An 89361-nucleotide genomic window follows, 5' to 3' on the forward strand; every position below is an offset into this window, starting at 1 on the left:
GGAAACTTATCCGGTAGATGATATATATAATATTAATAATACTAAAGGGAGTTCTTCTGACGAAAAAGCTTCGCCTGAAGGCGACATACCTTTAGAAGATAATTCTTCTAAAAAAAATATTGTTACACCGGAATCTTTAGCTGCCGCTAAAGAGTTTTTTCATCTTATCAATAAGGATTCCACACAGAAAGCACAGATACTAACGCCACTCATCAATTGGTTCCAACTGCACGAAGGACTCACACGCAAACACGCATGTGAGAATCTCATTCATCTGGTCAATGAACTACTAATTCCTTATTTTGCTTCGCAAGCACGATTCATGAAATCCAATCACACCGGACGGCTCTGCTGGTTAAGCAATCTGTTGAAATCAGCCCACGGACAACATCTGTTAAACGACGCTGCAAGAACAAACAGAGAGAAACGAAAACAAGCAGTTCATGAAATAAGAAGTAATCAACGCAGCAATCACCCTCTCAACGAATTCGAATGGACAGATCCCGAATCCGAAATGCGATTCTACGACGATGAGATGGAAGGAACAGTGAATATACCCAAGGATGCACCACCAAGACCATCAGCAGAAGCGACATGGAATGTGTTAAGCAACAAATGGGTATAAAACTCTCCCATAAACCATAATTTATAATTCATAAATCCAATGAAACCATTTTATTATCTATGTGACTTTCCCGAACGTAAGAATGCAGGAAAGAATTTCGTAACAGAGTGCCCTAAATGCGGCAAAAAACATCTTTATATTTCCAAAACGACAGGAGCTTTTCACTGCTTCTCCAGCGGTTGCGACTTCAAAGGGAAGCTCAAAGACTTCTGGGAAGAAAGGCCGAGCTATAATTCGTCATTTACCGGAACAGCCGGTGATAAATTTATGGGTACACATTACCCTACCCACAATATCCGCCAGGAAAGAGAATCAGGAAACGGCAGTGGAAAAGCCACATCCGAAGTACCTATGATTCCCGAAGATTACAAAAAATTACCTCCCGAAGTATTCTCCAAAATCAAACCGCTGACAGATGATCCCGAGACTAAGGACCAGAATCAACTCGCTGCCCGACGCTATCTTGCAGATCAAGGCATCTCACTGAAAACGGCTATTGAAGCCCATATCGGCTGTCTCATGCATCGCTGCTACGGCAAGGATGAAGACAACAAGAGCACCGGAACCATGTATCATTGCATAGCCTACGTCAACTTTCTGAACGGACAGCCCATAAATGTCAAATATCGCTCGTGCGATCCCTCAACTATCAAGGCCACAGATGAAGGAGAAACAACCGGCAGGGAAAAAGCTGCCGGATATACCAAATTCTGGAGCCAGGATTCACCAACCACACCTTGCCCACCTTACCACATCGACTGCATCAATCCCCTGAAGGTAGCCGAAGAAACCATCCTCCGACTCATCATCACCGAAGGTGAAAAAGATGTGCTTACACTCAAAGAAGCAGGCTATCATTACGTTATTAGCGTACCCAACGGAGCGGCAAGCGATCTCTCTAAAAGTTTCGAAGCCTTCGAACCCTGGATAGACCAAGTGAGGGACATCGTGATCTGCGGAGACATCGACCTACCGGGAAGAACCCTGATGAAGCATCTCACCGACTACTTCGGAGAGCGTTGCCTACTCACCACACTACCCGGCGACTGCAAGGACATTTCCGACGTACTCGCCACATACGGCATCGAAGTCGTACACGAAATCATCGAATCCGCCCGACCGCAACACACAGCGGACATCGTCACCGTAAGCGAACGGGCAAACGGGATTTTGAACGTGCTGCACGGAGAATACGATCACGGATATGATGTAGGTTACGGCCCCTTGACCGACCATGTATTCCACCCCACCGACCAAGGCGGTCTGATTATCGAGACCGGAGTACCCAACAGCGGAAAGACCGATTTTCTGAACGACCTCACGTGCCGGCTCATGGCCAAGACCGGACGCTATGTATGTTACCTCTCTTTCGAAGTGCCCGACAAAGACAAGCATATCGCCCATCTCGTGCAGCTCATGCTGGGAAAAGTGAACACTGTAAATTATACCCAAGAACAGTTGAAACCTATTGTCAGTTTTCTGGATAGCCACATGGTGCACCTCGACTTGCATGAAGTATCCCCCACTCCCAACAATATCATCGCGAGAGCGGACATGGTGCGGCGCACCCTTCCACTGAAATATCTCATTATCGATCCATACCTCTTCATGGAGGTGGAAACCAACCGGTACAACACCGAAACCCAAGCCATAAAAGCTATGCTGACGCAGATGCAGGCATGGGGCAGAACCAACAATATATGGGTCATCATCGTAGCCCATCCGCGCAAACTCACCAAACTCAACGGGAAGAACGAGCTGGAAGAGATTGACATGTATACCATAGCAGGCAGTGCCAACTGGGCCAATCTGGCCGATTTCATATTTTCCATATCCCGCATCAACCGACAGGACAGCAACTATACCCGACTCGACATGCTGAAGGTGCGCGATCAGGACCTGTGCCAGACAGGAAGCGTCCTATATGTCCGACAAGCCTGCGGACGTTACGACGAACGGGAGTCCGAAGAGCAAGTAATAGCGGAAGCACAAGGCAAAGTCATGAGTAGGGATCATTCACCTTGGATCAGTCTCATCGAAAGTTGAAGGGAATAACACTTGCGGCTGCGTCGGGCTATGCTTGTGCAAGTGTATGCTTACACAGCCGCAAGCGTCAGGCTTCGCAGCCGCAAGTGTCAAACTTCACAAGTGCCACTTTCAAATCTTCCCTCTCAAGCCTTAAGGTCTCCCTATATACTCAAAAATCAGTTCCACCTGCTTGCTGGTAAAAATCTGTTGGGCGGAGCGGTAACCCGTATCCAGCAAAGCCTGATACAGAAGCACGTTCCCGCGCAACCAGCGCGAAAGGCGGTTAAGAGCCGAACGCTCCCCGATTTCAGGCGCGTATGCACGCGCTAACTCACTTTTGGAATAAGGACGGACAGGCCATTCTTCTACGGGCACATCCGTATCATGATTACATGCGATTGTCTTCATCTTACGATTACTTTTAGAGTACTGTTTATGCTATAAAGGTACAAAAAAGTCATCGGATATCACCCATTCCGTAACAATTTTATCAGGTGTCAATGTCACTCATTTTCATAGGTTCGGGAGATTGTATCTTTGTATTGTTCATCACGGAGGACGCAGCGTCTCACTGAGCCGATCCGAGCTTTTCCGTAAGAACTTAATTATTTAATTATTAATTCTTTAATTTATTAATCATGGGATTGAATTACAGTATCGCAATGCTCAAGAACCCGCAAAACCAGGATGAGAGCGCCAAGGCGTATGCCAAGTCACAAATCACAGGGGAACTGTCCCTGAAAGAACTGAGCCGCCGTGTAGCTGCGCAGACCACCGCCAGTCGTGCCGATGTCACCGCAGTTATCATCGCTACCGTAGAAAACATGATTGACGGCCTGCGTGCAGGCGAACAAGTAGACTTCGGAGATCTGGGAAAATTTCGTCTTCAAATTACCAGCCGGGGTGCAGAAACCGCGGAAAAATTTACGGCTACCAACATCACCGGAGTTAATATCCAGTTCATTCCGGGCGAAGATTTGAAAACCATATTCTCCGGTCTTGAGTTTTCACCCGTACCTACCCGTGCGGCTACACGTCTGCTGCTCAAAGCTCAAAAGGCGGGACAGACGACAGTGGACTTTTCAAAAACGCCCTCTTCCGGTGGAAATTCCGGCAGTAAACCGGATGACGGTGGTAACACCGGTGGCGGAGGACTGGATGAAAACCCGCTGGGATAGAATTTAAAAGCGTAGCCTTCAGAAATTAATAATGAAAAAATTAACCATGAAAGGCTGCGCAAATTCTTAAACGTCAACTAATATTTCAATTTTTATCTTTTAAATTTAATAGGTTTATGGAAAAGAAATCAAAATCAGTATGGGGCATTGTCCTCAAAGTTATCGTCACGGTGGTCACTGCCTTGGCCGGTGTATTCGGTATAACCTCCTGCATGCACTGATGAGAACCATCACACTCATTATCATTCACTGCTCAGCCACGCCTCAGGGCGTGCGCCGAAGTTTTGACGACTGTCGGCGGGATCACATCCGCCACCGTGGCTTCAATGACATTGGCTATCACTTCTACGTGACACGCGACGGTGAGATTCACCGTGGACGACCTTACGAACGCATTGGAGCACATTGCCGGAATCATAACCGCCATTCCTTAGGTATCTGCTACGAAGGTGGACTTACCGCTTCCGGACAACCGGCTGATACACGCACCTTACATCAGAAAGCTTCGTTAGTAGCTTTACTGCGCGAACTGAAACGGGTATTTCCACGGGCATTGATAGTAGGTCATCACGACCTCAACCCGATGAAAAACTGTCCTTGTTTTGATGCGGCAAAGGAATATAGGGAATTATAAAATTATACCGTAAAACATTTCCTTTTTATAAGGCATCTTATCAGATGCCTTATAAAAAAACTGTTATAAAATTCGCTATCATCTTCTAAATCTTCGTTTTACATATAACCAAACTTTTTGTTTGGTCAACATGTCAATCCCAATCCAATATATTGACAATATAATTATAATAACAGTTATAAAACCTATAAAAATGGAGTGTGGAATACTATCAACGCCTATTATATGATATAAAAAAACAGGTACAGGTAAAGCAGCCATAGTAACCAACAAACAGGGCTTAAAAACATTCCAGACATCTCTCCAATAATAATTTGCTATTTTCACTACTAATATAGGCTTTACTATTAACCCCAATACGGCATAAGTCAATAAACTAGCCCATGAAAGAGCGACAGGAGAATATCCCGCTTTAAATAAGAAATAGATTATAGGAAAACTAATAAAACCTAAGGTTGGTGATATTAGAGCATTTTCCCTCAACCGTCCTTTAGCATACAAAGCTGTATAAAAAGAAGTGTCAAAAACTTGAAACAGACTCTGAATAACTATAATCTGAAGAAATATAACCGTATAATCAGGCACAACATCCAGCCATATTTTTAATAAAGGATGCGCGAGAAGACAGACAGGAAAACAGATTATAAACATCATATAATAAGAATATTTGGTGGATGCCAACAATAGCCTTTTAGAACCCATCAAGTCGCCCACCGCCAGTTTCTTTACTATCTGCGGATTAGCTGCTGTACGAAAATTATTAACAAACTGACTAGCTGCCATATTTACTTGAATAGAAATAGATCGTGCCGCAACCACGGCAGGTTCAAAAAACATATTCAACAAAATCAGAATACCTTGACTATTAAGAGCTATTGAACTACTGGCAAATAAACTCCATCCCGAAAATCCCGCTATTTCTTTGAATATAGCCTTATCAAAAACAAAACGATAAACCGTTTCCTTAAAATGCCGACTACAATACAAACGATAGATACAAATGAGTCCTACCTGAACTATGAATAATAAAGTGGCATACAATTTTAATTTATCATAACTGCCAATGGATAAAAGATAGACTATTCCTAGTTTTGCCGAAACTTCTATAATGCTCATATATGCAAAAACCGACATTTTCTCATGCGCAATAATACTTGCATTATAAGGAACTTGTGTCAATGTAAACACAGCAGTTAATATGGATATATGAAAAGTATAAACTGCAGCGTCCATCCGCTCAGCCGGTATCACCAATTTATTATAAAGAAACCATACTCCGAGCGTTTCTGCAACTATAACAACAAAGAGAGCAATTGCTATATGAATAGTCAATGTTGTAGAGAAAGTTCTCTTCAACTTTTCAAGATTGCCTGTTCCCAGTTCGTAAGTTAAAAAACGAGACGAACCTGTGCTGAGCGCACTATTAATAAAAGACAAAAAGCCAACAATTCCACCTACGGACTGATAAATACCATAATTGTCAACTCCTAACGTTTGTAGTATCACACGTGAAGTATACAATGAAACTATCATTGTAAACATCATACGGAAATACAGGAATGCGGTATTCTTTGCGATGGTTCTATTGTTTGTTTTCTCCATCATCTTATTAAAGCCCTATCACTTGAGGAAATATTTTCTTTAAAAGAAGCACTAAGATTAAATAAGAGACTAAGATTACACTCCCTCCTACTAGCATATATTCATAATAAGGAATATGGGGATTTAAATACCGCACAATTGGGTCGTATATCCAGTTCAATATTATTCTATGAGAGGCAAACAACGTCAAAGAATATTCTCCTATCAAAACAAGATATTTGGCAGACCCTATTTTACAGCCTATATACCAAAGAATATAACAAGCACATAATGAGTATGGCAGATTGAGCAAGAAACTTCCCGTCCGTTGATATAGCAAAACGAACGACAAATCTTGTCTGTTAAAAAACAATATCAAAACAAAAACAACAATGGTTAATACCAGAATCTTAATATCAGGAAAATCTTTCTTTTCTTTAAGTAGTCTCTTAAAAAGATATCCAAAGTGATAGTAAACCAGTCCTAAAGCTATATTTCCATCAGAAAGAATCTGCATTCTATTATGAACCAAGCATGCAAACAGAAAACTTCCTAAGATTAAAACATGCTTGTAATATCCTTGCACATAGACATCTATAAAAAAATATATAATAGAAACGCTAAAAAGGCTAAAAAAGAACCATAATGGCGTATTTGACGCCAAGGCCCCTGTAGAAACAAGAGAATAAAAAGGTGCTAAGAAATCTATTGTCCCATATAAAATATATCTGTTTGCATAGTAAACAATCAAGGAAACTGCAGACCAAAAAACATAAGGAAACAACAACTTTCTCACTTTATTATAGACGAAATCAGAAGCAGATCTTTTCGAAGAAAACAGAAAACCGCTGAAAAAATAAAATGACGTCATAAAAAAAGACATTATACTGAATAGAAGAGGCCTATTTCCTGATTCATAGGATATAAGTCCAAATTGCATAGACATGTGATAAAAAACCACATAGAGAATAAGTCCTCCTCTGATCAAATCTAAATATTGTATTCTATTGTTTTGCATCATTTCCCCAATAATGTTCTTTTTACTTTTCTAATAACTCTAAAACCAAACATCATTACCACAACATCCCAACGACCTCTATGTAAAGCAAAAATATATTTTCGTTTGTCCGAAGAATCAGCATCCCCGAGATAATCAATAAAGTGCAGGTTTAACCCATCTGTATTAATTCTGTTTTTCTTACACCATTTCAGTATTATGCGATCTGTATCACCTTCAAAATCCCAATCTATTCCAAACTGATAATGATTGTCTCGATAAGCATTATAAGTCATCTCAATGCCTTTTCTCAATGAAATTGTGTGCCGAAACAAAGGAACAACAGCTTTTATCTTGTCGTTACTATTAAAACGATCAATGGAACGTCCTCCCAATATTTCACCAGCGCGGCTCGGAAGTTCTTTGGCATAGAAATCACTCGTTATATCTATTGTCTTTACTTTTTTTCCAGTAAATTCAGACAAAACATCAAGCACTTCATTAAAAGATGGAGTCTCATCACCACAAACATTAAAAGCTTCGTTATAGGCTTCATCTTTCCCTATTAATCCAACCACACCTACAGCAAAGTCTTCAACACGCATCATATTGCAACGATTTATTCCACCATTCCATCTTATGATAGGCTTACCGCTTAATATACGTGCAATCAATGTCCAGTGATAACCGTATTGAGGAGAAATACCATAAGGAATACGAGTGTCATCATACGTCACACATGGACGAATCACAGTATAATTACAATTGGAATTAGCAGCCAATTTCATCAGAAGTTCTTCACTTGCCCACTTATTTACACTATATCTCCACATAGGACGGACTTTTGGAGAATTTTCATTACACACAGTTGCTAACTCTGTATTATAGACGGCACATGAGGAAATAAAAAAATACTGTCTGGTATAATGCGAATAGAAATTAAAGCTTTCTGTTGTCTCTTTATCATTATAACAGAGAAAGTCCATTACTGCATCAAACTTTCGTTCCCCCAGCAAACCACGAATTCTATTAAAATCATTTTTATCGGATTTAATCAACTCCACATTATCAGGAATAAGTTTTTTTCGATGCCCTCTATTTATCATGACCACCTGTATTCCCTGTTTTAAAGCTTCATTGGTAACAGCTGTACTAAGAACCCCTGTACCACCAATCATTAATACATTCATAAAATGTTATCCATTATTTGGAGAGATAGAGTCGATATAAGTCACTTATAGTCTCTGCCCCTTTCATCTCAGATACCACAAAATTCTTATTATACTTATCAGCCATATCAGTCATAAAAGCTAAACCAGCAAGCGAACTCCACTCATCCATATAGCGGAACTCCGTACTCATATCAATAGATTCATTAAGCCCATCAAAAAGGCTTTTGAAAAACTCTAAAAATTCTTGTTCGTTCATATTCCTCATTTTTAATGCTTCCACACAATATCTGTATCAATAATCCGAGCCGGTGATCCGGTCACCAATACACGGGCAGGCAATGGAGCGATTACCACGGAATTGGAACCAACCACCGTACCGTCACCTACTTTTACACCCGGCATGATTTTACATTCGGAACAAAGCCAGCAAAAATCACCAATTATAACAGGGTTAGTATCCTTGAAACCTTGTTGGGCAATAATATGGCCACCATTAGTATCGCGGATAGAGACATCGCGGCCATAGAATGTATGGCTGCCAATATGTATCTTATCACCACAAATTAGCGTCAAGCCAATGTTTCCACCACCGGAGGCACCACATACAAGCTCCGCATTATCAAACACTTCCACATCACAACCATAACCAAAACGGAAATCACCCTGAAATTCAACCTTAGAATTCTTGCCAAACAGGAAACGACTTTCCAGTTTAGATTTACGAAACCTTTTATTGCCCAATAGAATTCTCCCACCTACTGTTACTTTAGCAGTTTTATCAATCTCGAAGACACAATAGGGAGTTGGAAAAAGTAATTTACCCTTTTTCCAATCGGTCTTTATAGCCGGATGAAAAAAATTCAGGTGAAAGAACTGCCAAACCGCTTTAGGACGTAATTGAGTCATCGTCATAAAAGTGCGTGTACAAGAAACCAATGTCCGTATCTTATCATATTTTCTTGTTGATATCGGGAAATATTTATCTCCCAATTGGTCGAAACGCATACTTTCCAAATCCAAAAAGAATTGTTTCCTGTCATAATCGGGACAAACTGCCGGCTTTACTAAAGCAGGATTGAAAGGCTGTATATTTTCAATTTTCACTTCTCTTTTCCGTAAACGCTTGCTTACTTGTTCAAAGAAAATTTTCCCTTTTTCTGAATTAATAAGGACAGCTGAAGTGCCTGTATTATTATCCAAATCCTTAGCTGCTTTCTCCACCCCCCAAAAATCAGCTAAAGTGATGTCAGCCATACGTGGATAGCCCTTGAATTGACATGAATAACAAGAAGGCCGATCTATCATGCCGCTATGATAGGCCCTGCTGTAAAGGTCTTTACCTCTCACACCATAGTATGACTTTCCATTGGCAAACGTAGATTTTTTGGTCAGACTACGCCAGCCCAACTCTTTATTCTTAGCCTTAAAATAAACAACCTTAGAGGCATTTATTTCTTCCAAATAATCAAAATATTTCCGGTGAGCTTTAGGTGATGCAATGCTCTTACATATAAAATCTACAATTATCAGATTCTCATAGTCTTTATCCAAATACCTGCGCAAGGCAGCCATTTGGCAAGGAGTTCCGCAAACTAATACCGGTTTTCCTGTTTTTACCGCTTTCTTGACTGCAGTATAGAAGCCCTCAGCATCGCTCTGCAAATATTTGGAACTACGGAGTCTTTTCAAATCCTCTTTGTTGTTTGAAATAAACTGGTGGGCAAAAAAATTAGTATCATAAACAGCTCCGCCAACATAACCGCCTTGTTTATATACACTTTCCGCCATTGCAGAAAAAGCTCCGCCGGATGTACTATCGAAGCGAATTTCCAAGTTCTTATGATAAGCTCCGTAACAAACCGGTGGATTATAATCATTGCGCTTCAATTCCTCAACGTGCAATATGGGACATACACGCTCGCATAACCCGCAATCAGTGCATTTATCCTTATCTACCTCCGGATACCAAAACCCTTCAATATCCGTTTTGAAAGTAATTGCATCATGAGCGCACACGTCGCCACAGGCGTTGCAACCGCAACACATTGCTTTATCTGAAATATCAATCATATAAATGGGAATACTTAATGAGAATATAAAATTCTGACCAACTCACTCTTCAGGTAAGCCGGCACATATATTCATACTGCAATAAAAAAATGCAGCGCCAAAAATAAAAGGGAATAGTTACAACTGATTTATCAATCTATCAAGCGTGACCAACAATTGACGCGTTGGCTCTAACAGAGGAAGTACATCTTCACTTGCAAAATCAAAAAAATCATTATAGTCACCCGTTATGCGATTTTGTAATAAACGGGGAATACAGACGGCCTTCTTCTTCCGTCAAAAGACCTTTAGATATGAAATTCAAGCCAAACTGACCTATCCACACCGTTATGACTATGAATACTTATGCCAAATAGAATCACGCCTCAGCCTCTTCCCATGGATAAGGATTTTCTTCAATATTCTTCAGTTCCTCTATTGCTTCCTCCTGCTCAGCAGTCAGTCGGAAACTGCCCCAGCTATCAATAATAGCATGAGCCTCTTTAGCCAACTCCTCTGCATAAACCTCACCATAGCAATAAGTCAGCAGACGAACTTTCAACAATGAAGCAGGGATCAGTGGAAGAACGTTAAGAGCACGCTCCAGAACTTTCTGAATATATTCCTGTTTATGCCCATTATCATACATTGTGGCATTGAAGGCTACTAAAAGACCTAAACACAGCTCAGCTTCAGCTTCAGGAGTTGAGCCATGTTTTCCATACGAGTTTAGGGCTGATTCATAAACATCACGATTCAGACGGGTGAAACTATCAACATAAATCGGACTGCCATCCTGACCTAGAGTGAGAAGACTGTGAGCCAGGGAAAATAAGGATGAAACTTGATCACTCATATATTTAATTATGATTTAGAATTTATGATTTATGACACTGAAATTAGTCAGTTATCGGTTCTACAAGCGAAGAGTGAATAAAAGTCGTTGCAACAGCCATGACACCTTCAATATTGACAACTACACGACGGTCGCGACGGATACGAACAAATTCTCCTACAGCACCCTCAAAAACACCGCCCATGACACGCACCTTCTGGCCTCTTACCAGTTGAAGTTCAGCGGGTTCTACATAAATAACCGATTCTTCGTAGGTACCAGCAACAAGAATGAAACTACGCATCTGATCGTCTGGAACGATAACAGGAAGATGATGCTCCCGATTCATTATATAGCGTATAGGGATGTTCATACCGGCTTTATCCTTCAATGTATCGATACGCTTACGAGTAGAGCGAATGAAAACAAGGTTATGCACGGCAGGAACAAACTTACAAATGCGACGACCATCTTTCACGACATAATCGCGACGCATCGGAATGAAATTCTCTATCTTCTCTTCATCCAGAAAAGCTTTCAGAGCCAGTTCACGGCCATATGTGACACGTACTGCGAACCAGTGGAGGCGAGGAGGGATGTTCACGTCAGAATATTCTTTGGGGACACCGGAGTAGTGAAATACTTACCGATTATTTTATGTAATGCAGTTGTTTTCAACAACTTATTTAGCATTCATCTTATTCCAAAGCGTTCCGTCATCTCGATCAAAAAGCAGTGAAATAGTTATGTAAAAAGGTTATTAACGAAGAGATAAAAGAAAACGAAGTGTCTTTTAATCGTTCGTTTAATGTGCGCCATTTTAAACGTAAAAAATGGATACCAAGAATTATAAAAATGAGAAGATATTAAATCCATTTAGATATAATATAGAATATTGATTATCAACAATATAATGTTTGAAATAAAATCTATTAGAAATATTTTTATTAAACACCTTGTACATTCGAAAAATACCCATTATCTTTGCGCACATTAAACGAACATTTTTTGCACACCCCTTATTTCAGGACGATATATAACTATATATCAATGCATTATCATTCCTCTAAATACTTTTTAGAAATGTCTCTTTTCATACTTTCTATCTATAATAAAAAAGGTCAAAGCCATTCTATTATTCGTCTATAAATCAGAGAAATAGTCATTACATCAAAAGAGAGAAAGATTATCTCCTAATACCTTCCTTCTATATTTAACACACATTAAGCCCTCCTCAATAGGGAAAATATCAAATCCTCCTGTCTTTACTACACAGAAAACGAATTAGACATTTACTATAAACTATAAAATCACGAACAGAATGGAAAAGGATCAAAAAGATATGATCAGTGAGATCATAGAGGCTTTTGAGAAGTATGCAGGACATCAGGCATTTGTTATTAACAACATCACCTATACCTATCGTCAACTGTCTGAAACTGTATATAAAATATCCGCTTTGATTAATAGCAGGGAAGATAAAATCATCGGCATTATAGCCGAAGATAAATTGGAGACTTATGCCTCCATACTGGCAGTATTAATCAGCGGGAAAACGTATGTCATTCTACACCCAGCCTATCCCAGACACAGGAATAGAAAGATTGCGGAACTCGCCGATATTCATTTAATTCTATATACAAAGGACATCCGTGTATTGAACCTGGATACCGAACACGTAGATTTTATATGCACTTCGGAGTTACAGGAAATAGTTCCGTCTTCTTCCGGCATACATCCGGAAAAGAATGAAAATGCTTATATCATTTTCACCTCCGGCAGTACGGGAGAGCCGAAAGGAGTTCCTATCTCCCGTAACAACCTAAACGCTTTCTATAACGCATACAGCCATCTGGACTGGCAGTTGGACGAGAATGACCGTATGCTGCAAATGTTCGAACTAACCTTTGACGTTTCTATCGTTTCTTTCTTATTTCCCCTGGCAATAGGTGCATGCATATATACAGTCTCTCCGGAAGGCGTAAAGTATATCAATGTCATTGAAACCCTGGAAAAATACAACCTCACATTTGCTGCCGTAGCCCCCTCCCTACTCCAGTTATTATTACCCTATTTCTCTGAGATACAACTTCCTGAACTCAAATACCTGATAGTTACCGCCGAAGCATCGGATGTTGAATTACTATCTGCCTTCAGAGCCTGTGCTCCCAACGCCTCTTTTGTGAACCTGTATGGTCCCACAGAAGGAACAATTTATTGCACAGCCTACCGGATACCGACCACCTCATGCAAACATCATAACGGTATGATTGCTATAGGCAAGCCATTCGAAGGAGTAGATGTTCTAATTATGGATAATAACGGTAGCCCCGTCGCCACAGGCGAAACCGGAAAACTCTGGATCAGTGGCAGACAAGTGATGAACGGCTATTGGAACGCTCCTGAAAAGACTAAAGAATGCCTCATCGAAGGGAAGGATTGTATGGAACATTTCCCACTGAACACCAGCAGCAAAACCGATAGAAAAAGAATACTGGAACTAATATAAAACTAAACTAACATGAATACGCAAATGATTTTAAATGAACTGAGCCTGATTTTTCAGGAGATATTGAAGAGAGACAACATCGTTCTTACCAGTGAAACCACCGCCCAGGATGTGGAAGGTTGGAATTCACTGACCAATATGTTACTGATAAGCAGAATAGAGAAAGATTTCAATGTTCACTTCACCTTCAGAGACATTGTCCGATTCAAGAATGTAGGAGATATTTGCAATGCCATTCTCACCAAAACCAAATAAGACATGTCATTCATATCTTTGAATTTTGTCACACTGTTTGTATGTACCTTTCTTTTGTACTACACACTTCCACCTAAATATAGAAAAGCTATACTCTTGTTGTCAAGCTGTGTTTTCATAGGCTATTACCACATAGCTTTCCTGATCATAGCCCTTCTCATTTCACTGGCAACTTTTTTTCTCGGTAAATGGGTGGGACAATCAAAACATGAGAAGGATGCGAAAAGAATCTATATTTCGGGCTTGTGTTTTCTAATTACAGGCTGGTTGGCATTCCGATATGCCAACCTCCTGCCAGGCGTACACTGGCTATTCCCCTTAGGCATCTCCTTTTATACCTTTCAGGCCCTTTCGTACCTGACGGAAATCTATTGGAAAGAAGAAGAACCGGAAGAGAACCTTGCAGACTTCATGATATATATGCTCTTTTTCATGAAATTCCTATCAGGACCTATAGAACGGGCAAGAGATATGCTTCCACAATTGAAATCGGGTAAACCGGTAGCATATCCATCCATTGTCTACGGAATGAAACTGATCGTAGTGGGACTGATAAAGAAGTTGATCCTTGCCGATTATATTTCCCCTTATATAGATGGTATTTTCAACTCTATACATACGGCATCCGGTATCCAATTACTCATGGCATGCCTTTTATATCCGGTAGAATTGTATGGTGACTTTTCCGGTTATACGGATATTGCACTTGGAGGTGCCTGTATGTTGGGATTCAAACTCAGCCCTAACTTCAACCGCCCATTCATAGCTCAAACCACTGCCGAATTCTGGAGAAGATGGCACATGTCTCTTTCATTTTGGGTTAGGGATTACTTATATCTGCCCCTATCTTCGGGCATGCGCCGTTGGGGACAGTGGGGAGTATTCCTGAGTCTGAGCCTGACATTTGCAGGATTAGGTGCCTGGCATGGTGCAGGATGTTTGCAACCCTGTCCATCCTCCGCACTTATCTGCTTTTCGCAGTTTCCTTGATTTTTTTCCGTTTAGAGTCGGTGAGCGATGCTCTCTATTACATCAGAAACATCTCGTTCAGTACTCATGCCAGCTGGAAAGAAGTAAGCATCGGAATTCCGGATCATAATTGTATTGTGGCCAGTAGTGCTCTTGTAGTGATTTTAGTTTACGAATATTTTATGTCGAAACGAGATCTTCTAGAAGCGTTGGAAAAACAACCCATGCTTGTCAGATGGGGCATTTATTATCTGCTGGCCATTATGTTCTTTACTTTGGGACAGTTCAATTCCGACAGTTTTATTTATTTGCAATTTTAATCTAAAAACAAAGATAGCAGAATGAAGAAAAACAGTGAGCGAAGTGCAGCTATGCGCTTCACGATGAAACTATTTATACTCCTGACGCCATTTATAACCTTACTAGTGGTGTATTTCCTCAATGATCCTTTTATGGTTTTAAGGCATTATAACCGTTATGACGACTCACCCGTCATGTTGAATGAAGGCTATATCGGTTGGCAAATGTATATGAACAACCGGGATTCCATTGCATTTGATTCTTTTATCATGGGAAATTCCTGCACCATGGCCTATCAATGTCATGAATGGGAAAAATATCTGGATGGTGGCAGGGCGGTACGCCTGTTCGAAAATGCAGAAAGCATAGCCGCCATCAGTAAGAAGTTGCAGGCTTTGGAAAGAAATGGTGCAGAAATAAAGAATCTGCTCCTGATTCTGGATAAAGAGTCATTGGGTAAAGACCAGCTCTCAAGCAACCATAACCATGTGTTGCCCCCGGCTATCTCAGGGATCAGCAACTTTAGTTTTCAGGAGAAATTCTGTCAGGCTTTCTTCTTCCCTAATTTCCTGTTTCCTTATCTCGATTATAAAATATTTCATCAATACCGTCCCTATATGCAAGGAGTGATAAACCCTTATGGCGCAATCAGAGATGCAGTGACAAATGATGCAATCAATCCCAGAGAGAAGATGATCCGGGATGAAGGAGAGGCATATTGGGAAAATCGCAAAAAAGAATTTGTGAAAGCCAGAGACTGCAATTACAGAAATGGTGAATACCGGGAAGGTGAGCAATTCCTATGGGAAACACAGACCGGATTATTGAAGAAAATAGATCAAATCTGCCGGAAACATAACACCTCGGTTAAAATCATCATCAGTCCCGACTATAACCAGATCAGCATAAATCCGACAGATGTGGAAATATTAAAAGGCATTTTTGGCTATGAAAACGTATTTGATTTCAGTGGTATCAATGAATATACGAACGATATTCATAACTACTACGAAAAAGGACATTACAGACCGATACTCGGAGCACACTTATTACAAAAAGTATATGCAAACCATAACTGATTTGAAATACATATTAAAAGTAACGGCTTATTATGCGAAACTATTTCTGTAGAGTAAGCGCCCGCAATTGTTCCAAAGATCCGTTGAATACATTCAAATCGACCTCTTCTCTGATACCGGGAACATTGCCCACATCAGTATGTTGCCAGAAGTGCCATGAACCTTCATATTTGACGGAGTCTACGTAATAGTGGGCAATCCAGTAGGGGTAAGTATTGAATACCGAATCACTAAGATAGCGGTTCTTGAATTTATAAGATGTATAAAGAATCGGTTTCACACCATAATGTGATTCTATACGATCGAGCCAGGTTTTGACAGCAATCCTTAAGTCATGGGGCGTGCTTTTACCAATAGTTTCGACATCAAGTACAGGTGGCAGATCTCCGGGAATAAGCTGGACCGTACGAATAAAGAAATCGGCTTGTTTTAGCGGATCTGTTTTAGGAGAGAAGAAATGGTAAGCTCCGCGAATAAAACCGTAACGATGCGCCTGATCAAAATTGAACGGGAAAGTATCATCAGCATGATCACCACCTTCGGTAGCTTTCATAAAGACAAAATGGATAGGAAATTTGGTTGTTTTGTTGGTTGTCAGTTGCACCCAGTCAATACTGCCTTGATAATGGGAGATATCAATGCCATGCACTTCATAGTCGCAGGGCATACAGACCCCATATCCTTTCTGACCATAACAAGGTTTCCAACGATAGGTATACGGACGAATGAAAAACCAATAAAACCCGGCAGAGAATACGGCAATGATACAAACAGCAAGTATTGTACGTAACCATGCAGGCATGATACGCGCTTCGCTTTTCTTTTTACCGCGACGTGCAGCAGATTTCCTTTTAGTTGCCATGTAATATTCAAAACAGAACGCAAATTACACAAATTACGCAAATAGATTATTCAAATTTGTGTAATTCGCATAATTTGCGTTCTTTTTATTAACTCTTCGTCAGTTTGCCGATTTATTTAGCTTGCTCTAACTGCAAAGTCTTCGTCGGCTGGTCACAAACTTCCGTAGGTCCGAAGTACTGGATCGGTCCCGGATATACATAATCTGTAGTGATAGCCCACTGGTCGCGCTGAGCAGCAAATGCCTTGAATGGAGCACCATCCAGTTTCACCAGAGCTTTCTGGATTACCGGTTTCATTTCACCGTGACGGCGTTCCATGTTCATCATCATCGTGATGGGCACACCACCTGCAATCCATTGGTCAGCAGGAGCCGTAGTGTTGCGTACAGAAGACATATAGCCTGTCTTGCCGTTAGCAATCAGAGAAGCAGCTGTATAACCCAGTGAATAGCAATAGTCAGCATCGTAGTTAGACGGAGCAGCGCAACGGCCTTCATAACCGAAGAAGTGGTGTTGAGAAGCGAACTTACCTACGAATTTACCTTCTTCTTTCCATGCAGCAAGCTTAGTAGCTACCATTTCCGACAACAGTTTTTCTGTTTCGATCAAAGATACCTGTACGTTTCCGTGTGGGTCGCGGTCCAGCGTCAGCTGACGTGCAACACCCTCAGGCAGGCTGGCATAGATAGCCGCATTTTCAGGAGACAGTTTACGGATGATATAATCACGTTGGTGAGACTTCTTAATTTGAGAGAATTCTTCAGCATTTTCAGCAAGGAAGTCGTTCAACTCAGCGATCAGACGTTTCATAGCCGGAATAAACTCAATCAAACCTTCAGGGATCAAAACCGTACCGAAGTTGTTGCCTTGAGCAGCGCGGTTAGCTACTATCTGAGCAATGTAAGTTACGACATCGTCCAGAGACATATCATTAGCTTCAACTTCTTCTGATACGATACAAACGTTAGGTTGTACCTGCAAAGCACATTCCAATGCAATGTGAGAAGCAGAACGTCCCATCAACTTGATGAAGTGCCAGTATTTACGAGCTGAGTTACAGTCACGTTGAATGTTACCGATAACTTCAGAGTAAACCTTGCAAGCAGTGTCGAAACCGAAAGAAGTTTCAATCATTTCGTTCTTCAAGTCACCGTCGATAGTCTTCGGACAACCAATTACCTGTACGCCGCACTTCTTAGCTGCATAGTACTCAGCCAGTACGCAGGCATTTGTGTTAGAGTCGTCACCACCGATGATAACCAATGCTTTGATATCAAGTTGCTTCAGGATTTCCAGACCTTTTTCAAACTGATCTTCTTTCTCCAATTTAGTACGACCTGAACCGATGATATCGAAACCGCCCGTGTTACGGTATTCGTCAATGATATCTGAAGTCAGTTCCATATAGTTATGGTCAACCAAACCGCCGGGGCCAAGAATGAAACCATATAACTTGCTGTCTTTATTCAAACTCTTGATACCGTCGAAGATACCGGAAATCACATTGTGACCACCGGGAGCCTGACCACCAGAAAGGATAACGCCCACGTTCATAGCTGGGAAGTTAACCACTTCGTCAGTAGCCTCAAACTTGATCAAAGGCATTCCGTACGTGTTAGGGAACAATTTTTGGATAGCTTCCTGATCGGCTACAGATTGAGTAGCTGCTCCAGCTACCGCCTTAACGGCACCCTTCAGCGCTTTCGGAAGTTTGGGCTGATAAGCAGCCCTTGCAATTTGCAATGCACTTTTTGTCATTTTATCTAATTATTTAAAGGTGTTAGTAAAGTTTCGTTCAAAAGCGTCGCAAATTTCGTGTTTTTTTCTGAATTATGAAAGGAAGCGCACATCAAAAAAAATATGAAATGTTGGTTTATACCGTGGAAAGTACTTATCTTTACCGGAAATATTTCAATTTATTCACTTAAAACGTAAAGATTATGGCAAGTAGAAGAGAACTTAAGAAAAACGTCAATTATATCGCAGGTGAACTGTTCATGGAGTGTTTGGTAAACAGCTTATACGTACCCGGAACCGATAAAACTAAAGCCGACGAGCTGATGGGCAGAATCCTGAGTGTGCAAGATGAATTTATCAGCCGAATCAGCCATACCGAACCTGGAAATGTAAAAGGTTTCTACAAGAAATTCCGCGAAGACTTTAATAAAGAAGTAGACGCAATTATTGACGCTATCGGTAACCTGAAGTAAGCACCGGGAATGAAAAAAGCAATATACAGCTTTATCTACTATCGCATTTTGGGATGGAAGACAAACGTGACGGTACCGGATTATGATAAATGCGTGATAACTGCAGCACCTCATACATCTAATTGGGATTTATTTATCGGCAAACTTTTTTACGGAGCTATCGGACGGAAAACATGCTTCATGATGAAAAAAGAATGGTTCTTCTTTCCGCTGGGATTAATTTTCAAAGCCGTAGGTGGCATACCGGTAGATCGGGGACGCAAAACATCATTGGTAGACCAGATGACGGAAAGATTCGCCAAAAGCAAGAAATTCCAACTCGCCATTACACCGGAAGGAACCCGTAAAGCGAATCCTAATTGGAAGAAAGGATTTTATTTTATTGCATTGAAAGCGCAGGTACCTATTGTAATGATAGGTATCGATTATACCACTAAAACGATTTCTGCGACAAAGGCGATTATGCCGTCGGGAGATATCGAAAAGGATATGCGCGAGGTAAAGCTCTATTATAAGAATTTCAAAGGGAAGAACCCGAAGAACTTTGCTTTAGGAAACATTTAAAGTTCTTAATTCCGTATCTTCCTTGTAGTTTCTCCGTATCAACTCCGTGTCTGTTCCGTAGTATCTCCGTATCCGGTCCGTATCATCTCCGTAGTATCTCCGTACTCTTAGATACGGAGTTGATACGGAGATGATACGGATCAGACACGAGCCGGATACGCTTCTGACTGACAATTGAACGTATAAAACCGATAATCATTTTCTTAACTAAGTATTATGCGTGTAACTCTATTACAGACAGACATCGTTTGGGAAGATAAACAAGAAAATCTCCGCTTGCTCCGGGAAAAGCTGATAAAGCTTCGCGGAGAAGCGGAGATTGTTGTCTTACCCGAAACCTTCTCTACCGGTTTCAGTATGGATAGCCGGAGACTGGCTGAGCCGGTATCGGGTGAAACCATTACCCTCCTGCGTCAATGGGCGGCAGAATTCCAATTCGCCATTACAGGCAGTTATATAGCTTGTAATGAAGAAGTAGATGCAAATAAAAATGCGGTTCCCATTCCTGATAAGTCTTATTATAACCGTGCTTTTTTCCTGACTCCCGAAGGGGAAGCTTATTACTACGATAAACGACATCTCTTTCGTATGGGCCAGGAAACGGAGCATTTTACAGCGGGTAGCCAGCGGCCTGTTACCTCCTACCGGGGGTGGAATATACTGCTGTTAGTCTGCTACGACCTTCGCTTCCCGGTATGGAGCCGGAACGTAAATAATGAATATGATCTTCTGATATACGTTGCCAACTGGCCTGTTCCCCGCCGCCGGGTATGGGACATTCTGTTACAAGCCCGTGCACTCGAAAATATCAGTTATGTTTGCGGTGTCAACCGTATCGGTACGGATGGAAATCAAATGCTATATAATGGCGGCAGCGTCATTTATTCACCAAAGGGCGATTTGCTTGCCAGCGTACCCGACCATGAAGAAGGAACCGCCACCGCAACTCTCGACCTCTCTGTCCTGAGAGAATTCAGACAAAAATTCCCTGCATGGAAAGATGCTGAATGTTTCCAAATTAAGAATTAATAATTAATAATTAAAGCACTATGGGACGAATGAAAGCTAAACACCGCATAGCTGACAGGTTATTCTTTCTGTTACTGACCATCTTAGTTTTTTCCTCTTGCGCAAACAGCAAAAAGGATATTGTTCCTTCTGCCGAGTATGCACCTTTTGTGAATGCATATACGGGAGGAGTTATCTCGCAAACTTCGAACATACGTATAGAACTGACGCAAGATCAGCCTATGGTAGATTTGAACAATGAACTGAAAGAAAATCCGTTTAGCTTCTCCCCGTCCTTGAAAGGTAAAGCGTATTGGATCAGCAACAATACGGTTGAATTCGTTCCTGAACCAGGAACTTTAAAGCCGGGAGAGTTCTATGAAGGTACGTTCCAATTAGGCAGGTTTGTAGAAGTGGACAGTCGCCTGAAAGAATTCAAATTCTCTTTCAGAGTACAGGAACCCAATTTCACACTGTATATCGAACCACTGACAACCATCGACATAGATAGCCATGGCGACTTGGTGACATTGAAAGGTGAAGTACGTTTCAGTGATGCCACTCCCAAAGAAGCAGTTGAGAAAATGCTCTCTGCCAAAGGCGGAAACGGCCAAAGCTATCCGGTCAGTATCACTCCGACAGATCATCCGACGTGTTATCAGTTTGAAATAGCCGGTGTCATTCGCGCAGCGGAAGACTACCAGCTGGAAATCACCGCCAACGGCAGTCCTGCAGGAATCGACCGCAAACTGACAGAAAACGTACTGATCCCTGCCAAGAATGATTTCCGTTTCCTCTCTGCCAAACGCATTGACGAACCGGAGAATGGAATTGAAATAGTATTCTCCGATCCTGTTTCTACTACACAAGACCTGAATGGATTGATTGAAATCCCCGAAGTAGCATCTTCCATATTTCAAGTAGAGAATAATAAAGTATATGTCTACTTTGAAGCCAACCAACTGAGCAAACTGACTTTGAAGATACACGAAGGAGTGAAAAACAGCCGGGATAAATCGCTCGGAACATCACACTCCATCGCATTTAGCGAACTGAATCTGAAACCACAAGTGAACATGTCTACATCAGCCGCTATCCTGCCCGACTCAAAAAGTTTGATCATCCCTTTCCGGGCAGTCAATCTCTATGCGGTAGATTTAAGTGTTATCCGTATTTTTGAAAACAATGTACTGATGTTCATGCAGACCAATACGCTCTCATCTGCCAGTGAACTGCGCCGTTCCGGACGATTGGTTTATCAGAACACATTGTGGCTGAGCAAGGACAGTACAAAAGACGTACACCGATGGGAAGATTATTCAATAGACCTTGCCGGACTGATTCGGCAAGAACCGGGTGCTATCTACCGTGTCATACTTTCTTTCCGGCAAGAATACTCAGCCTATCCTTGTAGCGGAACAGAAAAACAAGAGATGAGCTTTGCAGACAATACTGCTTCAGAGGGATTGACGAAAGTCAGCGGAAGTAGTACTTTCGAAGAAAATGAAGCTGAATGGGATACACCGGAAACTTATTTCTACTATAATGGCAATGTAAAGATGGACTGGAGCCAGTATAACTGGCGGGAACGCAATAATCCTTGTCATGCCTCCTACTATATGGACTCTGACCGGGCAGCATCGTGCAACGTATTTGCCTCCAATGTAGGAATGATTGTAAAACGGAATTCACTGAACAAGCTGTGGATTGCCGTAAGCAACATCTTGGATACCAAACCAATGGAGAAAGCAAAAGTGACTGTTTACAACTTCCAATTGCAAACTATCGGAACCGGTGAGACCAATAGTGAAGGATTTACAGAAATCACCCCGAAAGGTGTTCCCTTCATTGTGGTGGCCGAAGTAGAGAAACAGAAAGCTTACGTTCGTGTGGCAGATGGTGAAGAACAATCTGTCAGCCGGTTCGATGTAGGCGGAAAAGATATTCAGAAAGGATTGAAGGGGTTCGTCTATGGCGAGAGAGGGGTATGGCGACCGGGAGATACGCTGCATGTAAGCTTTATTATGGAAGACCGTGAAAAAAGAATTCCGGATAAACACCCTGTAGCATTGGAATTGTATAATCCGAGAGGACAATTCTATACCAAAATGATTTCCACGCAAGGTATAAACGGTTTCTACACATTTGACCTGCCGACACGCCCCGAAGACCCGACGGGATTATGGAACGCTTATGTTAAAGTAGGCGGAACCGCTTTCCACAAAAGCCTTCGCATAGAAACAGTGAAACCAAACCGCCTGAAAATTAATCTGAAACTACCGGAGAAAGTAATCCAGGCTTCTACCAAAGAAATGCCGGTAATGCTTACTTCCACATGGTTGACAGGCGCCACCGCTTCACGGTTGAAAACCAAAGTGGAAATGTCCCTGTCAAAAGTAAACACGCAATTTAAGAACTACGGGCAATACATATTCAATAATCCGGCTACCGAATTTACAACTGTGAAAAACGATGTATTCGACGGAATGCTGGATGCGGAAGGAAAAGCCAACTTTAGGTTGAAACTTCCGGCTGCCACCAATGCCCCGGGAATGCTGAACGCAACCTTAACCAGCCGTGTATTCGAACCGGGAGGAGATGCCAGTATTTACACGCAAAGCATTCCGTTCTCTCCATTCTCATCTTATGTAGGTATTAATCTGAACCAGCCGAAAGGAAAATACATCGAGACCGACCAGGATCATGTATTCGACATTGTTACCGTAAATGCAGAAGGACAATTAATGAACCGCTCCAATCTGGAATATAAAATTTACCGTATCTCCTGGAGCTGGTGGTGGGAAAACCGGGATGAATCATTCGGAACTTATGTCAACAGTAGTTCCATCACTCCCATAGCCAGTGGCAATATACAGACTACAGGCGGAAAGGCAACCTTCAAATTCCGGGTAAACTACCCGGACTGGGGACGTTACCTGGTTTATGTGAAAGATAAGGAAAGTGGGCATGCTACCGGTGGAACTGTTTACATAGATTGGCCAGATTGGCGCGGACGTTCAAGCAAGACGGACCCCAGCGGCATTAAAATGCTTGCTTTCTCTCTGGATAAAGACTCGTATGAAATAGGCGAAACGGCAACAGCCATCATTCCTGCCGCTGCGGAAGGACGTGCACTGGTAGCCCTGGAAAACGGCTCAACCGTTCTGCAACGTGAATGGATTGAAGTTTCCAACAACGGAGACACAAAATATTCTTTCAAAGTGACTCCGGAAATGGCTCCGAACGTTTACCTGCACATCAGCCTGTTGCAACCTCATGCACAGACGGTGAACGATTTGCCGATACGTATGTACGGTGTGGTTCCGGTATTGGTGACTAATAAACAAACTATATTGCAACCACAAATTAAAATGCCGGAAGTGTTGCGGCCGGAAACGGACTTCACCGTTACCGTCAGCGAAAAGAACGGCAAGCAGATAACATACACGTTGGCCATTGTAGACGACGGATTACTCGACCTGACTAATTTCAAGACTCCCGATCCGTGGAATGAATTCTATGCCCGCGAAGCATTGGGCATCCGCACCTGGGATATGTATGACGATGTACTCGGAGCATCTGCCGGACGCTACAGTTCATTGTTCAGTACGGGTGGTGACGAGACATTGAAACCGGCCGATGCAAAAGCTAACCGCTTCAAGCCGGTAGTGAAATTTATCGGTCCGTTCTATCTGGATAAAGGAAAACAGAAGACGCACACGCTGAAACTACCGATGTACGTAGGTTCTGTACGTACGATGGTGGTAGCGGGGCAAGACGGAGCTTATGGAAAAGCGGAAAAGACTTCTTTCGTGCGGACACCATTGATGTTGCTGTCAACACTGCCCCGTGTGCTGAGCACACAAGAAGAGATTACTGTTCCGGTAAATGTCTTTGCCATGGAGAAGGAAGTGAAGAATGTATCGGTATCCATCCAGGCCTCAGGTGGAGGTGTACAAGTGATCGATCCCAATAAACAATCCATAACTTTCAGTCAACCGGGTGACCAACTCGTTTACTTTAAAATAAAGACCGGAAGTAAAACAGGAAAAGCAACGATACATATCACTGCCAGCGGTGGCAGTCAGCAGGCGAAAGAGACCATTGAAATCGAAGTCCGAAACCCGAATCCGGCAGTGACCTTCCGCAACAGCCAATGGGTGGAAAAAGGAGAAAGTGTAACACTTCCTTATTCATTGAATGGTGCTTCTCCGGCAAATAGCCGTATACTGCTGGAAGCCTCACGTATTCCTTCGGTAGATATCAGCCGCAGGTTCGACTACCTGTATAATTATCAGCATCATTGCACCGAACAGCTGACTTCCAAAGCTCTGCCGCTATTGTTCGTCAGCCAGTTTAAAGCTGTGGATGAGGAAGAAGCTCAAAAGATTAAGGCCAACGTACAGGAAGCGATACGGCAACTCTATGCGCGCCAGCTTCCGAACGGCGGTTTTGTTTACTGGCCGGGAAATGCCAGTGCCGATGAGTGGATTACTTCTTATGCGGGCATGTTCCTTGTTTTGGCGCAGGAGAAAGGCTATGCTGTCAACTCGAATGTACTGAATAAGTGGAAACGCTTCCAACGTGCTGCTGCCCAGAACTGGCGGATGCCGGATCAGGATGACAGTTGGGGTTACTGGCAAACGGGAGTGCAACAAGCATACAGATTGTACACACTGGCATTGGCCGGTGCACCTGAGCAGGGTGCCATGAACCGGATGAAAGAACAAGCTAACCTGCCTCTGCAAGCCAAATGGAGATTGGCAGCCGCTTATGCCCTGACAGGCAAGATGAAACCGGCTGAAGAACTGGTATTTAAGGCAGAAACCACCGTTGCTCCTTATTCCTCACAGAACTACATCTATGGTTCGTATGATCGTGACGAAGCTATGATATTGGAAACTTTACTCCTGATGAACCGAGACCAGGCGGCATTGCAACAGGCGAAGAAGGTATCCAAGAATCTGGCCGAAGAGAATTGGTTCAGTACACAGTCCACTGCTTTCTCATTGATGGCGATGGGACGCCTGGCTGAGAAGCTTTCAGGTACTTTGGATTTCACCTGGACTTGGAACGGAAAGCAGCAACCCGTAGTGAAATCAGCCAAGGCTGTATTTGCAAAGGAACTGTCCACTTCACCGGCTTCGGGTAATATTATAGTAAAGAATGAAGGTAAAGGTGCATTAAGTGTGGACCTCATTACACGCACGCAATTACTTAATGATACGTTACCCGCAATATCCAATAACCTCCGCCTGGACGTAAAATATACGGATATGAACGGAGCGACGATATCTATAGATGATATCAAGCAAGGAACAGACTTTATGGCAGTCATCACTGTAGGTAATATCAGTGGAACCACTGCTTACAGCAATTTAGCATTGACACATATTCTGCCGTCAGGTTGGGAAATTTACAATGACCGGTTGATGACTCCGGAAGCGACGCCTACCCGTGAGTATACCTACCAGGATATTCGTGACGACCGCGTACTGACTTACTTCGACTTGCGTCGCAGCGAACTGAAAAAGTTCACCATAAGACTGCAAGCTACATATGCAGGTAATTTCATTTTGCCGGCTATCCAGTGCGAAGCCATGTATGACGATTCGGCACAGGCACGGACCAAGGCGGGAAGAACGACTGTCAGCCGTTAAGTTCATTTCATGGGGACTAAGATTATAAAGTACTTCAAACAACTGTCTATCACCAGAAAAGTAATACTCATACTTATTACAATTCTGGTGATAGCCTATATCTTTTGCCTCCCCCGGCAACTTTTCCATGTGCCCTACTCCACCGTCGTCACTGACCGGAACGGTGAATTACTGGGCGCACGCATTGCATCCGACGGTCAATGGCGCTTTCCACCCCGGACCACTACTCCGGAGAAAATAAAGCAATGCCTCATCACTTTCGAAGACAGGCATTTCCATCACCATTGGGGAGTCAATCCTGTCTCCATTGGCAGAGCCGCCTACCAAAACCTAAAGAATAAGCGCATTGTAAGTGGAGGAAGTACCCTCACCATGCAAACGATCCGTCTGGCAAGAAACGAATCGCGTACTTTTGGAGAAAAGTTCATAGAAATGATCCTGGCCACCCGACTTGAGTTTCGCGCTTCAAAAGAGAAAATCCTGTCCATGTACATTTCACATGCTCCTTTCGGAGGAAACGTAGTAGGGCTCGATGCCGCTGCCTGGCGATATTTCGGACATCCCGCCGAAGAACTGTCCTGGGCAGAAGCAGCCATGCTGGCAGTACTTCCAAACGCACCCGCCATGATTCATCTCTCCAAATCACGACAATTATTACTTAATAAAAGAAACCGTCTGCTAAAACAACTATATGCACGAAAGATTATAGATAACTCCACTTACGAACTGGCTATCAGCGAACCACTCCCCGACGAGCCTCACCCACTCCCCCAAACCGCTCCCCATCTGGTCAGTCGCTTCTATCAGGAACGAAACGGAAAATATTCCGTATCAACCATCGACAGGGGTATTCAAACCCAAATAGAGAACGCAGCCGAACGTTGGAGCAATGAATTTAACCGGAGTGATATACGCAACCTGGCAATTCTGGTGATTGATATCCGAACCAATCAGGTTGTGGCTTATTGCGGCAATGTCAATTTCGAACGGAAGCAAGCCGGTAACCAGGTAGATGTTATTCAGGCACCCAGAAGCACGGGAAGTATTCTGAAACCATTTTTATATTACGCCATGTTGCAGGAAGGCAGTCTGCTACCTCATACGCTACTGCCCGATATACCGGTTAATATTAATGGCTTTACACCTCAAAACTTCAGTTTGCAATTCGAAGGTGCTGTTCCTGCTTCGGAAGCGCTTGCACGTTCATTGAATATTCCGGCAGTGACGATGCTACAAAGATATGGTGTTCCCAAGTTTCATACTTTTCTGAGGCAAATAGGCTTAAAAACAATCAACCGCCCGGCTTCCCATTATGGTTTATCACTCATTCTGGGCGGAGCGGAAGCTACCCTGTGGGATGTGACAAATGCGTATGCTTACATGGGGCGGAGTTTATTGCAGCTTCCACAAACAGAATGTAGTTTGCTGCTTGCGGACGCTGAAGGATCAGGAGAACCAGAAGTCTTCGCTTCGGAAAAATCGACGGATACTTTCCAACCGGGAGCCGTATGGCAAACCTTCAATGCGCTAACCGAGGTGAATCGTCCCGAAGAAATAGACTGGAAATCAATCCCCTCCATGCACCCCATTGCCTGGAAGACCGGAACAAGCCACGGATTCCGCGATGCCTGGGCTGTAGGAGTCACCCCTCACTACGCCGTAGGTGTGTGGGTAGGAAATGCTACAGGAGAAGGTAAACCTGGTCTTGTAGGAGCACGGACAGCTGGTCCGGTTTTGTTTGATGTATTTAGTCTGCTACCTCCGACACGGTGGTTCAGGCGTCCGGGAGATGTCTTTGTCAAGGCTGAGATATGCCGGAAATCCGGACACTTGAAGGGTAGGTTTTGCGAAGAAACAGATACTTTACTGATTCTTCCTGCCGGACTAAAGACGGAAGCTTGCCCTTATCATCACCTTATCACCCTTTCAGCCGATGAAACTCACCGTATCTACGAGAATTGCGCAAATTTGGAACCAACTATCCAGAAGTCCTGGTTCACTTTGCCACCTGTATGGGAATGGTATTACAAACAGCATCATCCGGAATACAATCCGCTCCCTCCCTTCAAACCGGGCTGCGGAGAGGATGCATTGCAACCCATGCAATTCATCTATCCATCTATGAATGCCCATATTGTGTTACCTAAACAAATGGATGGAAGTCCGGGCTTTCTAACCGCCGAACTGGCCCACGGCAATCCGAGTACCACCATCTTCTGGCACCTTGATAACACTTATCTTACCCATACACAGGACTTTCATAAGATCTCCTTGCAACCCACGCCCGGAAAACATTCACTAACAGCGATAGACGAAGCAGGAAATACAGTAACCACTACATTTTATATCAATTAGGGTTAATGAAACCGATTTTCCTAAAGACAGGTACGCGGACGACACGGATTGGGCGGACGAACGCGGATTTTTAATTCATTAATATTATTGTGCAATTCTTCTTTATCCGCGTTCGTCCGCCCAATCCGTGTCGTCCGCGTATCCATCCCCCTTGAACAGGTGGTGTTTTTGTACAAAAAGATTCCATTTTAGTCTTTTTAATGAAAATACCTAAAAGAAGTGAGTGCATAGTTACCAAAAAGTGGCTACATTTGTATCCCGAAACAGTGTCAGAAGAAAACACCTTGTTCCGAAAAACAACCCCAACACTAGAATTAGTGAACATTGTTTTTTGTATATTTGTTAAATCTTAGAAGCGACAAGCTTTAATCAATTTATTAATACCAATTAAGTTATGAAAACCAATCTTAGTTCTCAAATCACTCTCAACAGAGTCTCCCCCAGGTATTACAGGCCTGAGAATGCATTTGAAAGGTCGGTATTGACCCGACTGGAAAAAATCCCAACCGACATCTACGAATCGGCAGAGGAAGGCGCCAACCACGTTGCCTACGAAATAGCTCAACTTATTCGTGATAAACAGAAAGCCGGACGCTTCTGCGTATTGGCATTACCGGGCGGTAATTCTCCCCGCAACGTATACTCAGCCCTTATCCGTATACATAAAGAGGAAGGTTTGAGTTTCCGCAACGTTATCATATTCAACCTTTACGAATATTATCCTCTTACATCAGATGCCATCAACAGCAACCTGAATGCCTTGAAGGAAATGTTCCTTGATCATGTGGACGTTGACAAGCAGAATATCTTTAGCCCGGACGGTACAATTCCTAAAGATACCATCTTTGAATATTGCCGCCTGTACGAGCAACGCATCGAAAGTTTCGGCGGATTGGATGCCGTATTACTGGGTATCGGGCGCGTAGGTAACATTGGTTTCAACGAACCGGGTTCCCGCCTGAACTCCACCACCCGTTTGATTTTACTGGACAACGATTCACGCAATGAAGCATCCAAAATGTTCGGTAGCATCGAAAGCACTCCGATCAGCTCCATAACAATGGGTGTTTCTACCATCCTGGCTGCCAAGAAAATCTATCTGATGGCATGGGGTGAAGACAAAGCCAAAATGGTAAAAGAGTGCGTAGAAGGTACTGTAACAGATACCATTCCGGCATCTTTCCTGCAAACTCACAACAATGCTCATGTAGTTATCGACCTTTCTGCTGCCGGTAACCTGACACGTATCCACCGTCCATGGTTAGTGACTTCCTGCGAATGGAACGACAAACTGATTCGTAGCGCCATCGTCTGGTTGTGTCAACTGACAGGCAAGCCGATCCTGAAACTGACAAACAAGGATTACAATGAAAATGGTTTGAGCGAACTGCTGGCTCTGTTTGGTTCGGCATATAATGTGAATATCAAGATCTTCAACGATCTGCAACATACCATCACCGGATGGCCGGGTGGTAAACCGAATGCGGACGATACCTATCGTCCCGAACGTGCGAAACCGTATCCGAAACGTATCGTTGTATTCTCTCCGCATCCCGATGATGACGTAATCTCCATGGGTGGTACAATCCGCCGCTTGGTAGAACAAAAGCATGACGTACACGTGGCTTACGAAACTTCCGGTAACATTGCCGTAGGTGACGAAGAAGTAATCCGCTTCCTGCATTTCATCAATGGTTTCAACCAGATCTTCAATAATAGCGAAGACAAGGTAGTTGTTGATAAATATGCAGAAATCCGTAAATTCCTGAAAGAGAAGAAAGACGGTGACATCGATACACGGGACATCCTCACAATTAAGGGTTTGATACGTCGTGGTGAAGCGCGCACCGCTTGTACGTACAATAATATACCTCTGGATCATTGCCACTTCCTTGACCTGCCGTTCTACGAAACTGGCAGAATACAGAAAGGTCCGTTGACCGAAGCTGATGTGGAAATTGTACGTAACCTGCTGCGTGAAGTGAAACCTCATCAAATATTCGTTGCCGGTGACCTCGCCGATCCGCATGGCACACACCGTGTCTGCACAGATGCCGTATTTGCTGCTATTGATCTGGAAAAAGAAGAAGGTGCAAAATGGTTGAAAGATTGCCGTATTTGGATGTATCGTGGTGCATGGGCCGAGTGGGAAATTGAAAACATTGAAATGGCAGTACCTATCAGTCCGGAAGAACTGCGTGCAAAACGTAATTCAATCCTGAAACACCAGTCTCAGATGGAAAGTGCACCATTCCTGGGCAACGACGAACGTTTGTTCTGGCAACGCAGTGAAGACCGCAATCGTGGTACCGCCGCATTGTATGACAATCTCGGTTTGGCATCTTACGAGGCAATGGAAGCATTCGTGGAATATATTCCGCTGTAATCAACTGACCATATAATAAAGAAAAAAGGTTGCAATGTCAAAACATTGCAACCTTTTTTTAATGGTTAACCCAACGGATTCTCATCCAAGCCTCCGCCACTACCGGAGCCGCCCTCTTCGGAAGAAGAATCACCGGTGGAAGCAACTTGGAGTTCTTCCCAAAAGACATTGGATTCATTCACCATGGAGCGAGTGGTCACCTGACTACTCACATTACGGTGAACTTCAGGAATAAAGCGAACACGTATACCCTTTATTTGCTTGGCACTCACCTCCTTCGGTGAAGCCACCCCATTTTTGTTGGTAGCAGCAGTGTAATAAAAAGTTCCTACCCCATCCAGTTTCACCGTACGTCCGTCAGCCATATAGTCGCCCAATACGCCTCCTAAGTTCTTCACAATTGCATAAGCATCACCCGGTGTTACAGTGGAAACAAATGCTAACTTTGCAGCAATCTGATCAGTAGTTACCGGTTTGCCTACTGTAACGGATTGAGGATACCATAAGCCATTGATTGGCTGCTGCTGTTTCTTAAAAAATGCCATAATAATAATGTATTAAATTGATAATATTGTTGCAGTGAACCAGTCATCCCTGCCTTGACCTACCTGTTTATAGCGAACAGCCCGAAATCGCATCGCATATATAAGGAAGAAGAAAAGATTGCCGCGAGGCCCCGGCGGAAACGTTTTTCCTTCCTCAAATCCGATATTGCAAAGTTAGGGCGGCGAGAAGGCAAAAGCAAGAAAATGGCATCTACAACCGGCTTCTATAAAGCACTGTAACACAACACAATACAAAAGCCAGATCTCTACAAGGCTTATCAAGAACTCGAAATGAGAAATAATGGGAAAAGACATAAATGCAGGAGGATCTCTACAGCGCATACACATAAATAGCTGATAATGAGATATGCGTTTTTTCAGTGTGTCTACAATGCCCTCTTATTTGAAAACTTCGAAAGACATATTACCTACATCTATAAAATTCCCCAATACCTATTTTGATCAGTACCGTGACATCGGCTATATGGTTGATATTATTTGCCCAAAGACTTTAGCATTTTATTAATGCACTTTTTCTTCTGTTCCATATTGGGATGTACATAGAGGTTTAGAGTTGTGCTGATATTAGAATGCCCCAATATTACACTAACTGTTTTATAGTCGCAATTGCTCTCAATGCACCGAGTAGCAAAAGAATGGCGCAACCCATGAAATTTCAGTTGTGGCATTTTCAGTTGCTCCATAAGTTTCTTATAGTAGTTACGATAGGTACGTGGCTCCGTTGGCTCATTCTCATTCGTCAGCACATAGAAATCATCATTGACCACCTTCTTTAGTGGTTTAACGATAGATAGTAATTCCTTACTCATGGGAATCTCACGAAATGAGTTTTGGGTCTTGGGCGTGTTGATGACAAGTTCTGTATGTTTTGTTTCCCCTTCTATCACATAGATACGCTCGATAGTTCGCTGAACTGTGACTGTCCCTGTGTTTACGTCTATATCAGACCATTTTAAAGCGCATATTTCACCTATTCGCAAACCTGTGCTTAGACATACATAAATACCCAAATTTCTAAAAGTGAAGTTATCATGAATAAAATCTAATATCTTTTTATGGTTTTGAACGGTCAATACTTCAATCTCCTTGTTTGATTGCACCGTTGGATATTTTATATCCCACTCATAATAATTCATCCATTCATTTTTTACCCCAAACTTCATCACCATTTTTAGTACAATTAAAATGTCCTTAATGGATTTGGCACTTAGTCCGGTATCCAACTTTTCCAAGACGAATGCCTGAACATGTTTTTCACTCAGCTCACAACTTTCACCAAAGGAAGGTAAAATGTGATTCTCCAGAATCAACATATATGTTGCAAATGTTGATTGCTTTACATACGGTCGCTTTTCAACTTTCCAAGCATCCGCAATTTTTCTAATTGTTTTATTTGTCATACTAATTCTAAATTAGGTACTCTATAATTAGAGAAATATAATCATTTTAGTTCCAATTTTGAGATTTCCGGGGTTTACTGGGGAGTGGAGACAAGATTTAATGGAAAACGTTACTGAAAGAATTGGTGATGGTATTCATTCAACTCCAACATATAATGAATATGGCGATTATTTCTTTATTAATGGGAATAATTTAGTTGATGGAAAAATCAAGATTTTCAATAACACACAAAAGGTTACAAAAGAAGAAGCATTAAAACAAAATGCGAATGTCTTATGTGACAATTCACTACTACTCTCTATTAATGGCACTATTGGTAATGTTGCTATATATAACAATGAGCGTATAATGCTTGGGAAAAGTGCATGCTACATAAATCCTAGTGCGAAAATTCTTCGAGACTTTCTTTTCTTTTACTTGCAGAATAGCAAAATACAAAAGTATTTTATATTGGAGCTCACAGGTTCAACCATAAAGAATCTATCTCTTACGTCAATAAAGAATACAAAATTAAGACTGCCAAGTATTCAAGAGCAAGCTAAAATAGCAAAACTGCTTCGTGCGATAGACGAGCGAATTGCTACCCAAAACAAAATCATTGAGGATTTGAAGAAACTAAAGTCTGCAATTTCAGAAAAGCTTTTCAAGTCCGCAATTGGAGAGATCGTAACCTTGAGAGAAATATGTGATATAATTAAAGGAAAGCAAATCAATGGCGAATATCTCAAAGACAGTGGCAAATACTATGTAATGAATGGAGGCACAGAGCCTTCTGGATATTATGAAAATTATAATGTCGAAGCCAACACTATATCAATTAGTGAAGGAGGTAACTCTTGTGGATATGTACAATTCAACTCTTCTCCTTTTTGGAGTGGGGGACATTGCTATACCATTCAAAACATTAAGGATGTTGTGGATAAAGGCTATCTATACCACTATCTCAAATCTAATGAAGGCTCGATCATGAAGCTCCGTATCGGATCAGGTCTTCCAAACATTCAGAAAAAGGATCTGGGCGACTATAAGGTACAGATTATAACAATGGATCAACAAAAATCTATTTCTGCTTGCTTGTCATTGCTTGAAAGAAAAACAGAAATTGAGGAAAATTTATTGTTTGCCTTACAATATGAGAAACAATATCTACTCCGCCAGATGTTTATATGAACATTTGACGGAGTAGATACTTCTTTTGTGAAGAATATAAATCACAAAGCATATTGCTTTCTATCAAAGAATCTAATGATGTGAGAAGTTTTGTACAATGATTCATCGTTGATTTTTCTGGGATTGGAAACGACATACTAAGTATATCTTCACCATTAAGATTCGCTATAGCCCCATTACCGCCTTGCAGAGAATTCAATATATATCTACGGTATCTGTTAGTTTGAAATAACCATTTCACAATAGGTTCTTTGGAACGATAGATACCGCAAAAAGCACCAACCGTAATAGGGGATAAGCACTCTCTATCATAATAAGATGATTTACCAACTAAAGAAGAACTACCATTTGCCATGCAAATAACAATATCTCCACTTTGTAATTGTTGTTCGGCAGACATTTGCTTGCGCACAAACACAACGTCATTATTATAATCAAGTGAACTTCCGTTGACAATATTGTTAGACCGACAAGTATGCCATCTTCTTCAATAACATCATTACTACTGTATGTTAACCCACGAATATATGAGCCTACATCTCTAAGTAACATTTCATTAGAACGAATACTACTTAATAGACTTTCAATAATTGCAGATGCGCAATCCCTAATTTGATTCGAAAATGCAGATACAAGTCAAGCTAATCAGACGTTTTACGCCTAAAATCATCGCATTTTTTGCGATATTATAAGGTCTCTCTTGTTGATACGACAATAATTGAGTATATTTGCCGCAAATATTGCGACGTTATTCGTTGCTTAATGACGCATCAGATATGTATATACACGAAAGAGACAATTGGACTACATTCCGTTGGAATGCGACTGAGCTAACGGCACTTCTTGAAGAAGTGAACCGCAAACAGGGTTTGTTGTATGGCAGGCTTGCCTCGCTTGGCTTTGATAGCAAATTAAAAGCGATGGCGGAAAATCTGACGTATGATGTAGTTTATTCGTCAGAAATAGAAGGAATACGATTGAATGTAGATGAAGTACGTTCATCCATTGCTCGAAAATTGGGTATAGAAAATATCAAACAGACAGCACCGTCGCACTACATAGATTCTGTTGTGGCAGTCATGCTTGATGCAGTAAAATATTACGACCAGTTGTTGACAAAAGAGAAAATTTGTGCATGGCAAGCAGCATTCTTTCCGACAGGTTTCAGTGAGGGGTCACAGATTGAAGTTGGACAGTATCGTACAAACGAGGAACATATAGTTTCCGGAATGTTCGGTCGCGAGAAAATCCATTATATTGCTCCCTCACCGGAACGCGTAGACGAAGAAATGGCACATTTTCTTGATTGGTTCAACAGTCAGGAAAATATAAATTCAGTTATAAGGTCAGCCATTGCACATTTCTGGTTTGTTAGTATTCATCCATTTGAAGATGGTAACGGACGCTTGGCACGCATACTATCTGATATGTTGTTGGCCCGTGCAGATAAGAGTGAGTTCAGATTTTATAATATCTCCTCTCAAATAAATAAAGATAAAAACCACTATTACGATATTTTAGAAAAAGCTCAACACAGCGATGGTGACATTACGGAATGGATATACTGGTATGCTAGTACGTTGTCGGTTGCACTTGACGAAGCGGAAAATATCGTCAGTACCATCTTGAACAAAAGTATCTTTTGGCAAAAGGCTTCTTCTGTACCACTTAGCCAAAGACAGACCGATATGCTGAACCTGTTCCTTGATGGCTATGAAGCAAAGATAACTTCCAAAACTTGGGCATCATTAGCTAAATGTTCCAAAGACACAGCTATACGAGATATTCAAGATCTTGTAGATAAAGAGATTCTTCGAGAAGATATTCCCGGAGCCAAACGACCGAGCTATTCCATTATATATGACCCAGAAGACATCACTGTCTTTTTTTCTGAAATCAGCATCGAGCAGCAAAATGGAAATCAATACATCAAAGCCCTCTATAAAGGCAAGTTAAAAGTGTGCGAAAGAATTTTGCCACTTGATGCAGAGCGATTTGAAAAAGGCGACCTTCCATTAGAGAACCTGCTTGCTAAGTATTGCTCATATCTGAGGATAAGTAAGTAATTTGCATATTAATAGTCCTTAATCAAGGGAATTGCACAGAGTATAGCGCACAGCAACAAGTTCAATGTACGCATAGCCGAATGTTTGGAATGCAGCTCTTCAACTTTGCAAGAAAGCGAAATTTGGGAGTCTGGTTATTATCCTGTGTATGGTGCTAATGGAATTGTTGGCTACCTTGACAACTATAATACTCAAAGTGAAGCTATTTATATTATCAAAGATGGTTCGGGAGTGGGAACTGTTTCTTATGTTACCGGCAAGTGTTCAGCAACAGGGACATTGAGTATCTTGCAAGCTAAAGAAGGTTATTCACTCCAATATCTTTATTATTTACTGAAAGTATTCAACTTTGAACCATATAAAACAGGGGTGGCAATACCTCACATATATTTCAAAGACTATGGTAAAGCCAAAATCTTTTGTCCATCATATTCTGAGCAACTTAGATACGCCAAGCTATTATCTGTAATAGATAACAAACTATTGGCAGAACAGAATATTCTAACAAATTTTGGTTTGCAGAAGCAATACTTGCTCCGTCAGATGTTTATATGAACATTTGGCGAAGCAGATACTGCTTTTGAGTAGTATACTGTTCAAGCATTGACTTTTCGGTCTCTATTTTTATTGTTATCCTGCTCAATACTGAATAAATCCGCTTTTGATTATCTAACGAAGGCAACATAATGTTTGCTTTCTCAAAATCTGCCTTGCAAAGATTAAATCGTGTGCTTCCCTGTGCAAATGGGTATATGAATTTTCGGAACGGAGTTGAAGATACATAATATGAAAAATATGGAGAATAGGCAAGTTGCTCATTCTCAATATGAATACCAAAGCAAAAACTATTCAAATAAACGCTGTTTTTCCCTAAATAGACAGATCCAATACCAACTTCTTCTGGTGTTTCAGAAGATAGAGTAAACAATATGTCGCCATATTTGACAACATTCTGTTTTTCTCCATCGTTTATGCGAACATATTGATAGTCATTCTCATTTATAAAATTGTTTGAATAGACATTCAGATATGTTATGAATGGTTTGCCTGCTCCAAAATCATCTGCTGATTTCCCCGATAATCCAGAATATGATTGTCCTAATTCTGCAAATGATGTAGTTATTCCATTGCTATATTGCTTATATAATGAATCATTTAATCCCTTGATTAAGGACTCGTATTTCTCAATGATTTTGTTTTGGGTAGCAATTCGAGCATCAAGTAACGACAACATCGTTGCAATTTTATGCTGTTCTTCTTTTGAAGGTAAATTGATTCTTAGTTTGAGCAGTTTATTAACTGCTAATCCTGGTTGCGCGGATTGATCAGAATATTGACCTAAATTCATATTAAGAAGCAAATACTGAAAGAAGCCGGTTACATTTTCAGTATTTGCTTGAACAGCAATTGCATGTTCTGTTATATATGACTTTCCTTCTGCTATATTAATATTGCCACATAAAGCACCTTGTCGACCAATTAGGACGAAGAAACCGTCATGATTAAATGTGCTTGTATATCCTCTTAGTCCGTTACCACCATAAACAGGATAAAGTCCTTCGCTCAAAATATTTTCAGCTTTAAGTCCCTTTCCACTCTTAAATTCAGAACAAGTTTCCGCGGCTGTAGTTTCCTTCCACTCCCCAGTAAACCCCGGAAATCTCAAAATTGGAACATTGAGGCTTTTATTGTTGTTAGTATTTGCCATAATTAGTGCCTTCCATTTATACGATTAATAATTTCGTTGGCTGTAATATCTTTCATCAACGTAAAGCCAAACCATTCCTTGCCTAAATCCTTGATGGATGCACCGATATGATAGACTTCATCATCTATAATCAGGAAACGGTCGTGGGCTTGACGAAAGACATTTGCGGTGATAGGCGGATATTGAGCATTGTGGCGGTTTATATCCAGTTGCAGTTGAGGGCTGATTTGTTGTGTGTAGATTGTTGCAACAATACCATTATCCCTTTTATCAAGCATGGTCAACACTGTTTCGTCCACATAGTTGTCTATGAGAACAATGGAAGTCTTAGCTTTCTTAATTAAATCAGATACAAACATATACGCATCAAATACTTGACCATCAAAGAATATACCTTGGCTTGTAGTTTCTTTCTCCTCGAATTTCTGGAATATCTCGTCTATGCGCTTGTCTGCTTCCTGTTGATGCTGTTGCATCTCCAGTTGGTGATACTCTATCATTTCAAGTCGTTGGAATACTTGGGCATTGTTCACAAGGAAACGACGCATTGCAACAAAAGCATCCATAATCTGAATACTTACAGATACGGCTGTTTCGCTACGAAGTACCGAAGATAACATCGCTACTCCTTGCTCAGTAAAGACATAAGGACATACCGAAGAATGCTTCAAGCTCTCGAATCGGTCACAATTTGCGACCAGTTCCTTTGTCTCGTCTTGGGATAACTGGAATCTGAAACGTTCAGGGAATCGCTCGATATTACGTTTAACCGCTTGATTAAGAACCTTAGTATCTACGCCATAAAGCTCTGCTAAGTCTCTATCAATCATAACTTGAATGTTTCTAATTGATAGAATACGTCCTTCTATTTGGGTGACATTGCTTAACCGGTCACAATTTGTGACCGGTTGCAAGCCATTTGTATGATTCATGCTTTCGTCCATGTCTATTTAAATTAATCTACCAATCCCAATTCTTTCAAGTAACCTTCAATCTCAACATCAAGCTCTGCGCGTTTGGCTTCAAGATCTTTTATTTCAGCCATTACAGCTTTAATGTCTATAGGTTCTTCTTCTTCAAAGGTATCAACATAGCGAGGTATATTAAGATTATAGTCATTGTCTGCTATTTCTTGCATAGTGGCTAGATGGCTATATTTCTCTATCTCTGTACGATTACGATAGGTATCTATAATTTTCCGAATGTGCTCCGGACGGAGTTTGTTTTGTGTCTTGACTTTTTCAAACTCTTTGCTTGCATCAATAAACAGGATATTATCGTCTTCCTTACGGCATTTCTTCATTACAAGAATACATGTAGGAATACTTGTTCCATAGAATATGTTGGCAGGCAGACCAATAATGGCGTCAATATAATTTTTCTTTTCAATAAGGAAACGACGGATAACTCCTTCTGCATTTCCACGGAACAGAACACCATGAGGTGCAACACAAGCCATTGTACCACCATCAGTCAAGTGATATACCATGTGAAGTATGAAAGCGTAATCGGCAGTTTTTTTAGGTGCGAGGCGACCTGCTTTGCTGAAGCGATCGTCATTATTGAATTTTTCCTCGGATGCACTCCATTCCGCTGAAAAAGGAGGATTTGCTACAACTGCATCGAATTGAGTTTCACCAAAGGCGTCAGCTTCAAGAGTGTCACCATTTTCAATCTTGAAATTGCTAAACTTGATGCCATGAAGTAACATATTCATGCGAGCCAAGTTGTAAGTTGTAGGATTCTTCTCTTGACCATAGATTTCTGCTGCATTACCAGTATGAGCCGCACGAATTAGCAAAGAGCCACTTCCGCAAGTAGGGTCATAGACATTACGCAAACGGTCTTGTCCTGTAGTAACAATTTCAGCCAATATCTGACTAACTTCCTGTGGAGTGTAGAACTCGCCAGCCTTTTTGCCGGCACCAGCTGCAAATTGACCTATCATGTATTCATAGGCATCACCAAGCACATCAATCTGTGTGGCTGCATCTGCACTAAACTCTATTTCATTAAGCGCAATAAGAACATTGCTAATCAATTGATTCTTATCATCAGAACTCTTTCCTAGTTTAGGAGAAGCTAAGTCAATATCAGAGAACAGACCACCAAAGTCTTCTTCACTTTCATGACCAAGTGTACTATCCTCGATACGTTTCAATGAGCGTTCAAGATTAGGAAGAATATTCTCTTTTCGGTTTATTCCTTCAATAATTGAAGAAAACAGATAGTTTGGTTCTACGAAATAACCGATATTTTCCAAACATTCTTTCTTCACATCTTCTTGTAATTCAATAGAATCGCTATCTGTATGTTGCCATAATTGTTTAAATGTTATTTCGTCATCCTCTAATGCCTTATCAGCAAACGTTTCGATTTTTTCTGATAGATATTTGTAGAAAATAAAGCCAAGCGTGAAATACATAAAGTCACTAGCTGACATATTTCCACGCAAGTTATTTGCTACCGCCCACAATTGGGTACGGAGTTTCTGTTGTAATTCTTCGCTCATTGTATTATTTTCTTGTTATCAATAATGTTTCTGTTATTTTTATAGCTGGACAATTGTATGGATTTGATGTTAAGCACTGATGCTTATATACACCTCGAAAAGAATTAAGTGCTATAACCATATTCCAATATGATGTAGGATTACAATCGTAACCAGGGTCAAGACAGAATATATTAAATATTCCGTCTTCATTCTTCTCATATCCAATAGCTAAAACTGCATGAGCACCTCCTCCCTTATAATCTATACCAAGCATTATGGGAGAATCTAAATCTATTGTGTTTTGAATTTGCTCAATAAATCCATCTTTCAGATATTCCTTACTTTCGTCATCAAAACTTTCCGCTGATATAGATTCTATTGTCTTGCGGTTTAGCATCTTTTCTAATTGACTAAAATAGAAGCCATTTCTAACCAAGCCATATTTATCAAAGAAATTACAAAAAAGATTTTCAACTTCCGGTGTCTTTTTTAGAGTGTCATACAAGTCATCTAACTGATTCCTTTTAATGACTTTCAGAATCATTAGATACATCATCAATGAATAAACGGAACAAGCTCCGTCAATATCACCTTGTTTAATATGAATTGGGTTATCTGTCCGATTTTTAATACAGCAACCTTTTTCTGTAAGAAATAATGCTTCTATTATCTTTATCATATTAATCCCAACTAAATGTTTTAATAATAGAGCGTAACTTACCAAGAATACGTTCCATTGTCTTGCGACGTTTACTCAATCCCAAATGCTTTTCTTTCAACGCTTCTTGAATAATTTCAGGCTGCTCCTTTTGAAGATAATCGTATTCGGAAAGATAATGATTAAGTATATCTACATTCAAATCTTCTTCCGTAGCTACACAAGTAATAGCCTTGCTACGTTCTTCTGTAATGTAGTTGTTCAATCGCTCTTCTAAGTCTGTTGTACCATCAGCCTTTTGTTTATTATTCATAAAGTTGTCTCTATCGTCATCTACATTTTTCTTAATGAATCCGTCAATTAACTTGGCTTTACCACGCAACTCTGCATCCTTTATCATCGTGTCAATGATTTCCCCACGTTTAGCTTCATAATCCTCGCTATAAGGATTCAAATCTGCAATGAGTTCCAGGATATATGCTACGTTCACAATATCGCTATGCAGCAATTCCAAACAAAAGTCAATATCTTTCAGAGACAGGTCTTCTGTATCATCATTAGGAGAATCAGGATTATCTGTCGGTGGTTTAGGGGCGTCAGACGTAAATCCCTCATAGATATCAAGATACTTGCTTCTGAAGTCCATAAATTGTTGCTCTGTAAGACCTAAGTCTGCAGCATCTTCGTTATAGTCTTCATAGATTTGTATCTCTGCATGTTTCTTAATTATATCTCGAAATGCAAGGATGAAATCTTTTTTGTCATTTTCACTTTGAAGAGCATCTATACTGCTTGGATTTGGATATTTATCCGTGAAGTTTGTAGTCAATTCTACATACTCGTTCTTTACCTCTTCAAATGAAGGGCGAACGATATCCTCTGTATTATTACTGTTGCTAAACAGCTTTATTGAAGCATCAACATTATTCTTAAGATCACGGAAGCATACGATCTTACCAAAACGTTTCTTCTCATTAAGTACACGATTGGTACGACTGAATGCCTGAAGAAGCGCATGATACTCCATGTTTTTATCAACATAAAGTGTATTCAGTTTCTTTGAATCAAATCCTGTTAGGAACATACCAACTACAAGACATAAATCAAGAGACTTCATGTCGGAACGTTTCTTCTTCATACGAAGATTGATGTCATCGTAATATGCACGGAAGTTTTCTTGGCTGAATGATGTACCATACATATAATTATAGTCATCCATGATTTCTTGCAAGTCATCAGCTTCGCCCACGCTATCACTAACGAAGCCATTATTCATTCCTGTGAGTTCGTCATCCTGACTTGTATTTGCTGCATAAGTGAACACAGCGCCAATACGAATATCAGGTTTCAATTCCTTGAATATCTTATAGTAGCGTATAAGCATTGGTACTGACTGAACAGCAAAGAGTGCATCAAATTCACCATCAAAAGTGGACTTATTGAAATTATTGAGAATGAATTTGGCAATTTCATGCATTCTGTCTTCATTCCCTTTATTTACCTCTTCGTTACCTTTATAATATTCTACAAGGAAGCCAAGCACGTTTTCGTCAGCAATGGCATCTTTGATTAGATACTGATGCAGACAGTTTCCAAATATTTCTTTGGTAGTATGATTATCTACAGCATTCTCTACAAATATTGGAGTTCCAGTGAATCCAAACATTTGTGTGTTATGGAAGAATTTCTCTATATTCTTATGACTATCACCAAAATGACTTCTGTGGCATTCATCGAATATCATAACAATACGAGAGTTGCGAATAGCGTCAATCTTATTACTATACCATGTTTTTGTTACAGCTGTATTGAGCTTTTGTATTGTAGTGATAATAATCTTTGATGTACCTGATAGTCTTTTTACAAGTTCACTTGTGTCATCAGTACCATCAACTGCGCCTGGTTCAAATGCTTCATACTCTGATTGGGTCTGAGTGTCAAGGTCATGGCGGTCTACAACAAACATTACCTTATCTACATCTGGCAACTCTGATACCAATTGGGCAGCTTTGAATGAAGTTAAAGTCTTGCCAGCACCTGTCGTATGCCATATATAGCCGTTATCATTGGAGTTCTCAACTTTATCAAGAATCTTCTCAACCGCATAATATTGGTAAGGACGAAGCACCATGAGACATTTATCTCCTTCATGCAAAACAATATATTTGCTTATCAGTTTGCCGAGAGTACACTTATCAAAGAAGAATGTTGCAAACTTATCCAATTCGTTGAATGGAGTATTAGCTGCATCAGTCCAATTGAAAGTAAACTTATATCCGCTATTTGGATTGTTAGCAAAATAGCGTGTATTCACACCGTTTGAAATAACGAATAACTGGATATAGTCGAACAAGCCATGAAATGATGTCTTATAGTATCGTTGTATCTGATTATATGCCTGCTTTAATTCAACGCCTCTTCTTTTCAGCTCTATCTGAACTAAAGGCAAACCATTGATAAGGATAGTAACGTCATAGCGACATTTTTTACGTCCTTCAATCGTTATCTGATTACTTACTTGAAATTCATTCTGGCACCAATGAGTACGATTCAGGAATTCCACCCATACTCGTTTACCATCTTCCGTGTCGAGCGGATAAAGATCGCGGAGTTTCTTTGCTTTTTCAAAGCGAGTTCCCCCTTCGAGATGAATCAATATTTTCTCGAACTCAGCATCAGTAAATCCAGTACGTCCGAATTCAGCCAATTGCTTCTTATTGTGTATTTCAAGCTGTTTCTTGAAATTAGCTTTCATGTTAGTTTCTTCGTCTATATGAACATATTCATAGTTCATTGAACGTAGCGTTGCAATCAGCCCACTTTCAAGTGCAGCCTCACTTTGTACTGACATAGGTATTAAATTTTACATTGCAAAGATAATTAAAAATCCTCAATTATCAGCCTTAGGACAACTATTCTATCAAATGTTGCATTTTTCTACCTCCACCCCATCTTTACCCAGAGCCAGAATATCAAAGCCTCAATCGCCCCTACAGCACCTTCTGAAAGGGGATAAGAAAAGGTAACGACTTTGGGGTAGGAAAGGTAACGAGTAAGGTATCCAAAGGTAACGACTGAGGGTGGCAAAGGTAACGACTTTCCCTAACACAGGTTTTGGGAAGGTTTCAAGGCAAGCGGAATATCGCCTTTTTGTAACGTTTTATCAACAATAAACGTATCATAATCTTTGGCAGTTTATATTCAATAGCTGCATTGGCATGCAAAGATATAATAAAAGAACAAGACGGGGGAAATGATTCAAATATATAAAATAAATGAAATGTATATCTCCCAACCAATAAAATACGTAATTTTGTCCGCCTCTGGAGCACAAAATATCTTTTGTTGTTCCCAGATGGCAGAACTAAACCGTATTACGTATGAAAAGAATTGTTTTATTACTTACCATAATTCTATATGGAAGCTCACTCTTTGCACAAGATATCGAGGCGAACGTGCAAGATCGTCTTCAATCTTTCTTCCGGGAATATACTACCACAACCGTAAATATAGGAACTTGCAAACTGGATAGTTTCCGCATCAATCACCAAAAGAAAAAGCTGTTCATCTATGCCGATGAAAAGTTTTCCTATCAGCCTTTTCGGCCGGAAACAGTGGATGCCATTTATCGACATCTGAAACAAATATTACCGGGTCCTGTGAACTACTACGATCTGACGGTAGTAACAAGCGGACAAACTATCGAAAACCTCATTCCAAACTTATATCGGAAAGGAAAGAAAGATAAGTCTCGCCTGTACAACGGACTGGAATACAAAGGTGAACCTTGGGTGACACGACTTTCCCATCCTTACAACGTCAGCCGGGGATTGGAAGGTAAGCATATAGCTTTATGGCAAAGCCACGGGAAGTATTTCATCAACAAAACAGGCGAATGGGGTTGGCAACGCCCCCGATTGTTCTGCACCACAGAAGACCAGTTTACACAATCCTTTATCCTGCCTTATGTTATCCCAATGCTGGAGAATGCCGGTGCCAACGTATTTACCCCCCGCGAGCGGGATACACAAAAGCAGGAAGTCATTGTCGATAATGACGGAACGCAGAATTCCCTATACCTGGATGTGAAAAGTCGTAAAGCCAAATGGGAGCAAACAGGACTCCCCGGTTTTGCCTGGCGCAAACAGGTTTATCGGGACGGAGAGAACCCCTTCGTCAGTGGTACCGCACGTTTTGCCCCTACAGAAAAGAAAAAAGACAAAGCCTTTGCCGAGTGGATACCCGATATTCCGGAAACAGGAGAGTATGCTGTATACGTCTCTTATCAAACTTTGCCTAATAGCGTAAGTGATGCCAAATATATTGTTTTCCATAATGGAGGAACCACTGAGTTCAAAGTAAATCAGCAGATAGGTGGTGGTACATGGGTGTATCTCGGTACTTTTTCTTTTGATAAGGGAAAGAACGATTATGGCATGGTGGTACTTAGCAATGAAAGCAAACAGAAAGGTGTAGTCTGCGCTGATGCCGTACGCTTTGGTGGTGGAATGGGCAATATAGAACGCGGTGGAGAAACCAGTGGAATGCCTCGTTATCTGGAAGGTGCCCGTTATTCCGCCCAATGGGCCGGTATGCCTTATTCGGTTTATGGCGGGCGTGAAGGTAAAGATGACATGTCTGATGACATTAATGTACGTTCCAGAATGATTAACTATCTGTCCGGCGGCTCGATATTCAATCCCAAAGACAAAGGTTTAGGAGTACCTTTTGAACTCTCAATGGCATTGCACAGCGATGCGGGTGCCAGCAAAGAAGATAAAATCATAGGTACGCTCGGCATATATACCACCGATTTCAATAACGGAGTACTCGGAGCCGGAACAGACCGCTATGCCTCCCGAGACCTTTCCGACATTCTGCTTACCCAACTCCAGCGGGATATCCGTTCCAGTTATGCTACGGACTGGACTCGCCGCAGCATGTGGAACCGTAATTACAGTGAAACGCGACTGCCCGCCGTTCCTTCCACTATTGTCGAATTACTTTCGCACCAGAACTTTGCCGATATGCGCCTCGGACATGATCCCAACTTTAAATTCACCGTAGGACGCTCTATTTATAAAGCCATTCTGCAATACCTTTGCGGCCAGCATGGCAAGGATTATGTGGTACAACCTCTTCCTATAAGTAACTTCGCAATTCGCTTCGGCAACAAAAAGAACACACTGGAACTTTCCTGGAATGGTGAAGAAGATCCGTTGGAACCAACTGCCAAACCGCGCGAATACATCGTATATACCCGCATCGGCCGTGGAGGCTTTGACAATGGCGTACGTGTCAATAGTCCCTCTTATACCGTAAAGATAGAACCCGGTATTGTCTATTCCTTTAAAGTAACCGCGGCCAACCGGGGTGGAGAAAGTTTCCCCTCCGAAATTCTTGCAGCTTATAAAGCAAAGAAAGAAAAAGGACGTGTGTTAATTGTCAATGGATTCGATCGCCTCAGTGGGCCAGCCGCCATTGATACCCCCACTGAAGCCGGATTCGATTTAAGTAAAGATCCGGGTGTACCTTACTTATATGACATCTCACTTTGTGGTGCTCAAACAGAATTCTCCCGTAAACAGACCGGAAAGGAACTGGGACGCAGTGGTAGCGAATGGGAAGGAATGCGAATTGCCGGGAATAGCTTCGATTATCCGTTCATGCACGGAAAGGCGATACAGGCATCCGGAGATTATAGTTTTGTATCATGCAGTGATGAAGCCGTAGAAAGCGGACGTATTCCATTGGAAGCTTACGATATCGTAGACTATATCCTCGGACTGGAAAAAGAAGACCGCCAAAGCAATCCGGCAAGCAATGCATATTACAAAACCTTTTCCTCTGCCATGCAGCGAGCACTGACCGCTTATTGCCAATCCGGTGGAAATCTGCTTGTGAGCGGTTCCTATCTTGGCAGCGATATGAACGGTTCGCAGGGAGACCGGGATTTCACACAAAACATTCTGAAATATGCCTACGGACAATCCATCACCGATAATCGCTCAGGAAATATTAATGGTCTGGGACGTACATTCAGTATCCCCCGCCTACCCAATGAGTACGCTTATCCCGTAACTGCTCCCGAATGTATTCTACCGATAGGTACCGCTTTCCCGGTACTCACCTATACTTCCGGAAATCAAAGTGCCGCCATTGCCTATCAGGGCAACTACCGTACCTTCGTTATGGGGTTCCCATTAGAGAGTATTGAACAGGAAACGGATCGCAACGCTGTCATGGCTTCTATCCTGCAATTCTTTCAAGCAAAAAAGTAGAAAACAATACGTCTAATTAAAAATAACGCTTATCTTTGCTCTCAGAGTATAAACCTTTAAAAATATAAAACACTATGTATACTATACAAGCAAACCCCAGCGGTACCCGCAGCCTAGAAATATCCGAAGAGAACCTGGCAACCATTGAGAAATATGGACTTTTCCGTCATCTTATTGACAGTAATGGTATTGTAGACGAATCTGTTTTGGAAAAACTGCGACTGAATATCCGCTCCCTCATCGCATCACAGGAAGAAGACAGCAAAGACTTGCTCGACCTCTGCATCGACGTGATATACCATAACAACATGAAGGCCTTCGGATTACAGCAACTGATTAAGCTCTATCTGGAATGGTTTTCAAAGCAGGAACCCATAGAAGAGGAATAATAAAATGAAAACAATCGACACGTGCGGTCAAAAACTTTACAGTCCTCTCATCCCGGCCGTCAAAGCCATGTGCGAAGCTACACTGGGTGAGAAACTGGAAATTATCATGAATGATACTGCTGCCTTCAATGATTTAAAAGAATATCTGGCAGAACAACAAATCGGCTTTCGTGAGATTTACGATGGCGAACAAATGACGGTGCAATTCACCAAAAGATAAATTGTGCAGTAAATAGCAAATCATCATTCATGATCGTATCCGGAAAATAAGAAATAAAAAACGAATCCTGTTTCAGCATAAGAAAGCTTCTAACAGGATTCGTTTTTATATTATTTTCTCTCATTTAATTATATTCCCGATTCATAATCAAGGGTACTACAAACCAAAATGTAGAACCTTTATTGACCTCAGATTCCAAACCTGCCCTACCTCCCAAATTTTGAATAATAGTTTGTGAAAGTGTCAACCCCAGACCTGTTCCCGGTACTTCCCGATCCAACTTTTTAAAACTGGAAAATATCTCTTGCTGTTCTTCTTTCGGTATCCCAATTCCGGTATCAGACACATAAAAATGAACCTCATCCGTTCCCTCCATACGGCAACTAAAGCGTATCTCACCTGATTTGGTAAACTTGATCGCATTATGAATCAGGTTTGCCATCACCTGAATGATGCGTTGGCGTTCAGAATACATGATAATAGGTTGCACAGAGTCTTCACAAATCAAATCAACTGAAGGATTATTGAATAGTTTCACCTTAAACATACCTTCCAGTTCTCTTAACAAGTCATTGGCATCAAACTCAGAATACTCAAAATTCAGAGTTCCGGCTTCTATCTGCGAAAGATCAAAGATATCATTTATCAAACGTAACAAACGTTCATTGTTCTCTGAAATAATATCCATATACATTTTCTTTTCCTCTTCATCAGAAGCAGTAGCTATCAATCCCGAAAAACCAACAATCGCATTCAGTGGTGTACGGACTTCATGACTTATATTCGCAATAAAAGTGGATTTCAATCTCTCTGCAGATATCGAATTCTTTCTCTCAATATTCAGCAACCTTTGAACATTCTGTAGTTCCGTCACATCATAAACCGTCAATACCATATGATCTTCCCCGTCAATAACAACATAAGCACCCGATACTGAAACATCACAAGGAATCACTTTGTCTTCTTTGTCATTCAGAAGATTCATAGAAGCATTTACTTTTTGGAAACTCTCTTTCTTATGAAAAGCTCTTCCAATAGCCGCGCGGATACCACAAAGTTTACACTGCTGATGCATACCACATTCGCCGGCTTCGGCAGCATTCCGGCAATGCAACAGGTCACCGACCTTTTGTGTCATACCAACCTCAGGAGCAGGAAGCTTATTCAAGGAATAGTAATTGGTATCGCAGACTATAAAATCTTTATCAATCAGTAAAAAATAAGCATTGATATTCTGCAAAATCATAGTTGTCTGATCGAGTTTGCGTTGTATCACATCTTTTGATTCTTCATACGGAGGTATTTCCATAATATATAGATTGATTTATATTTTATTTGTGCCATCGGCGTACAAAAGTATAAAATATAAAGATAAAACAGACGATTCTCTGATATTTTTGTTAGCGCTCATCTTACAAGGCGGATTTCGTCGTCTCACGAAGCCGTTTTACCTCGGACTTGGGGACGAACCGCAAGCATCGTCAACAGGAATTTAACTATGCATTTTCTGGCTGAACTTCATTTTATGCGTATCTTTGCGGCATGAAAGAATATCGACTGACTGATTGGTTGCCCACAACGAAAAAAGAAGTGGAGTTGCGCGGATGGGACGAACTGGACGTTATCCTGTTCAGTGGTGACGCTTATGTAGACCACCCTTCTTTCGGGGCTGCTGTTATCGGACGTATCCTCGAAGCAGAGGGTTTGCGCGTGGCGATTATACCTCAACCCAATTGGCGGGATGACTTACGCGACTTCAAGAAGTTAGGACGTCCCCGCCTGTTCTTTGGTATCAGTCCCGGATGTATGGACTCTATGGTAAACAAATACACTGCCAACAAGCGTTTACGTAGTGACGATGCCTATACACCGGATGCACGTCCGGATATGCGTCCGGATTACCCTTCAATTGTTTACACTCAAATTCTGAAGAAATTATATCCCGACGTTCCCGTCGTATTGGGAGGTATCGAAGCAAGCATGCGCCGCGTGACGCATTATGATTATTGGCAGGATAAGCTTATGAAAAGCATTCTCATAGAAAGCGGGGCCGACTTGCTGATTTACGGAATGGGAGAAAAACCTGTGGTGGAACTGATAAGAAGATTCAATGATAAGCGGTTATCACTAAATACCATTCCGCAAATTGCTTACCTATGCAAGACAACGGACTTCATCAGTGAAGAAGGAGATATCCGTCTCTTTTCTCATGCTGAATGTCTGAAAGACAAGAAGAAGCAGGCTGCCAATTTCCGCCACATTGAAGAAGAGAGTAATAAATATACAGCTTCCCGTATTACACAGGAAGTGGATAACATGACTGTTGTTGTCAATCCTCCTTACCCACCCCTGACGGAAGCTGAACTCGACCGTTCGTACGATTTGCCCTACACCCGTCTGCCTCATCCCAAATACAAAGACAAGCGAATTCCGGCATACGATATGATTAAGTTTTCGGTGAATATCCATCGTGGGTGTTTCGGTGGTTGTGCATTCTGCACGATCTCGGCACATCAGGGAAAGTTTATTGTAAGCCGCAGTAAAGAAAGCATTCTTAAAGAAGTAAAGGCACTCATGGAGCTTCCCGACTTTAAAGGATACCTGAGTGACCTTGGCGGTCCATCCGCCAATATGTACCGGATGAAAGGGAGGGATGAGAACATTTGCAAGAAGTGCAAGCGCCCCTCATGTATCCTTCCTAAAGTTTGTCCGAACCTGAATACCGACCATCGTCCTTTACTGGATATTTATCATGCGGTAGACACTCTACCCGGCATCAAAAAGAGTTTCATCGGCAGTGGTGTACGCTACGACTTGCTCTTGCACCAAAGCAAAGATCCGGCAACTAATAAAAGCACGAGTGAATATACCCGCGAGTTAATAGCCCGCCACGTAAGCGGTCGCCTTAAAGTGGCTCCGGAACATACCAGTGACCGGGTATTGAGTATCATGCGCAAGCCCTCGTTCGGCCAGTTCCAGGAATTCAAGAAGATATTCGATCGTATCAACCGCGAAGAAGGATTGCGACAACAGCTGATTCCTTATTTCATTTCCAGTCATCCCGGCTGCAAGGAAGAGGACATGGCAGAACTGGCTGTTATCACCAAACGCCTTGATTTTCATCTGGAACAGGTGCAAGACTTTACCCCCACCCCCATGACCGTAGCCACTGAAGCCTGGTATACCGGCTATCATCCATACACATTGGAGCCTGTATTCAGTGCCAAAACGCCACGTGAAAAGCTGGCGCAGCGTCAGTTTTTCTTCTGGTATAAACCGGAAGAACGAAAGAACATCATCAACGAACTGCGCCGTATCGGACGGATGGATTTGATAGACAAATTATATGGAAAACGATAAATATTAATCTACCAATGATGAAACGACTCTTTATTCTCTTCACTCTCTTTTTGAGTTATGCAAGCACAACCTTGCAAGCACAAGACTACCTGCCGCAAAACTTCAGTATCTCACTGGGTGGCGGACTAACATTGCCGCGCGTAGAAGGAAACCGTAATGACTTTTTCAGTAAAAATGGCGACCGTGCGGGATACAACCTGATGACAGAAGGACGCTACTACTTCATGCCCAACTTTGCCCTAGGGCTTCAGTATGATTACTTACGGGTAGCTCGTCTGCCGGATAAAATGCACCTCCATTATATACATCCCAATATAACTTACCGTTACTTGTGGAGCGAGGGAAACCAAGGGGTGTTTCTTTCATTCGGCATAGGCTACATGAACTATCAGGAACGTACTTACCAACGAGGTGAACGGAATGGAATGTCTTTTCAGAGAGGGTATTGCGGACTGTCATTCGGCATGGGTTACGAATTCTACATTACCAAGAAATTATCAGGAGTGTTTCGTGCAGATATACTCACAGCCGACTGGTTTGCAAACCCCGACGCACGGCTTTCCAATCCATACGATTATGATGACGGAATAGACCATAGTTGGTTTAAAAACAATGTTACATTCTTTAATCTGGGATTTGCGATACAATTTGGACGATAGCTATCAGAAAACTATCCTTCTTCCACCTGCATCGCCACAATCTCCTGCAAAACACCAACTGCCGTTTCCACATTCTTCACATCCTTCACCAGCATACTACGACGGGTATTCTGTTCGCGCAAATCGCAGCGACGGGTATACTTCATCATGTATGCAATAACTTTACCGAATGCCTGACTCTGATAATAGGGGCTTTCCGGATTGGAAATAAAGAATAGCGACATACGTCCGCCTTTAAGAAAAACCTTTTCCGCACCAAGGCGGGCAGCAAGACGACGCAACGGCACAATACGCAGTAACTCTTCCGTTTCTGACAGAACAGGACCAAAACGGTCGATAAGCCGGTTACGGAAAGCCTCTACATCTTTATCCAATGTCAGACTATCCAACTCGCGGTAAAGTAACATACGCTCACTACTACCCGCGACGTATGTAGCGGGAAGCAACAGTTCCAGATCACTTTCGACCTGACATTCATCAACAAATTGTTCGCCACTAATGACACCACCTTCGGCTTTCAACTCTTCAGCATAGAGATCGGCAAACTCATCAGTCTTCAATTCGTGAACAGCTTCCGTTAATATCTTCTGATAAGTTTCATAACCAAGATCGGCAATGAAACCACTTTGTTCTGCCCCCAACATATTGCCTGCACCACGAATATCGAGGTCCTGCATGGCAATATGAATTCCACTACCCAAATCGCTGAAGTTCTCAATAGCCTGCAAACGACGTCTCGCCTCGGGAGTCAAAGAAGACAGAGGAGGAGCCAGCAAATAACAGAAAGCCTTCTTATTGCTTCTTCCCACGCGGCCGCGCATCTGGTGAAGATCGCTTAAACCAAAGTTCTGTGCCTGATTGATAATAATGGTATTAGCATTTGGAATATCAATACCACTTTCTATAATGGTAGTAGCTATCAATACATCATAGTCATAATTGACAAAGCCAAAGATTATCTTTTCCAATTCTGTCGGTTCCATCTGCCCATGTCCGATAGCTATTCTGCAATCCGGAATGTGCCGCTCAATCATTGCTTTCAATTCGGGCAAATTGGAAATACGGTTATTCACAAGGAACACCTGTCCGTTACGACTCATTTCAAAGTTGATGGCATCAGCAATCACTTCCTCGTTAAAGGTATGCACTTCAGTCTGAATAGGATAACGGTTGGGCGGAGGTGTTTGTATCACACTCAGGTCACGTGCCCCTATCAATGAGAATTGCAATGTGCGGGGAATAGGTGTAGCCGTCATAGTCAAGGTATCTACATTCACTTTCAGCTGGCGCAGTTTCTCTTTTACAGATACCCCGAATTTCTGCTCTTCATCAATAATCAGTAATCCCAAGTCCTTGAATTGTATATCTTTACCTAAAATACGATGTGTACCGATCAGTATATTCACATCTCCGGCAGCCAAACCTTTTATAACTGCTTTTGCCTGCGCTGCCGTGCGGGCACGGCTTAAATACTCCACCTTGCAAGGCAAATCTTTCAAACGATCCTTGAACGTCTGAAAATGTTGGTAAGCCAGCACTGTCGTAGGTACCAGGACAGCCACCTGCTTATTATCCGCCACCGCCTTAAAAGCTGCACGGACTGCCACTTCCGTTTTACCGAAACCAACGTCTCCACAAACCAAACGGTCCATCGGGCGATTACTTTCCATATCTGCTTTTACATCCGCCGTAGCTTTACTCTGATCAGGTGTATCTTCATAGATAAACGATGCTTCCAACTCCCGCTGCAGGAAACTGTCCACACTAAACTGGAATCCTTTTTCCTCCCGACGCTGAGAATATAACCTGATAAGATCGCGTGCAATATCCTTAATCTTAGTTTTGGTGCGCTCTTTCAGTTTTTCCCAGGCACCGGTACCTAACTTATTCAGGCGGGGAGCTTCACCATCCTTACCTTTATACTTAGATACTTTATGCAATGAATGAATGGAAACAAACACCACGTCTTCATTCTGATAGACCAGTTTCATCACTTCTTGTGTCGTATCTCCGTTAGGAATACGCACCAGTCCTGAAAAACGCCCTACTCCATGATCGGTATGTACGACATAATCTCCCGGAGTAAACTGGTTCAGCTCTTTCAAGCTTAGAGCCACCTTACCGCTACGCGCTTTGTCACTCTTCAGATTATATTTATGAAAACGGTCGAATAACTGATGATCCGTAAAGATACAAAGCCGCAAGGCATTATCGGCAAACCCTTCATGCAACGTACGTTCCACGGCCGTAAATGCAATCTGATCCCCCCTGTCTTCAAAGATGGCACGGATACGGTCAGTTTGTTTCATGCTGTCGCTACAGATGTACAACGCATATCCCTTCTCCATATATTCTTTGAAACTCTCAGCTACCATATCAAAATTCTTGCGGAAGATAGGCTGTGCAGACGTATCAAAAGTAATCGTAGCATCCGGTGTACCTGTCGGTTTATTACCAAATTCCATACGACGAAAATCCAATGCACGGAGTGTAAACTCGCTTCCGTCAATCAGCTTGCCATCTAAGGTTATACAGCCACTTTCTTCTGCTTCGCGGGCAGCAATTGCCTGTGGAGTAAGTGTTTCATCATGCACTGTTTGAATGCGCTCACGCAACCAAAGTAAATCACGCATTGCCAGTACGGTATCCGCCGACAGAAAATCCAGAAACGAAACCATGCCACTCGCACCACCCTGCTCCAGACTACGGCTCAAATCGGGGACAATTACAATGCTATCTTTCTTTTCCTTGGAAAGCTGTGTCTCCACCTCAAACGTGCGGATACTTTCCACTTCATCCCCGAAGAAGTCAATACGGTACGGAAACTCGGAAGAAAAAGAAAACACGTCGATAATGCTACCACGTACGGCATATTGTCCCGGTTCATACACATAATCTACATACTCGAAGCCATAGCTACGCAATACTTCCATGATGAAGTTCGTATCCACATTCTCCCCCGAATGCAGTTTCAGGGTTTTATCCCCCAATTCTTTCCGGGAAACGACCTTTTCGGCCAATGCATCAGGATATGTCACCACACAAAGCCCTTCTTCACCTTTCTGCAAGCGACTCAACACTTCAGTACGAAGTATTTCATTCGCAGCATCTTTCTGTCCGTATTTTATTGCCCTGCGAAATGAAGAAGGGAAAAACAAGACTTTATCTGTTCCCAGCACCTGCGTAAGGTCATGGTAGAAATATCCCGCCTCTTCCAGATCGCCCAGAATAAAAACAAAAGGAAATTCTCCACGCTGCACCAGCACGGACGAAAACAGTGAAGCAGCAGAAGCACATAGTCCGCCACAGAAAAGAGTGCGTACAGACGGATTCTTCAGTAAACCACTCATAGCTTCCACATTGGGATGGGCGGCATATCGTTGTTGTAGCTCGGTAATAGTCATCATAACGGGCGCAAAATTACTAAATAATCCTTAGTTTTATTCGTATGTGGTAGAAAACACTTAACTTTGTTCCCAATTTAGAACCTCCTTTTATGAATATGCAGACATCGGACAGCATCGTTATCATTCCTACATACAACGAACGGGAAAACATCGAGAACATCATCCGTGCCGTTTTCGCCCTGGAAAAAGTATTCCATATCCTGATTATAGAAGATGGCTCGCCTGATGGCACTGCCAACATAGTCAAGACCCTTCAGCAAGAGTTCCCCGAACGTTTGTTCATGATAGAACGCAAAGGCAAACTGGGACTGGGTACTGCCTATATCGCAGGCTTCAAATGGGCGCTGGAACATAATTATGAATACATCTTCGAAATGGATGCCGATTTCAGCCACAACCCTGCCGACCTGCCACGCCTGTACAAAGCCTGCGCCGAAGAAGGTGCCGATGTCTCTATCGGTTCACGCTACGTCAGTGGCGTCAATGTAGTGAATTGGCCTATGGGACGGGTATTGATGTCCTACTTTGCCTCCAAGTATGTACGCCTCATCACCGGACTGCCGATACATGATACGACCGCCGGCTTTAAGTGCTACCGTCGTGAGGTATTGCAGACAATCGACCTGGATGGTATCCGCTTCAAAGGTTATGCCTTCCAGATTGAAATGAAATTCACTGCTTACAAATGCGGTTTCAAGATTGTGGAAGTACCGGTTATCTTTATCAACCGGGAACTGGGTACCTCGAAAATGAACAGCAGTATCTTTGGAGAGGCCGTTTTCGGTGTTATCAAACTGAAAATGCATAGTTGGTTCCATAAATACCCGCAAGCAGTAAAAAACAATTAGTGATTAATGATAAATGATTAGTGAAGATGAAAAGAACACTGATACATAACGCAACAATAGTGAACGAGGGACGCTCTGTACAAGGTTCCGTAGTGATTGAAGGAGACCGGATTGCCGAAATACTTACCTATGGGAAAAAGCTCTCTGTCCCTTGTGATGAAACCATAGACGCTACCGGCTGTTGCCTGTTGCCGGGTGTTATCGACGACCATGTACACTTCCGCGATCCGGGATTAACCCACAAAGCGGATATTTTCACCGAAAGTCGTGCAGCCGCCGCAGGTGGTGTCACTTCCATCATGGATATGCCGAACACCAACCCTCTGACTACCACCCTTAGTGCGCTCGAACAAAAGTTTGATTTACTGAATGAGAAGTGTATCGTTAACCACTCCTGCTACTTCGGAGCCACTAATAATAACTATACGGAATTCAACCAGCTGGACAAACATCGTGTATGCGGCATCAAACTTTTCATGGGTTCCAGTACCGGAAATATGCTGGTAGACAAAACAAACAGTCTGCTCAATATATTCAATGGAACAGATATGCTGATTGCTACCCATTGCGAAAGCCAGGAAATCATCAAAAAAAACACTGAATACTATAAGAAAATGTTCAGTGATGCACCGGAAGTTCCTATCAGCAAGCATCCTAACATACGTTCTTCAGCCGCCTGCTACGCCTCAACAGAACTTGCGGTACGCATGGCAAGCTTAGCGGGTGCACGTCTGCACGTGCTTCATGTCTCTACAGCCAAAGAACTGCAATTTTTCAGTGATATACCGCTGGAAGAAAAGCATATTACAGCCGAAGCCTGTGTCGCACACCTGTTATACCGCCAACAGGACTATAAAGAACTGGGAACACGCATCAAATGTAATCCTTCCATAAAAAAACAAGCTGATCGTGATGCTTTACGGAATGCCGTCAATACCGGAGTGATTGATGTGATTGCTACCGATCATGCGCCCCACCTGCTCAGCGAAAAAGAAGGTGGCGCACTGAAAGCCATGTCGGGTATGCCCATGATTCAATTCTCTCTGGTCAGCATGCTCGAACTGGCAGAAAAAGGAATTTTCTCTATTGAAACCATTGTAGAAAAAATGTGCCATGCTCCTGCCCAGATATATGGTATCTGTGATCGCGGTTATGTCCGCGAAGGCTATAAGGCTGACCTTGTACTTGTCAGCCACGGAGACCGTTGGGAAGTCAACTCTGAGAATATTCTCAGCAAGTGCGGATGGAGCCCGCTTGAAGGTAATTCTTTCCGCTGGAAAGTAGAAAAAACATTTGCTAACGGACACCTGATATACAGTGACGGACAAGTAGATGATACTTACCGTGGCGAAGAGTTGAGATTCGATTACAAAGATAAATGATGAACAGCCCTGCGGATAAAGTGTTGACGTACGCCATCCATGACGTTACTCCATACATCAATTGGATATACTTCTTTCATGCATGGGGATTTCAGCCTCGCTTCGCCGCCATTGCGGATATCCACGGCTGCGATGCTTGCCGTGCTTCCTGGCTTACGACTTTTTCTGAGGATGATCGTGCCAAAGCTGCCGAGGCAATGCAGCTACTCAAAGAAGCTAACCTGATGCTTAACCAGCTGGATGAGACTTATCATGTACACACCATTTTCCGTCTTTGCAAGGCTAATGCCGATGGGGATAATTTACTGTTGGACGGCACACGCTTTCCTTTACTCCGCCAACAGATCCCCCATCCGGATGGCAGTCCTTTTCTCTGCCTCAGCGATTTTGTTCGTCCCCTTGCTTCCGGTACACCTGATACGGTAGGTATTTTTGCAGCTTCCTGTGACGGAGAAGTTGAACTTCTCTATGAGGATGATCCCTACAAACGTATGTTGGTACAGACACTTGCCGACCGACTTGCCGAAGCCGCCACCGAAAAGATGCATGAATACGTGCGTAAAGTTGCCTGGGGGTACGCAAAGGACGAAAACCTTTCCATCCCCGAGTTGTTAAAGGAAAAATTCCAAGGCATACGTCCTGCCGTCGGTTACCCTTCTCTGCCCGATCAGTCTGTCAACTTTCTGTTGAATGAATTACTTCATATGCAGCAAATAGGCATTACGCTAACAGAAAACGGCGCTATGCGTCCACACGCCACTGTTTGCGGATTAATGCTGGCTCACCCTGCCGCACGATATTTTGCAGTAGGCAAGATTGGAAATGACCAATTGGAAGATTATGCACGACGCAGAGGAATGCCAATTAATGAAGTAAGAAAGTTTTTGGCGGCCAATCTCTAACTTTCTCCCTATTAAAAAGAATAACATCAGCTTATAGTTGCGTTATTATATGCTTGCGGCTGCGTCAGCTCACACTTATACAAGTGTAAGACAACGCAGCCGCAAGTGTAAGCTGATGCAACCGCAAGTGTTCTATTCAGAATTTATATCCTATTTCAAACTCCAGATTCGTAAATCCTTCACTCCTACGCCATGAAGTCCAACCTGTACGTCCGGTCAGTCCGAATGTGAAATGGCGTCCTTCTACCCCCATACTATAAGCTGCTCCACCGGTGAAGCGTTTACCAAAAGCTTCAGATTCTTCTGTTTCGTATGTATACTGAGAGCCATAGCCATCCGGGTTAGGACTCTGAAGTTGTCTCACATCACGAATATCTCCATTAATACCGCAATCTACATAAGGGCCGGCAGCAATTACCCAGTTCATCGAGGAGCTTAAACGGAACTTATAAGCAAACAGCAAAGGAATTTCCAGATATGTCAATTTATAATTGGTAGTTTCATTACTATAATACCATGTGTTGCCCTCCATTTCACGGTGCGCAATGTAAGCTGCCGGCTGGAAAGACCAATGCTTGGCCATTTTAATGTCTACACCTCCCCCGACATGAAAAGACACTTTATCCTTCGTCTCGTCAGCACCCAAAAAGCGACTAACACCTACACCTGCCTTCACAAACCAGGAAAAACGCTTATCTATAACCAACCGTCCCATCGAAATCTTCATAGGTGTGTTAACGGTGATGTCTTTCCGACCTTTCTCCACCTGAATAGAATCAAGGTACAACGGTACATCTTCAATGAAAAAATTACCATCCTTATCAGAAGTAGCACTCAAATTTGTGCCTTTTACGGTTACTTTGGCATTCTTCACCGGATAATGATCCTTATCAATAAGTCTGCCTTTCAGTTTTTGTCCCTGCGCCATAGATGCTCCTGATATGCAGAGGCCTATAATTGCTAATATAATTATTCGTTTCATTATATAATAGTATTCTTTATAAATTCAACATTTGATAAGTAGGATTAGAAACGGTATGAAACACTGGCACCCAGCACAAAGTTATGTTCCTTCACATCTCCCAGTCCTTCATCCTCCGCAATAATTCCCATATTCTTACCGGAAACGTTTATCATAAGCTTCTTATATTCCACACCTATGCCATAAGTCATACCGAACCCGAGCGGATGCAGCAATGCATGCTTATAATTTCCCCAGCTACTCTCATAATTTTTACTATAAATGTCATATTCAGCATCCTCCTTACCCGTTTCTGAAACTTTTACTTTACCGCTAAGTCCCCATGAAAATACCGGGCCGAAAGAAAGTACCAAACTCATATTACGAGCCAGGTCATAACGTACCAGAAAATTCAACGGTACATCCAGCATCAACGGATTCCAGGTTTCCTTATAAGAGTATGATCCTTCCGTGAAATTATATTCCGCACCCCGACTGGCCAGTTGCACCATCGGACGAAATGCCCAACGCTTAGACATACGCACTTCCATACCTACACCAAAGTGATAACCGTTTTTGCTATCAGAGCCCTCTGCCGTATAACGGCTCCAGTCCATTCCGGCTTCCACTACCAGCGAAAGACGCTTCGGGCGGGCAGCCATCATTATCGGCCGGTCAATCTTTGCATCGGTAGTCTCCATACCGATTGACTCTACGATCACTTTCTTAGTATCAACAGGTACATCCCGCAACAGGAATTTACCGTCGATATCGGTTATTGAACTGATGTCGGTACCTTCTGCGGTGACCAAAGCACCTACTATCGGTTCGTTTCTCTTGTCAGTTACCACACCTTTTATATCGTGCGTCTGCTGTGCCATGAGGGTTGTCAGTCCGGCAATCGCCATGAGCATGGTTATAATCAGTTTTTTCATCTTTCTTATCTTGAGTATTGAATCCGTTGAACATATCCGTAGATCGTATCATTATCTTTCGTTACTACAAAAGGACGCATATAATAAGCCTTCTGCAGAAGAGGGCCAATAAAATGCATGCCATCAGCCGACTCAGAAACATACGTTTTATCAGCAATGGTAGGGAGTTGATTTACATCGGAATAGCAAACCCCAACCTCTTTAAATCTTCCTTCAAATCCATCCACCCCAAAGTAAACTGATACTTCATTCTCATTAGCATATCCTAAATCTGCATAAGGAAGGTATTTCGTAGGAATCGTAAAGGACTTAAGATCATCCAAAGTAGCTTGCCTGCTATCTTGCTGCAAACAGTCATGAAGGATACCGGGACCACTACCCCAACTGTTACTATAAGCAACCGCACGATAATAATAGGTACCGGCCTGCCAATCAGAATGATCAAAATACCAAATAGCTGTAGTACTTTGCCAACCATAATAATACTCGGGATAGACACTATATACATTGTTATAATCGAAGCTATATGACAACAAAGCCTTATCCGTCAAATTGTCTTTGTCAGGAGATATAAAGTATTCAATATGCCCGAATGACTGATAAGGAGAATCCAGCACTATATCAGCTGAAAACACATACACCCTATTGCGGTAATTAAGATGCATACCATGGGTAGATTCTAAATTTTCCAGTTCGGTATATGAAAAATCCACCACCTCCTTTACTTCACTCTTAACCTCAGAGGGCGGAAACTCCGGGCTATCAATATCACCACATGCCGACAAACCCAGCAGCATTGCACAACACACTCCAATAAAATATTTCATCATCGTTCTCTTATATTGTTGTTAATAGTATCCTTGCAAAGATAATGTACTCTTTTATAATTATCAAACTCTTTTTTTATAATATTTAGCCAAAAAAGCAATTTCAACAGCCAAATAGCCTAAAAGGAATACTAAATGATTAAAATCTAATCACACCCTTGTGATTTTCTAATTACCTTTGCGACTAACAGAGCAAAAGCAATTCAAGAAGCAAGAAACAGACGATGGAGAATGTAGAACAGGAGTTCTTGTCCGTGATACGGGAGTATGAACGCGTCATATATAAAGTGTGCTATCTGTACACGACGCCGAATGCTACTCTTAACGACCTGTATCAGGACGTCGTGCTCAATTTGTGGAGAGCCTACCCCAAGTTTCGGAGAGAGTGCAAAGTATCCACATGGATTTACCGCATCGCACTGAATACTTGTATTAGCTTTATTCGCAAAGAAAAGAACATTCCCGAAATCGTGACTCTAAGCCAGGACTCCGACCGAATGGAAGAATCGGACGAAACACAAGCCATGCTAAAGCAGCTCTACCGGATGATTAACCGTCTGGGCCCGTTGGAAAAGTCTATTATTCTGCTTTATCTGGAAGAAAAAAGCTACGAGGAAATTGCTGAAATCACCGGCCTGACGGTAACAAACGTCGCTACCAAAATCAGCCGGATCAAAGACAAACTTAGAAAAATGAACAAGGAGGAATAATATGGAATTGGATGAACTAAAGAAATCTTGGAATGCGCTGGACGAGCAATTGAAGAAAGAACCAATTGCCGATGAAAAGCAGATTGCGGGCATGATTGCCGAATACAAGGCAAACGCACGCAAAAGCATAGGGCGCCTTACGGGTTGGCAACGCTTCTCCATAGGTATTGGAGTCGTGGGACTGGCTCTCCTTCTGGTTATTTGGTTACTGCCGTCCATCTTTCAGATCAACGAAGAATGGCAACCCAGGATTAATACACTCGTAATATTTGTCGGCATCAGTATTCTGCTGGGAATCTGGTGGGATCACAAAAACTATCGCTGGATAAGAAACACGAAAATAGATGAAATGCCTGTAGCCATAGTAAGCAAACGTATGGCAAGTTTCCGCCGATGGACGAAATATGAAATTATCGCTATTTCCGCATGGGTGATTGTTTTCAATGTACTCAATTATTGGGTGATGGGCTATTACAAAGCTTCTTTCGGTGTTCAGGCCACTTTGATTGCATTCTTTGTATTGTGTGACATTGCCATCATCTATCTGCTATACAAAAAAGTAGCTTACAAATTCCTTAACGACATCAAAAAAAATATAGAAGAATTAGAAGATATATGCACAGAATAACCCTACTCCTTATCCTTTTTTTATTGATCCCCGATTTGTACATCTACTTTATGTACATTGTTCGGAAAACTAAAAACACCTGGCTGCGCATTGCGCACTGGATCCCCACTCTTTTATTGATAGCAGGCTACTTTCTGTTGATGCAGGGCATAGGCGAAAATGCGATGGCACACCATGCACAAGCCATCGGAAGACTGGCTATCTGCATTTTCCTGTTTGCCATCCCCAAGACCATCTTTATGATATGTTCGTTGGTGGGGCTGCCTTTTCACTATTTGCTGCGCTGGCCCCGTTCACCGTTTACGGCTGTAGGGTTAGTATTGGGTGTAGTCAGTTTCTTTAATATACTTTATGGCACCCTGGTGGGTATCAGCAAATTTGAAGTGAAGGATATCGAATTTCACCACCCCAATCTTCCGAAAGCATTTGACGGTTACCGTATCGTGCAACTATCGGATATACATATCGGCAGCTGGATAGACAATGAGAAACCCATCAATGAACTGGTAGAACTCGTAAACGCCCAGAAACCCGATCTGATAGTATTTACCGGTGACTTGGTGAACCAAAGAAGTTGCGAACTGGAAGGATTTCAGGACATTCTGGCGCAATTGCATGCCAAAGATGGAGTATATTCCATTCTGGGTAATCATGACTACGGAAGTTACTATCATTGGAAAAACCTGAAAGAACAGGTTAATAACATTGACAATCTGGTTCGGATGCAAAAGGCAATGGGATGGAAACTACTGAACAATGAGTATGATATATTACATCATGAGGGGGACAGCATCGCACTTATCGGTGTAGAGAATGATGGTGAACCTCCTTTCTCACAATTTGCCGACCTGAAAAAAGCGACTAAAGGTACAGATGGAATGTTCCGTATTCTATTAAGCCATAATCCTACGCACTGGCGCCGGGAAGTACTGCCGGATACAGACATCGAGCTGATGCTTGCCGGACATACTCATGCGATGCAGGCTATCATGTTCGGTCATTCACTTGCTTCGCTGATTTATCCCGAATGGGGAGGGATGTACACTGAAGGAGATCGGGGATTATATGTCAATATAGGAATCGGCTATGTAGGACTGCCGTTCCGCTTCGGGGCATGGCCGGAAATTACAGTAATAACGTTGCGTGATTAGGCGCAACATTATCTAGCTCAAAGCTAATTATTATCGGAAATAAAGTTAATATTTACTCTGTATATATCTATCAAAACTATCCTCTCTTGATAAAGATAATTTAGCCTTTATGCGTTGTTTGGCTTTCAGTACAGAGCAGGAAGTAATATTAAAAATTAGAGCAATAGCCTTGTTAGTTAGTTGAGCGCGTACCAAATAACATAATTTCAATTCCTGCATACTTAAACGACTGGTTTTCAAATCCTCCTGAAGCCAATCAGCGCCATAAAGTAAATCAATCACTGCAAAGAGATTCTGCCACTCATATTCATTCCTGATAGTTCCATAAGTGGGAGCCAAGTGCAATTTGAGCAATTGGCTTAAAGCCAACATTTGTGAAGAAGAAACAGATAAAGCAGAAAGATCCTCAAACCGTTTTAACTCCTTAGTCAGTTGCTTGTTCCTGAATAACAGACAGGAAAACAAATTTTCGTTGTATGCATCCATAGTTTATCTCATTTTTGTTATTCCATATTTGCTTTCTCTAATATCTCCCTGACCTTACTGCGCATTTCTTTTATAGCAGTAGAATGCACTTTAGATTCTTTAGTCAGTACGATGTCTGCAACCTCCTTCAACTTGCCAGGGTTATAAAAATCCGGCTCTGCATAAAGGTTGAATACCCATGCAATGTCTTTTATTTTATGTATCTGTAAACGTAAACTTATCACTCAATCTTTTTAAATATCCGATTCCACCTTATTTTATCCGTCTCTCTATCCACCGACTTCCAGATCCTGACAGCTTTACCTACAATAAAAGGTTCGGGCAGCAAGCCCCAATAACGGGAATCCTGTGAGTTCATCACCTTATCACCCGCCACGAAATAATAATTCTCCTTAAAGCGATAAGTATGTATCACGCTATCATTCAGTAAAATCGTGTCTCCACGTAGAAAGAGTTTCTTTTTCTGCTCCCATTCTATCGCATTTCGGTACAGGGCGACATATTTAGGGGACATCTCTATAACATCGCCTTTTACAGGAAGATACAAGGGACCAAAGTTCACTATATTCCAATTCACAATATCATTATAGGGATATCCACTCATCACAACTCCGTAATCTCCTTCCTTACCTCGTTCAATAATCTGCATTAGCCAGTCTTGTGCTTCCTCATTTCCTAATGCCGAGGTGCAACCATGTACTTTATAATGCCCTTTCTTTATTTCAAATGTATCACCAGGCAAAGCAACACAGCGTTTCACATAATATTTCATTATTCTAAAAACAATGCTATCCCAACGCTGTTCCAAATAGGGAAAATTAAAAACCACTACATCATTTCTTTTTATTTTACCTAAACCGGGTAAACGGGATATATTTATCTCCTTATCTTCCAAAGCATCCCAAATATTAAATAACCGACCTCCCATCACGCACTTATTCACTAAAATATTATCCCCAGCAAGCAGAGCAGGCTCCATAGAATCAGAAGGAATCTTGAAAGAAGCAATACTGGTCACCTGAAGTAGTATCCAAAGTAGTACCGCTCCACAAATGATTAAAAATAGATTCATAATCCTATCAATGAACCGGCTAAAACCTCCTCTCTCACTAAGATTACTATTTTTATTCATCTCTTCATTTCCTACGATCTAATTATTAAGAATGTTTACTCTGCATCACCGGCTATTCTCAAAAGTATCGGAGAAGACTCAGCATTACAATACACTGTGATTGTCTTATTAAAATGTTCAGGATGATCTGCTTTATAGCTAACATTTAGAATAACTGAATTTCCTGAGCGTACTGGTTCTTTTGAATAGGAAACAGACGTACAACCACAAGATGTACTTACATTTTCAATCACTAAAGGATTTTTTCCTATATTCTTTAATGTAAAATTAGTAGTTTGTTCATCTTCCCAAGAAAATACACCCAAAGAAGTACTATTATTGCTAACGGTTATTTCTGTTTGTAATATTATATGTTCCTTCTGTACATCTACTTCACCATTAATTATACCCACATACAATTCCTTTACTTTTGGATTATAGATAGGATTTCCAATAGCTATCACTTCATTATCTTCATTTAATAGAAACGTTTGAAACATCATGATTGAAGATAAATGGTTTAATTTATTAAAAGAATCATTTACATCAATACATACTGGATAGTCGAATTTGTCCTGTCTTAATAAAGCCACCATTTCTTTGGGGTCTTTAGGGAAAAGTATAAAATGCATTTTAACCTTATCCCCCACTTTATCCCTTAATTCTGTTATAAATGCAAGCCATTTTTTAAGTTGTAATTTACAATTAATACAACCTATAGAGTCTACATAAGTCACAATTGTATAAGAGGTACGGTTCATGATAGTATCTTTCCCCCACAAAGTAAAAGCTATATCATCGGGATAAGCGATTTCTTTCCCCATCCATTCCGTCACCAAATGAGAAATACTTTCCTTTTTAGACTCTTTACATGAAATCAATAAAAAGAACACTAAAACTAATACGTATATATTCTTAGGCATAAATATTTCTTATTTTTTTCATGTAGCCATTAAGTACACTCATTTCAAATATAATATACTAACAACTGGATTTTCATCAGGATTTTCACTTTCGCTCCAAGTAACAAATGTATTATCTCCAGTTATAGATGTTCTTCTACCGACTTCTTTACCATCAAAATCATTGACAATCGTCTTTCCTATCCAATAGTCCCCAATTTCTTTTGAATAAATAAATATTCTTAAACCATCACCGGAAGACCAATAAGTTGCCCATATCCATTTTTCTCCTTCTAAATATGTTGTTCGTATAAAATCTTCAAAGTTTTGCAAAGAAACGGTCTCTTCATAATCATGTTTCAAATCAGGTTTCATGGAGAAAGGATACTCAACAGAAAGTTCTCGATTACGAAAATGATACACTGTATTATCAAAATTAGGAGCCATAAAATTTATTATATCTCCATAAGAGCACAGCTCCCATTCAAAGGTTAAGTAAACTAAATGATTACTTTTCCTCTTTACTAAACACTTCATTTCTTGACCGGAATCATTTACATAATAAACTCCAGCTGTTGGCTCATCTAATCCAGAATTAGACAAAATAAATCCTCCTTGAGGACACACCTTAAAATCGTCAGGTTTCATTTCAACTCTCACAGTCTTTAGGTATTTACCTTCTGGAGTATAAAATAAAAGAGTTTGTTGCCAAGGAGAAAGAACTACTATCTGATTTTTTCTTTCATCATACTCAAAATGGTTAATGTAGGCATATTCACCCGGCCCTTCACCTTTTCTATATATTTTATTTAAATATTTACCATCCCTGTCAAAGACCCATATTGTTTGTTGTTGTTCATCAAAAATAAACATACGGTTCCGACTTATCGCCATATCTGTAATTCTTCCAATCAGACAGCTGTCCGTTAATTCCAAATTAATATACTTTATAGAATCTACAAATACTGAATATCCTACACTATCTTTGGCCTCCCTAAGTAAATCTACAACTAAATCCTTTTGTTCTTTATCCTTCGAACAGGAAATGCTAAAGACAAGTATAGACAGCCAATAGACTACTATACTATATTTATTCATAATCAATTTCATTTTTATAATCAAATTAATTTATATATTCATTTTGCATAACCAAATAAGTTCACCAAGAACAAATTATTTTAAATAAATTGTTCTTGGCTACTCAATGTTTAGAATATGCGTATTTTCTTTAATCACACTTCCCCCAAGTACTACTATATGAACAAGAAGATTTTTGATCCATAACATCTACACATCTTGCACCTTCTGCAGCACCATATTTATCATAGCAATTGGTAAGTTTATAGCCATACGCCTTATTAGGATCAACAGCACCACCATCACTTTCATCCAAAGCCAATGCCTCCACATTAGCCAAACATAAACCTGATAATGGATTCGCTTTTTGACTAGCATAAGCACCATACCCTGCAATCACAATGCACAAAACTAAAAAAAGTAATTTTGTAAATTTCTTCATCTTTTTTTTAGCGATTTAAGCATCTATGTCAAATGCACATTAATATACTATAAAGAATTAAGATACAATATATCTTACTAAGACCATCGTCCATACTGTCCTATCGTCACAGCTGAACCCAATTTCCGTTTTCATTTAAAAATTCATATCTTTGCCAGGCTTCTAATTTTTAGGGGTTACGGAGCATTCGGTATTCTATTGCACCAACAAGTCGTTTACCGTCTGCTCCTTTTAATAATTTAATAATCACTCTACATACCATTCATATGGTATTCTATTATCGGTTCATCCTTATTCACATCCGTAGCTATGATAACTCCTTTCTGCTCATTTACCGAAATTCCATGGATATAGTGATCTAAGACATACTTCCGAAGCGGTTCACCTTTCAGACCGAATACATAAATGTATTGTCCACCATCCGGTAAATTAATGCCCTGCTGTGCTTTCTGTTGAATATCCTTGAATTTACGACCCTGAAAAACAACATAAATAGCACTATCCGTCGCTTGTATATCACTAAATCCCATAATACCGGTCGGTATACCATACCCCTGAGCGATCTGAAACTCGGGTTCACCATTAGGACCAACACAAGCTATGTACGTGCTATCTTTCAAGTTATAAATTTCAAGAACTTCTCCCAGTTGGGTAACTGCCACAAGTACGCCATTGCTCGGATTATAATCGATAAAGCTGCGCCATGCCTGCGCCAAAGCAGGACGGGCATTCTTCAAAGCATCCTTGTTGGCTGTGGGAATAGTACCTATTTTACGAAGTAACTTACCCTGCCGATTAACCAAAGAGAAACGACTGTCACCAGAATAATCGGGAATGATAAAAGTAGAATCATCATATTGCACAAAATCCAGTGCCCGGAGTAATTCTTCATCCAGACTCACCACTTCCTGACGAAGCAATGAGTCTCCGGATGAAGCAAAACCTAACCGGGTTAATTCTGACTTATTAGAATCAAGTATCCACAAAAAGTCTCCATCCCATCGAAGATTTTCAGCTGAAAGCATTTCTTCGGGAGCATCGCCTCGTTTGCCGAAAGAAGATAAGTAATGAAAGTCGGGATAGTGGAAAACATGAAAGAAATGTTCCGTTCCATGCAAATCAAGTACTACAGCCTTGTCATCTTGTACACGTACCCTATAAGGATAACGGAACAAAGCTGTATCTAATGGCAAAGTCCAAGCTGTCAATTCTCTCACTTCGGGAAAGTCGGAATATGACATCATTCTCTCATCGGGCACAGAAGTGCATGCAGCGAAGAGAAAGACTAATAATATGCTAATAGAGGTCTTCAAGGCTGTAACCAGTCATTACATATTTCACTTTAGTTTTCGAAAAAGGACAGTCAACATCACCCAGACCTAAACAGTTTGAGGGTACTCCTCCTTCACCCCAAGCTAAGGCTTCTACATTTTTCAGTAGTAAATCATCCATTTGCTTACCCGATTTCTGACTACAAAAAGCAGTTATTGCACCAACTGCACACAAACCGATTACAGCAACTTTAATCTTGTTTTTCATGTTTCACTTATTTTTATATTAGATATCTATTATGAGACATACAAAACAGCATTGCCTCATTTTTTGCCCCAAAGGTAAATGAGTTTCTATATCAAACCAACTTTTTCGACTTACCAAGACTTACCAAGTTTAATTATACACCTTTTGGTAAGCGTTGGTAAGTTCTTCTATCTTATGCTTCAGTGGGATTTTTCTCGATGAAATGGGGCATTTTCAAACAATAGTACTTATCTTCTTTTTCTACTATAAGAGAAGAGACATTTTTCAATGCTTCGCGTAAACGATGAATGGCAGCATGAATTTGACTGGAAGTTCCTTTCCCTTCCCATAATTTCTTATTCATTTCCTCCGCAGTCAGTCGATAATCTTTGGCACATAAAAAAAGCTTCAACAAGATTATTGTTTGCGGTTGTACCTGCCGCGTCTTTTCTCCATTCACCAAAACACCTTTTATCGAATCCAAAATAGTCCCATCGGCCAATTCATATAATCCGGTTTGCTCTACTACTTCTTCCAAATGCATTTTTCTTTCAACAACAATCGTTTTCTCCTGAATATGGACAACAGTTTCTTTCTTCACAAGCTTACATCGCAAAAACAAAGTAATCTGTTTATAATATGAGAAAAGAAGGAAGAAACAAAACCAAAGCAGAAGTAATATAATGATGGGCGGCCATACCTCCAATGCCTGCCACCAACTATAAGACACAAAACCTGTAGTTTCCACTTCACAACGAAAGCCTAGATAACGGGATAGCAAACTATCTCCCTCCAATATTTTTATACTATCGGGGGAACAGACGACAGAAGTTTGTTTCAACAAATCCATTGTTGAAAGACGAATACCTGTATTAGCTTTAATTGATTTCCTTATCAATAGACTATTCCAAGATGTATTCAGCGTATCAGCATTCAGAGGATGCTCTTCAAGCACATAGCTGAGTAACATTCTTTTTTCGGTATCTTTGATAAGACTATTGTCAAATTTCACACGTGGTATCTCATAGTCGTGCGTTCCATACTTACTCGTCAAAGTTACAGGACTTTGGAATGGACTTTCCAATGTTTTCATTTCAGGAGAATTAACACCTGCTACAAATGGCACAACAATATTCCCCCGTTTCTGCACTTCCTGTTGCAACGCCTTTACAAATGTTTCCTCTGCCTGCATATTCCACTCAGCCACCAGCTCCGAATAGTTACAGTAAAGCGTATATACGTATATGCTTGTAACCACAGTGCAAAAAACAATCCCTCCCCAAAATAAATTTAACCTACTAAGTTTCATACCATCTACATATTATTGCCTGTCAAACGTTTTATCCTACAAATATAACAAAAACAAAATACAGAAAAGCACAAAACACATCAATCACTCAGCATTTTTTATAAAACATCGCTTTGTTCCATTTCTCTTCTCCCATCCACCCTATTCGCATCTCCTTCGCTCCTATAGAGAGAACAAAATAGCGAACTTGGTACGAAGAAGATCCAAGGAAGATCCAAGGAAGGTACGAAGGAAGGTACGAAGGAAGAATTATTGTTCTTTTTTTCGTTTTTCGATATTCCGAAAAAACGGAGAATATTTCACCGACATCTCCCTATTACCCCTCCAGCAACCTCTTGTGAGGCATATTAAAAATGGCTACACCCTTTGCCTCGGATGGCTACACCCTTTAGTGCAAATGGCTACACCATCCGGGACAAAGGGTGTAGCCCTGGCAAAAGCCGAATTACCGAATAATCTAAAAGTACGATAACCGGGTAGCATATCTAAATCAAATTATATATCTTTGCGGAAACAAAAATCCAACACCTATGAAGATACTTTATTATATTTACCAAATATGTTTTGCTTTACCAATTCTGTTGGTATTGACTATTCTCACGGCTTTGGTGACTATCGTCGGCTCTCTGATAGGCGGTGCACATATCTGGGGCTATTATCCCGGAAAAATATGGTCACAATTGATTTGTGTTTTCCTGCTGATTCCTGTAAAGGTGCGCGGCCGGGAGAAAATACATAAACATACATCGTACGTATTCGTACCCAACCACCAGGGAGCGTTCGATATCTTCCTCATTTACGGATTTCTGGGGCGTAACTTCAAATGGATGATGAAGAAGAGCCTGCGGAAATTACCTTTCGTAGGGAAAGCCTGCGAAAGTGCAGGACACATATTTGTGGATCGTTCAGGTCCCAAGAAAGTATTGGAAACCATTCGCCAGGCAAAGGCTTCGCTAAAAGACGGAGTATCATTGGTGGTATTCCCGGAAGGTGCCCGTACTTTTACCGGACACATGGGATATTTTAAGAAAGGTGCATTCCAGTTGGCAGATGAATTACAGTTGGAAGTGGTGCCGGTCACTATCGACGGATCATTCAAAATTCTGCCCCGCACGGGCAAATGGATACATCCGTACCGCATGATACTGACTATTCACGATCCGATCCCGCCCAAAGGACAAGGTATAGAAAACATCAAGGCGACGATGGCCGAAGCCTACGCCGCCGTAGAAAGTGCTTTACCGGAAGAATACAAGGGAATGGTGAAAAATGAGGATCAGGACCAATAACTACAGGTAGTTAGTTCTGCGTAGCGGCGCTCTCCTCCATACGCCGATGTTCCTCTATCAATTTCATATTCTCTTTAGCTTTATCGAGGAATTCCCTCACCAAAGGACTACTCTTGAAAGTTTGAGGGGCTGTACGGATGATATCCTCTATCTGCGGTGTCATGATGGGATAAGGCAGTGTACTGCACATCATCATGAATACGCTGGGACCAAGGACATTCTCATAATTGGTGGAAATGAACTCCTTGATATAGTCATTCATCTCTTTTACCAGAGCTTCTCCCTCCTGAGTCAGTTGTTCGTGGATGTCATCCAATGCGGCGCCATCCAATACCATACGTGCCTCTTTCTTTTCCAGTTCTTCAATCTTCAACTCAAGCGAATTACGCTTTTCGATGAATTCATACAAAGCATTGTTTAGCGGCGTACCTTTAGCGGTGAGTTGAGAGTTGGATATGGAGACTTCAATCTTACCGTTCTCAAGTACAAGAGGCATGATAGCCTCATCATTCATGTAGAGCGTCACCATCATTACAGAGTCCGACGGACCACTCGTAGAGAACAAACCGTGTACCACTTCGGCGGAATCAATTGCTATCCACTGCCCGTCGCGGAGCGTTTTCAGGTATAACATCTTACCATCGAGGCTGGTCACCGATGACACACCCTCCACTTTATACTTGCGGCTGCACGAAGCAAAAAGCACGAGCAAAAGCATTAAGGGCAAAATACGGTTCACATTCATTCTAATCATGCAGGAAACGATTTTTATGAAACACGATACAAAGGTACAACCTATTCGGGCTGTAAAGAAACTTTTTATCAATATTTAATTTTTGCTCTCTTTTTTCCATTAATAATCCTTATAAGGAGGGAGAAAAGAAAGGATATTTCATTTAGTTTACTTATTTTTGCAGTGATAACTAACAAAATGTAAACCCTGTAACTGAAACAAGATAATCTCCTATGTCAACTTATGCTCCTTTTGCCAAGCCTCTTTATGTCATGCTGAAACCGGTAGGCGCCGTATGCAACCTTGCATGCGATTACTGTTACTACCTGGAAAAGAGCAAGCTATACCAAAACAACCCTAAGCACGTTATGAGTGAGGAGTTGCTGGAAAAGTTCATTGAAGAATACATAAATTCGCAAACCATGCCGCAGGTAATGTTCACCTGGCACGGTGGAGAAACTTTGATGCGCCCGTTGTCCTTCTACAAAAAGGCCATGGAACTGCAAAAAAAATATGCCCGCGGACGTACAATAGACAACAGCATACAGACCAACGGAACCATGCTGACGGATGAATGGTGCGAATTCTTTCGTGAAAACAACTGGCTGGTAGGTGTCTCTATCGACGGCCCGCAAGAATTTCACGACGAATATCGCAAGAATAAGCAAGGTAAGCCTTCTTTCGTAAAAGTAATGCAAGGCATCAATCTGCTGAAAAAGCATGGTGTGGAATGGAATGGCATGGCGGTAGTGAACGACTACAATGCCGATTATCCACTAGAATTCTACAACTTCTTCAAGGAGATAGGCTGCCACTACATACAGTTCGCCCCCATCGTAGAGCGCGTATTCCGGCATCAGGACGGACGTCATCTGGCCTCACTGGCCGATCGTGAAGAGGTGGCCGAACTGGCGGATTTCTCCATCAGCCCTGAGCAATGGGGCAATTTCCTCTGCACCCTCTTTGACGAATGGGTGAAAAAGGATGTAGGCACCTATTACATTCAATTGTTCGACTCTACCCTAGCCAACTGGATAGGCGAACAACCGGGCGTCTGCTCCATGGCAAAGACTTGCGGACATGCGGGAGTGATGGAGTTCAACGGAGACGTATACTCCTGCGACCATTTTGTATTCCCCGAATATAAGTTGGGCAACATTTACCAGAAGACGCTGGTGGAGATGATGTATAGTGAAAAGCAGCAGGCTTTCGGACAAATGAAGCAGCAATCATTGCCCACCCAATGCCGGGAGTGTGAATGGCTGTTTGCCTGCAATGGCGAATGTCCTAAAAACCGCTTCGCACGAACGGCAAGTGGCGAACCGGGACTGAATTATCTGTGTAAGGGATATCATCGCTTTTTCAGTCATGTAGCGCCATACATGGACTTCATGAAGAATGAACTGATGAACCAACGTCCGCCTGCCAATGTAATGAATTTCATAAAACAATAAATTGTATAAACAGATAACAATGAAAATTAGAACCTACTTAGTAGCGCTAGCAGCGCTGGCGTTCGGCTCTACAGCACGTGCCGACGAAGGAATGTGGTTACTGCAACTGATGAAACAGCAGAACTCCATTGAGTTGATGAAAAAACAAGGTTTGAAACTGGAAGCGGATGATTTGTACAATCCGAATGGAGTATCACTGAAAGATGCGGTAGGTATCTTTGGCGGTGGTTGTACAGGTGAAATCATCTCACCGGAAGGACTGATTCTGACAAACCATCATTGCGGATACGCTTCTATCCAGCAGCATAGCAGCGTGGAACACGACTATCTGACCGATGGTTTCTGGGCAAAAAACCGTGGTGAGGAATTGCCTACTCCGGGATTGAAATTCCAGTTCGTTGACCGTATCGAAGACATTACGGACATCGTGAACCAAAAGATCGCTGCCGGTGAAGTAACTGAAGTAAATGCACTCACCCGCCCGTTCCTCAATAAACTGGCTAAAGAATTGTTCGAGAAGAGCGATCTGAAAGGTAAAAAAGGCATTGAAGTACAAGCTTTGCCGTTCTATGCCGGAAATAAATTCTATTTGTTCTATAAGAAGGTGTACACAGACGTACGTATGGTAGCCGCACCTCCTTCTTCCGTAGGCAAATTTGGTGGTGAAACGGATAACTGGATGTGGCCCCGCCACACGGGTGACTTCTCCATGTTCCGTATCTATGCCGATGCTAACGGTGATCCCGCAGAATACGCAGCATCAAATGTACCTTTGAAGACCCCCAAATATCTGCCTATCTCTATCAAGGGACTGGAAGAAGGCGACTATGCCATGATCATGGGTTTCCCCGGAAGCACAAGCCGTTACCTCACCGTATCGGAAGTAAAGGAACGTATGGAAGCACAGAATCAACCGCGTATCACTATCCGTGGCGCACGCCTCGCCGTGTTGAAAGAAGTGATGGCTGCCAGCGACAAAACTCGTATTCAATATGCCAACAAGTATGCCGGCAGCAGCAATTACTGGAAGAACTCCATCGGTATGAATAAAGCGATCATTGATAATGATGTACTGGGTACAAAGGCAGAACAGGAGAAGAAATTCGCAGAATTCGCTAAAGGTAAACCGGAGTATGAAGGTGTGGTAGAAAAAATCGATGCCATTGTAAACCGGACAATGCCGGTGACCGGTCAGTATTACTACCTGATGGAAGCATTCAGTGGTGCCATTGAATTCGGTAGCCCGTACATGGTTATGGATAACCTGAAAAAGGGATTGGAAGAAAAGAACGACTCTCTCATCAATAAGTCTCTCGAACAGTTGAAAGAGGTCTTTGCTGACATCCATAATAAAGACTACGATCATGAAGTAGACCGCAAAGTAGCCAAAGCTATCTTCCCGGTATATGCCGAAATTATTCCGGCAGAACAACGCCCGGCTTTCTATCAGACTATTGAAAAAGAGTTTAAAGGCGACTATAATGCCTATATTGATGCCATGTATGACAATTCCATCCTGGCAAACCAGGCCAACTTTGACAAGTTCATCAAAAAACCTACGGTAAAAGCTATCGAAAAGGATCTGGCAACTCAATATTCACGCGCCAAGATTGAAAAACTGATGTCACTGGCACAGGAACTGAACAGTACTTCCAAAGAACTGGCATTATTGCACAAAGCATATATCCGCGGACTGGGCGAAATGAAAGAACCCGTTCCTTCTTATCCGGACGCTAACTTTACCATTCGACTGACGTATGGTAACGTGAAATCATACAATCCGCGTGATGCCGTACATTACAAGTACTACACTACTACGGACGGTATTCTGGAAAAGGAAAATCCCGAAGACCGTGAATTCGTAGTTCCTGCCAAACTGAAGGAGCTGATACTGAAAAAAGACTTCGGACGTTATGCTCTGCCCAACGGTGATATGCCGGTTTGCTTCCTCAGCACAAACGACATCACCGGTGGTAACTCCGGTAGCCCCGTGCTGAATGCAAACGGTGAATTAATCGGTACTGCTTTCGATGGCAACTGGGAGTCTCTCAGCGGTGACATCAATTTTGATAATAACCTGCAACGTTGTATCAACCTGGACATCCGCTATGTACTGTTCATCCTTGAAAAACTGGGAGGATGCGAACATTTGATTAAAGAAATGAACATAGTTGAGTAACAGACCACTCTATCGGGGAATGACCCTATAAGTGAATAGGAATGAAGTAACGAGTGAATTAGGTTCAGTCGTTACTTCATTCCTATTCAGCCGTTACTTCATTACCCCCCCTTAAAAACCCTTCTAAAGCACTTTTGTATGAGAAGAATTTTACTTTCATTATTTATTACATCCGCCGGGCTATTCGCCCGCGCCGACGAAGGCATGTGGATGCTGACCGACCTGCAAAAGCAGAACGAAGTCGCTATGACGGAACTGGGATTACTGATCCCGGTGAACCAGATTTATAATCCTGACGGCATCGCCCTGAAAGATGCAGTGGTTCACTTCGGTGGCGGTTGCACAGGTGAAGTGATCTCTGCCGAAGGATTGGTACTCACTAACCATCATTGTGGCTATGGTTCTATCCAACAGCACAGTACAGTGGAGCATGACTATCTGACAGATGGATTCTGGGCAATGAACCGCGAAGAAGAGCTTCACTGTAAAGGACTTACCATTACTTACATTGATGAAATTCTGGATGTAACAGACTACGTCAACGAACAGTTGAAGATAGATCCGGACCCAAACGGTACAAACTATCTGTCACCCAAATACCTGAAGGAAGTAGCCGAGCGCTTCTCTTCCGAACAAGGCATTGCCCTGACACCGGGACGCAAGCTTGAACTGAAAGCTTTCTACGGTGGTAACCGCTACTACCTGTTTGTTAAAACCACTTACAGTGACATCCGTATGGTGGGTGCACCTCCCTCTTCTATCGGTAAATTCGGTGCGGATACCGATAACTGGATGTGGCCGCGACATACAGGTGACTTCTCTTTGTTCCGCATATATGCCGACAAGGACGGAAATCCGGTGGAATACTCCAAGGATAACGTTCCCCTGAAAGTGAAGAAACATCTTACCATCAGCCTTGCCGGGTACAAAGAAGGTGACTTCACTTTCGTCATGGGATTCCCCGGACGCAACTGGCGCTATATGATTTCCGACGAAGTGGAAGAGCGTATGCAAACCACTAATTTCATGCGCCATCATGTACGTGGTGTTCGCCAGGAAGCATTGATGGAACAAATGCAGAAAGATCCTGCTGTACGCATCCATTATGCCAGTAAGTATGCCTCTTCTGCTAATTATTGGAAAAATGCCATTGGTATGAACGAAGGGCTTATCCGCCTGAAAGTACTCGACACGAAACGTGCCCAACAGGAACAACTCTTGGCTCGCGGACGTGAACAGGGTGATGATTCTTATCAGAAGGCATTCGATCAAATACGCAGTATCATTGAGCATCGCCGCCCTGCCCTCTATCATCAGCAAGCCATTCAGGAAGCATTGGTGACAGGCCTGGACTTTATGCGCATCCCCAACACTTCTGCCATGCTGGCTGCCCTGAAAAGTAAGGATAAGGCACAGATAAAGACTGCCGCTGATAGCTTAAAGATTGCCGCTGACAAATATTTTGCATCCGTACCTTTCCCTGATGTGGAACGTACAGTCGCCAAGAAAATGTTGCAGACCTATATGCAATATATCCCGGCGGAACAACGCATCAGCATCTTTGAGGTCATTGACAAACGTTTCAAAGGTAACAGTGATGCCTTTGTCGATGCTTGTTTCGACCACTCTATCTTCGGCAAGAAGGAAAACTTTGAAAAGTTCATCCGAAAACCGGGCTCGTATAAGTTGGGATTTGACTGGATGGTACTGTTCAAACATTCCATCACAGACGGACTGTTGCAGACCGCCATTGCTATGGCAGACGCCAACAAGAATTACAATGCCGCACACAAAGTATGGGTAAAAGGTATGATGGATATGAAACGGAGTGCGGGTACTCCCATTTATCCGGATGCCAACTCCACCCTGCGCCTCACCTACGGAAAGGTATTGCCTTATGAACCGGCTGACGGAGTGGAATATGGTTACTATACCACCCTCAAAGGTGCCATGGAAAAGGAAGATCCCGACAATTGGGAGTTTGTGATTCCCGCCAAATTAAAACAACTGTATCAGTCCAAGGACTTCGGACGCTATGCCATGCCGAATGGTGAAATGCCTATCTGCTTCATAGTGAATACAGACAACACCGGCGGTAACTCCGGCAGTCCGGTATTCAATGCCAAAGGTGAGCTCATCGGTACAGGTTTCGACCGCAATTATGAAGGACTTACAGGAGATATAGCCTTCCGCCCCTCTTCACAGCGTGCAGCTTGCGTAGACATTCGCTACACTTTATTTATCATAGAGAAGTATGCCGGTGCCTCACATATTATCAAGGAGCTGACAATTGCGGAATAAATAAAAGGAAGTATAAAAATATCACTCGGATACTCAGGTGAACCATAATTCGCCCCTGCAAGTAAAGCGAATAACTAAAGTCAATCACAATGTTTGCAGGGGCGAAATGTTTTCATTCAACCATAGTACAACAGTTACCCACAGGGTACCCAGTAAGGAAATCAGAATCATTCGATAAATTTTCCTATGGAAAATGTTTCAAAATTGAAAGTATTCTAAAAAATACCCAAATATGCCATTTAAACAGTATGAAAAGCAATAGATCGTGAACAAAAGACACCACAAACTGTTTCACTATACAGACAACGACACTAATATTGTATTTATAAAAAAAATGAATTAATAACAGAAAGGAAAAGATTATGGAGAAATTTGAAGAACTTATACAATCAGAAAAACCTGTTTTAGTAGACTTTTTTGCAACTTGGTGTGGCCCATGTAAGGCAATGCATCCCGTATTGGAAGAGCTGAAAGGACAAATCGGTGATGGTGCCCGCATCGTGAAAATCGATGTAGACCAACATGAGGAACTGGCTGCTAAGTATCGTATACAAGCGGTACCCACTTTTATCGTATTCAAGAAAGGTGAAGCCGTTTGGCGTCATTCCGGAGTTATTAAGGGCAGTGAGCTGAAAGGCGTCATTGAACAAAATTCATAAAGAACAAACATTATGAAGAAAGTACTAACATTTGCCATTCTGATTTTTGCCAGCGTACTGACATTCGCCTGCAAGGATGGAGCAAAAGCACAACCCAATGAACCGGAACAAAAAGAAGCCAAGAGCGGAGAAGTAATCGTAATGAACAAGGATATGTTTATTAAAGATGTATTCGATTACGAGAAATCCCAGGACTGGAAATATAAGGGTGACAAACCCGCCATCATTGACTTGTATGCCGACTGGTGTGGTCCCTGCCGCATGACAGCGCCCATCATGAAAGATCTGGCAAAAGAATACGCCGGAAAGATCGTGATCTACAAAGTGAATGTGGACAAAGAACGTGAACTTGCCGCATTATTCAATGCAAGCAGCATTCCTCTCTTTGTCTTCATTCCGATGGAAGGAGAACCTCAGCTTTTCCGTGGTGCAGCTGATAAAGCCACTTACCAAAAGGCAATTGAAGATTTCTTGTTAAAGAAGAAATAATATATAAGAAAAAGTCACTGGAGTTATGTATGAATGAGGAGTGGCATATCTTTCCACTCATTATTGTACATCTCCGTGACAGTGTGATAACCGGACGCTTGCAGAGCCATTAAAGCTTGCAGGCGTCCGTTGTTTATACGCTCCGGGTAGTGGGAATCACTATTAACCTGTACACGGATTCCCTTTTCAAGCAATACAGGGAAGTAGCGTTCATTAGGATAGAAAGTGCCCAATTCCAGATAAGATTTTGTATTAATCTCTACGATATATCCTTTTCGGGCAATAGCATCAAAATATTCCTGAATCAAAGCATCATACCAAGGTTCATCCAGTAAGCCGGGATGATAAGCAGATGCGTTATAGTGCATTTTGTCAGCATGACCGACAATATCAAAACCGCCCAGTTCCACCATACGCATCAAACGGTCATAATAAAGATGCACCACTCTCACCAGATCACCATTGAAATGTTTATCCACAAGTCTGCGGAATTTATCAGCCGTCACATCCACATCCACTATTTCTCCCTTATCATCATAAAGCAAGTGCACAGAACCAATACGGTAATCCAACGGTAATTCGCGGAAACGGGTAACAGATGGATTGCTCTCTTCATTCAGATAGTCAATCTCCAGACCGATATAGAGTTCTATTTGTCTGGCATACTTAGCCTTCAGACGATGGAATTCGGTCAGATAGTCATCCATAGAGTCCCACTCCATAGTCCACGCTGCAGAAAACGGCAGAGGGGCATGGGAAGAAAATCCATAAGAAGTAAATCCTTCGCTCAGGGCAAAGCGGATAAAGTCTTCCATATTAGCACGTCCGTCGCAATATAAGCTATGACTATGATAGTTCGTTAAATTTCCAGTTCTGTTGCTCATAATTTTATCATCTTATCATTTATCATCTTATCAACCATCTTATCACCCTATCATTCTTCTATCTCACTAAGTTCCAGCCAACGCATGGTCTTTTCATCAATCAAATCCGTGATCTCGGGCAAACGCTTTGATTTCTCTGTGAGTTCTTCTACGGATAAGGTGCCACTGCACAGGGCAGCTTCAATGGTTTTCTTTTCGTCCTCCAATGTAGCAATTTCCTGCTCCAGCTGTTCAAACTCCCTTTTCTCTTTAAAGGACATCCGGCGTTTTTCATTCAGACGCACTTTAGCGGTTTTATCTTCCTGCGGTTTAGAGGCTTCTTTTTCTTTCTCCTTTTCCAGCCGGGCTTTTTCTTCTTTCCAGTCACGATACTGGGTATAATTTCCGGGGAAATCACGGATATCTGCCTGACCGTTGAAGACTAACATGTGGTCTACTACTTTATCCATAAAGTAGCGGTCGTGGCTTACTACGATAACACAACCCTTGAAATTCTGTAAATACTCTTCCAGCACATTCAGGGTAATGATATCCAGATCATTGGTAGGCTCGTCCAGCACAAGGAAATTAGGATTACGCATCAATACCGTACACAGATACAGGCGACGGCGTTCTCCACCACTCAGTTTATAAACATAGCTATGCTGGGTTTCGGGAGTGAAGAGAAAATGTTGTAGAAACTGGGAAGCGGTCAGCTTTTTACCATTGCCTAACTCTATGACTTCAGCGATATCCTGTACCACATCAATCACTTTCATCTGCTCATCGAATTGTAAGCCATCCTGCGAATAATAACCGAAACGTACTGTTTCTCCGATATCAATTGTTCCACTATCGGCCTTCTCCTCTCCCATCAGTATTTTGATAAAAGTAGATTTACCAGTACCGTTATTACCTACAATGCCCATCTTTTCATAACGGGCAAAAATGTAAGAAAAGTCTTCTAATATTTTAAGGTCACCAAACGACTTGTACAGATGGTCTGCTTCGAATATCTTGCTACCGATGTAGGAGGCCTTTACTTCCAGTTTCACATTGTCGTTATTAAACCGCTGTTTAGCTACTCTCTCCAGTTCATAGAAAGCCTCTTCGCGATAACGCGCTTTATGCCCGCGGGCTTGCGGCATACGACGCATCCATTCCAACTCTGTGCGATACAGATTGTTGGCACGGGTTATTTCAACATTCGTTGCATCGATACGCTCTTGACGTTTCTCCAGGTAATAGCTATAATTTCCTTTATATTGATAGATCTGACGATTGTCTATTTCAATGATTTCGGTACAGACACGGTCGAGGAAGTAACGGTCGTGCGTCACCATAAGCAGACTGAGGTTTGTGCGGCGCAGGTAATCTTCCAACCATTCAGTCATATCAAGATCGAGATGGTTGGTCGGCTCATCCAGAATCAGCAGGTCAGGCTCAGTGATAAGGGTATTGGCAAGCGCCACGCGCTTCAACTGTCCACCGGAAAGATGCTTTACTTGCTGATCGAAGTTTCTTATCTTCAACTGGGAAAGAATTTGCTTGGCCTTCTGCTCATACTCCCATGCTTTTTCATGATCCATGCGCACCAGGATTTCGTCCAAACCGGGATGCCCTTCTGTTTCCATGCAACGTTCGTACTCCTTTATCAGTTCTACCGTACTATTGCCATGATGGAAACAAGCTTCCAGAACGGTCAGTCCTTCGGGATATTGCGGGTCTTGTTCCAAATATCCGACCCTAAGGTCACGACGAAAAGAAACGGTTCCACTGTCATACCCTTCTTTGCCGGCAATAATATTCAACAAAGTAGTTTTACCACTGCCGTTTTTGGCAATCAGTCCGATACGTTGCCCTTCGGCCACACCGAGCGAAGTATTCTCAAGCAATACCAAATCACCGAATGACTTGGTCAAATTTTCTATCTGAAGATAACTAATCACAGTTTAAGATTTATGATTTATAATTTATGATTTATGGCTGGTTGGCAAATGATCAGAGTAAGGATTTGTAGGTTTCTGCCAGATTGCAAGGTTCCCCTGCCTTCACTTTGCTCCACACTAATTTCATAGGGTCAATCCATTCTCCGGTAATAAGGTTCTGCAGTACAGGAGCTTCACGATTACCATCTATCAAAGTCATCCATTCCAGGCCGTCTACTTCATTGACAAGAATCACACAGATGGCAATACCGAAGGAAAGCCATGCTTCTTTCTTCTTCGGACCGATAGTTCCACTATCAATGACCTGTTGCATGCTGTCCAAATCTTCTTCCATACCCTGGAAATCTTTTTTCAGTTGTTCTTTTACAGTAGTGGTCACCCACTCAAAAGCCTCATTAATCTGGTAAATTTCGGACAGGCGAACCGGTATAAGCTCTGCCGGATATTTCACTCCTTCTTTGCGTATTTCCAACGAGGCGATAACGGCTTCGGCCTCTGCCACAGATGCTCCCTTACTTACTGTAAAGGAACATTCAAAGGCAACATCATCCACACCGGTAATCCAAAGATGAGAAGTATAATAAGCCCCTTCGTCTTCAAACATCTCCTTACTGTAAGCACATGCCAAGCTTCCTATTTTAACGGAGACTGCCGAAGGATTGTCTTTCAGTTCCTGACGGGTAACTTCCCGACCATACATAGCGTTACCTTTATATGCAGAAATACGAAAATTTCCAGTCCATTCACTTGGATTATAGAAGAGAAAAGAGCCTTCCCCATCTTCAAACTCATTCCAGTCCGCGGGATACAACATGGAAAACCATGCTCCCGGAGAGATAAATTTCTTGCTTTGTGCCATTGCTATTCAGAGGTTAATAACGAGGCCACCTGACCTCGTTCGGCAAAAGTAACATTACATCCGTTGATATGCAAACAAACAGAAACAAAAAACAGCCGATTCTCACGAACCGACTGTCCCAATCATCATCTATGAATGAAGACCGTTACAGTCTTCAATATCTTATTAAATCTCTATGAAACTTCAAAGAAAATCATATTTCTGTTTCCGAGCGCAAAGATAATCAATGAAATATATAGATTCCCAATATTTTAAGATATTTAAATTAACGTTCTATAAACTATGGAATTTTATAGATTAATATGCAAAAAAGCAGCCGATTCTCACGAACCGGCTGCCCCAATCATCATTTATGAATGAAGACTGCTTGAGTCTTCGGAAAATTCATTTAGTATATTACAACGCATACACTATCTTCTCCTATTAAGTTTCCATTTCCATCATACACAGTACAAAAAACATTGGAAACACCAGTAGTTAGTCCAGCACGAGGTGTCATCGTAATTTTATTTTTTAGTATAACAATATCAAAAACGTTTTGAGCTTTTTCCAGTTCAGGATCAAAGCTCCATTCGTATATATAAGATACATTCTCAAGATATACCGTCAACGAAGCTGTTTCATTAGGATGAACCAAATCATTTCCTTCAAAATACACTATCTTATCAAGTTGAGATGTCAATGGCAGTATAACCATCAATATCGATATAAGTATTGTCTTCATAATAACTAGATTTCAAAAATTATCAAATACCGTGACAATTTATTGTTGTTTAGAATCCCACCATACCTGCAAAGTACAAATAACATTACTATTATACCATCCATCACCAAGTTCAGCCGCCCCCGGAACTTCAGCACCAATCGCAGAAAGATTTTTAGTATTGTAAGTCAACTCATACGAAGCTTGTTTCCAACGACGGGGTGACTCACCTTCCGGACAGTAAGTAAAACCTGCAGGAGTAGTTTTGTAGTAATAGGGTTTATCCCAATTCATAAATATATTAGTATCATAATCATAACGGCGCATATCATTCCAGTTCTCATTAGAGAATGGCATCGCAAGCATCTTTTGAGTTATAATTTTTCCAAGAGTAAGATTGTCAGCAGTTCCCAAACCATTGTTCAAGAAATTGTCAATTTCCGTTTGTTCAATATGAGTAAACGATGGACAGGAATTCAAATTTGTATCCTCAGAAGTCCACACTGCAATTTGATCGTTAACAGCATCAATACTTGCTTTAACACCATCCTTATACGCAGTGAATGCACCTGACTTTTCTCCTTGTCGGAAAAGCACCTCTGCTTTTATAAAACAAGCCTCAGCATAGGAAGCCATATAAGTAGGACTTGTAGCACGGGCATAAAATACGCCACTGAGTGCCGAACTATCATAACTCTTATTACGATGATAGAGAATATCTACCCCTCCTGAGTAGCCGGTACCACCACAAGTTGTCCACACGTAGATAGTATCGCCTTGACGGGATGGGCTGTCACAATACCAACTCTGGGTAGAAGTGTTGAATGACAATGCATAAGGGCCTGATTGACTAAGGATATCAGTTTGCATATCAACACCCATTGAGCGACGCCATTTACCATCATCCGACCATTTGATATCAACAGGAGTAGTAGCTCCCTTCACTGAGCGGGTCCAGGGGATAAACTTGTCGGCACGCGGATCTTCTACACCCTTACCATCAAAATTAGTCAGGTTGTCGTAGTAATTCTTGGTAATGTAGATATTACTGTTCATGCCGATACAAGAATAAAGAGCAGAATAATCCACCGGTTCATTCCACCCCAACACATCATGAGAAGGTGTATTAGTATCAGTATGTCTGATGAGAGTATTGTCGGCGTTACTTTGCTGAGCCTTAGCCAGACAGTTAAGAATTTCCTGAGCATCATACTTGCCTTCTTTGTAGCTGCCAGCCTCTTTCTTAATCAAGTGGTTCAACCATCGGGCCTTTAGAAGATAGCACATTTTAAGCCACTTATCTGCATCACCACCATTCCAGCTATCACCTTCAGCCAACGTTTTAGGAGTAACACCATTTATAGTCTCTTGCTGCCTGGAAAATAGTTGTATTGCTTCATCAATGTCAGCTATACAACCAAGGAATATAGTCTTACCATTGTCATAAGCCGGAGAAGGTTTTTCGCCAAATGCCTCGTTATAAGGCAGTTCACCAAATAGATCTGTAAGCATCATAAAGCCATAAGCACGGAAGAATTTAGCTGCACCGGCATAATGGTAAGCACCCGCTTCCATTGCCTGATTATACAAGTCATTACAATTCACACCTACCTGGGTAAAAAACCACTGCTGTGCATTACTGGCACGGGTAGAAGAGTCAAGTTGCCACTTAGCTGCTCCACCTTCACGGGCATTGTTACGATAGAAATGACCACAATAAAAGCTCGTGTTAGAGGCAACAATATGATAGATATGGCTCATATAAAATTGCATCCAAGGCACACGCTGATGAAATTCAGCATCAGTAGATATAGGGGTATTCGGATTGGTGTTTACATCAAGCCAATCATTACATGCAGAAAGCGAAATGCAAGCTGCCACTCCAAGGATTATTTTCTTATATAGTTTCATATTATATTCTATTTTTCCTGCAGTTAGACAATATTTAGAAAGTCAAATTAACACCAAATGCAAAACTTGCCGTCGAAGGAACACCGCAATAGTCGATACCTACCGAAGATGAACCAACTGCACCTGATCCGGCTGCTGCAACTTCCGGATCGCCATTATAGTTGGTGAAGAGAAGGAGGTTATTGGCAGAAGCTGTAATTGAAGCACGTTTGATAACCTTTGTCTTGGCAAGTAATATTTTTGGCAAAGTGTATGAGAGTGATAAAGTACGAAGACGAAGCGCATTGACTTTCGTCATAAAGTTTGCAGTCTCATAGGGATAAATATCCTGATAGTAATTAGCAATAATTGTCCTGCCACTCGTTTCTTTACCATTGTAAGTATAAGTCTTATTGGCTTCAAAAGTGTTAGTTACGAAATTACCATCTGTGTTTACACCTGATATTTCAATCTTTTCACGTTTAGCGGAAAGCTCACTCACACCGGCCAATGTCATTGCATATTCCGTACCATTGTACACATGTCCGCCTACACGGAATTCCCACAGCATATTAAGTGACCATCCTTTGTATGAGATTGTGTTATTCCATCCGCCAGAGAATTTTGGTTCACGATTACCAATTTCGCGATTAACACTATTTGAACCTGCACTGTCTTTTGTGGGAAGCCCATTCTTGTCAAGCATTACATTACCTTGCTCATCACGCTTCCATTGACTACCCGAAATTGCCATAAAATTACCATTAGGAAAAGATGCCGCTTTAGCATTACCTACCTGCACATCAGTCACATAAAGTATTTCCACGCCTTCAAGCAGATTCTTAACCGTACCACGGTTACCACTTATGTTAAAAGTAGATTCCCAGCTCCAGTCTTTAGTTTGAATCGGAGTACCACCAATACTGAGCTCCATACCTTTATTATATACATCACCGGCATTCACCGAACGAAGGATATAACCTGTTGCATTAGACAAACGAGGCGACATAATCTGGTCGTAAGAATTGTTGGTATAGTATGCATAATCCACCTTTAAACGGTTATTGAAGAAACGTAATTCAACACCGATTTCTACAGATTCCGTAATCTCAGGTTTCAAGGCAGCATTACCGGCAGTCCAATAGTTGCTTACACCTGTAAGACCGCCAAGGAATGACTGGCTTGGCCACAATGCCGTATCCAACGAATATGGACTTGTATCTTTACCTACACGTGCCCAACTTGCACGAACCTTACCAAATGACAACCAGTCGGATTTTGGAAGGAATTCCGTAAACACAACACTACCGCTAACAGATGGGTAAAAATAAGAGCGATTTTCAACTGGTAGTGTCGAAGACCAGTCGTTTCGTCCCGATACGGTCAGGAATACCGTATTCTTCCAGTCAGCACGAAATTCACCAAACACACCTACAAGGCGTTTTTGACTGCGAGCACTCGAAAAGTCACGATTATCATTTGTCGCATTGTCAAATGCATAAAAATCGGGAATCTCGAAATTCCAGGCCATTCGGTAATTAGACCAGGAACGAGTGTCGTCGGTAGAAGTACCAAGCATCAGATTAAAATTAAAGTCTCCAAACTGCTTGGCGAAGTTTGTCATTAAATTAGTAGAAAGATATTTGTAGCGATAAGAGTTTTCGCTATACATGCCCTTCTGCCAAGCCAGTTTATAAACACCACCAGCAGAGAGTATTTTTGAGTCGTCAGTAGTATAAGAGTCAATGCCCATGCGATAGCTGATCCACCACCAATCGGTAATGTCGGCCTTAATATTGAAATTACCAGTGAAACGTTCGGTATTATCTTGCAGCTTATTCTTGTTGAGAATCCAATAGGGGTTATCTCGTTCATCAACTACGTCAAGACGATCGCCAAACATACGATAGCGTGTACCATCTTCGTTCAAATAGTGACTCATATCGTCGGTAGGCGACCAGCGATACAAGTTGGTCATTGTACCCGACCCGCTTGATCCATAAAGACCTGCAGAAGTAAGCGTCTTATCGGTATTTGCCTGAGAATATGCTACATTTGCACCAAAGGTGAATATTTTCCACTTTTGTTCGCCATTGAAACGGAATGTTGCTTTCTCATAGCCAGTATTAGGAATAATACCATCTTGATTATAATAAGAACCTGAAAGATAAAAGTTACTATTTTGAGATCCACCGGCTACACTTACATTAGTATCCCAAGCACCGCCTTGCTGAAAAAAGTCTCCGATATTGTCATAAGTAGGAGCTCCATCAGTTATTGCTTCCCCCCATGAATTATAGCTAAAATCATTGAATGTTGTTCCAGTATATTTGCCACTTGAATCATATTGATCTTCAGCAAATCCTCTTTTATATTTATTTTGGGTTTTAGGAAGAGATTTAGCCCATTGCGTAATATATTTAGTTGAAAAATTCACTTCAACAGCACCTTCTTTTCCTTTTTTAGTTGTAATGATAACGACACCAGCAGCAGCACGAGAACCATAAAGTGCAGCTGCAGCAGGACCTTTGAGTACTGACATATTCTCTATATCTTCAGGGTTGATGTCCATCACCCGGTTTGATTGGGTAGAAGCAGTTGATGTACTACCATCGAAAGCAGAATTACCTACTACAGTAGTGGAGTTATCATAAATTACACCATCAACAACAAACACAGGTTGATTATCGCGTTCAAGTGAAGTACCACCACGAAGAATTATTTGAGAACCCGCACCGGCAGCTCCACCACCCTGTGTAATATTAACACCTGCTATCTTACCAGCCAGAGAATTGATTGGGTTCACGCTCTTATTTTTCATAAGTTCTTCTGCACTCACGTCATCAATAGCATATCCCAATGACTTGCGATCTTTCTTGATACCCATCGCAGTTACAACAACTTCACTCAATGTCTGAGTATCATCTTTCAATGTCACATTATACACACTTCCTGCACCCACCTTAATTTCAGCTGAAGTGTATCCCACAAATGAGATTACCAATGTGCTACCCTGCTGGGTATCCACAGAGAATTGACCATCAACATTAGTTATGGTACCTGTACCAGTACCCTTCACCAATACACTGGCGCCAACAATAGGTTCACCTGTTGCATCTACAACTTTACCTGTAATTTTCTTCGCTTGTTGAGTACTTTGGGAACTTG

The 89361-nt window shown here is 41.8% G+C and carries 72 protein-coding genes and 2 pseudogenes; 35 read left to right on the forward strand and 39 right to left on the reverse strand.

All coding sequences use genetic code 11. The features are described 5' to 3' along the window. A pseudogene (locus BN161_RS06845) lies at nt 1–625 on the forward strand (hypothetical protein); the annotation flags it as partial. Nucleotides 626–664: 39 nt separating this feature from the next. Next, complete coding sequence (locus BN161_RS06850; protein ID WP_044264232.1) at nt 665–2671, forward strand: bifunctional DNA primase/helicase; 2007 nt, start codon at nt 665–667, stop codon at nt 2669–2671. Nucleotides 2672–2803: 132 nt separating this feature from the next. Here the strand turns inward: BN161_RS06850 and BN161_RS06855 are convergent, their stop codons facing one another. After that, nucleotides 2804–3061, reverse strand: coding sequence for a DUF4248 domain-containing protein (locus BN161_RS06855; RefSeq protein WP_044264235.1), 258 nt, complete (start codon nt 3059–3061; stop codon nt 2804–2806). Nucleotides 3062–3291: 230 nt separating this feature from the next. Between BN161_RS06855 and BN161_RS06860 the strand changes: the two genes are divergently transcribed. From BN161_RS06860 to BN161_RS06865, 3 genes are all read left to right on the forward strand, one after another. Next, a complete protein-coding gene (locus tag BN161_RS06860; protein WP_044264237.1) occupies nt 3292–3831 on the forward strand; it encodes an HU family DNA-binding protein in 540 nt (179 codons plus the stop codon). A 116-nt stretch (nt 3832–3947) separates the two neighbouring features. Continuing rightward, the gene (locus BN161_RS29750) at nt 3948–4052 is read left to right on the forward strand and encodes a smalltalk protein (RefSeq protein ID WP_165361061.1); all 105 of its coding nucleotides are present in this window, start codon (nt 3948–3950) and stop codon (nt 4050–4052) included. Beyond that, entirely contained in the window at nt 4052–4465 is a 414-nt protein-coding gene (locus BN161_RS06865; RefSeq protein ID WP_044264346.1) for an N-acetylmuramoyl-L-alanine amidase, read from the forward strand. Before BN161_RS29750 ends, BN161_RS06865 begins: the two co-directional genes overlap by 1 nt. Nucleotides 4466–4543: 78 nt before the next feature. Here the strand turns inward: BN161_RS06865 and BN161_RS06870 are convergent, their stop codons facing one another. The 7 genes from BN161_RS06870 to BN161_RS06900 form a co-directional block, all read right to left on the reverse strand. Further along, complete coding sequence (locus tag BN161_RS06870) at nt 4544–6070, reverse strand: lipopolysaccharide biosynthesis protein (protein WP_044264238.1); 1527 nt, start codon at nt 6068–6070, stop codon at nt 4544–4546. 4 nt (nt 6071–6074) lie between these two features. Beyond that, a complete protein-coding gene (locus BN161_RS06875; protein ID WP_044264240.1) occupies nt 6075–7067 on the reverse strand; it encodes an acyltransferase family protein in 993 nt (330 codons plus the stop codon). Then, nucleotides 7064–8233 (reverse strand): NAD-dependent epimerase/dehydratase family protein, encoded by a 1170-nt coding sequence (locus BN161_RS06880; protein WP_044264242.1) that lies wholly within the window; start codon nt 8231–8233, stop codon nt 7064–7066. The genes BN161_RS06875 and BN161_RS06880 overlap by 4 nt, the downstream gene beginning before the upstream one ends. Nucleotides 8234–8246: 13 nt before the next feature. Beyond that, nucleotides 8247–8471: a hypothetical protein gene (locus BN161_RS06885; protein ID WP_044264349.1), complete on the reverse strand. Its 225-nt coding sequence runs from the start codon at nt 8469–8471 to the stop codon at nt 8247–8249. An 11-nt stretch (nt 8472–8482) separates the two neighbouring features. After that, a complete protein-coding gene (locus BN161_RS06890) occupies nt 8483–10285 on the reverse strand; it encodes a Coenzyme F420 hydrogenase/dehydrogenase, beta subunit C-terminal domain (RefSeq protein WP_044264245.1) in 1803 nt (600 codons plus the stop codon). 358 nt (nt 10286–10643) lie between these two features. Continuing rightward, on the reverse strand, nt 10644–11120 hold the full coding sequence (locus tag BN161_RS06895) for a UpxZ family transcription anti-terminator antagonist (RefSeq protein WP_044264247.1): 477 nt from the start codon (nt 11118–11120) through the stop codon (nt 10644–10646). A 43-nt stretch (nt 11121–11163) separates the two neighbouring features. Continuing rightward, nucleotides 11164–11703 (reverse strand): UpxY family transcription antiterminator, encoded by a 540-nt coding sequence (locus BN161_RS06900; RefSeq protein ID WP_007217686.1) that lies wholly within the window; start codon nt 11701–11703, stop codon nt 11164–11166. A gap of 717 nt (nt 11704–12420) precedes the next feature. Here BN161_RS06900 and BN161_RS06905 point away from each other — a divergent pair. From BN161_RS06905 to BN161_RS06920, 4 genes and pseudogenes are all read left to right on the forward strand, one after another. Next, the gene (locus BN161_RS06905; RefSeq protein WP_044264249.1) at nt 12421–13608 is read left to right on the forward strand and encodes an AMP-binding protein; all 1188 of its coding nucleotides are present in this window, start codon (nt 12421–12423) and stop codon (nt 13606–13608) included. Nucleotides 13609–13620: 12 nt separating this feature from the next. Further along, entirely contained in the window at nt 13621–13863 is a 243-nt protein-coding gene (locus tag BN161_RS06910; protein ID WP_044264252.1) for an acyl carrier protein, read from the forward strand. A gap of 3 nt (nt 13864–13866) precedes the next feature. Then, nucleotides 13867–15152: pseudogene (locus BN161_RS06915) on the forward strand (MBOAT family O-acyltransferase). 21 nt (nt 15153–15173) lie between these two features. Beyond that, a complete protein-coding gene (locus tag BN161_RS06920; RefSeq protein WP_044264254.1) occupies nt 15174–16211 on the forward strand; it encodes a hypothetical protein in 1038 nt (345 codons plus the stop codon). Between the two features lie 40 nt (nt 16212–16251). Here the strand turns inward: BN161_RS06920 and BN161_RS06925 are convergent, their stop codons facing one another. Continuing rightward, entirely contained in the window at nt 16252–17073 is an 822-nt protein-coding gene (locus BN161_RS06925) for a glycoside hydrolase family 25 protein (RefSeq protein WP_044264257.1), read from the reverse strand. A 112-nt stretch (nt 17074–17185) separates the two neighbouring features. Continuing rightward, the gene (locus BN161_RS06930; RefSeq protein WP_044264258.1) at nt 17186–18832 is read right to left on the reverse strand and encodes a diphosphate--fructose-6-phosphate 1-phosphotransferase; all 1647 of its coding nucleotides are present in this window, start codon (nt 18830–18832) and stop codon (nt 17186–17188) included. A 182-nt stretch (nt 18833–19014) separates the two neighbouring features. Here BN161_RS06930 and BN161_RS06935 point away from each other — a divergent pair, with 182 nt between their 5' ends. From BN161_RS06935 to BN161_RS06960, 6 genes are all read left to right on the forward strand, one after another. Then, nucleotides 19015–19284, forward strand: a complete 270-nt coding sequence (locus tag BN161_RS06935) for a hypothetical protein (protein ID WP_007214429.1) — start codon at nt 19015–19017, stop codon at nt 19282–19284. A 9-nt stretch (nt 19285–19293) separates the two neighbouring features. Beyond that, a complete protein-coding gene (locus BN161_RS06940) occupies nt 19294–19848 on the forward strand; it encodes a 1-acyl-sn-glycerol-3-phosphate acyltransferase (RefSeq protein WP_044264259.1) in 555 nt (184 codons plus the stop codon). A 216-nt stretch (nt 19849–20064) separates the two neighbouring features. Further along, nucleotides 20065–20877, forward strand: a complete 813-nt coding sequence (locus BN161_RS06945) for an amidohydrolase (RefSeq protein WP_044264260.1) — start codon at nt 20065–20067, stop codon at nt 20875–20877. 20 nt (nt 20878–20897) lie between these two features. Continuing rightward, the gene (locus BN161_RS06950; protein WP_044264261.1) at nt 20898–26516 is read left to right on the forward strand and encodes an alpha-2-macroglobulin family protein; all 5619 of its coding nucleotides are present in this window, start codon (nt 20898–20900) and stop codon (nt 26514–26516) included. Between the two features lie 9 nt (nt 26517–26525). Continuing rightward, nucleotides 26526–28871, forward strand: coding sequence for a penicillin-binding protein 1C (gene pbpC / locus BN161_RS06955; protein ID WP_044264263.1), 2346 nt, complete (start codon nt 26526–26528; stop codon nt 28869–28871). 394 nt (nt 28872–29265) lie between these two features. Next, on the forward strand, nt 29266–31257 hold the full coding sequence (locus BN161_RS06960) for a glucosamine-6-phosphate deaminase (RefSeq protein ID WP_044264264.1): 1992 nt from the start codon (nt 29266–29268) through the stop codon (nt 31255–31257). Nucleotides 31258–31322: 65 nt separating this feature from the next. Here the strand turns inward: BN161_RS06960 and BN161_RS06965 are convergent, their stop codons facing one another. Together BN161_RS06965 and BN161_RS06975 are read right to left on the reverse strand one after the other, a co-directional pair. After that, the gene (locus BN161_RS06965) at nt 31323–31802 is read right to left on the reverse strand and encodes an HU family DNA-binding protein (protein WP_029428477.1); all 480 of its coding nucleotides are present in this window, start codon (nt 31800–31802) and stop codon (nt 31323–31325) included. A gap of 494 nt (nt 31803–32296) precedes the next feature. Continuing rightward, nucleotides 32297–33223, reverse strand: a complete 927-nt coding sequence (locus BN161_RS06975) for a tyrosine-type recombinase/integrase (protein WP_044264269.1) — start codon at nt 33221–33223, stop codon at nt 32297–32299. A 100-nt stretch (nt 33224–33323) separates the two neighbouring features. On the opposite strand from BN161_RS06975, the gene BN161_RS28495 reads away from it, so the two are divergent. Then, entirely contained in the window at nt 33324–34394 is a 1071-nt protein-coding gene (locus BN161_RS28495; RefSeq protein ID WP_081743655.1) for a restriction endonuclease subunit S, read from the forward strand. On the opposite strand, the gene BN161_RS06985 is transcribed toward BN161_RS28495, so the two are convergent. Further along, nucleotides 34387–34806: a restriction endonuclease subunit S gene (locus tag BN161_RS06985; protein WP_244436435.1), complete on the reverse strand. Its 420-nt coding sequence runs from the start codon at nt 34804–34806 to the stop codon at nt 34387–34389. The genes BN161_RS28495 and BN161_RS06985 overlap by 8 nt on opposite strands. Nucleotides 34807–35170: 364 nt before the next feature. Here BN161_RS06985 and BN161_RS06990 point away from each other — a divergent pair, with 364 nt between their 5' ends. Beyond that, nucleotides 35171–36460 carry a Fic family protein gene (locus tag BN161_RS06990; RefSeq protein ID WP_044264271.1) on the forward strand — a complete coding sequence of 430 codons (1290 nt, stop codon included), beginning with the start codon at nt 35171–35173 and terminating at the stop codon, nt 36458–36460. 105 nt (nt 36461–36565) lie between these two features. Next, nucleotides 36566–37015 (forward strand): restriction endonuclease subunit S, encoded by a 450-nt coding sequence (locus tag BN161_RS06995; protein ID WP_244436436.1) that lies wholly within the window; start codon nt 36566–36568, stop codon nt 37013–37015. Here the strand turns inward: BN161_RS06995 and BN161_RS30425 are convergent. Genes BN161_RS30425 through BN161_RS07025 form a run of 5 tightly spaced genes read right to left on the reverse strand, consistent with a single transcriptional unit; the run spans nt 37008 to nt 44171 of the window. Then, nucleotides 37008–38168, reverse strand: a complete 1161-nt coding sequence (locus tag BN161_RS30425; RefSeq protein WP_081743653.1) for a restriction endonuclease subunit S — start codon at nt 38166–38168, stop codon at nt 37008–37010. The genes BN161_RS06995 and BN161_RS30425 overlap by 8 nt on opposite strands. Before the next feature lie 2 nt (nt 38169–38170). Beyond that, nucleotides 38171–39112 (reverse strand): ORF6N domain-containing protein, encoded by a 942-nt coding sequence (locus BN161_RS07010; RefSeq protein WP_044264275.1) that lies wholly within the window; start codon nt 39110–39112, stop codon nt 38171–38173. A gap of 11 nt (nt 39113–39123) precedes the next feature. After that, the gene (locus tag BN161_RS07015) at nt 39124–40680 is read right to left on the reverse strand and encodes a type I restriction-modification system subunit M (protein ID WP_044264276.1); all 1557 of its coding nucleotides are present in this window, start codon (nt 40678–40680) and stop codon (nt 39124–39126) included. Between the two features lie 4 nt (nt 40681–40684). Further along, complete coding sequence (locus BN161_RS07020; protein ID WP_044264280.1) at nt 40685–41341, reverse strand: cysteine peptidase family C39 domain-containing protein; 657 nt, start codon at nt 41339–41341, stop codon at nt 40685–40687. A 1-nt stretch (nt 41342) separates the two neighbouring features. Further along, on the reverse strand, nt 41343–44171 hold the full coding sequence (locus tag BN161_RS07025; RefSeq protein ID WP_044264283.1) for a type I restriction endonuclease subunit R: 2829 nt from the start codon (nt 44169–44171) through the stop codon (nt 41343–41345). 529 nt (nt 44172–44700) lie between these two features. Here BN161_RS07025 and BN161_RS07030 point away from each other — a divergent pair. From BN161_RS07030 to BN161_RS07040, 3 genes are all read left to right on the forward strand, one after another. Further along, nucleotides 44701–47601, forward strand: coding sequence for a golvesin C-terminal-like domain-containing protein (locus tag BN161_RS07030; RefSeq protein WP_044264285.1), 2901 nt, complete (start codon nt 44701–44703; stop codon nt 47599–47601). A gap of 74 nt (nt 47602–47675) precedes the next feature. Beyond that, a complete protein-coding gene (locus BN161_RS07035) occupies nt 47676–47990 on the forward strand; it encodes a hypothetical protein (protein ID WP_007214455.1) in 315 nt (104 codons plus the stop codon). A 4-nt stretch (nt 47991–47994) separates the two neighbouring features. Beyond that, nucleotides 47995–48210 (forward strand): sulfurtransferase TusA family protein, encoded by a 216-nt coding sequence (locus BN161_RS07040; RefSeq protein WP_007214456.1) that lies wholly within the window; start codon nt 47995–47997, stop codon nt 48208–48210. 124 nt (nt 48211–48334) lie between these two features. Here the strand turns inward: BN161_RS07040 and BN161_RS07045 are convergent, their stop codons facing one another. After that, a complete protein-coding gene (locus BN161_RS07045) occupies nt 48335–49519 on the reverse strand; it encodes a sensor histidine kinase (protein ID WP_044264288.1) in 1185 nt (394 codons plus the stop codon). Between the two features lie 233 nt (nt 49520–49752). Here BN161_RS07045 and BN161_RS07050 point away from each other — a divergent pair, with 233 nt between their 5' ends. Together BN161_RS07050 and BN161_RS07055 are read left to right on the forward strand one after the other, a co-directional pair. Then, entirely contained in the window at nt 49753–51570 is a 1818-nt protein-coding gene (locus BN161_RS07050) for a YgiQ family radical SAM protein (RefSeq protein WP_044264289.1), read from the forward strand. A gap of 17 nt (nt 51571–51587) precedes the next feature. After that, nucleotides 51588–52229 (forward strand): outer membrane beta-barrel protein, encoded by a 642-nt coding sequence (locus BN161_RS07055; RefSeq protein ID WP_044264359.1) that lies wholly within the window; start codon nt 51588–51590, stop codon nt 52227–52229. An 11-nt stretch (nt 52230–52240) separates the two neighbouring features. Here BN161_RS07055 and mfd read toward each other — a convergent pair whose 3' ends face one another. Continuing rightward, nucleotides 52241–55633, reverse strand: coding sequence for a transcription-repair coupling factor (gene mfd / locus BN161_RS07060; RefSeq protein WP_044264362.1), 3393 nt, complete (start codon nt 55631–55633; stop codon nt 52241–52243). Nucleotides 55634–55731: 98 nt separating this feature from the next. On the opposite strand from mfd, the gene BN161_RS07065 reads away from it, so the two are divergent. The 3 genes from BN161_RS07065 to BN161_RS07075 are packed head-to-tail and all read left to right on the forward strand — an operon-like array spanning nt 55732 to nt 58768. Continuing rightward, nucleotides 55732–56484 (forward strand): polyprenol monophosphomannose synthase, encoded by a 753-nt coding sequence (locus tag BN161_RS07065; RefSeq protein WP_044264364.1) that lies wholly within the window; start codon nt 55732–55734, stop codon nt 56482–56484. Between the two features lie 26 nt (nt 56485–56510). Then, a complete protein-coding gene (locus BN161_RS07070) occupies nt 56511–57866 on the forward strand; it encodes a dihydroorotase (RefSeq protein WP_044264292.1) in 1356 nt (451 codons plus the stop codon). Then, nucleotides 57863–58768 carry a vitamin B12 dependent-methionine synthase activation domain-containing protein gene (locus tag BN161_RS07075; RefSeq protein ID WP_044264295.1) on the forward strand — a complete coding sequence of 302 codons (906 nt, stop codon included), beginning with the start codon at nt 57863–57865 and terminating at the stop codon, nt 58766–58768. The genes BN161_RS07070 and BN161_RS07075 overlap by 4 nt, the downstream gene beginning before the upstream one ends. Before the next feature lie 136 nt (nt 58769–58904). On the opposite strand, the gene BN161_RS07080 is transcribed toward BN161_RS07075, so the two are convergent. Genes BN161_RS07080 through BN161_RS07090 form a run of 3 tightly spaced genes read right to left on the reverse strand, consistent with a single transcriptional unit; the run spans nt 58905 to nt 61494 of the window. Further along, nucleotides 58905–59750: an outer membrane beta-barrel protein gene (locus tag BN161_RS07080; RefSeq protein ID WP_044264298.1), complete on the reverse strand. Its 846-nt coding sequence runs from the start codon at nt 59748–59750 to the stop codon at nt 58905–58907. Between the two features lie 44 nt (nt 59751–59794). After that, a complete protein-coding gene (locus BN161_RS07085; protein ID WP_044264300.1) occupies nt 59795–60664 on the reverse strand; it encodes an outer membrane beta-barrel protein in 870 nt (289 codons plus the stop codon). Nucleotides 60665–60669: 5 nt separating this feature from the next. Then, nucleotides 60670–61494: a hypothetical protein gene (locus tag BN161_RS07090; RefSeq protein WP_044264302.1), complete on the reverse strand. Its 825-nt coding sequence runs from the start codon at nt 61492–61494 to the stop codon at nt 60670–60672. A gap of 221 nt (nt 61495–61715) precedes the next feature. On the opposite strand from BN161_RS07090, the gene BN161_RS07095 reads away from it, so the two are divergent. The 3 genes from BN161_RS07095 to BN161_RS07105 are packed head-to-tail and all read left to right on the forward strand — an operon-like array spanning nt 61716 to nt 63980. Next, a complete protein-coding gene (locus BN161_RS07095; protein ID WP_007214467.1) occupies nt 61716–62201 on the forward strand; it encodes an RNA polymerase sigma factor in 486 nt (161 codons plus the stop codon). Between the two features lies 1 nt (nt 62202). Then, nucleotides 62203–62829 carry a hypothetical protein gene (locus tag BN161_RS07100; RefSeq protein ID WP_044264303.1) on the forward strand — a complete coding sequence of 209 codons (627 nt, stop codon included), beginning with the start codon at nt 62203–62205 and terminating at the stop codon, nt 62827–62829. Beyond that, on the forward strand, nt 62817–63980 hold the full coding sequence (locus tag BN161_RS07105) for a metallophosphoesterase (protein ID WP_044264304.1): 1164 nt from the start codon (nt 62817–62819) through the stop codon (nt 63978–63980). Before BN161_RS07100 ends, BN161_RS07105 begins: the two co-directional genes overlap by 13 nt. A 45-nt stretch (nt 63981–64025) precedes the next feature. Here BN161_RS07105 and BN161_RS07110 read toward each other — a convergent pair whose 3' ends face one another. The 9 genes from BN161_RS07110 to BN161_RS07150 all read right to left on the reverse strand — a co-directional run bounded on the left by BN161_RS07110 (nt 64026) and on the right by BN161_RS07150 (nt 70723). After that, nucleotides 64026–64466 carry a helix-turn-helix transcriptional regulator gene (locus BN161_RS07110; protein WP_044264307.1) on the reverse strand — a complete coding sequence of 147 codons (441 nt, stop codon included), beginning with the start codon at nt 64464–64466 and terminating at the stop codon, nt 64026–64028. Between the two features lie 17 nt (nt 64467–64483). After that, complete coding sequence (locus BN161_RS07115; RefSeq protein ID WP_044264309.1) at nt 64484–64690, reverse strand: hypothetical protein; 207 nt, start codon at nt 64688–64690, stop codon at nt 64484–64486. Next, nucleotides 64687–65598, reverse strand: a complete 912-nt coding sequence (lepB, locus tag BN161_RS07120; RefSeq protein WP_044264311.1) for a signal peptidase I — start codon at nt 65596–65598, stop codon at nt 64687–64689. The genes BN161_RS07115 and lepB overlap by 4 nt, the downstream gene beginning before the upstream one ends. A gap of 35 nt (nt 65599–65633) precedes the next feature. Further along, the gene (locus BN161_RS07125) at nt 65634–66500 is read right to left on the reverse strand and encodes a DUF1573 domain-containing protein (protein WP_044264312.1); all 867 of its coding nucleotides are present in this window, start codon (nt 66498–66500) and stop codon (nt 65634–65636) included. A 39-nt stretch (nt 66501–66539) separates the two neighbouring features. Beyond that, entirely contained in the window at nt 66540–67577 is a 1038-nt protein-coding gene (locus tag BN161_RS07130) for a 6-bladed beta-propeller (RefSeq protein ID WP_167332506.1), read from the reverse strand. A gap of 130 nt (nt 67578–67707) precedes the next feature. Continuing rightward, complete coding sequence (locus BN161_RS07135; protein WP_044264316.1) at nt 67708–67998, reverse strand: NVEALA domain-containing protein; 291 nt, start codon at nt 67996–67998, stop codon at nt 67708–67710. A 251-nt stretch (nt 67999–68249) separates the two neighbouring features. After that, nucleotides 68250–69242: a BF3164 family lipoprotein gene (locus BN161_RS07140; protein ID WP_081743656.1), complete on the reverse strand. Its 993-nt coding sequence runs from the start codon at nt 69240–69242 to the stop codon at nt 68250–68252. A 52-nt stretch (nt 69243–69294) separates the two neighbouring features. Continuing rightward, nucleotides 69295–69537, reverse strand: a complete 243-nt coding sequence (locus BN161_RS07145; protein WP_044264320.1) for an NVEALA domain-containing protein — start codon at nt 69535–69537, stop codon at nt 69295–69297. A 172-nt stretch (nt 69538–69709) separates the two neighbouring features. Next, entirely contained in the window at nt 69710–70723 is a 1014-nt protein-coding gene (locus BN161_RS07150; RefSeq protein WP_244436437.1) for a hypothetical protein, read from the reverse strand. A gap of 632 nt (nt 70724–71355) precedes the next feature. Here BN161_RS07150 and BN161_RS07155 point away from each other — a divergent pair. Beyond that, nucleotides 71356–72114: a lysophospholipid acyltransferase family protein gene (locus BN161_RS07155; protein WP_044264323.1), complete on the forward strand. Its 759-nt coding sequence runs from the start codon at nt 71356–71358 to the stop codon at nt 72112–72114. A 10-nt stretch (nt 72115–72124) separates the two neighbouring features. On the opposite strand, the gene BN161_RS07160 is transcribed toward BN161_RS07155, so the two are convergent. After that, nucleotides 72125–72868, reverse strand: a complete 744-nt coding sequence (locus tag BN161_RS07160; RefSeq protein WP_044264325.1) for a DUF4369 domain-containing protein — start codon at nt 72866–72868, stop codon at nt 72125–72127. Between the two features lie 212 nt (nt 72869–73080). Between BN161_RS07160 and BN161_RS07165 the strand changes: the two genes are divergently transcribed. The 5 genes from BN161_RS07165 to BN161_RS07185 all read left to right on the forward strand — a co-directional run bounded on the left by BN161_RS07165 (nt 73081) and on the right by BN161_RS07185 (nt 79929). Further along, a complete protein-coding gene (locus BN161_RS07165) occupies nt 73081–74301 on the forward strand; it encodes an anaerobic sulfatase-maturation protein (protein WP_044264327.1) in 1221 nt (406 codons plus the stop codon). Nucleotides 74302–74320: 19 nt separating this feature from the next. Continuing rightward, entirely contained in the window at nt 74321–76480 is a 2160-nt protein-coding gene (locus BN161_RS07170) for a S46 family peptidase (RefSeq protein WP_044264329.1), read from the forward strand. Between the two features lie 138 nt (nt 76481–76618). Further along, nucleotides 76619–78781: a S46 family peptidase gene (locus tag BN161_RS07175; protein WP_044264331.1), complete on the forward strand. Its 2163-nt coding sequence runs from the start codon at nt 76619–76621 to the stop codon at nt 78779–78781. A 362-nt stretch (nt 78782–79143) separates the two neighbouring features. Further along, complete coding sequence (gene trxA / locus BN161_RS07180; RefSeq protein WP_007214477.1) at nt 79144–79440, forward strand: thioredoxin; 297 nt, start codon at nt 79144–79146, stop codon at nt 79438–79440. A gap of 12 nt (nt 79441–79452) precedes the next feature. After that, nucleotides 79453–79929, forward strand: coding sequence for a thioredoxin family protein (locus BN161_RS07185; protein ID WP_007214478.1), 477 nt, complete (start codon nt 79453–79455; stop codon nt 79927–79929). A gap of 23 nt (nt 79930–79952) precedes the next feature. Here the strand turns inward: BN161_RS07185 and BN161_RS07190 are convergent, their stop codons facing one another. From BN161_RS07190 to BN161_RS07215, 6 genes are all read right to left on the reverse strand, one after another. Further along, nucleotides 79953–80813: a histidinol-phosphatase gene (locus tag BN161_RS07190; protein WP_044264333.1), complete on the reverse strand. Its 861-nt coding sequence runs from the start codon at nt 80811–80813 to the stop codon at nt 79953–79955. Nucleotides 80814–80863: 50 nt separating this feature from the next. After that, nucleotides 80864–82741 (reverse strand): ribosomal protection-like ABC-F family protein, encoded by a 1878-nt coding sequence (abc-f, locus tag BN161_RS07195; protein ID WP_044264335.1) that lies wholly within the window; start codon nt 82739–82741, stop codon nt 80864–80866. Between the two features lie 52 nt (nt 82742–82793). Continuing rightward, complete coding sequence (locus BN161_RS07200; protein ID WP_044264337.1) at nt 82794–83600, reverse strand: DUF3805 domain-containing protein; 807 nt, start codon at nt 83598–83600, stop codon at nt 82794–82796. 388 nt (nt 83601–83988) lie between these two features. Next, nucleotides 83989–84324 carry a hypothetical protein gene (locus tag BN161_RS07205; RefSeq protein WP_044264340.1) on the reverse strand — a complete coding sequence of 112 codons (336 nt, stop codon included), beginning with the start codon at nt 84322–84324 and terminating at the stop codon, nt 83989–83991. A gap of 39 nt (nt 84325–84363) precedes the next feature. After that, on the reverse strand, nt 84364–86214 hold the full coding sequence (locus tag BN161_RS07210; RefSeq protein WP_044264342.1) for a SusD/RagB family nutrient-binding outer membrane lipoprotein: 1851 nt from the start codon (nt 86212–86214) through the stop codon (nt 84364–84366). A 34-nt stretch (nt 86215–86248) separates the two neighbouring features. Beyond that, on the reverse strand, nt 86249–89361 hold a 3113-nt coding region (locus BN161_RS07215), incomplete at its 5' end, for a SusC/RagA family TonB-linked outer membrane protein (protein ID WP_044264344.1).

Origin of the sequence: Bacteroides timonensis, assembly GCF_000513195.1 — a bacterium.
In the GTDB taxonomy this organism is placed as follows: domain Bacteria; phylum Bacteroidota; class Bacteroidia; order Bacteroidales; family Bacteroidaceae; genus Bacteroides; species Bacteroides timonensis.

Excerpts from the sequence above, each read along its gene's own strand:
- BN161_RS07170 (WP_044264329.1), top strand. The coding sequence starts at position 74,321 with ATGAAAATTAGAACCTACTTAGTAGCGCTAGCAGCGCTGGCGTTCGGC.
- pbpC (WP_044264263.1), top strand. The coding sequence starts at position 26,526 with ATGGGGACTAAGATTATAAAGTACTTCAAACAACTGTCTATCACCAGA.
- BN161_RS07140 (WP_081743656.1), bottom strand. The coding sequence starts at position 69,242 with ATGATGTCATATTCCGACTTTCCCGAAGTGAGAGAATTGACAGCTTGG.
- BN161_RS07020 (WP_044264280.1), bottom strand. The coding sequence starts at position 41,341 with ATGATAAAGATAATAGAAGCATTATTTCTTACAGAAAAAGGTTGCTGT.
- mfd (WP_044264362.1), bottom strand. The coding sequence starts at position 55,633 with ATGACTATTACCGAGCTACAACAACGATATGCCGCCCATCCCAATGTG.
- BN161_RS07190 (WP_044264333.1), bottom strand. The coding sequence starts at position 80,813 with ATGAGCAACAGAACTGGAAATTTAACGAACTATCATAGTCATAGCTTA.
- BN161_RS06910 (WP_044264252.1), top strand. The coding sequence starts at position 13,621 with ATGAATACGCAAATGATTTTAAATGAACTGAGCCTGATTTTTCAGGAG.
- BN161_RS07090 (WP_044264302.1), bottom strand. The coding sequence starts at position 61,494 with ATGATGAAATATTTTATTGGAGTGTGTTGTGCAATGCTGCTGGGTTTG.
- BN161_RS30425 (WP_081743653.1), bottom strand. The coding sequence starts at position 38,168 with ATGGCAAATACTAACAACAATAAAAGCCTCAATGTTCCAATTTTGAGA.
- BN161_RS07175 (WP_044264331.1), top strand. The coding sequence starts at position 76,619 with ATGAGAAGAATTTTACTTTCATTATTTATTACATCCGCCGGGCTATTC.
- BN161_RS07050 (WP_044264289.1), top strand. The coding sequence starts at position 49,753 with ATGAAAGAATATCGACTGACTGATTGGTTGCCCACAACGAAAAAAGAA.
- BN161_RS06960 (WP_044264264.1), top strand. The coding sequence starts at position 29,266 with ATGAAAACCAATCTTAGTTCTCAAATCACTCTCAACAGAGTCTCCCCC.
- BN161_RS07070 (WP_044264292.1), top strand. The coding sequence starts at position 56,511 with ATGAAAAGAACACTGATACATAACGCAACAATAGTGAACGAGGGACGC.
- BN161_RS06855 (WP_044264235.1), bottom strand. The coding sequence starts at position 3,061 with ATGAAGACAATCGCATGTAATCATGATACGGATGTGCCCGTAGAAGAA.
- BN161_RS06975 (WP_044264269.1), bottom strand. The coding sequence starts at position 33,223 with ATGACAAATAAAACAATTAGAAAAATTGCGGATGCTTGGAAAGTTGAA.
- BN161_RS07095 (WP_007214467.1), top strand. The coding sequence starts at position 61,716 with ATGGAGAATGTAGAACAGGAGTTCTTGTCCGTGATACGGGAGTATGAA.
- BN161_RS07075 (WP_044264295.1), top strand. The coding sequence starts at position 57,863 with ATGATGAACAGCCCTGCGGATAAAGTGTTGACGTACGCCATCCATGAC.
- BN161_RS29750 (WP_165361061.1), top strand. The coding sequence starts at position 3,948 with ATGGAAAAGAAATCAAAATCAGTATGGGGCATTGTCCTCAAAGTTATC.
- BN161_RS06860 (WP_044264237.1), top strand. The coding sequence starts at position 3,292 with ATGGGATTGAATTACAGTATCGCAATGCTCAAGAACCCGCAAAACCAG.
- trxA (WP_007214477.1), top strand. The coding sequence starts at position 79,144 with ATGGAGAAATTTGAAGAACTTATACAATCAGAAAAACCTGTTTTAGTA.
- BN161_RS07155 (WP_044264323.1), top strand. The coding sequence starts at position 71,356 with ATGAAGATACTTTATTATATTTACCAAATATGTTTTGCTTTACCAATT.
- BN161_RS06850 (WP_044264232.1), top strand. The coding sequence starts at position 665 with ATGAAACCATTTTATTATCTATGTGACTTTCCCGAACGTAAGAATGCA.
- BN161_RS06880 (WP_044264242.1), bottom strand. The coding sequence starts at position 8,233 with ATGAATGTATTAATGATTGGTGGTACAGGGGTTCTTAGTACAGCTGTT.
- BN161_RS06905 (WP_044264249.1), top strand. The coding sequence starts at position 12,421 with ATGGAAAAGGATCAAAAAGATATGATCAGTGAGATCATAGAGGCTTTT.
- BN161_RS07010 (WP_044264275.1), bottom strand. The coding sequence starts at position 39,112 with ATGGACGAAAGCATGAATCATACAAATGGCTTGCAACCGGTCACAAAT.
- BN161_RS07055 (WP_044264359.1), top strand. The coding sequence starts at position 51,588 with ATGAAACGACTCTTTATTCTCTTCACTCTCTTTTTGAGTTATGCAAGC.
- BN161_RS28495 (WP_081743655.1), top strand. The coding sequence starts at position 33,324 with ATGGAAAACGTTACTGAAAGAATTGGTGATGGTATTCATTCAACTCCA.
- BN161_RS07080 (WP_044264298.1), bottom strand. The coding sequence starts at position 59,750 with ATGAAACGAATAATTATATTAGCAATTATAGGCCTCTGCATATCAGGA.
- BN161_RS07130 (WP_167332506.1), bottom strand. The coding sequence starts at position 67,577 with ATGAATAAATATAGTATAGTAGTCTATTGGCTGTCTATACTTGTCTTT.
- BN161_RS07085 (WP_044264300.1), bottom strand. The coding sequence starts at position 60,664 with ATGAAAAAACTGATTATAACCATGCTCATGGCGATTGCCGGACTGACA.
- BN161_RS06965 (WP_029428477.1), bottom strand. The coding sequence starts at position 31,802 with ATGGCATTTTTTAAGAAACAGCAGCAGCCAATCAATGGCTTATGGTAT.
- BN161_RS07015 (WP_044264276.1), bottom strand. The coding sequence starts at position 40,680 with ATGAGCGAAGAATTACAACAGAAACTCCGTACCCAATTGTGGGCGGTA.
- BN161_RS07210 (WP_044264342.1), bottom strand. The coding sequence starts at position 86,214 with ATGAAACTATATAAGAAAATAATCCTTGGAGTGGCAGCTTGCATTTCG.
- BN161_RS07035 (WP_007214455.1), top strand. The coding sequence starts at position 47,676 with ATGTATACTATACAAGCAAACCCCAGCGGTACCCGCAGCCTAGAAATA.
- BN161_RS06865 (WP_044264346.1), top strand. The coding sequence starts at position 4,052 with ATGAGAACCATCACACTCATTATCATTCACTGCTCAGCCACGCCTCAG.
- BN161_RS06885 (WP_044264349.1), bottom strand. The coding sequence starts at position 8,471 with ATGAACGAACAAGAATTTTTAGAGTTTTTCAAAAGCCTTTTTGATGGG.
- BN161_RS07045 (WP_044264288.1), bottom strand. The coding sequence starts at position 49,519 with ATGGAAATACCTCCGTATGAAGAATCAAAAGATGTGATACAACGCAAA.
- BN161_RS07135 (WP_044264316.1), bottom strand. The coding sequence starts at position 67,998 with ATGAAGAAATTTACAAAATTACTTTTTTTAGTTTTGTGCATTGTGATT.
- BN161_RS06895 (WP_044264247.1), bottom strand. The coding sequence starts at position 11,120 with ATGAGTGATCAAGTTTCATCCTTATTTTCCCTGGCTCACAGTCTTCTC.
- BN161_RS07105 (WP_044264304.1), top strand. The coding sequence starts at position 62,817 with ATGCACAGAATAACCCTACTCCTTATCCTTTTTTTATTGATCCCCGAT.
- BN161_RS07030 (WP_044264285.1), top strand. The coding sequence starts at position 44,701 with ATGAAAAGAATTGTTTTATTACTTACCATAATTCTATATGGAAGCTCA.
- BN161_RS06945 (WP_044264260.1), top strand. The coding sequence starts at position 20,065 with ATGCGTGTAACTCTATTACAGACAGACATCGTTTGGGAAGATAAACAA.
- BN161_RS07145 (WP_044264320.1), bottom strand. The coding sequence starts at position 69,537 with ATGAAAAACAAGATTAAAGTTGCTGTAATCGGTTTGTGTGCAGTTGGT.
- BN161_RS06875 (WP_044264240.1), bottom strand. The coding sequence starts at position 7,067 with ATGATGCAAAACAATAGAATACAATATTTAGATTTGATCAGAGGAGGA.
- BN161_RS07040 (WP_007214456.1), top strand. The coding sequence starts at position 47,995 with ATGAAAACAATCGACACGTGCGGTCAAAAACTTTACAGTCCTCTCATC.
- BN161_RS06920 (WP_044264254.1), top strand. The coding sequence starts at position 15,174 with ATGAAGAAAAACAGTGAGCGAAGTGCAGCTATGCGCTTCACGATGAAA.
- BN161_RS06930 (WP_044264258.1), bottom strand. The coding sequence starts at position 18,832 with ATGACAAAAAGTGCATTGCAAATTGCAAGGGCTGCTTATCAGCCCAAA.
- BN161_RS07065 (WP_044264364.1), top strand. The coding sequence starts at position 55,732 with ATGCAGACATCGGACAGCATCGTTATCATTCCTACATACAACGAACGG.
- BN161_RS07110 (WP_044264307.1), bottom strand. The coding sequence starts at position 64,466 with ATGGATGCATACAACGAAAATTTGTTTTCCTGTCTGTTATTCAGGAAC.
- BN161_RS06935 (WP_007214429.1), top strand. The coding sequence starts at position 19,015 with ATGGCAAGTAGAAGAGAACTTAAGAAAAACGTCAATTATATCGCAGGT.
- BN161_RS07125 (WP_044264312.1), bottom strand. The coding sequence starts at position 66,500 with ATGCCTAAGAATATATACGTATTAGTTTTAGTGTTCTTTTTATTGATT.
- BN161_RS06990 (WP_044264271.1), top strand. The coding sequence starts at position 35,171 with ATGTATATACACGAAAGAGACAATTGGACTACATTCCGTTGGAATGCG.
- BN161_RS06870 (WP_044264238.1), bottom strand. The coding sequence starts at position 6,070 with ATGATGGAGAAAACAAACAATAGAACCATCGCAAAGAATACCGCATTC.
- BN161_RS07025 (WP_044264283.1), bottom strand. The coding sequence starts at position 44,171 with ATGTCAGTACAAAGTGAGGCTGCACTTGAAAGTGGGCTGATTGCAACG.
- lepB (WP_044264311.1), bottom strand. The coding sequence starts at position 65,598 with ATGAATAAAAATAGTAATCTTAGTGAGAGAGGAGGTTTTAGCCGGTTC.
- BN161_RS06940 (WP_044264259.1), top strand. The coding sequence starts at position 19,294 with ATGAAAAAAGCAATATACAGCTTTATCTACTATCGCATTTTGGGATGG.
- BN161_RS07160 (WP_044264325.1), bottom strand. The coding sequence starts at position 72,868 with ATGATTAGAATGAATGTGAACCGTATTTTGCCCTTAATGCTTTTGCTC.
- BN161_RS06890 (WP_044264245.1), bottom strand. The coding sequence starts at position 10,285 with ATGATTGATATTTCAGATAAAGCAATGTGTTGCGGTTGCAACGCCTGT.
- BN161_RS06950 (WP_044264261.1), top strand. The coding sequence starts at position 20,898 with ATGGGACGAATGAAAGCTAAACACCGCATAGCTGACAGGTTATTCTTT.
- BN161_RS07100 (WP_044264303.1), top strand. The coding sequence starts at position 62,203 with ATGGAATTGGATGAACTAAAGAAATCTTGGAATGCGCTGGACGAGCAA.
- BN161_RS07185 (WP_007214478.1), top strand. The coding sequence starts at position 79,453 with ATGAAGAAAGTACTAACATTTGCCATTCTGATTTTTGCCAGCGTACTG.
- BN161_RS07200 (WP_044264337.1), bottom strand. The coding sequence starts at position 83,600 with ATGGCACAAAGCAAGAAATTTATCTCTCCGGGAGCATGGTTTTCCATG.
- BN161_RS06925 (WP_044264257.1), bottom strand. The coding sequence starts at position 17,073 with ATGGCAACTAAAAGGAAATCTGCTGCACGTCGCGGTAAAAAGAAAAGC.
- BN161_RS07165 (WP_044264327.1), top strand. The coding sequence starts at position 73,081 with ATGTCAACTTATGCTCCTTTTGCCAAGCCTCTTTATGTCATGCTGAAA.
- BN161_RS07205 (WP_044264340.1), bottom strand. The coding sequence starts at position 84,324 with ATGAAGACAATACTTATATCGATATTGATGGTTATACTGCCATTGACA.